At 65.1% G+C, this 111,205-nt stretch carries 103 protein-coding genes, 1 pseudogene and 1 other annotated feature (2 of these 105 only partly in view); of the genes and pseudogenes, 53 read left to right on the top strand and 51 right to left on the bottom strand.

The annotated features are described in order from the left end of the window. Positions 1-160, top strand: the final stretch of a protein-coding gene (locus tag AC0Z35_RS08400; RefSeq protein WP_120155538.1) for a 2-hydroxyacid dehydrogenase. It extends 797 nt beyond the left edge of the window; 160 of the gene's 957 nt are visible here — the last part of the coding sequence; its start codon lies beyond the left edge, outside the window; its stop codon occupies positions 158-160. A gap of 19 nt (positions 161-179) precedes the next feature. Here AC0Z35_RS08400 and AC0Z35_RS08395 read toward each other — a convergent pair whose 3' ends face one another. Both AC0Z35_RS08395 and AC0Z35_RS08390 read right to left on the bottom strand, forming a co-directional pair. After that, on the bottom strand, positions 180-1,016 hold the full coding sequence (locus tag AC0Z35_RS08395) for a universal stress protein (protein WP_046807600.1): 837 nt from the start codon (positions 1,014-1,016) through the stop codon (positions 180-182). Between the two features lie 112 nt (positions 1,017-1,128). Next, positions 1,129-3,261: an FUSC family protein gene (locus tag AC0Z35_RS08390; protein WP_046807601.1), complete on the bottom strand. Its 2,133-nt coding sequence runs from the start codon at positions 3,259-3,261 to the stop codon at positions 1,129-1,131. A 294-nt stretch (positions 3,262-3,555) separates the two neighbouring features. Between AC0Z35_RS08390 and AC0Z35_RS08385 the strand changes: the two genes are divergently transcribed. Beyond that, the gene (locus tag AC0Z35_RS08385) at positions 3,556-4,461 is read left to right on the top strand and encodes an EAL domain-containing protein (protein WP_219992496.1); all 906 of its coding nucleotides are present in this window, start codon (positions 3,556-3,558) and stop codon (positions 4,459-4,461) included. Between the two features lie 140 nt (positions 4,462-4,601). On the opposite strand, the gene AC0Z35_RS08380 is transcribed toward AC0Z35_RS08385, so the two are convergent. Then, the gene (locus AC0Z35_RS08380) at positions 4,602-4,958 is read right to left on the bottom strand and encodes a hypothetical protein (protein ID WP_185975345.1); all 357 of its coding nucleotides are present in this window, start codon (positions 4,956-4,958) and stop codon (positions 4,602-4,604) included. Between the two features lie 98 nt (positions 4,959-5,056). On the opposite strand from AC0Z35_RS08380, the gene AC0Z35_RS08375 reads away from it, so the two are divergent. Next, positions 5,057-6,148 (top strand): DUF748 domain-containing protein, encoded by a 1,092-nt coding sequence (locus tag AC0Z35_RS08375; protein WP_485131761.1) that lies wholly within the window; start codon positions 5,057-5,059, stop codon positions 6,146-6,148. Between the two features lie 9 nt (positions 6,149-6,157). Here AC0Z35_RS08375 and AC0Z35_RS08370 read toward each other — a convergent pair whose 3' ends face one another. The 4 genes from AC0Z35_RS08370 to AC0Z35_RS08355 form a co-directional block, all read right to left on the bottom strand. Next, positions 6,158-7,621 carry a SulP family inorganic anion transporter gene (locus tag AC0Z35_RS08370; protein WP_485131760.1) on the bottom strand — a complete coding sequence of 488 codons (1,464 nt, stop codon included), beginning with the start codon at positions 7,619-7,621 and terminating at the stop codon, positions 6,158-6,160. A 91-nt stretch (positions 7,622-7,712) separates the two neighbouring features. Continuing rightward, positions 7,713-7,765, bottom strand: a sequence feature (sul1 is cis-regulatory element that is thought to sense ions involved in sulfur or methionine metabolism; They are found in Alphaproteobacteria). Between the two features lie 182 nt (positions 7,766-7,947). Next, the gene (locus tag AC0Z35_RS08365; RefSeq protein ID WP_485131759.1) at positions 7,948-8,886 is read right to left on the bottom strand and encodes a c-type cytochrome; all 939 of its coding nucleotides are present in this window, start codon (positions 8,884-8,886) and stop codon (positions 7,948-7,950) included. Positions 8,887-8,888: 2 nt separating this feature from the next. After that, positions 8,889-10,655 (bottom strand): GMC family oxidoreductase, encoded by a 1,767-nt coding sequence (locus AC0Z35_RS08360; RefSeq protein WP_104145525.1) that lies wholly within the window; start codon positions 10,653-10,655, stop codon positions 8,889-8,891. Continuing rightward, the gene (locus tag AC0Z35_RS08355) at positions 10,648-11,442 is read right to left on the bottom strand and encodes a gluconate 2-dehydrogenase subunit 3 family protein (protein WP_120155558.1); all 795 of its coding nucleotides are present in this window, start codon (positions 11,440-11,442) and stop codon (positions 10,648-10,650) included. The genes AC0Z35_RS08360 and AC0Z35_RS08355 overlap by 8 nt, the downstream gene beginning before the upstream one ends. 115 nt (positions 11,443-11,557) lie before the next feature. On the opposite strand from AC0Z35_RS08355, the gene AC0Z35_RS08350 reads away from it, so the two are divergent. Both AC0Z35_RS08350 and AC0Z35_RS08345 read left to right on the top strand, forming a co-directional pair. Further along, complete coding sequence (locus AC0Z35_RS08350; RefSeq protein WP_046805651.1) at positions 11,558-11,983, top strand: hypothetical protein; 426 nt, start codon at positions 11,558-11,560, stop codon at positions 11,981-11,983. 476 nt (positions 11,984-12,459) lie between these two features. Next, entirely contained in the window at positions 12,460-14,025 is a 1,566-nt protein-coding gene (locus AC0Z35_RS08345) for a TerC family protein (protein WP_046805652.1), read from the top strand. A 70-nt stretch (positions 14,026-14,095) separates the two neighbouring features. Here the strand turns inward: AC0Z35_RS08345 and AC0Z35_RS08340 are convergent, their stop codons facing one another. The 3 genes from AC0Z35_RS08340 to AC0Z35_RS08330 all read right to left on the bottom strand — a co-directional run bounded on the left by AC0Z35_RS08340 (position 14,096) and on the right by AC0Z35_RS08330 (position 15,819). Then, positions 14,096-14,506 carry a hypothetical protein gene (locus AC0Z35_RS08340; protein ID WP_046805653.1) on the bottom strand — a complete coding sequence of 137 codons (411 nt, stop codon included), beginning with the start codon at positions 14,504-14,506 and terminating at the stop codon, positions 14,096-14,098. 252 nt (positions 14,507-14,758) lie between these two features. Further along, a complete protein-coding gene (locus AC0Z35_RS08335; RefSeq protein WP_485131758.1) occupies positions 14,759-15,376 on the bottom strand; it encodes an FMN-dependent NADH-azoreductase in 618 nt (205 codons plus the stop codon). Beyond that, positions 15,373-15,819: a GNAT family N-acetyltransferase gene (locus AC0Z35_RS08330; RefSeq protein WP_104145520.1), complete on the bottom strand. Its 447-nt coding sequence runs from the start codon at positions 15,817-15,819 to the stop codon at positions 15,373-15,375. The genes AC0Z35_RS08335 and AC0Z35_RS08330 overlap by 4 nt, the downstream gene beginning before the upstream one ends. A 108-nt stretch (positions 15,820-15,927) precedes the next feature. Here AC0Z35_RS08330 and pdxR point away from each other — a divergent pair, with 108 nt between their 5' ends. Next, positions 15,928-17,349, top strand: coding sequence for a MocR-like pyridoxine biosynthesis transcription factor PdxR (gene pdxR / locus AC0Z35_RS08325; RefSeq protein ID WP_485131757.1), 1,422 nt, complete (start codon positions 15,928-15,930; stop codon positions 17,347-17,349). 63 nt (positions 17,350-17,412) lie between these two features. On the opposite strand, the pseudogene AC0Z35_RS08320 reads toward pdxR, so the two are convergent. Further along, positions 17,413-17,891 (bottom strand): annotated as a pseudogene (locus tag AC0Z35_RS08320) (carboxymuconolactone decarboxylase family protein). A gap of 208 nt (positions 17,892-18,099) precedes the next feature. Between AC0Z35_RS08320 and chrA the strand changes: the two are divergent. Continuing rightward, positions 18,100-19,356, top strand: coding sequence for a chromate efflux transporter (gene chrA / locus AC0Z35_RS08315; protein ID WP_485131756.1), 1,257 nt, complete (start codon positions 18,100-18,102; stop codon positions 19,354-19,356). Between the two features lie 2 nt (positions 19,357-19,358). Here chrA and AC0Z35_RS08310 read toward each other — a convergent pair whose 3' ends face one another. Continuing rightward, positions 19,359-20,153 carry an enoyl-CoA hydratase gene (locus AC0Z35_RS08310; protein WP_219992503.1) on the bottom strand — a complete coding sequence of 265 codons (795 nt, stop codon included), beginning with the start codon at positions 20,151-20,153 and terminating at the stop codon, positions 19,359-19,361. 55 nt (positions 20,154-20,208) lie between these two features. Continuing rightward, the gene (locus AC0Z35_RS08305) at positions 20,209-21,405 is read right to left on the bottom strand and encodes a multidrug effflux MFS transporter (protein ID WP_120155566.1); all 1,197 of its coding nucleotides are present in this window, start codon (positions 21,403-21,405) and stop codon (positions 20,209-20,211) included. 205 nt (positions 21,406-21,610) lie between these two features. Here AC0Z35_RS08305 and AC0Z35_RS08300 point away from each other — a divergent pair, with 205 nt between their 5' ends. After that, positions 21,611-21,967: an Rdx family protein gene (locus AC0Z35_RS08300; protein ID WP_104145515.1), complete on the top strand. Its 357-nt coding sequence runs from the start codon at positions 21,611-21,613 to the stop codon at positions 21,965-21,967. Between the two features lie 49 nt (positions 21,968-22,016). Here AC0Z35_RS08300 and AC0Z35_RS08295 read toward each other — a convergent pair whose 3' ends face one another. Continuing rightward, entirely contained in the window at positions 22,017-23,258 is a 1,242-nt protein-coding gene (locus tag AC0Z35_RS08295) for an MFS transporter (protein WP_485131755.1), read from the bottom strand. A gap of 119 nt (positions 23,259-23,377) precedes the next feature. Between AC0Z35_RS08295 and AC0Z35_RS08290 the strand changes: the two genes are divergently transcribed. Next, complete coding sequence (locus AC0Z35_RS08290; protein WP_120155574.1) at positions 23,378-23,863, top strand: MarR family winged helix-turn-helix transcriptional regulator; 486 nt, start codon at positions 23,378-23,380, stop codon at positions 23,861-23,863. Positions 23,864-23,970: 107 nt separating this feature from the next. Here the strand turns inward: AC0Z35_RS08290 and AC0Z35_RS08285 are convergent, their stop codons facing one another. Next, positions 23,971-24,450 (bottom strand): nuclear transport factor 2 family protein, encoded by a 480-nt coding sequence (locus AC0Z35_RS08285; protein WP_485131754.1) that lies wholly within the window; start codon positions 24,448-24,450, stop codon positions 23,971-23,973. Continuing rightward, positions 24,447-25,073 (bottom strand): TetR/AcrR family transcriptional regulator, encoded by a 627-nt coding sequence (locus AC0Z35_RS08280; protein ID WP_485131753.1) that lies wholly within the window; start codon positions 25,071-25,073, stop codon positions 24,447-24,449. The genes AC0Z35_RS08285 and AC0Z35_RS08280 overlap by 4 nt, the downstream gene beginning before the upstream one ends. Positions 25,074-25,488: 415 nt before the next feature. On the opposite strand from AC0Z35_RS08280, the gene AC0Z35_RS08275 reads away from it, so the two are divergent. Next, on the top strand, positions 25,489-25,641 hold the full coding sequence (locus AC0Z35_RS08275) for a hypothetical protein (RefSeq protein ID WP_162941212.1): 153 nt from the start codon (positions 25,489-25,491) through the stop codon (positions 25,639-25,641). 280 nt (positions 25,642-25,921) lie between these two features. Further along, entirely contained in the window at positions 25,922-26,584 is a 663-nt protein-coding gene (locus tag AC0Z35_RS08270; RefSeq protein WP_255444215.1) for a fused MFS/spermidine synthase, read from the top strand. Positions 26,585-26,687: 103 nt separating this feature from the next. On the opposite strand, the gene AC0Z35_RS08265 is transcribed toward AC0Z35_RS08270, so the two are convergent. The 3 genes from AC0Z35_RS08265 to AC0Z35_RS08255 form a co-directional block, all read right to left on the bottom strand. After that, the gene (locus AC0Z35_RS08265) at positions 26,688-27,719 is read right to left on the bottom strand and encodes a porin (protein ID WP_104145509.1); all 1,032 of its coding nucleotides are present in this window, start codon (positions 27,717-27,719) and stop codon (positions 26,688-26,690) included. A gap of 395 nt (positions 27,720-28,114) precedes the next feature. Further along, positions 28,115-29,665 carry a sensor domain-containing diguanylate cyclase gene (locus AC0Z35_RS08260; RefSeq protein WP_120155581.1) on the bottom strand — a complete coding sequence of 517 codons (1,551 nt, stop codon included), beginning with the start codon at positions 29,663-29,665 and terminating at the stop codon, positions 28,115-28,117. 125 nt (positions 29,666-29,790) lie between these two features. After that, positions 29,791-30,870, bottom strand: coding sequence for a site-specific integrase (locus AC0Z35_RS08255; protein WP_485131752.1), 1,080 nt, complete (start codon positions 30,868-30,870; stop codon positions 29,791-29,793). A 281-nt stretch (positions 30,871-31,151) separates the two neighbouring features. On the opposite strand from AC0Z35_RS08255, the gene AC0Z35_RS08250 reads away from it, so the two are divergent. Further along, the gene (locus AC0Z35_RS08250; RefSeq protein ID WP_485131751.1) at positions 31,152-32,207 is read left to right on the top strand and encodes a DNA-binding protein; all 1,056 of its coding nucleotides are present in this window, start codon (positions 31,152-31,154) and stop codon (positions 32,205-32,207) included. Positions 32,208-32,263: 56 nt separating this feature from the next. On the opposite strand, the gene AC0Z35_RS08245 is transcribed toward AC0Z35_RS08250, so the two are convergent. Continuing rightward, entirely contained in the window at positions 32,264-32,461 is a 198-nt protein-coding gene (locus AC0Z35_RS08245; protein WP_485131750.1) for a hypothetical protein, read from the bottom strand. Between the two features lie 247 nt (positions 32,462-32,708). Here AC0Z35_RS08245 and ydiK point away from each other — a divergent pair, with 247 nt between their 5' ends. From ydiK to AC0Z35_RS08220, 5 genes are all read left to right on the top strand, one after another. Beyond that, the gene (gene ydiK, locus AC0Z35_RS08240) at positions 32,709-33,854 is read left to right on the top strand and encodes an AI-2E family transporter YdiK (protein WP_104145504.1); all 1,146 of its coding nucleotides are present in this window, start codon (positions 32,709-32,711) and stop codon (positions 33,852-33,854) included. Between the two features lie 146 nt (positions 33,855-34,000). Further along, a complete protein-coding gene (locus AC0Z35_RS08235) occupies positions 34,001-34,726 on the top strand; it encodes an RNA pseudouridine synthase (protein ID WP_104145503.1) in 726 nt (241 codons plus the stop codon). A gap of 85 nt (positions 34,727-34,811) precedes the next feature. Continuing rightward, positions 34,812-35,951: a S66 peptidase family protein gene (locus AC0Z35_RS08230; protein ID WP_485131749.1), complete on the top strand. Its 1,140-nt coding sequence runs from the start codon at positions 34,812-34,814 to the stop codon at positions 35,949-35,951. A 136-nt stretch (positions 35,952-36,087) separates the two neighbouring features. Beyond that, positions 36,088-36,432, top strand: a complete 345-nt coding sequence (locus tag AC0Z35_RS08225) for a helix-turn-helix transcriptional regulator (protein WP_046805671.1) — start codon at positions 36,088-36,090, stop codon at positions 36,430-36,432. A 12-nt stretch (positions 36,433-36,444) separates the two neighbouring features. After that, on the top strand, positions 36,445-37,752 hold the full coding sequence (locus tag AC0Z35_RS08220) for a type II toxin-antitoxin system HipA family toxin (RefSeq protein WP_485131748.1): 1,308 nt from the start codon (positions 36,445-36,447) through the stop codon (positions 37,750-37,752). Positions 37,753-37,755: 3 nt separating this feature from the next. On the opposite strand, the gene AC0Z35_RS08215 is transcribed toward AC0Z35_RS08220, so the two are convergent. From AC0Z35_RS08215 to AC0Z35_RS08205, 3 genes are read right to left on the bottom strand one after another with little or no spacing between them, the layout of a single operon-like run. After that, complete coding sequence (locus tag AC0Z35_RS08215) at positions 37,756-38,220, bottom strand: Rrf2 family transcriptional regulator (protein WP_104145501.1); 465 nt, start codon at positions 38,218-38,220, stop codon at positions 37,756-37,758. 50 nt (positions 38,221-38,270) lie between these two features. After that, positions 38,271-39,176 carry an SAM-dependent methyltransferase gene (locus tag AC0Z35_RS08210; RefSeq protein WP_485131747.1) on the bottom strand — a complete coding sequence of 302 codons (906 nt, stop codon included), beginning with the start codon at positions 39,174-39,176 and terminating at the stop codon, positions 38,271-38,273. 59 nt (positions 39,177-39,235) lie between these two features. Beyond that, a complete protein-coding gene (locus AC0Z35_RS08205) occupies positions 39,236-40,585 on the bottom strand; it encodes an APC family permease (protein WP_485131746.1) in 1,350 nt (449 codons plus the stop codon). 435 nt (positions 40,586-41,020) lie between these two features. Here AC0Z35_RS08205 and ku point away from each other — a divergent pair, with 435 nt between their 5' ends. From ku to AC0Z35_RS08140, 13 genes are all read left to right on the top strand, one after another. Next, positions 41,021-42,025 carry a non-homologous end joining protein Ku gene (gene ku, locus AC0Z35_RS08200; protein ID WP_046805675.1) on the top strand — a complete coding sequence of 335 codons (1,005 nt, stop codon included), beginning with the start codon at positions 41,021-41,023 and terminating at the stop codon, positions 42,023-42,025. Position 42,026: 1 nt separating this feature from the next. Next, on the top strand, positions 42,027-44,654 hold the full coding sequence (gene ligD, locus AC0Z35_RS08195; protein WP_485131745.1) for a DNA ligase D: 2,628 nt from the start codon (positions 42,027-42,029) through the stop codon (positions 44,652-44,654). Beyond that, positions 44,651-45,700 (top strand): acyl-CoA dehydrogenase family protein, encoded by a 1,050-nt coding sequence (locus AC0Z35_RS08190; RefSeq protein WP_485131744.1) that lies wholly within the window; start codon positions 44,651-44,653, stop codon positions 45,698-45,700. The genes ligD and AC0Z35_RS08190 overlap by 4 nt, the downstream gene beginning before the upstream one ends. Continuing rightward, a complete protein-coding gene (locus tag AC0Z35_RS08185; RefSeq protein ID WP_485131743.1) occupies positions 45,688-46,287 on the top strand; it encodes a class I SAM-dependent methyltransferase in 600 nt (199 codons plus the stop codon). The genes AC0Z35_RS08190 and AC0Z35_RS08185 overlap by 13 nt, the downstream gene beginning before the upstream one ends. Next, positions 46,284-46,961 carry a glycosyltransferase family 2 protein gene (locus AC0Z35_RS08180; RefSeq protein ID WP_485131742.1) on the top strand — a complete coding sequence of 226 codons (678 nt, stop codon included), beginning with the start codon at positions 46,284-46,286 and terminating at the stop codon, positions 46,959-46,961. The genes AC0Z35_RS08185 and AC0Z35_RS08180 overlap by 4 nt, the downstream gene beginning before the upstream one ends. Before the next feature lie 177 nt (positions 46,962-47,138). Beyond that, the gene (locus tag AC0Z35_RS08175) at positions 47,139-48,233 is read left to right on the top strand and encodes a ligase-associated DNA damage response exonuclease (RefSeq protein ID WP_485131741.1); all 1,095 of its coding nucleotides are present in this window, start codon (positions 47,139-47,141) and stop codon (positions 48,231-48,233) included. 36 nt (positions 48,234-48,269) lie between these two features. Beyond that, the gene (locus tag AC0Z35_RS08170) at positions 48,270-49,880 is read left to right on the top strand and encodes an ATP-dependent DNA ligase (RefSeq protein WP_485131740.1); all 1,611 of its coding nucleotides are present in this window, start codon (positions 48,270-48,272) and stop codon (positions 49,878-49,880) included. After that, positions 49,877-52,342, top strand: a complete 2,466-nt coding sequence (locus AC0Z35_RS08165; protein ID WP_485131739.1) for a ligase-associated DNA damage response DEXH box helicase — start codon at positions 49,877-49,879, stop codon at positions 52,340-52,342. Before AC0Z35_RS08170 ends, AC0Z35_RS08165 begins: the two co-directional genes overlap by 4 nt. Further along, positions 52,323-53,033 carry a ligase-associated DNA damage response endonuclease PdeM gene (gene pdeM / locus AC0Z35_RS08160; protein WP_485131738.1) on the top strand — a complete coding sequence of 237 codons (711 nt, stop codon included), beginning with the start codon at positions 52,323-52,325 and terminating at the stop codon, positions 53,031-53,033. The genes AC0Z35_RS08165 and pdeM overlap by 20 nt, the downstream gene beginning before the upstream one ends. 315 nt (positions 53,034-53,348) lie before the next feature. After that, the gene (locus AC0Z35_RS08155) at positions 53,349-54,191 is read left to right on the top strand and encodes a BON domain-containing protein (RefSeq protein WP_485131737.1); all 843 of its coding nucleotides are present in this window, start codon (positions 53,349-53,351) and stop codon (positions 54,189-54,191) included. Between the two features lie 12 nt (positions 54,192-54,203). Then, entirely contained in the window at positions 54,204-54,839 is a 636-nt protein-coding gene (locus tag AC0Z35_RS08150) for a UdgX family uracil-DNA binding protein (protein ID WP_120155623.1), read from the top strand. Between the two features lie 162 nt (positions 54,840-55,001). Continuing rightward, on the top strand, positions 55,002-55,259 hold the full coding sequence (locus AC0Z35_RS08145) for a DUF1488 family protein (protein WP_046805685.1): 258 nt from the start codon (positions 55,002-55,004) through the stop codon (positions 55,257-55,259). A 26-nt stretch (positions 55,260-55,285) separates the two neighbouring features. After that, positions 55,286-56,128, top strand: coding sequence for a symmetrical bis(5'-nucleosyl)-tetraphosphatase (locus AC0Z35_RS08140; RefSeq protein ID WP_319300080.1), 843 nt, complete (start codon positions 55,286-55,288; stop codon positions 56,126-56,128). A 25-nt stretch (positions 56,129-56,153) separates the two neighbouring features. Here AC0Z35_RS08140 and AC0Z35_RS08135 read toward each other — a convergent pair whose 3' ends face one another. Beyond that, positions 56,154-57,134: a c-type cytochrome gene (locus AC0Z35_RS08135; protein ID WP_485131736.1), complete on the bottom strand. Its 981-nt coding sequence runs from the start codon at positions 57,132-57,134 to the stop codon at positions 56,154-56,156. Beyond that, positions 57,131-57,553 (bottom strand): c-type cytochrome, encoded by a 423-nt coding sequence (locus AC0Z35_RS08130; protein ID WP_485131735.1) that lies wholly within the window; start codon positions 57,551-57,553, stop codon positions 57,131-57,133. Before AC0Z35_RS08130 ends, AC0Z35_RS08135 begins: the two co-directional genes overlap by 4 nt. Positions 57,554-57,681: 128 nt before the next feature. Here AC0Z35_RS08130 and AC0Z35_RS08125 point away from each other — a divergent pair, with 128 nt between their 5' ends. The 3 genes from AC0Z35_RS08125 to AC0Z35_RS08115 are packed head-to-tail and all read left to right on the top strand — an operon-like array spanning position 57,682 to position 61,749. Beyond that, positions 57,682-58,785 (top strand): cytochrome c oxidase subunit II, encoded by a 1,104-nt coding sequence (locus AC0Z35_RS08125; protein WP_485131734.1) that lies wholly within the window; start codon positions 57,682-57,684, stop codon positions 58,783-58,785. Between the two features lie 59 nt (positions 58,786-58,844). Next, a complete protein-coding gene (locus tag AC0Z35_RS08120) occupies positions 58,845-61,364 on the top strand; it encodes a cbb3-type cytochrome c oxidase subunit I (RefSeq protein ID WP_485132124.1) in 2,520 nt (839 codons plus the stop codon). Positions 61,365-61,368: 4 nt separating this feature from the next. Next, positions 61,369-61,749 carry a hypothetical protein gene (locus AC0Z35_RS08115; RefSeq protein ID WP_319300072.1) on the top strand — a complete coding sequence of 127 codons (381 nt, stop codon included), beginning with the start codon at positions 61,369-61,371 and terminating at the stop codon, positions 61,747-61,749. Between the two features lie 16 nt (positions 61,750-61,765). Here the strand turns inward: AC0Z35_RS08115 and AC0Z35_RS08110 are convergent, their stop codons facing one another. The 3 genes from AC0Z35_RS08110 to AC0Z35_RS08100 form a co-directional block, all read right to left on the bottom strand. Beyond that, positions 61,766-62,326, bottom strand: a complete 561-nt coding sequence (locus AC0Z35_RS08110; RefSeq protein WP_485131733.1) for a DUF4142 domain-containing protein — start codon at positions 62,324-62,326, stop codon at positions 61,766-61,768. Positions 62,327-62,406: 80 nt separating this feature from the next. Next, on the bottom strand, positions 62,407-62,892 hold the full coding sequence (locus AC0Z35_RS08105; RefSeq protein WP_319300070.1) for a DUF421 domain-containing protein: 486 nt from the start codon (positions 62,890-62,892) through the stop codon (positions 62,407-62,409). Positions 62,893-63,099: 207 nt separating this feature from the next. Beyond that, positions 63,100-63,831 (bottom strand): GntR family transcriptional regulator, encoded by a 732-nt coding sequence (locus AC0Z35_RS08100; protein WP_104145486.1) that lies wholly within the window; start codon positions 63,829-63,831, stop codon positions 63,100-63,102. Positions 63,832-64,047: 216 nt separating this feature from the next. Between AC0Z35_RS08100 and AC0Z35_RS08095 the strand changes: the two genes are divergently transcribed. The 10 genes from AC0Z35_RS08095 (at position 64,048) to AC0Z35_RS08050 (ending at position 72,896) form a co-directional block, all read left to right on the top strand. Continuing rightward, entirely contained in the window at positions 64,048-64,914 is an 867-nt protein-coding gene (locus AC0Z35_RS08095) for a fumarylacetoacetate hydrolase family protein (RefSeq protein ID WP_104145485.1), read from the top strand. Continuing rightward, a complete protein-coding gene (locus AC0Z35_RS08090; RefSeq protein ID WP_485131732.1) occupies positions 64,907-65,905 on the top strand; it encodes an ornithine cyclodeaminase family protein in 999 nt (332 codons plus the stop codon). Before AC0Z35_RS08095 ends, AC0Z35_RS08090 begins: the two co-directional genes overlap by 8 nt. 33 nt (positions 65,906-65,938) lie before the next feature. Next, entirely contained in the window at positions 65,939-67,039 is a 1,101-nt protein-coding gene (locus tag AC0Z35_RS08085) for a cupin domain-containing protein (RefSeq protein ID WP_485131731.1), read from the top strand. Positions 67,040-67,120: 81 nt separating this feature from the next. After that, positions 67,121-67,612, top strand: coding sequence for an aromatic-ring-hydroxylating dioxygenase subunit beta (locus AC0Z35_RS08080; protein WP_219992529.1), 492 nt, complete (start codon positions 67,121-67,123; stop codon positions 67,610-67,612). 18 nt (positions 67,613-67,630) lie between these two features. After that, positions 67,631-68,899: an aromatic ring-hydroxylating dioxygenase subunit alpha gene (locus AC0Z35_RS08075; protein ID WP_104145481.1), complete on the top strand. Its 1,269-nt coding sequence runs from the start codon at positions 67,631-67,633 to the stop codon at positions 68,897-68,899. A 1-nt stretch (position 68,900) separates the two neighbouring features. After that, positions 68,901-69,221 (top strand): non-heme iron oxygenase ferredoxin subunit, encoded by a 321-nt coding sequence (locus AC0Z35_RS08070; RefSeq protein ID WP_104145480.1) that lies wholly within the window; start codon positions 68,901-68,903, stop codon positions 69,219-69,221. Continuing rightward, positions 69,218-70,543 (top strand): NAD(P)/FAD-dependent oxidoreductase, encoded by a 1,326-nt coding sequence (locus AC0Z35_RS08065; protein ID WP_485131730.1) that lies wholly within the window; start codon positions 69,218-69,220, stop codon positions 70,541-70,543. The genes AC0Z35_RS08070 and AC0Z35_RS08065 overlap by 4 nt, the downstream gene beginning before the upstream one ends. 15 nt (positions 70,544-70,558) lie before the next feature. Continuing rightward, the gene (locus AC0Z35_RS08060; protein ID WP_104145478.1) at positions 70,559-70,978 is read left to right on the top strand and encodes a nuclear transport factor 2 family protein; all 420 of its coding nucleotides are present in this window, start codon (positions 70,559-70,561) and stop codon (positions 70,976-70,978) included. A gap of 54 nt (positions 70,979-71,032) precedes the next feature. Continuing rightward, the gene (gene hpaH, locus AC0Z35_RS08055; RefSeq protein WP_104145477.1) at positions 71,033-71,833 is read left to right on the top strand and encodes a 2-oxo-hept-4-ene-1,7-dioate hydratase; all 801 of its coding nucleotides are present in this window, start codon (positions 71,033-71,035) and stop codon (positions 71,831-71,833) included. A 106-nt stretch (positions 71,834-71,939) separates the two neighbouring features. Beyond that, positions 71,940-72,896 carry a Bug family tripartite tricarboxylate transporter substrate binding protein gene (locus AC0Z35_RS08050; RefSeq protein ID WP_219992669.1) on the top strand — a complete coding sequence of 319 codons (957 nt, stop codon included), beginning with the start codon at positions 71,940-71,942 and terminating at the stop codon, positions 72,894-72,896. A 93-nt stretch (positions 72,897-72,989) separates the two neighbouring features. On the opposite strand, the gene AC0Z35_RS08045 is transcribed toward AC0Z35_RS08050, so the two are convergent. From AC0Z35_RS08045 to AC0Z35_RS07960, 18 genes are all read right to left on the bottom strand, one after another. After that, a complete protein-coding gene (locus AC0Z35_RS08045; protein WP_485131729.1) occupies positions 72,990-74,372 on the bottom strand; it encodes a ferredoxin reductase family protein in 1,383 nt (460 codons plus the stop codon). Positions 74,373-74,548: 176 nt separating this feature from the next. Then, complete coding sequence (gene arsH / locus AC0Z35_RS08040) at positions 74,549-75,307, bottom strand: arsenical resistance protein ArsH (RefSeq protein WP_485131728.1); 759 nt, start codon at positions 75,305-75,307, stop codon at positions 74,549-74,551. Positions 75,308-75,383: 76 nt separating this feature from the next. Then, the gene (arsC, locus tag AC0Z35_RS08035; protein WP_485131727.1) at positions 75,384-75,809 is read right to left on the bottom strand and encodes an arsenate reductase (glutaredoxin); all 426 of its coding nucleotides are present in this window, start codon (positions 75,807-75,809) and stop codon (positions 75,384-75,386) included. Beyond that, positions 75,806-76,138 carry an ArsR/SmtB family transcription factor gene (locus AC0Z35_RS08030; RefSeq protein WP_485131726.1) on the bottom strand — a complete coding sequence of 111 codons (333 nt, stop codon included), beginning with the start codon at positions 76,136-76,138 and terminating at the stop codon, positions 75,806-75,808. The genes arsC and AC0Z35_RS08030 overlap by 4 nt, the downstream gene beginning before the upstream one ends. A gap of 161 nt (positions 76,139-76,299) precedes the next feature. Beyond that, positions 76,300-77,415 (bottom strand): vWA domain-containing protein, encoded by a 1,116-nt coding sequence (locus AC0Z35_RS08025; protein WP_146073942.1) that lies wholly within the window; start codon positions 77,413-77,415, stop codon positions 76,300-76,302. Positions 77,416-77,550: 135 nt separating this feature from the next. Further along, positions 77,551-78,060 (bottom strand): hypothetical protein, encoded by a 510-nt coding sequence (locus AC0Z35_RS08020; RefSeq protein WP_143215286.1) that lies wholly within the window; start codon positions 78,058-78,060, stop codon positions 77,551-77,553. Next, positions 78,057-78,794 (bottom strand): hypothetical protein, encoded by a 738-nt coding sequence (locus AC0Z35_RS08015; protein WP_146073941.1) that lies wholly within the window; start codon positions 78,792-78,794, stop codon positions 78,057-78,059. Before AC0Z35_RS08015 ends, AC0Z35_RS08020 begins: the two co-directional genes overlap by 4 nt. A gap of 15 nt (positions 78,795-78,809) precedes the next feature. Further along, the gene (locus AC0Z35_RS08010) at positions 78,810-80,387 is read right to left on the bottom strand and encodes a formylglycine-generating enzyme family protein (protein ID WP_223264999.1); all 1,578 of its coding nucleotides are present in this window, start codon (positions 80,385-80,387) and stop codon (positions 78,810-78,812) included. Beyond that, entirely contained in the window at positions 80,377-81,594 is a 1,218-nt protein-coding gene (locus AC0Z35_RS08005; protein ID WP_319300034.1) for an ABC transporter permease, read from the bottom strand. Before AC0Z35_RS08005 ends, AC0Z35_RS08010 begins: the two co-directional genes overlap by 11 nt. Next, entirely contained in the window at positions 81,591-82,295 is a 705-nt protein-coding gene (locus AC0Z35_RS08000; RefSeq protein WP_485131725.1) for an ABC transporter ATP-binding protein, read from the bottom strand. Before AC0Z35_RS08000 ends, AC0Z35_RS08005 begins: the two co-directional genes overlap by 4 nt. A 10-nt stretch (positions 82,296-82,305) precedes the next feature. Beyond that, entirely contained in the window at positions 82,306-84,300 is a 1,995-nt protein-coding gene (locus AC0Z35_RS07995; protein WP_485131724.1) for a vWA domain-containing protein, read from the bottom strand. Positions 84,301-84,327: 27 nt separating this feature from the next. Beyond that, on the bottom strand, positions 84,328-84,945 hold the full coding sequence (locus AC0Z35_RS07990) for a hypothetical protein (RefSeq protein ID WP_146073940.1): 618 nt from the start codon (positions 84,943-84,945) through the stop codon (positions 84,328-84,330). 372 nt (positions 84,946-85,317) lie between these two features. Continuing rightward, the gene (locus tag AC0Z35_RS07985) at positions 85,318-88,014 is read right to left on the bottom strand and encodes a virulence factor SrfC family protein (protein ID WP_485131723.1); all 2,697 of its coding nucleotides are present in this window, start codon (positions 88,012-88,014) and stop codon (positions 85,318-85,320) included. Positions 88,015-88,018: 4 nt separating this feature from the next. Then, positions 88,019-91,120: a virulence factor SrfB gene (locus tag AC0Z35_RS07980; protein ID WP_143215284.1), complete on the bottom strand. Its 3,102-nt coding sequence runs from the start codon at positions 91,118-91,120 to the stop codon at positions 88,019-88,021. A gap of 22 nt (positions 91,121-91,142) precedes the next feature. Then, positions 91,143-92,519 (bottom strand): SrfA family protein, encoded by a 1,377-nt coding sequence (locus AC0Z35_RS07975; RefSeq protein WP_485131722.1) that lies wholly within the window; start codon positions 92,517-92,519, stop codon positions 91,143-91,145. 226 nt (positions 92,520-92,745) lie between these two features. Next, positions 92,746-94,482, bottom strand: coding sequence for an acetyl/propionyl/methylcrotonyl-CoA carboxylase subunit alpha (locus AC0Z35_RS07970; RefSeq protein ID WP_485131721.1), 1,737 nt, complete (start codon positions 94,480-94,482; stop codon positions 92,746-92,748). A gap of 15 nt (positions 94,483-94,497) precedes the next feature. Next, positions 94,498-96,183 (bottom strand): 5-oxoprolinase subunit B/C family protein, encoded by a 1,686-nt coding sequence (locus tag AC0Z35_RS07965; protein WP_485131720.1) that lies wholly within the window; start codon positions 96,181-96,183, stop codon positions 94,498-94,500. A gap of 8 nt (positions 96,184-96,191) precedes the next feature. Further along, complete coding sequence (locus AC0Z35_RS07960) at positions 96,192-96,974, bottom strand: LamB/YcsF family protein (RefSeq protein ID WP_120155660.1); 783 nt, start codon at positions 96,972-96,974, stop codon at positions 96,192-96,194. Positions 96,975-97,128: 154 nt separating this feature from the next. Here AC0Z35_RS07960 and AC0Z35_RS07955 point away from each other — a divergent pair, with 154 nt between their 5' ends. Then, the gene (locus AC0Z35_RS07955) at positions 97,129-97,788 is read left to right on the top strand and encodes a GntR family transcriptional regulator (protein ID WP_046805711.1); all 660 of its coding nucleotides are present in this window, start codon (positions 97,129-97,131) and stop codon (positions 97,786-97,788) included. Here AC0Z35_RS07955 and AC0Z35_RS07950 read toward each other — a convergent pair. Further along, a complete protein-coding gene (locus AC0Z35_RS07950) occupies positions 97,764-99,287 on the bottom strand; it encodes a PepSY-associated TM helix domain-containing protein (protein ID WP_485131719.1) in 1,524 nt (507 codons plus the stop codon). The genes AC0Z35_RS07955 and AC0Z35_RS07950 overlap by 25 nt on opposite strands. A gap of 207 nt (positions 99,288-99,494) precedes the next feature. Further along, on the bottom strand, positions 99,495-99,980 hold the full coding sequence (locus AC0Z35_RS07945) for a DUF2946 family protein (RefSeq protein ID WP_255594123.1): 486 nt from the start codon (positions 99,978-99,980) through the stop codon (positions 99,495-99,497). Between the two features lie 233 nt (positions 99,981-100,213). Here AC0Z35_RS07945 and AC0Z35_RS07940 point away from each other — a divergent pair, with 233 nt between their 5' ends. After that, the gene (locus AC0Z35_RS07940) at positions 100,214-100,597 is read left to right on the top strand and encodes a hypothetical protein (RefSeq protein WP_082134535.1); all 384 of its coding nucleotides are present in this window, start codon (positions 100,214-100,216) and stop codon (positions 100,595-100,597) included. A 10-nt stretch (positions 100,598-100,607) separates the two neighbouring features. Further along, on the top strand, positions 100,608-100,826 hold the full coding sequence (locus tag AC0Z35_RS07935) for a YMGG-like glycine zipper-containing protein (RefSeq protein WP_046805713.1): 219 nt from the start codon (positions 100,608-100,610) through the stop codon (positions 100,824-100,826). A 182-nt stretch (positions 100,827-101,008) separates the two neighbouring features. Here the strand turns inward: AC0Z35_RS07935 and AC0Z35_RS07930 are convergent, their stop codons facing one another. Continuing rightward, complete coding sequence (locus AC0Z35_RS07930; RefSeq protein WP_485131718.1) at positions 101,009-101,737, bottom strand: ribonuclease activity regulator RraA; 729 nt, start codon at positions 101,735-101,737, stop codon at positions 101,009-101,011. 324 nt (positions 101,738-102,061) lie between these two features. Between AC0Z35_RS07930 and AC0Z35_RS07925 the strand changes: the two genes are divergently transcribed. Genes AC0Z35_RS07925 through AC0Z35_RS07905 form a run of 5 tightly spaced genes read left to right on the top strand, consistent with a single transcriptional unit; the run spans position 102,062 to position 106,907 of the window. Continuing rightward, positions 102,062-102,829 (top strand): endonuclease/exonuclease/phosphatase family protein, encoded by a 768-nt coding sequence (locus tag AC0Z35_RS07925; protein WP_485131717.1) that lies wholly within the window; start codon positions 102,062-102,064, stop codon positions 102,827-102,829. Continuing rightward, positions 102,826-104,028, top strand: coding sequence for a cardiolipin synthase ClsB (gene clsB, locus AC0Z35_RS07920; RefSeq protein ID WP_104145455.1), 1,203 nt, complete (start codon positions 102,826-102,828; stop codon positions 104,026-104,028). The genes AC0Z35_RS07925 and clsB overlap by 4 nt, the downstream gene beginning before the upstream one ends. Next, a complete protein-coding gene (locus AC0Z35_RS07915) occupies positions 104,025-105,029 on the top strand; it encodes a lysylphosphatidylglycerol synthase domain-containing protein (protein ID WP_104145454.1) in 1,005 nt (334 codons plus the stop codon). Before clsB ends, AC0Z35_RS07915 begins: the two co-directional genes overlap by 4 nt. Beyond that, entirely contained in the window at positions 105,026-106,162 is a 1,137-nt protein-coding gene (locus AC0Z35_RS07910; protein WP_485131716.1) for a DUF3182 family protein, read from the top strand. The genes AC0Z35_RS07915 and AC0Z35_RS07910 overlap by 4 nt, the downstream gene beginning before the upstream one ends. Further along, the gene (locus AC0Z35_RS07905; protein WP_046805719.1) at positions 106,149-106,907 is read left to right on the top strand and encodes an alpha/beta hydrolase family protein; all 759 of its coding nucleotides are present in this window, start codon (positions 106,149-106,151) and stop codon (positions 106,905-106,907) included. Before AC0Z35_RS07910 ends, AC0Z35_RS07905 begins: the two co-directional genes overlap by 14 nt. A 37-nt stretch (positions 106,908-106,944) precedes the next feature. Here AC0Z35_RS07905 and AC0Z35_RS07900 read toward each other — a convergent pair whose 3' ends face one another. After that, positions 106,945-107,346 carry a PRC-barrel domain-containing protein gene (locus AC0Z35_RS07900; RefSeq protein ID WP_120155673.1) on the bottom strand — a complete coding sequence of 134 codons (402 nt, stop codon included), beginning with the start codon at positions 107,344-107,346 and terminating at the stop codon, positions 106,945-106,947. A 132-nt stretch (positions 107,347-107,478) separates the two neighbouring features. Next, positions 107,479-109,248 (bottom strand): thiamine pyrophosphate-requiring protein, encoded by a 1,770-nt coding sequence (locus tag AC0Z35_RS07895; RefSeq protein WP_104145451.1) that lies wholly within the window; start codon positions 109,246-109,248, stop codon positions 107,479-107,481. A gap of 332 nt (positions 109,249-109,580) precedes the next feature. Between AC0Z35_RS07895 and glgA the strand changes: the two genes are divergently transcribed. Together glgA and AC0Z35_RS07885 are read left to right on the top strand one after the other, a co-directional pair. After that, the gene (glgA, locus tag AC0Z35_RS07890; protein WP_485131715.1) at positions 109,581-111,149 is read left to right on the top strand and encodes a glycogen synthase GlgA; all 1,569 of its coding nucleotides are present in this window, start codon (positions 109,581-109,583) and stop codon (positions 111,147-111,149) included. Between the two features lie 17 nt (positions 111,150-111,166). Next, on the top strand, positions 111,167-111,205 hold the start of the coding sequence (locus AC0Z35_RS07885; RefSeq protein ID WP_485131714.1) for an alpha-1,4-glucan--maltose-1-phosphate maltosyltransferase. The gene runs 3,180 nt beyond the window's last position; only the first 39 of its 3,219 coding nucleotides appear in the window; the start codon lies at positions 111,167-111,169; its stop codon lies beyond the right edge, outside the window.

Here is a 111,205-nt window from a genome sequence, read left to right as displayed (position 1 = left end):
GCTCAAGCTGGGCAACGTGGTGCTGACGCCGCACAGCGCCGGGCGGTCGCCCGAAGCGGTCGCGGCAACCGTGGCGCTGTTCCTGAAAAACGCCACGGCGCACTTTGCCGGTCAGCCCGTGCTGACGCCCGTCCTGGACGCACACGCCCAGGCGGCCTGAGCGCCGCCGCGGTCCGCGCTCAGTGCGAGAACATGATCGGCACGGTCATGCTCTTGAGGATGGACGCGGTGGCGCCGCCCATGGCCCATTGGCGGAACTTGCTGTGGCCGTAGGCGCCCATCACGATCAGATCGGCGCTGTGGTCGGCGGCGGCGTTGAGGATGGTGCTGCCCACGCCCACGCCCTTGATATCGCGGCGCACGTGGCTAGGTGCCGGCATGCCGTGCGCCACGCAGTACGTGGCCACGTCGTTGAAATCGACCACGCCGGCTTTGGACGGCGCCGTGCCTTCTTCCATGGTCAACACCACCAGGCTTGCCGCCTGGCGCAAGACCGGCGTGGCGTCGGCCAAGGCGCGGGCCGCTTCGCGGCTGCCATCCCAGCAAACCAGCACGCGGTTGCCGACGGCGTTGAATTCGCCACTTGAGGGCAGCACCAGCACGGGCCGCCCCGTGGTCAGCAACATCTGTTCGACGAATTCGGTTTCGTGCGCGGCTTCGATATCGTCAGGGTTGAATTGGCTGACGATGACCAGGTCGCTGGTGCGCGCATGCAGCGCGACGGTGGCGCTGGGCGCGGCATCGCCCGCGCGGACGACGGCGGCAATATCGGATGCGGCAGCGCTGGCCAGGAAGGCGCTTTCCACTGCGTCGCGATTCTGCGCCTGCAATTGCTTCATGACGTCCAGCGTGCGAGACATCAGCACGGATTCGCCGTAGTAATACTGCGGCGGCGCGGCGCTGGCGTAGATGCCCACCAGCTCCGCCTGGTGGCGGCGCGCCAGCGACAGCGCCAGGTCGGTGCGGCGTTTGCAGTCGAAGCCGTGGTCCAGGTGTACAGAAATGCGGCGGTACATGGCGGGTCTCCTTGATAAGCGTCCCATGCCTTCATGGTTGCGCTTTCTTGCCGCCTTGCTATTGACGCGCATCAACCCGTGGGCAATCTCCCGCGTCCGGCGCAAGCGCGCGTCACGCCGTTGATTCCTTTTCGATGCGATCGCGCAATTGGCGCACCTGGCGCGCTTGTTGCGCAATGCGGTCCAGCGGGCCGGCCAGCGCGGGGTCTGCCGCCGTGACAGCGGCGGGCACCGCGAACTGGCGGGCGCTAACGCCCGGCGCCTCGTCCTGCGGGTGCAAGGCGTGCGCCAGGACGCGCGCGTAGTCTTGCAGCGCCGAGGCAGCTGCCGGCGCGTCGGCCGGCAGGGCGGGCTGGATTTCCAACACGGTGCCGGCGGCGGTGATGCGGCGCATGGCGTTCAACAGGTTCACGGCGGTGTCGACCTTGCGGTCTCGGTGCACCGGGTTTTGTTGCAATCGCTGCAACGACGCTTCGGCGTTGTCGGCGGACAGGCACGCCAGGCGCCGCAGCCCCACGATATCCGCCTGGTCGGGCGCGGACGGCGCGTTGCTCTTTTGGCGCAGCAGCGCCAGCGCGTAGGCCGCATGCCGCTCCAGCGCGCGCGTCAGCGCATCGGCCAACTGGCGCGGCTCTTTTTCCGGCCACACCAAAACACCCACCAGCAGCGCCAGCACGCCACCCAACACGCTGTTGAACGCACGTAGCGCGGCCAGCATGGGTTCGTAGATTTCCGGCTGCTGGATATGGCTGACCAGGACGAACTGCGACGTCAAAAAGAAGGTGAACAGTGCGTAGTGGATGGTGCGGGCGGCGAACGTGCCCAGCGCAATCGGCAGCACGGCCAAGGCCACGGACAGCGGCGTGCTGAGCAGCAAGCCCAGCAGCGACGCGCCGATGGCGCCGGCCACGCTGCCAATCACCCGTTCCACCGTGCGCTGCCAGGTCGTGGCGAAATAGGGTTGCAGGATGAAAACCAGCGTCAACGACATCCAATAGCCGTGATTCACCGCAAACGTCTTGGACAGGGCCACCGCGATGGTGGCGCCCACGCCCACGCGGCAGGCGTGGCGAAAGGCGTCTGATTCAACGCCGATGTTCTGGCGCAGCGTACGCAGGGCCTGGCGTGCCCGGCTGCCCATGCCGGGCGACGAGACAGGCGCGGTGGGCGCATCGCCCTGGTCGAACATGGCCTGCATGACGGACTGGGCCGTGTGCAGCATGCGGTCCAGCACCGGGACGACGGACGCCAGATCCGGCGCGTACGCCATGGCGCCGCCCCGCAGGTCATGCAAGCCCGCCGCGAAATGCGCCAGGCGTTCGCGCAGGCATTCGGCCTGCTTGGCGTCGCTGACGTCGGAGGTGCTGGCGATGGCGTTGCATACGCTGGCGTAGCGGTGCAGGGCATGCGACAGGTGCGCGCCCGCGCTGCGCCCCAGCCAGCGCGGTGCGTTCGACTCCAGCAGGTCGGCCGCGGCCACCAGCGCAATGAAGCTGTCTTCGGCACTGTCCAGCAGATACATCAGTTGATGCGCGCGGGCACGGCGCGACGGCCGGGCGTCCTGCACTTCGCGGATGCGCACGCGGGCCGCCTCCAGGGCAGCGCGTTGCGCGCTGCGTTGCGGCTTGGTAACGGCCGTCCAGGCTTGCGGACCGCCGGCGGGCGTCAGGCCGGAATACATGCGCGCCAGGGCATCGGCAAAGTCGGCCAGCCCGCGATAGCAATGGGCCACGGCGTGCGTCGCGTCTTTCCAGGGACGGCGCCGCCATACCAGGGCGGTCATCAAAATTGCCCAGACGGCGCCAACCAGGAAGAACAGGGTGTAGGACAGGCTTTCGGCCAGCGTGGGCGCGGGCAGTTCGGCGGCGACCACGAATCCGGCCGACAACAGCGTGCCGACGATGGCGGCGGCGGGCCCCAGCACCCGCAACAGTCCCCCGAGGGTGCAGCACAGGAAAGTCAGGGGCAGCAGCAGCCACAGGTGCCCCGCGCTGGCGCTGGCCAGAAAGCAGAACAGGGCGCCGACCAACCCCAGGGCGAGCATCGAGCCGGCGCGCTGGCGCAGCGGCCCGCCGGGGTCGCCAAAGCAGGCCCAGAACGCCGCGATGGCCGTCCAGCCCAGGCGGGGCTCATGCGCCAGCACGGCAAGAATGACGGGGGCCGCGCTGATCGCGGCGGCTTGCAGGGCGTCCAGCCACAGGACGTGGCGCAGCGAGGCGCGCCAACGGGAAAGCAGTTTTGTCACGCTAAGGGAAGTCGCAGCAGGGGGAAGCCAAACCGGCCAGGGATGCAAACCCTAGCATGTCGACAAGGCGCCGGCATATACGGACGGTTACATAAATGTGAATGGGTTGCCAGATACTCGCAAATTTGCCTGGAACAATTGCGCAAAATGGCATAAAAAAACACTTGCGATCGCGCAGTGGAATTTAACCCCCGCCGATTGCGGCAAGCCAACAGTGAATACTCATGTCCCAATGTGTTCTATCTGCGCCCGGACAGCGCAGGCTTTATCCGGGAACACGCTAGGAGCGTAGACATGACACCGAATCACGAGGCTTCCACAGGCTCGGTGGTCAGCGATGAGGAAATCGCGGCCATGATTGCGGGTAAGGACGGGCTGCGCGTGCTGTTGCAGCCCCAGGTGGATTTGCTGACCGGCAAGATCGTGTCGGCCGAGGCGCTGGCGCGATGGCAACACCCGCGACTGGGCGTCGTCATGCCCGCCGAATTCATCCCCGGCGTCAATCGCATGGGCCTGGACAAGCAGTTGTTCGAACGCGTGTGCCTGCGCGTCATCGATGTGCTGCTGACCATGCGCAGAATGGGCGTTGCCGTGCCCGTGGCGATCAACGCGCCGGCCACGACCTTGTCGGACGAGCGCTGCGTGGACTTTCTGCTTAACCGCATCCAGGCCGCCGAGTTGCCGGCCTCGCTGGTGCGCGTGGAGCTTACCGAAGACCAGCCCATCAAAGAACTGGACGTGCTGCGCGCGTCGTTGATGAAGCTTGAGGACGCGGGTTGCGAAGTCAGCCTGGATGACTTTGGCACCGGCCATGCGTCGCTGAAGCTGCTGTCTGCAATCCCCTTATCCGAAGTCAAGATCGATCAATATTTCGTGACCCGCATGCGCCGCAGCGCGGTGGCCTTTGAAGTGCTGCGCACCGCCGCCGAGCTTGCCACGCGCATGGGCTGGCGCGTGGTGGCCGAAGGCGTCGAGAACGTGGCCGACATCCCGGCCTTGCGCGCGGCGGGTTGCCGCTATGGACAGGGCTTTGCGCTGGGCCGCCCCATGGTGCTGGACGAGCTGATGGTGCGCCTGCGCACCCAACGCGACGGGATAGCTCCGCTGGCCGCCTCCGCCAGCTACGCCTCTTCGTGGATCGAAGCCTTCGACGGCGCCGACGCCGAGCCTTCCTCGCGTGCGCGCGTGACCACCCAGTAATCGAAGCTGCCGGTAATTCTTACCGAGCGGCCGTCCCCCGGCAGGCCGCGGCGCTTGCCGCGCCGGGCACCAATCAATCAGGGTCATCAAAACTTTGCCCCCCGCATCCGGCGCACGGTGTTGTTTGGGCACGCCAGTTGCTACTCCTGTCCAGCGGAATCGTTCCGCCCTAAAGGAGACACGCAATGTCCAATCAGAACCAGCCCGACCAGCAAAAGCAGCCGCAGAAGCAACAGGCCCAGGAAAATTCGCGTGACAAGCAGCAGCCGGGTCAACAGCCGGGCCAGCAATCGGGTCAGCAGCCCGGTCAGCAAATTGACAAGGGCCAGGGCCAGCAAGGCCAGAACCCCGGACAGCAAAACAAGACGCAGCGCTAGCGTCTCGACCGCGTCTTGATTTCCCAGTACGGCAAGCGCGACTCCCGACGGCCCCGGCCCCGCCAGCAACCACGGCGAGGCCGGGGCCATTTGCTTGGCGGCCGGGATTGCTGCCATCATCCATTTCGACCATTGAATAATGTCGCCGTATCTTTGACCATGCCTTGGTTGCGCCCGCGCGCTTGCGCGCACTTTCGTTCGCCCACACAGGATCTTTCATGAGCATTCCCGCCCCAGCTCCGCGCCGGCGTTCGGCCCTGGGCACCACGCTGGCCGTGCTGCTGATGCTTGTCGCCCTGGTGGCGATACTGGCGTTTGCCGCGACGCGCATGGTCGAGCAGCGCATCTACAGTCTGTTGGGGCCGCGCAGCCAGGTGGGCGACATCAGCGTGGGCTTGCGGCAAGTGGTGTTGACCGACGTGGTGGTGCCGGGTGCGGCCGGCCAGAACAAGGCCAGCGCCACGCGCGTGACGCTGGAACCGGAATGGACGGCCTTTCTGCGCCACGAAGCCGTGTTCCACACCGTGCTGGTTGAAGGCTTTGACTTTGCGGTGGTGCGCAGCGGAGACGATATGCAAATTGCGCCGGCCTTGCAGACCGCATTGCATTCGGGCGAAAGCCGCACGCGCGGACCCATGCCGATCCGCATCGCGGACCTGGTGCTGCGCGACGGGCGCCTGGATTTCCTGGATGCGGTCGTGTCCAAACCGCCGCATCGCATCGCGTTCAAGAACGTTCAGGCGCGCTTGAACCCGATCGCCATCCCGGGCGACGGGTCGCATAGCGACCTGGAATTCAGCGGGGCGGTGCAAGACAACCGCAACGGCGAATCCACCGTGCGCGCGCAAGGTTGGGTGGCCTTGGGCAGCACGGATTCCAACATGAAGGTGGCGGTGCGCAATATGGACATCCGCCATGCCGCGCCCTACCTGTCCGAGAACGGGGCGGGCACGCTGGCCGCCGGCGCGATGGACCTGGACATGACCACCGCCATCGACAAGCGTGACCTGCGCGCGTCCGGCACGGTGGCGCTGCGCGACCTGAAGTTCACGGGCGACGGGTCGGTATTTTCCCTGCCGCGCAAGGCCGTGCTGGCCGCCATGAAAGACAAGACGGGCGCGTTGCGGTTTGAATTCGCGCTACGCGGCAGCCTGGACAATCCGAAGTTCTCGGTCACGCGAGGGTTTGCCGCGCAAGTGGCGCGCGGGTTCGGCAGGGCCATCGGCGTGGGCGCGGAAGGCGCCGCCGAAGGCGTAACGGGCGCCGTCAAGGAACTGGGCGACGCCTTGTCGGATCTGCTTGGCCCTTAAGCCGGGCGATCAGTGCGCGCCCGGGGCCGGCGATGCGTACTTGCCGACCATCGTGGCGCTGGCCTCGTTCAGGCCGATCACCTCGACCGTCTTGCCCGCGCGCCGCAATTTGGCCACGGTTTTTTCCAGCGCATCCACGGCTGAGATGTCCCAGAAGTGCGCGCCGCCAAGGTCAATGACGACGGCCGGGGCGTCATCGTTGAAATCGATGGCATCGGCAAACCGGCCCGTCGACGCAAAGAACACCTGGCCCTGGTAGCGATAGACGCGGGCGGCGCGGTCGTCTGCCCGCTGTGACGTCACCGTCAGCAGGCCCTTGACCTTGCCGGCGAAGAACAGCCCGCTCAACACCACGCCGGTCAACACGCCGCGCGCCAGGTCGTGCGTCCACACCACCACCAGAACGGTGGCCAGCATGACCACGGACGATTGCCAGGGATGCGATGTCAGGTTGCGCAGCGAGCGCCAGTTGAACGTACCGATGGACACCATGATCATCACCGCCACCAGCGCCGGCATGGGAATGCGCGCCACCAGCGGGCCCAGCACCACAATCAAAAACAGTAGGAACGTTGCCGCCACAAAGGTGGACAAACGGGTGCGTCCGCCGGAACGCACGTTGATGACCGACTGCCCGATCATCGCGCAGCCGCCCATGCCGCCCAGAAAGCCCGTAACGATGTTGGCCATGCCCTGGCCCTTGCATTCGCGGCGCTTGTCGCTGGACGTGTCGGTCATGTCGTCCACGATCTGGGCGGTCATCATCGATTCCAGCAAGCCCACGGCCGCCATCGTCAGCGAATACGGCAGGATGATGCGCAGCGTGTCCAGCGTGAACGGCACGTCCGGCAGCGCGAACGAAGGCAGGGCGGAAGGCAGCTTGCCCATGTCGCCCACCGTGTTGACGTCCAGCCCCAGATAGATGGACACCGCCGTCATGGCGATGATGGCCACCAGCGGCGAAGGTATCACCTTGGTGAATCGCGGCAGCACATAGATGATTGCCAGGGACGCCGCCACCATCGCATACGCCACCCACGTCACGTGGGTCAGCTGCGGCAGCTGCGCCATGAAGATCAGAATGGCCAGCGCGTTGACGAAGCCGGTGACTACCGAACGCGACACGTACTGCATCAGCAGGTCCAGGCGCAACAGGCCCGCCACGATCTGCAACACGCCCATCAGCACCGAGGCCGCGAACAGATACGCGATGCCATGGTCGCGCACCAGCGGCACGACCAGCACGGCGATGGCCGCGGTGGCGGCCGAGATCATGGCGGGGCGACCGCCGGCAAAGGCGATGACCAGCGCGATCGAGAACGACGCGTACAAGCCCACGCTGGGATCAACGCCGGCAATGATGGAAAAGCCGATGGCCTCGGGGATCAGTGCCAGCGCAACGAGCACGCCCGCAAGAATATCGGCGCGGGGATTGGACAGCCAATCGCGGCGCAGCGTGGAAAACGAAAACATGGTTCAGCTAGCCTGAAGTCAGCAAGCGGTGGGGCGTCATCGTGCCCAGGGCCGATGCGGTAAGTTCCGGGCACGCACCGAAATTGCTTGAAGTTGTCCGGGGGATAGGCGCCCGGCCGAGCCACCCGGCATGCCGGGTCCACCAGGATCGCGGTAACGCGATCGCCGCGTCCATTGCAGACACGGCGGTGGGGATTGTACATGGACGGGCTTGCAGGGCGTTGCGGCGGCCAAAGGGGCCGCCGCCTGCGGCAACGTGCGGCAGCCTGCCGCAACCCGCCGCAACCCGCCGCAACCCCGGCGCCGCGAAAGGCAAGCTGCTGCGCTTACCGTTGCTGAGGCGCCGGCCCCGCGTAGTAGGCCGCCAACGCCTGTATCTCGGCGTCGGTCAGGCGTTGCGAAAAGGCGCGCATCACCCCGACGTCATCGTTTTGGCGCGAGCCGCTGCGAAACGCGTTCATCTGGTCGGTGAAGTACTCGCGTGATTGGCCGGCAAGCCTGGGTATCAGCGGCCCTTCGCCCATGCCGCGCAGGCCGTGGCAATTGGCGCAGGCGGGCAAGGCGCGTGCGCCGTCGCCTTGCACGTCCAGCTTGCGGGCGGCGTCACCGCCAAACTCGCCCACGTGCATGGGCGGCCCGGCCAGCGTGCCGTAGTACGCCGCCACTTGGCCGATTTCCTGCTCGGACAACGCGCGCGCCACGGTATTCATCAAGGGCTGTACTCGCGCGCCGCTGCGGAAATCGGCCAGTTGCTTGGCCAGGTATTCGCTGCTTAAGCCCGCCAGGTTGGGAAAGATGCCGCCCGACGGCGTGATGCCGGCTTGGCCGTGACAGGCCACGCAGGCTTGCACACCGGCGGCGGGTTTGCCGTTGGCGGCCAACTGCTTGCCGGCCGCCGGGTCGGCATCGCGCAGAAAGGTCTCCCATGCGGGGCGCGATGCGCTGAAGTCTAGCGCGCTGCGTCTTGGCACGGGCGCCGGGGGCTTGGGCGGGGCGGCAGCGGCCGTGGGCGCGGGTGCCGTGCCGGCTGCAGTGCCGGGGGTGGCGCCCGGTGTGGCGCCCGGTGCGCCCGGTGCGCCCGAGGCGGCCGGTGCGGTGGCGGGCGCCTGCGTGGCGGGTGGCGCCGATGCCGTCACGGCCCGGGCCCGGATCAGCCCGTCGCCGCCGGTGCCGATCATCTGGTGGGCCGTGGCAATCAGCGTGACCAGCGGTGGCGCCACGATCAGCAGCACGGCGATAGAGATGCCTTTGCGATGTTCAATCATGATCACACCAGCCGTCCCGGCGAACGCAGATAGTCCGCCTTGATTTTTTCCACGATCCAGTAGGCGGTGGCGCCCACGGTGCCCGTCGGGTTGTAGCCCGAGTTCTGCGGAAACAACGCCGCGCCGGTCACGAACACATTGGGCACGTCCCAGCTTTGCCCGTAGCGGTTGACCACGCTGGTTTCCGGGTTGTCGCCCATGGCCGCGCCACCGGTCAGGTGGGTGGACTGGTAGGCGGTGGCCGAGAACGGACGCTTGCGCGGACCGGGTTCGGTGCGCACGATGCCCTTCATGGCCTTCCCGATTTCATCGCCCTTGGCCGTCAGGAATGCCGACATGCGGATGTCGTTGTCCGGAAAATCGTACGTGACGCGCAACAGCGGCAGGCCCCAGGCGTCTTTGTAGGTGGGGTCCAGGCTGAGGTAGCCGCCGCGCCAGGGTTGGGCCGAGCCGGTGATGGTGATGGAGGCGGAATGGTTGTAGTAGCGCTTGACGGCCTTCTTCCAGTCGGCGCCCCAGGCCGGCGTGCCCTTGGGCGTGGGGTGGTAGCCGATGGGCGCGCCGCTGACCACCTGGATCTGCAAGTAGCCGCCGCCCACGAACCCGTGCGGGCCGTGGTCGAAATTGTCGGCGCTGAAGTCGTCCATGGTGACGGCCACCGCGCCCGCGCCCATGAAGGGGTTGATGTTGGTGGCTTCGTCAAAAAACAGGTTTACGCCCGACGTGGTCTGGTGCGTGTAGTTGCGGCCGACCACGCCGGTGTCGGTGACCGGGTCGTACGGTTTGCCGATGCCGGACAACAGCAACAGCCGCACGTTATTGATGCCAAAGGCGCACAGGACCACGATTTCGGCGGGCTGGAACACTTCTTCACCCGCCGCGTCTACATAGGTCACGCCGCGCGCGCGCTTTTTGTCGGGCGTGAGCTCTACGCGCAGCACGTGCGCGCCGGTGCGGATTTCGAAGTTCTCCATCTTCAGCGCCACGGGCAGGATGCACACCTGGGGCGAGGCCTTGGCGAAATGTTCACAGCCGAAGTTTGAGCAGAAGCCGCAATACACGCACGCGCTCATGTGCAGCCCTTCGGAATTGACGTAGGGGCGGGTACAGAGCGCCGAGGGTTGCACGTAGGGGTGATAGCCCAGCCCGCGCGCCGCTTCGCCGAACAGCGCCGGGGCGTAGGGCACTTTCATCGGCGGGTTGGGGTAGGGGCGCGAGCGCCACGGCTCGAACGGGTTGCCGCCTTCCTGCTTCTGGCCCTTGATGTTGCCCGCCTGGCCCGACGCACCGATCAGGTAGTCGTAGCGGTCGAAGTACGGTTCCAGCTCGTCGTAGCTGACCGGCCAGTCCTGGCAGGTCAGTTCCTTGTCGAAGATGTTTGCGCCATATCGTTCGGTGTAGTGGCTGCGGATGCGAAAGTCGGTGGGGTCGAAGCGGTAGTACGCGCCCGACCAGTGGTTGCCCGCGCCGCCTAAGTGCGTGCCCGGGTAGGCGAATTGCCAGCGCCGCATCGGCAACGCCTTCTGGTCGGTGTTATTGCGGAACGTGAAGGTTTCTGTGGCCGCGTCCTGGTGCAGTTCGTGGCGGCGCGTGTACTTCAGTTCATCGTGGACGTTGGGGCCCTGGAAGTCCGGCGACGGCCAGCGTGCCTGCCCCCGTTCCAGCACCACCACTTTTTGTTTTGCGGCGGCCAGTTCCTTGCCGATGATCGACCCCGTCCAGCCGCCGCCGATGATGGCGACGTCCACGGGAGGTAATGTTTTAGCCATGCTGATCTCCCGGTTTCATCGTGTGTCCGCGTGCGTTCGCGATGGATACGGGCTTGCCCGCCCAGATCACGCCGTGGCGTTCGATGTCGTTGGAAAACGAGGCATAGGCGCCGGGGAAGCCCACCAGCTTCCACCCGACCATGTCGGCGTTGCCGCCGTAAAGCGGATCGGAAAAAAAGCCTTCAATGGTGGCATCCAGCACGGCCTGGAAAAACACGTCGGAAGGCAAGGGGGAGAAGTCTGCCTTGCCGCCCTGCAAATCATGAAGCCAGGCGTCCTGCCTGGCTTCGTCGAGTTCCGCGTAAGGTTTGCCGTCTTGTTTGCGCGCGGCGGCATCCAGCGCGGCCAGTCCGCGCCGGAACATTTCGGCGGGCGTGAAAGAAAGCTGGTAGCCCTGTTCAGGCGTGCCTTTTTCAAAGGGGCCCTGGCGGTAGAACTGGCTGCCCGCGCCCCAGGCACCGGCCAGTTGTCCGTCAATGAAGAAGGTGACGCCGGCTTCCTTGGCGCCAGGGCCCAGCTCATCGGCGGGGATCAGGCGCGCCGCGATGGCGTCCATCGTTTTCGCTTCCTCTGCGTTGAAAAATTGCAGGGTGCGAGGGGCGGACGGCGAGATGGCCGCCTGGCCTTCGGGGTTGCCCGCTGCCGGGGCTGGCGCGGTCGGCGCGCCGACCGCCTTGGCGGCCCAGGCCGCACCGGGCACGCCCACGGCCAAGGCCTTGAGCAAGCCGCGTCGGCCGGCAACCGGCTGATCGTCTGCGGGTAAGTCCTTAGGGGATTGATCGTCCATGCATCACTCCAGTGTCAGGGCAGGCACGCTACTTGCCCATGAGTTCAAAGAGATCCGTACAAAATCGTTATCCGCTGGCGCGTAGTTTGTCACTGTTTTCAACTGGGAGACAACGATGAAAAGCCACAAACTGCTACTGCTGTGCGCCATGTTGGCGACGCTGCCCTGGCAGGCCACCACCGCCCAAACGTCGCAAACCACCCTGGTTGCGCAGGCGGCCCCGCCACCTTCCATGCCCATGCCCACCGCTGACGAAAAGACGGCGCCCGCCAATGCCATCGGCAAGCCGGTGCCGGGCGCGCAATCCGAGGACCAGAAAAAAATGCCGTCGACTGAAGAAACCACCAAGAAGCCCGATCGCGGCGCCAAGGACTCGAATGCCCCGCCCAAGGGCGAACCGGATTCGCGCCAGAAGGCGCCCGCATCCGGCACCCATAGTGGCAAACCGGTGCCCGGCGGCAAGGCGGGCGCGCCCGACAACGCGGGCATGCCGGGGGCCGGCGCCACGTCCGGCTCGGGCGGCGGCGCGGACACGCGCTGAGCCATCTGGCAGGGGTCGCGCACCGCTGCGCGGGCGCCGTCGCGTCTGCCGCTTGCGCGACAGGGGCGCGTGCCGCGGCCTGTGTAGACGCGGCTTGTGCAACGTGCTTCGTTGCGCGCGGGGCGGTTGCGGCCATCTGAGGGAATCCAACTTTCAGGTATCATTCAGCTTCCTGTAAGAACGAGAGTTCGGCGGTGTACGCGATAAAGGTTTGCTCAAGCAGCCTCGCGGACGCGGCCTTTTATGACTGAAGACCCGCCTCCTAGCAGGGCGCCTTGGCGCCCACCTTTTCTTCCTGCCACAAGACCGGCCGCCCGACTCCATCGGCGCGCTCAGCCGGCTTGCATCGCGCGCGCCACGCCGCAAATAGCGTGCCGCGCACCGCCGGGCCGCAACCAATCCCCCTTGATTGACCACGCTTTCCCTACTCAGGGCGGCGCCATCTCGCGCGCCCACCCGACACTTGCGGATCAACAATGATTTTTGACTGGATGAACGACCCCACCGCCTGGCTTGGCCTGGCGACGCTGGTGGTACTTGAAATTGTTCTGGGCATCGACAACCTGGTCTTCATCGCCATCCTGGCCGACAAGCTGCCGCCCGAGCAGCGCAACCGCGCGCGCCTGATCGGGCTGAGCCTGGCGCTGGTGATGCGGCTGGGCTTGCTGGCCAGCATCGCGTGGGTCGTGACGCTGACCGAGCCGCTGTTCACCGTGCTGGGCAGCGAGATCTCCGGGCGCGACCTGATCCTGATCCTGGGCGGCCTGTTCCTGCTGTTCAAGGGCACGATGGAACTGCATGAACGCGTCGAGGGCAGCGCGGGCCATGAGTCCGGCCAGAAGCCGCAGCACGCCATCTTCTGGCAGGTGATTTTGCAGATCGTGGTGCTGGACGCCGTGTTCTCGCTGGACTCGGTGATTACCGCCGTGGGCATGGTGCAGGAACTGAGCATCATGATGATCGCCGTGGTGGTCGCGATGGCCGTGATGATGGTGGCCAGCCGCCCCTTGATGGCCTTTGTGGGCCGCCACCCGACCGTGGTCATCCTGTGCCTGGGCCTGTTGCTGATGATCGGTTTCAGCCTGGTCGCCGAAGGCCTGAACTTCCACGTGCCGAAGGGCTATCTATACGCGGCGATTGGCTTTTCCATCTTGATCGAGCTGTGCAATCAGTTGGCCCGGCGCAATCGCGTGAAGGGAACCCATGCGCTGGGCCGCCGCCAACGCACGGCGCAAGCGGTTCTGCGCCTGCTGCGCGCCGGCCGTAGCGGCCAGCCCGGCCAGCCCGGTCAGCAGGCCGACGACATGGCGGCGCTGGTGGATGGTGTGGGCGACGAGCCCGCGTTCGCGCCCGAGGAAAGCTCCATGATTGAACGGGTGCTGTCGGTAGGCGCGCACGACGTGCGTTCCATCATGGTGCCGCGCGGCGACATGACCTGGCTGGATGTGGCCGACACGCCCGAGGCGGTGGTGCGCAAATTCGCCACCGGCCATTCGCGTCTGCCGCTATGCGCGGGCGATGCGTCCAATGTATTGGGCGTGCTGCATTTCAAGGACGTGATGCCGCTGTTGCGCAACCCCGGGCCTATCGACCTGGTGGACCTGGCGCGCGAGCCGCGCTACGTCATGGAAACCACGCCGGTGTTGAAGATTCTTGAAGAGCTGCGCGCCTCGCGCGACCACATGTTGATCGTGGTGGACGAGCACGGCGTGTGCGAAGGCCTGGTCACGCCGATGGACGTCTTGACGGCCGTGGGCGGCGAACTGCCGGAGCACAGCGAAGACCAGCCCGAAGCCTTGCAGCTGTCCGACGGCTCGTGGTTGCTGGAAGGCGGCTTGTCGGTGGGCGAGGCCGCGCGGCTGCTGAACACCCCGGGCCTGGTGGACGAATACCCCGATGCCACCTTGGCCGGATGCCTGCTGCGCGCGGCGGGCCGCTTGCCCGATGCCGGCGACACGATCCGCATGCATGAATGGACCTTCGAAATCACCCGCCGCGACGGCCTGCGCCTGCATCAAGTGCATGCGCGGCCGGACCTGTGAACACCTGTGCCCGCCGTGACGCCCGCAACGCGGACCGCGCGGGTCGGTATGCCGGCGGCCACGACTGCCGCTAACTGCACACGCGGCGCCACGGGGCGATGCCGCGTGGCGGGCAGTAGCCGGCGCACGGGGTAGCGATCGACGTGCCGCTTTGGCAGCGTTGTTCGGGCGCCTTGTCGCCGTAGGGCACGGTGCCCTGGCAGTCGCAGCTGGCCAGGCCCGCACCGGAAGGCAGCTTGCGTGGCACGTCGACGGGCGCGGCCGCCGCAACGTCGTCGGCGGCATTGTCATCGGCCTCCACCACGGCGCGCACCTTCGCCGCCGCCATGTTGCAGGCCTTGGCAATGGCCTTGACCGATTTTCCCTCGTCGGACAGAGACAATATTTTCTTGTCGCTGCATGCGGCCTGGGACGGCGGCGACAGTCCTACGAATAGAGCAAGCACGATCAATGCCCGAAACAAGGGCTGGCGCCAGGTCATACGCGTCTCCAGCAGGGAACTTCGGAGGGGCTGCTACGTCTGGCGCCCGATGATCCGATGGCCAAGGCGGGGGCTTGGACATGGGGCGCCCTGGCGTGCGGCCTAGCGTAGTGCCGGCGTTTCCGCGCTGTCAATGCGACCCGATTAAATAGGCGGACGTGGCCAAAGGGCTTGGTAAACAAGCACTTATGAAGAATCACCACGTTGCGCCCGGTCGTCTGATGCGCCTGATCGGGCAATGGGATGAACGGACTAGGCGGCCATGGGATGCGCGGCGATGGCGGCTTGGGCCGATGCGCGCGCGGCCTGCAATGCCGCGTCGCCGCGCGCCGTGCCCTGCACCGAGAAAAACGTCACGTTCTTCAAGCCTATCGTGCCCAGCACATGCGTCAGGTACGGCGTCAGGAAGTCCGGCTGGCGCGCCGCCTCGCCAGAGAATTCTCCCCCCGACGACACCGCCACATACACGGGCCGGTCCGGCAAGTTGCCGATCTTGCCCTCGGGCGTGATGCGAAACGTGCTGCGCACGCGCACCACGTGATCGATCCAGACTTTCAACGCCGCCGACACCGTGAAGTTGTGCATGGGCGTGGCGATGACGATGTGGGTGGCCTGGCGCAACGCGTCGATCAGTTCGCTGGACTGGCGCAACGCGCCGCGCGCCAGCACGTCGTCGGCGGGGTCCACGGGCGAGCTCAACGCGGCGGCGTAATCGTCATCGACGTTGGGCAGGCGGGTAGCGTCGATGTCGATGACGGCGGGCGCGGCATCGCCAGACACCCTGAGCAGCCGTTCAATGATGTGTTGCGACAAGCGGTGGCTTTCCGATGCCCGGCCGCGCGGGCTGCAATGAATGTGAAGAATGCTCATGCGGTGACGGCGTCCAGGTTCTTGGAAAAGTGCAGGGCGGTGCTTAGCAGGCCCTGGCGGAAGTAAAAGCGTTGGGCCAGGGAATTGGCAAGGCCCGTATCCAGCACCAGCTTGGCGCAACCGGCCTGGCGCGCAATGTCGTCCAGGGCGCTCAACAGGCGCGCGCCCCAGCGACCGCCGCGACGCGTGTCGTCCACGATCAGGTCGTCCACGTACACGAAACGTCCGTAGATCAGGTTTTCCTGGAAGCGGTAGCCGGCCAGCGCCACCGCCTGTCCGGCGTCGATACCGGCAAGCAGCCGATAGCCCTGGCCGCGCATGCGGTCGATGCGAGCGACAAAGTCGTCGGCGTGGGCAAGGTGCGGGCGCAACTGGCGCATCAAGGGCAGGCAGGCGCGCAGGTCGGCGTCGGTGTCAATGTGATTCAGGTCGGGGTCGGTCATGGCATGGGTAATCGGCATAGGAGTGTTGGGGCCATCAAATGTCAGCCGTCATCGTAGAAACCCCATGCCATAATTTGAAGAGCCATAAATTGAACTTTGGACTATGCCATGATCAGCCGCCCCGATGCCTTGCCGCCGCTACGCGCCGGCGATTCCGACCCGCTGTATCGGCAGGTCTATGAGCGGTTTCGCAGCGGCATCGCCGAGGGCACGCTCAAGCCCGGCGACCGCATTCCGTCGGCTCGCGCGCTGGCCAAGGAAATGGGCGTGGCGCGCGGCACCATCGAAGTGGCGTATTCGCTGCTGAGCGCCGAGGGCTACATCCAGGCGCGCGGCCAAGCCGGCACCATCGTCGCGCCTGACTTGCAGCCCCTTGCCGCCGCACCCGCCGCCGTCGCCCCGGTGCAGGCCGCCGACGACGACCACGGCTGGCATCGGCCGGCGCGCATCCTGCCGTTTCAGATGGGCATCCCGGCGCTGGACGCGTTTCCGCGCAAGTTGTGGGCGCGATTGGGCGCGCGCGAACTGCGCAGCCTGCAAGCGCCCGACCTGTCCTATCCGCCCGCCGATGGGCTGGCAAGCCTGCGCACGGCGCTTGCCGCCTATCTGCGCGTGGCGCGCGGCATTCATTGCCAGCCGGCCCAGGTGTACATCACGTCCGGCTACAACTTCACGATGCAACTCATCATCCAGGCGCTGCTGACGCCGGGCGATCGTGTGTGGGTGGAAGACCCCGGCTATCCGCCCACGCGGGCGCTGCTGGCGCAGGCGGGCCTGGAGGCGGTGCCGATACCGGTGGACGCGGATGGCCTCATGGTGGCGGAAGGACTGGCGCGCGCGGACCTGGCCCAGGCCGCGGTGGTGACCCCCGCCCACCAAAGTCCGCTGTCGATGTCTTTGTCGTTGCCCCGGCGGCAAGCGTTGCTGGACTGGGCCGAACGCCGTCACGCCTGGATTGTGGAAGACGATTACGACGGGGAATACCGCTACGTCAGCCGCCCGCTGCCCGCGCTGAAAAGCCTGGATGCGCAGGGGCGGGTGCTGTATGCGGGGTCGTTCAGCAAGGTGCTGTTTCCCGGGATGCGGCTGGCATATCTGGTGGTGCCCCCGGCGCAGGTACCGCGCTTTGACCGCATCAGCCGCCTGCTGTCGGGCGGCGCGGCGGCGTTCAACCAAGCCATCTTGACGGCCTTCATCACCGAAGGGCATTTCGGCCGCCACATCCAGCGCATGCGGCGCCTATACAGCGAACGGCGCACGGCTACCGCGCGGGGCCTGAGCGCGGCGCTGGGCTCGCGCATGCGGATCGAACCTCAGCCGGGCGGCATGCATCTGGTGGCGCGCATGGACGCCGGGCAGCGCGATCAGCCGCTGGCCGCCCGCATGTTGGAACAGGAGCTGTACGCGCACCCGCTGTCCAGATGGTCCACGCTGCCGGATCCGCAACCCGGCCTGCTGCTGGGCTTCACCAATATCGTTTCGGAGAGTCAGGCGTACGACTATGGCCTGCAAATCCGCGCGTTGATGTAGTGGGTATAGGCGCCTATTGCAGACCTTGAGGTCTTTGCAGGTATGCCGGGCGGCGCCCAGCGTTCAGTTGAGCCCAGCCTTGTCCAGCCCGAATGCGGCGTCGGCCGAGCCGGGCACGGTACGAAACGCCACGTTCAAACGGTTCCAGCCGTTGATGGCAACGATACGGAAGGTCAGGTCCGAGATTTCCGCTTCCGATAATTGCTCGCGCACATGGCTGTACACCGGGTCGGGCACGCCATGCGGGGGCAGGGTGGTCAGCGCCTCGGTCCATGCCAGCGCAGCCCGCTCGCGCGCCGAGAACAATGTCGATTCGCGCCAGATGGCCACATGGTGCAGACGCAGTTCGCGTTCGCCGTGCAGCTTGGCCTGCTTGACGTGCATGTCCAGGCAAAAGCCGCAGCCATTGATTTGCGACGCGCGGATATCGACCAGATCGCCAAACTCCTCGATGACGGGCACTTTTTTCATTGCCGCGCTGAAGTCCATGTACTTCTGGACAGTTCCGCGGACACCTGGAAGTAATTCAACCGCTGGCTCATAGGCCTACCTTTTAAGACGCTGTTAGGGAAAGGGAATCAGGAAGCCGTAGGATGCGGTAGATTGGTCCAGCCAGAAAGTGCCATAAATGATGTTTAGTTCTAGGCCATGCGGGCGGCACGCCTGGCCCTTGAAACACGCGCGCGCCCCGGCTATAAGCTTGATCCAGGGGCGGAAACCCGGCGCCCCGACCGACTTAGAAGCCACCTCATGCCGCACCCCCCATCACACGACGAACACGTCGCAAACAAGCCCGCCACCCATGAACGCGAGGAGGCGGCGCGCGGGTCCTGTCTGGAGGTCTTTCTGGTGTTCCTGCGCCTGGGGCTGACTTCGTTCGGTGGTCCGGTGGCGCACCTGGCTTACTTTCGTACGGAGTTTGTCGACCGCCGCCATTGGCTGGACGATTACGCCTATTCCGACCTGGTCGCCTTGTGCCAATTCCTGCCGGGGCCGGCAAGCAGCCAGGTCGGCATGGCAATCGGCCTGCGCCGCGCGGGCTGGATGGGCATGCTGGCCGCATGGCTGGCGTTCACGCTGCCCACGGCCGTTGCGCTGATCGGCTTTGCGATGGGCCTGGCGCATTTTGGATGGCTGTCGGGGTCAGCCGTCATACACGGCCTGAAGATCGCGGCGGTGGCCATCGTGGCCCAGGCCGTGTGGGGCATGGGCCGCACACTGTGTCCCGATCGCGCGCGCGCCGGCCTGGCCGTGGCCGCCGCCTTGATTACCGTCGTATTGCCCAGCGCGTGGGGCCAGATCGGTGCCATCTTGCTGGGTGTCGTCGTGGGGGTGGCCGTGCTGCAATTGCCGCCCCGGCCGATCCTGGCCAACCCTGCCGACGCCGTGTCGCGCGCCGCCGCCTATGTGGCGCTGACCCTGTTCGTGGCATTGCTGGCGGGCTTGCCGATATGGGCGGCCATGTCGGATTCGGCGGCGGCCGCGCAGCTTGCCGGGTTTTATCGCGCGGGGGCTTTGGTGTTTGGCGGCGGGCACGTGGTGCTGCCGCTGTTGGAATCAACGGCGGTGTCCGGCGGCATGGTTTCCAGTGCGGACTTCCTGGCCGGGTACGGGGCAGCGCAAGCCATGCCCGGGCCGCTGTTCGGTTTCGCTGCTTTTCTGGGCGCATTGTCCACCGGCCCGCTGACGGGCTGGGTCGGCGGCCTGGTGCTGTTGGCCGCCATTTTTCTGCCGGGCGCCTTGCTGGTCGTGGGCGCCTTGCCTTTCTGGGAAAGCCTGCGGCGCCGGCCCGGCGTACGCAACATGCTGGCCGGCGTGAACGCCAGCGTCGTGGGCATATTGCTGGCCGCGCTGTATGACCCGGTGTGGACCAGCGCCATTGTGAACAAGGCCGATTTCGGCCTTGCCTTGCTGCTGTTCGCGTTGCTGGTCTATGCCCGCTGGTCCGCCGTGTGGGTGGTGTTGCTGGCGGCGGCGGGCGGTTGGGCGCTGGCCTTTCTGGCCTAAGCCTAAGCCTGCCAGCGTGGCGCGCGCTTTTGCAGGAAGGCGTCGATGCCTTCGGACGCGTCCGCTTCCATCATGTTGCGCGCCATGACGTCGCCCGCGTAATCGTAGGCGTCGCCCAAGGCCATCTGGCGCTGCTTGTAGAACATCTGCTTGCCGTAGCGGATGGCGCTGGGGCTCTTGGCCAGGATGTCGGCCGCCAGGGCGTTGACGCGCGCGTCCAGCTCGGCCTCGGGCACGGCGTCGTTGATCAAGCCCCAGTCCTTGGCCTGCGCGGCATCGATGAAGCGGGCAGTGACCAGCATTTCAAAGGCGCGCTTGGCCGACACATTGCGGCTGAGCGCCACCGCCGGCGTTGAACAAAACAGACCCACGTTGATGCCGGACACGGCAAATCGCGCGGAGTCGGCCGCCACCGCCAGGTCGCAACTGGCGACCAATTGGCAACCGGCCGCCGTCGCAATGCCTTGCACCTTGGCGATGACGGGCACGGGCAAGGCCTGCAAACCCTGCATGACGCGGCTGCATTGGCGGAACAGCGCACGGTAGTAATCCAGGCTGGGCTGGCTGCGCATCTCGCGCAGGTCGTGGCCCGCGCAGAAGGCCCGGCCCGCGGATTCCAGCACCACGCAACGCACGGTGGCGTCGCCCGCCAAGTCGTCGATCTGTTCCTGCAAGGCGGTCAGCAAGCCTTCGGACAAGGCGTTAAATTGCGCGGGGCGGTTCAGGCGCAGCGTCACCACGCCGTCGGTCGACGTGCGCAACAGCAGGGCGTCGTTGTTCTGGGAATCCGGGGCCATGTCGTTTCCAGGAAGGTCGATTCCTGGATACTAGCGCAAGCCCCCGCGCGTCGGTTCAGCCGCGCAGCCGCCGCGCAATAGCGGGAGACAGCAAGAGCAAGGGCAGGACGATGACCGCGCCGATCAGGGCCATCGCCGCTTGCGGCGCCACGCCGGTGTCCAGCAACACGGTGGCCACAATGGCCGACCCGCTCATCTGGAACAAGCCATACACGGCGGCGGCCGTGCCGGCGCGTTCGGCGAACGGCTCTAGCGCCAGGCTCAAGCCCGACCCCAAGGCCAGCGAGAAGCCCACCGTCAGCACGGCAACCGGCAGCATGAACACCCAGGCTGCTTGCGGTATCCACCACCAGGCGGCGGCATGCATGGCCGATGCCAGCAGCAGCGCCACCATGCCGACCCGCACCATCGTATGGCGCCCAAAGCGCGCAATGAAGGTGGGCGCCAGGAAGAACGCCGCGATGTTGATGGCGGCATTGCCGCCGAACCAGGCCGAGAAGCCCAGCTCGGAATAGCCCAACTGCTGCACCAGCACCACGGGCGCGGCCGATACGAACACCAGGATCATTGCCATGCCCGCCATGCCGAACATGGCGAAGTACAGGAAGCGTCCGCTGGACACGATGGGCAGGTACCGGCGCAGGCTGTAGAGCGCGCCGCGCGGGCCGCTGGGCGGCACGCGTGTTTCTTCAAAGCGGCGTGCCAACAGCACCATCAGGCCCAGCGCAAACAGCACCATAAACACAAACGTGCTGCGCCAGCCCGCATGCACCGCCAGCGCACCGCCCAGCATCGGCGCCAACGCCGGCACGGAGCACAGTGCACCGTTCAAATAGCTGTAGACGCGCGCGCCCACGGCAGGGCTGAAACGGTCACGCACCGCGGCAAAAGCCACCAGTGAAGCCGAACAGGCTCCCAGGCCCTGGATCACCCGCGCCACATAGAACACATCAAGGGATGTCGCGGCCGCACCCAGCGCCGATCCGGCCAGATACGCCAACGCGCCGCCCAGCGCGACGGGTCGCCTGCCATAGCGGTCGGCCAAGGGCCCGATCAGCATCTGGCCCAGGCCCACCGCGAAGATGAACAGCGTAATGCTGGCCTGCAACGCGCTGACGGGTTCACCAAACCCGGCGGCCATGGCGGGCAGCGAAGGCAGGTAGATATCGATGCCCATCGGCGTGAGCGTGACCAGGCCCATCAACAGGCCGATCAGCCAGCGTTGGCTGGAGGAAGATGCAGCAGACTTCATGGCAAGACTCTGGGCGCATTGCACACCCGGGAAAACCCGACATTATCCATGAATGCCGCATGCAGCAGGGGCGGATGTGGGATGCATGCGCGACGCGTGTAGGGCGCATGTGGAGCGGCGCATGTGGCGCGCGTGTGGGACGTGTTTGGAGACGCACGCAGGTGCATCTGGCGACTTTGCCAGGCCGGGCATAGAATATTTCGCCATGAGCACACCGGCCTTCCGACCCCGCATCGTCATCCTTTACTGCACCCAGTGCCAGTGGCTGCTGCGTGCCGCCTGGATGGCGCAAGAACTGTTGTCCACCTTTTCCACCGATCTGGGCGAAGTGGTATTGCAGCCCGGCACCGGTGGCATATTCCAGATCACCTACAACGGCGACCTGATCTGGGATAGAAAAGGCGACGGCGGCTTCCCAGAGGCCAAGATCTTGAAGCAGCGCGTGCGCGACCGCCTGGATCCCACGCGCCCGCTGGGCCATATTGACGGCCCCACCGCGGGCAGGTTGGCAGGCCCTTTGGCCGACCCCTTGGCCGACCCCGCCATCACGCCGGACGACTAGTCCGCCGCACCACGCGCCGCCCGGGAAGTGCGGCGCCGCGCTGATATCGTCATGCCTTGCCGTTCCCGTGAGGCGGGCGCAGCCGCGCGGCGATGGCGAACAAGATCAGGCAGATGCCGGCCATCAGCATCCAGGCCGGCCGCAGCCCTGAAAGATGCTGACGGATCACGCCCGCCACGAACGGGAACAGGGCGGCGATCAAGTAGCCCACGCCCTGCACGAAAGAGGCCAGCCGACCCGCCTGCGCAGGCGTGGACGCATGGTCCAGCGTGACGATCAGCGACAGCGGAAACAGCGCGCCGATGCCCAGCCCGGCCAGCACGGCGGCAGGCCACGCCAGCAAGACGGGCGCGAAAATCAGCCCCAACAAACCCAGCGTCAGCAAACCGATGGCCGTAAACAGCGCCACCCGGCGGTCGCGCAGCCGGCCGATTGCCGCCGACACCAGCAAGCCGGCCACGATCTCGGCCACCGTCACGGCGCCCAGCAGTTGTCCGGCCGACACCGGCGTCCAGCCCAAGGCCGTGTAATAGGGCGGCAGCCAGGCCAGCACCAGCGTGTAGGCACCGGTGCCCAGGCCGAAGAACACCGCCAGCAACCACCGGTGCGAACGCCCGGAGGCCGGTTGGCCCGCCGCGTTCGTCGCGTTCGCCGCCTTCGTCGCGTTCGTCGGGTTCATCGCGTTCGCCGCCTTCGTCGCCTTCGTCGCCTTCGTCGCCAACGGAGCGACGGCACCCAATCGGTACACCAGCAGCCAGCACAGCAAAGCCGCCGCCGCGGGCACGGACCAGGCCGCCAATGCCTGAGGCCAGCCCACACGCTCGGCCAGGACGGGCGAAGCCACGCTGGCCACGGCCGCGCCGCCCATGATGGCGGTGGAATACAGGCCCATGATGGCGCTGACGCCGGACGAGAATTGCGCCTTGATGGTGTAGGGCAGCAGCGCCTGCGTCACCGCGATGCCCAGCCCGGCGATAACGCCCGTCAGCAACATCAAGTTGGCGTCATGGGCCCACAGGCGGCATGCGGTGGCCGCCATCACCAGCGCTACGCCGACGGCGATGGCGTGGTGTTCGCGCATCATGCGGCGCAGTGGCGCGACGCTCAATGCGCCCAGGCCCATCACAAATACGGGCAGCGCCGTCAACAGGCCGGCCGCACTGTCGGATAGCGCAATAGCGGCTTGCAACCGGTCCAGCAAAGGGGGAACGGAGGCCAGGACGGGGCGCAGGTTCAAGCCCACCAGGATGATGGCGGCAACGCGCCAGGCGTTCAAATAAGTCGATGACACAACAGCTCCGTGGGCGGCGGCATGCACGGCGGGAGTTGCCGCAATGCCGTCCGGTAAAGTATCTTGGCGTCAAGATATTTGGATTTTATCTTGACGTCAAGATAAATGGAGAGAGAACCGTGGACAGAGCAAGCCGTGCCGTCGAGCAATGGAACCGTGAACGCCCCGAGCTGGACGTATCAACGATGCGTGTGCTGGGGCGTTTGGGCGAATGCGCGCTGGTGATCACGCGCGACCGCATCAACCCGCTATTTGCTGAATTTGGCCTACAGCCGGGTGAATTCGATGTGTTGGCCACCTTGCGCCGTAGTGGCAAGCCGTACGCGCTGACCCCGACGGCGCTTTACGAAGACGCCATGATTTCGTCGGGCAGCATGACCAACCGCATCGATCGCCTGGAGAAGGCGGGCCTGGTGGCCCGCACGCCCAGCCCCAACGACGGCCGCGCCACCTTGGTGATGCTGACGCGCGCCGGCATCAAGCTGATCGACGAGGCGCTGGTGGCCCACCTGAAAAATCAGGCCGACGTGCTGGCGCCGTTGACGCAGGCTGAACAGGAGCAGCTGAGCCGCCTGCTGGGAAAGTTGCTGAAGGCGTATGAGTGATTGCGATGAATGATTGCGATGAATGATTGCGATGGAGCAGGGCGCGGGCGGGTAGCGGATTGCGCCCGGGGGACAGGCGCCCGGGTGCCCCGCCCGCAATGCTCTTGTCAAAGCCCCAATTCGGATAAGCCGGGGTGGTCATCCGGACGGCGGCCCAGCGGCCAGCGGAATTTTCGGTCGGCGTCTTTGATCGGCAAGTCGTTGATGCAGGCGTAACGATGCGTCATGAGCCCGTCTTCGCCGAACTCCCAGTTTTCATTGCCGTATGAGCGAAACCAGTTGCCGGAATCGTCATGCCATTCATAGGCGTAACGCACGGCGATGCGGTTGCCGGTGTAGGCCCACAGCTCCTTGATCAGGCGGTAGTCCAGTTCTTTCGCCCATTTACGCGCCAGGAAGGCGCGAGCCTCGTCGCGGTTCTTGACGAATTCCGCGCGGTTGCGCCACTGCGTCTCCAGGCTATAGGCCAGCGCCACCTTGTCGGGGTCGCGGCTGTTCCAGCCGTCTTCGGCCAGCCGGACTTTTTGCACGGCGCTCTGGTGCGTGAAAGGCGGCAGCGGCGGGCGGACATTGGGTTGGGATGTCATGGGCGAACCTCTTGTGGGGGGAAAAGGGCGGCGGCGGCGCGTTGCGCAGTGGCGGTCACGGACACGTCGCCCGTGACCAGCGCCACGGCGATAGCGCCGTCGATCAGTACCAGCAGTTGTCGCGCGGCTTCGTCCGGGTCGGCCAGGCCGGCCCGTTGCGCCAGGCCGCGTACATGGTCCAGCAAACGGGCTTTGTGCAGCCGCGACACCTGGCGGATGGGATTGGCCGGATCGCTGATTTCGCCTGCCGCGTTGATGAAGGCGCACCCGCGAAAGCCGTCGGACTCAAACCATTCTTGCAGCGCGTCGAAGAGGGACAACAGTCGGTCGCGCGGCGCGTCGGCCCGCGTGGTGGCGTGGACGAACCACTGCATCCAGCGTTCATCGCGCGCGGCCAGCGCCGCAGCCACCAGCGCGTCCTTATTGGGATAGTGCTTGTACAGGGTCTTGCGCGCCACGCCCGAGGTTTTCACGATGAGATCCATACCGGTGGCATGGATGCCGCCTTGGTAGATCAAATGTTCCGTGGCGCGCAGCAGCCGTTCCTGCGTCTGCGTCATGGGTTCGGGGGTGGTGACAGCGGCGGCGGCGGTCGAAGAGGGCACGTCCAAACTGGAGTTCATTGCGGAGAACGATCATTCTGCGTGGGATTCAGGAATCGTAGAACGGTCATTCTCAAGCGTCAAGCTTTATGGCTTATTCCATTATCTGCTTGCTTTTTCACTGATAAATATGTTAAGATCTTTTAATTGCCAGCCAAAATAAACCAACGCTGAAAAAAACCAAGAACAACTAAAAACAACCGTTGCAGGAATTTTTGGCCGGCAAACTTATTTTGCTTTTTGTTTTGCATTGCCCCCGTTTGAATGCCCCGGCTGACGCAGCAGTTTTTGCCTAAGCCATCCAGTAGTACCCCGCGCAAGACTACGCAGTACCTTGCGCACCCACCCCGCAATTACCGGGCATTCTTGGCACGCTTGAACCCGTGGTGCATTGCTTTGGCGGGAAAGCCACGCACCCACGCATAGGAGAACGCTCATGTCGCATCAACTGGTTGGTAAAAAGTGGCGCTTCGAGGTTCCGCCCCTGAACTGGACGGCCCCTGACGCGAACAAGGAATCGGAAATCGATTCCATCGACGCGGATTCCGAAACCTCTGAAGACAGCGATACGTCGCGGTCATCCAAGTAGTTCTTCTAGCTGCGCCCGCCTACGCGGGCGTAGTTCTTGCCTAGCAAACACCCAGACGGCGCGCCTTGTGTGCGCCGTTTGAACGTGTAGCGCGCGACTTTCTCTTCCCCCTTTTGCCCGACTTCCGTCAACGCCTTGCCGCGTCGGCGGCTTTTCGTTTGGGCGCAAGCGTCGCACGCAGCATCACCTCTTTGCCAGTGAGCCTGGAATGCCTGAAAACACTTCGAGCAATCATCAAGTCCGACCTTTCGTGTATGCCACGTCGACGTCACGGTCATTGATGTTTTCGCACTCTGAGATCCAAAGCCGCATGTGGACGAAAGACCCGGCGGCGCTCAATCTGGAATACACCCGGATCATGATGGCGTTCTTGCTGTTCAACCCGAACCCTCGTCGCATCGCGATGGTGGGGCTGGGCGGCGGATCGTTGGCCAAATTCTGCTACCAGCATCTGCCGTCCGCGCGCATCGACGTCTACGAAATCAACCCGCATGTCATCGCCTTGCGCGATTCCTTCCATGTGCCGCGCGACGACGACCGCTTTGCGGTGCTGCAAGGCGACGGTGCGGAATTGATTCGGCAATATCAAAACGAGTACGACGCGGTGCTGGTCGATGGCTATGACATCAATGGCCTGCCGACGCAGCTGACGACCGACGCCTTCTATGAAGCCTGCTTCAACGCCCTGGCACCCGACGGCATGATGGTGTGCAACTTCCATGCCTCGAACTTTCAGTTCAGCACGTACCTGGGTCGCATCAAGAAGCAGTTCCTGGGCTCGGTCATCGAAGTCAGCGATACGTCTTGCGCGCACAGCATCGTCTTCGCGTGCCGGGGCGACACCCTTAAACGGCGCACGGGCCTGCCCAAGCGCAAGCCCGACGGCATGAGCGCCGACATGTGGCTATGCCTGTCGCCCACGTACTGGCCAATGCTGGTCTAGCGCCCGCGCTTGTCGGCCATGCTGTAGCCCGCTGCCCCAGCCACTTTCGCGGCTGGGGCAGCGCTGTTAACCAAGTCCGGCAGGCTGCCGGGCAGGGTAGCGCTTAGAAGTGGTGGCGGATGCCCACCACTGATTGCAGGGTATGGGACTGGTTGCGGTCCACGCGGTCCAGCAGCGCGTAGAAGTTCGTGCGCTTGGACAGATCATGTTCGTAGCCCAGGCCCCAGCCCTTGATGTGCGAGCTGGTGGCGCGCTGGTAGGCAGCCAACACCTTGCTGCTGCCGCTGACCGGAACGCTGACGCCGCCCACGAAGGTATTGACGCGGCGTACGCCCGCCGACGGCCCCACGTTCGGATTGCGCAGATTGCCGTAGCCGGCATGCAACTTCATCCAATCGAAGTCGTACGCGGCGGCCAGCTGTACGTTGCGCGAGGTCAGCTTGCCCGGCACGCTGGCGTCCGGATTCAAATACTCATAGGTCAGCGCGGTGGACAAAGGCCCGTCGCGATAACGCAGGCCGGCGGTCCAGACGCGGTCGTGGTTGGCGGTGGAGAATTGATCGTTGTCGTGCGCCTCGAAGCTGTAGCCCACGCCTGCCTGCCATCCCGCCCAGACGGGCGTGCGATAGATAAAGGCGTTATTGACGCGGCCACCGGTGCCGAAGTCGCCGTCGTTGTAGCCCGACGTGACGGATGCCGACGCGCCGCCCCACGAGGTGCCGAAGGGCGAGGCGATGCCGCCCCAGCTGTCGCTGAGGACCTGCTGGCGGCCCGCGCGCAATTCCCCAAAATCACCCCGCAGGCCCAGATACGCCCAGCGTCCGAACAGCCGGCCTTGCGCCTGCGTGCCGTCCGAAGCGTGAAACCCGCTTTCAAGCCGGAAGAAGGCGCTGTAGCCGTTGCCCAGGTCTTCGACGCCGCGCAGGCCCCAGCGTGACCCGGATTGCGTGCCGTCGCGCATGCCCACATGCGAGCGCGACGCGCTTTCGGCGTTGTCATGCCGGCGTTCAAAGGCCAGGCCCAGATCGATGACGCCATACAGCGTGACGCTGGTGGTGGAAGCGTGGGCCATGCCGCCCGTCAAGGCGGCCAATGCGACGGCCAGCGCACCGCGCTTGATGCTTGCTGCTTTCATGAGTACCCCTGGTTTTATGTTGTGTTGCGTTGGACAAAAGGCTCCCCGGCGGCCGGCCAAAAGGCGGGTCGCTAAGGACGTGGAAAGCGCGTGGAAAGAACGCCGCGTGAACACGACGGCAAGCGCAGAAAAACCCGGAACGCGTTCGCCGTCAGCGGCTAGTCATTAACATCGCAATGACCATGGCGCATTATGGTGAGCGTCGCCGCGTAATCAAATAAGACGACTACGAATATGAGTGTCAGGGGGGCAGCATGAATGTCGTCTTTGCCCTTAAGCAGGACGAAATCAGCGCAAGAAAACAACGACCGTGGCAGACACGGTCGTCAAATCAGGATGCGTTGCGCATCCTGGGTCCGGTGCGAAGCCCCGCGGGGCGGGGCAAGCCCGGCGCCTTACGCGCCGTGCACAACCACCCGGTTCCGTCCTTCCGCCTTGGCCGCATACAGCGCGGCGTCGGCCGCCTGGAAAACCTGCGCGACATCGCCGACAGAGGTGCGCCATTGCGCCACGCCGGCCGACACGGTAACGCCGCCCACGCCGGACACAGGCTGGCCGGCCGTGTGCTTGCGCAGGCGCTCGGCCACGTTGGCCGCTTCTTTCACGCCCACATTCGGCAGCAGCATCAAGAATTCTTCCCCGCCGCTGCGGCAAAGCACGTCTGACGGACGCGAACATTGCCGCATCAGGTCGGCCATGCCGCGTATCACCTCGTCGCCCTTGGGGTGGCCGTATGTATCGTTCACGCGCTTGAAGTGGTCGATGTCCAGCGCCACCACCGTGAAGGGCGTGCCGGCGGTTTGCAGATGGTCCACCGCCTCCTGCATGCCGCGCCGGTTGCGTAGCGCGGTCAGCGGGTCGGTCATATTGGCCTGGTTCAGCTTGCCGATTTTGTCCTGCAGGCTTGAAATGCTGGACATCACCGCGCGCTTGAGCCGTTCCGCCTCGAAGTACCAGGCCCTGACCGACTGCACGCGCTGCATGGCGATGGCCACGTCGTGGTGTTCCACATTGGTGGCCAGTTGCGACAGGGGCAGGGAGATCAGCCGGGCACACCACCAGATGGCCAGCAGGAACGCCACGGCCAGGGGCGCCGCGTAGCCGATCAATGCCCAGATCAGTTCGTATATCGGCTCCAGCGTCACCTCGGCGGGGCGTTGCGCGATGATGCCCCATCCGCTTAGCGGTTCCGGCGCGTAGCCCGCCAGCATGTCCACGCCCTTGGTGTTGACGACGCGTTGCGAGCCCGCTTTGCCTTGGGTGACGGCCGCGACGACCGGATTGCGCATCACGTTTTCGCCGACCCGGGTCGAGTCGACGTGATAGATCAGGTGGCCGTCGCTATCCACCACGAACAGATATGAACCGTCCAGGTAATGATGCTTGCCCAGCAGCTGTTGCAGCGCGCTGTCGTTGCGCAGGTAGATGGTGCCCGCAATGTAGCCCAGGTATTTGCCGTCATTGGAATAGATGGGGTGCGACAGGTTGACCAGCATGTTGCCGGCGACTGACACATACGGCTTGCTGATCAGCGGCTGTCGTGCGCGCAGCGCGGCGCGAGTCCCCGGGCTGTCCAGCCGGGTGCCCAGAAAGTTCCGGAACGTCTGCGTGGTAGCCAGCAGGGTGCCGTCCGCGCTGATGACGCCGACCGAGTTGAAGTCGTTGGCCTGTTCCTGCAAGCGCGCGACTTCGGCGGCCAGCACATCGGGCGCGTCAACCTGCGTTGCCAGGTGCCGCGCGCTGTAGGCCAGCTGCTGTTGAGCCGACTTCAGAAAATTCGTGGTGCTTTCGGCCAGCTTGGCCGCGTAGACCCGGTTGGACTCCAGCGTGTTCGTGATGAGCTGGTCGCGCTGCACCAGGTAGCTGGCGTACAGGGCATTGGCAGTGGCCGCGATGGCGCTAAGGACGGTAAGCGCAAGCACAAGCCCGCGTAGATTGATTCGCATGGAGTTTTGGTTAGGCGGGAATCAGGGAAGGACAATGGGCGACAGGGCAACGACGGCGCGACGGTGACGCGCGATGCGGGTGGCTGGTAGCGCAACCCGAGGTTTACGGCAAAAGCGGCGGGCATCTATAGGGCGTTGAGGTCCGGTTCGTCCAACAGGCGGGCGGCCGGCGAGTGGGCCGCGGCGCCGGCCCGGAAGTAGCCCATGACCGTGGCAACGCTGGCATGGCCGGTCATTGCCATGGTGTCGCCCAGCGGCACGTTCTGCCGGCCCGCTTCGGTGACAAAGCCAGACCGCAGGCTATGCGCCGAAAACTCGCCATCCAGGCCAGCCAGCTTGCAGCGTTCCAGCACGATGTCGCGCACGGCGGCGGCGGCCAGCGGTTCGCCCACGACGTCGCCGCGCCGTACCCGCCGGAAAATCGGGCCCTGGCGGATGCCGCTGGCGGCAAGCCAGGCGTCCAGCGCCTTGGCGGCGGACCCGGTAATGGGCTTTTGGTCGTCCGCACGGCGGGCGCCTGCCTGATTGGTCTTGGATTGGGTCAGGCTATATAGATAGCCGTCCGCCGTGCGGACCACGTTCTCAACGGTGGCCCGCACCACCTCGGATCGCCGGCGGCCGCCGCTGGCCCAGGCGAACAGCAACAGGGCGCGGTCGCGCATGCCCCGCAGCGACGCATCACAGGTGGCCAACATGGCTTGCAAGGGTTCGCGCGTCAGGGCGGCTTTCTTGGCGGGCGCCATGCCCCGGCGGGCATAGGCGCGACGCGTCTTGGCCAGCAATTCGCGTACGGAAGGCGCGCGGCACGGGTTGGGATACCCGTGCAGCTCGTGCGCCTTCGACAGTACCGACAGGCGTTGCAGCAGCGTGTTCAAGCTGGGCGGCCCTGGTCGGCCTTTGGCTTTCAAGCGCACCAGTTCCTGGTCCAACGCCAGGGGCAGCTCCCATTTCAAGCCTTGATCCGTCGCGCGCTGCGCGTGGTCCACCACAAACTGAACGACGGCCGCCTCGGGCAAGGGCAGGGCGAAGCGCTGGCCGTAGCGCAGTTCGAACCAGGCGGTCCAGTAGCGGATCGCCGCCCGGTAGCTGGCCGCCGTGTTGGCGGAACTGCCTTCGCGCATCAGGCCGCGAACGGCGGCGTCCGCCTGGGTATCCAGGGCGTGCGGGTCAAGCAGGGGCAGCGAAGCCAGCAATTTCAACGACATCGGAACGGGCAGGGGCAGCAAACGGGAAAGACTTCAGCACTATACGGAAGCGGGCGGGTTTCGGGCACGACGCGGCCCCTGGCGCGAGCGAAGAGGCGGTTTTTGAGGCTTTTTTGCACCGCTCCCTGCACAGAAGCCTGTCGCCCCGCCATATGTATTTATACATATGTATGCTGTATGATATCTAACGGTACGGCCAAATAGGTCACGATAAGGTTCCATTATCGTGAGTAACTCAGCCGAGACGCCGCGCGAAATGCGGCGATGACAAGGAAATGGCGATGGCCACAGGAATCACCCAAAACGACGTCTGGACCGCTGCGGATGCGCTGCTGTTGGAAGGGGCGCGCCCCACCATCGAGCGCGTACGGCAGAAAATCGGCCGTGGCTCGCCCAACACCGTCAGTCCGCACCTGGAAACCTGGTTTCGCGCCTTGGGCGCCCGCATCAAGGACCCTGGCGCGTTTGCCGCGCCACCCGCCGTGCCCGACCCCATTGCCCAAGCCGCCACCCATTTCTGGGAAGCTGCTTTGGCCGAAGCCCGCGCGCAACAGGCAGATGCTTACCGTGAACGCTGGCAGGAACTGGCGGACGAGGGGGAGCGGCTGGCCGAACAAGCCGAACGATTGCAGCAGCGCGATGCGCAATTGGCGAATCGTGAAAAAGACCTGGAAGAGGGGCTACGGGTGGCAACGGCCCAGCTCGCGGCCACCGAAGAGCGGCTACAGGCCGCCGAACGAGCGGTGCGCCAGCGCGACGAACAACTCAAGCAGGCGCGCGGGCAGTTGCAAGACGCACAAAGCGCGGTGCAGACGCTGCTGACCGAAGCCGAAAAGATGCGAGGCGTGCATGCGCAGGCGTTGGACGCGCTGCAAACGCGCCATGCGGCGCACGAAAAGCGCTGGCTGAACGAATTGGACGCCGAACGCGTCGCCGCAAAGAAGCTGCAATCGCGGCTGGACGAGGCCCAGTTGGCCGCGCAAAAACAGGGGGAGCAACACACGGCGGCATTGCGTCAGGCGCAGGAGGCCAGGGGCATGGCCGAAAAGGCGGCGCAAGACGCGCGGGCGGAAACCATGGCTGGGCAGGCGCGGTACGCCACCACGCAGGCGGCCAGCGAGGCCGCCCAAGCCGCATTGCAGGGCGCGCTGACCTCCGCCCAGGATGCGCTGGCAACGGCCCGGCACAACGAGCAAGCGCTCTTGGCGCGTTTGGCGGCGTCCGACGCGCAAGCGGGAACGCTGCTCGCGCAATTGCAGCAAAAGGACCAGCAACTGGCCGAGCTGACCCGCCATCTGATGGCCGACGCCGCCCAGCTCAAGCGCCCGACCGCGTAGCCTTGGCGACGGACTTGCGAAGACGCTCGTGACGTCTCGCTTTCAGCTACCCGCCACTACCGCCCGGGGTAGGCGCCTTGGAACGGCGTATTGTCCGGTTCGCCGAAGTTCTCCGAATGGTAGTTGGCGTGATCCCGCTGCATGGCCGGCGCGCCTTGCTGGGTCGAACTATAGGAACTGGGCGCGGTGCAGCCGGTCAGCGTCACGGCCAGCAGCGCGGCGGGGATGACGGCAAAAAGGGTCAAGGGCCTCATGGCATACCTCCAAAGAGATGCCGCCACGGGTGCGGCCGCCAGACAATCCGGGGCCGTCGCCACCCAACGTCGGCGGCAAACGGCTGCCTAGCAAGCTGCATTCCCACCCGTGCGATTGCCTCTGTAAGTCAACCTGAATTTGGGATAAATTCCGATAGACGTATCCACGATGCCTCACGGGCATCCGCCCATTCGTAGCGATGCGTCGTCATGCGGGGCGCTTCAGTCGTCCTGCCGGGAGCATCGGGTGAATCCACGTCCAACGGTTGATCTAGCCCGCATTCTGCTTCTGATTGTCATTCTTTCCGCCCTGATGATCGGCAGCCTCTATGTGCTTAGCCCGTTCCTGCCGGGGCTGATCTGGGCGACCACCATCGTGGTGGCGACGTGGCCGGTGCTGCGGGCGGTGCAAGCGCGCTGCGGCGGGCGCCGCTGGGCGGCCACAATCGTCATGCTGCTGATTTTGCTGTTCGTCATCGTGCTGCCGCTGTATCAGGCGATCGCGACGCTGGCAGAGCATAGCGGCGCGATCATGGCGGCCGTCAAGAGCCTGCCCGACTACACCTTGCTGGCGCCGCCCAGCTGGATCAGCAGTGTGCCGGTGGCCGGCCCCAAGCTGGCGCAGGAATGGCAGACCTTGTCCGATGCCGGCGCGGGCGGCCTGCTGGCGCGGCTGGAACCCTATCTGACCATGGCGGCGCGCTGGCTATTGAGCCATGCGGCCATCGTCGGCGTGTTCGTCATGCACATGCTGGTCACCATCGTCATCGCCGGCATTCTTTATAGCCAGGGCGACGCGGCGGCCGAATTCGTCAAGCGATTCTCGAACCGCCTGGCGGGCGAACGCGGCGTTGCGGCGGTACGGCTGGCCGGCGCCGCCGTGCGTGCCGTGGCGCTGGGTATCGTGGTGACGGCCGTGGTGCAATCCGTGCTGGGCGGGGTAGGGCTGTGGATTGCCGGGGTGCCGGCCGCCGGCATCCTGACCGCGCTGATGGTGATGCTGTGCCTGGCGCAACTGGGCCCGTTCCTGCCCATGTTGGGCGGGGTGATCTGGCTGTTCCAAAATGACATGAAGCTGGCCGCCACGTTGCTGCTGATCTGGGCGCTGCTGGTAGCCATGCTGGACAACCTGCTGCGGCCCATACTGATCAAGCGCGGTGTGAACCTGTCTTTGCTGCTGATCTTGTCGGGCGTGCTGGGCGGCATGGTCGCGTTTGGCATCGTTGGCCTGTTCATCGGTCCGGTGATCCTGGCGGTGACCTCGACCTTGCTCAATGCCTGGATCGACGAAGTCCCGCCGCCCGCCACGCCCATCGACATTCCCGCTACGACGGCTGCCGCTGCGCCCGGCGACGTGCTGGCTCGTGCGGGGTCGGCCGGCGAAAAGGCGTAACATCTGCCTGACACGGCGGGCGCTCAGCCCGCTTTTTTGCAACGCCCCGCGCAATACCCCATGACGATGCACCCGCTTTTGTCCTACACAAGCAGTTTTCACCTTCTTCAAACCCCGGCCACGCCCGCCGCCCGGGGGCCGCAACAATGACCGAAAGCGTACGCCTGGCCAAGCGACTGGCCGCGGATCTGTCTTGCTCGCGCGGCGACGCCGAACGGTATATCGAAGGCGGATGGGTGGCCGTGGATGGCAAGACGGTTGAAGAACCCGGCGCGCGCGTGGCCCCCGGCCAGACCGTTGCTCTGTTGCCCGGCGCCAAGCTGGAAGACATCAAGCCCGTGACGGTGCTGGTGCACAAACCGGCCGGCACCTATGCCGACAACGAGCCCGGGTCCGCGCTGGACCTGATCATTCCCAAGAACCTGATGCCCGGCGACCGCTCGGGCCGGCGCTATCTGAAGCGCATGTTCAACGGCCTGAAGCTCGTCACGCCGCTGGAGCGCGCGGCCAGCGGTCTGGTCGTTTACACGCAGGAATACGCGGTGTCGCGCAAGCTGATGGAAGAGGGCAAGCTGGTCGAGCAGGAATACGTGGCGCAAGTCACGGGCAAACTCAGCGACAGCGACCTGGCCCGCCTGCAACGCGGCATGGCTTTTGAAGGCCGCGCCGCCACGCCCATGAAGGTCAGCTGGCAAAACGAAACCCATCTGCGCTTTGCACTGAAGACGCCGCCGCTGGGCTTTATCGAATACGTGTGCGATACCGCCGGCTTGCAGTTGCAGCAGCTACGCCGCATCCGCATCGGCCGGCTGCCGCTGGCGGGCATGGCGGCCGGCCAGTGGCGTTATCGGCTGGACTACGAGCGGTTTTAAGCCGCAGCAAGCACTACTGAACGCACTGAACGCACTGAACGCCCAGCAAGCCACTGCCAGCACTCAGCACAAGCGAACCGCAACCATGACCCTGCCTGGCGTGCCCCCGTTCCCTGCCGATTCCGGACGACGCGGATTTTTGAAACAGGGCGGGGCCCTGTGCCTGTCGGCGTTGGCGCTGGCCGGTTGCGCCGGCCGCGCACCCAGCAGCCGCCACACGGCGACCAATCCGGCCTTGCAACGGCCCACGCCGCCCCCGCCCCCGAATGGCAAGGGCGCGACGCCGGTGCCCGCGTTGCGGCCCGGCGCGCGGGTGGCGATTGTGGCGCCGGCCTCGGCCGCCACCAATGCCAGTGACGATGCGGCCGAATGGCTGGAAGCCCGGGGTTTTGTCGCCCAGGTCATGCCCGCCAGCCGTACCCGCCTGGACCCTCCCTACGAATATCTGGCCGGCAGCGATGCCGACCGCCTGGCCGACCTGCACACGGCCTTTGCCGACCCCGGCGTGGGCGCCGTTTGGTGCCTGCAAGGCGGCTTTGGCTCCTGGCGCCTGCTGAATCATCTGGATTACGGGCTGCTGCGTCGACACGCCAAGCCCTTCATCGGCTATAGCGACATCACCGCGCTGCACCTGGCCATCCAGCGCCATGCTGGCTTTGTGACGTTTCACGGGCCGATGCTGGCGCAGGACCTTTTGGCCGGCAAACGCGAGCCCACGGAATCCAATTTGTGGGCGATGGTCAGCGGGCAGATGGGACCAGGCTCGTGGATCGCGCCCCCGCAAGACGCGCTGCCTACCGAGCTGGTGCCGGGCGTGGCAAGCGGCAGGCTGGTGGGCGGCAACCTGGCGCTGATCGCCGCGCTTACCGGCACCCGCAACGACATCGACACGCGCGACGCTATCCTGTTCATCGAAGACGTCAACGAAGCCATTCCGCGCGTGGACCGCCTGCTGGCGCAATTGGCGGCGGCGGGCAAGTTTGATGGCGTGAAGGGCTTGCTGGTCGGCAATTTCACGCGGCTAGGCGTGCGCATGGACGACGATCAGGCGCAAGGCCTGCTGTACCCGCTGATCCTTGAGCAGTTTCGGGCGCGCAACATACCGATCCTTGGCGCATGGCCCAGCGGCCATGGCGACCCCAATCTGACCCTTCCCCTAGGTGCACAGGTGACGTTGGACACCGCGCGGGGGGCATTGCGGCTGGACCAGGCGGTGGTGGTGTAAGGGCTGGGTTTCGTCCTTACGCATTGCATCGTTAATAGCGCAGAAGTCGACTTTTTGCGCTATTAATGATTCAAACTTTTCGATTGAATGCCTTATTAATCGTGCATTTTCCCCCGCACGGTTCTATTATTGCGTCATGAAAAAGAAGCTAGCCCCCAGTTTCGACGCCGCCGAGGCGCTGGCACGCCTGGGCGCCAACATCCGAACCGCCCGCCTGCGCCGAGCGGAATCCGAAAGCGCGTTGGCCGATCGGCTTGGCGTGTCGCGCGCCACCGTCGCGCGGCTGGAACGCGGCGATGGCGGCGTGTCACTGGCCCTGGCCATTGAAGCGCTGCTGCAATACGGCTACAGCGAGCAGGTATTCGCGTTGGGCGACCCCGAGCAGGATGGCGTGGGCAAGCGCCTGGACGCGCTGCGGCGGCCAAGCCGGGGCAGCGGCGGCGCGCTGCACGCGCATCGCGCCGATCCGTCCAAGCTTTAGGACGCACCCGGGATGGCACGCGCCCGCAAACTCAAATCGGTAGAAAGCGAGCTCTTTGTCTACGTCGACATACGCGGCGAAGCGGTGCTGGCTGGCGTACTGACGCTGGACGACTCATCAGAATCGCTTTTCTTTGCCGAATTCACCTACGTGCAGTCGTATGTGAACGACGCCCGCGCCTTCGCGCTGGACCCCTTGAACCTGCCGCTGATCGACGCCAAGACCACGTTTCGCACCGAGAGCCGCTATGAAACGCTGGGCGCCATTTTCGACGCCGCGCCCGACGCCTGGGGCCGCAATGTGATGCGGGTGGACAAGGCCGGCGCCCGCGTCACGGAAGACGAGGTGCTGCTGCGGGGCCGGGGCATGGGCGTCGGGGCGTTATTCTTCAGCGCGCGCCTGTTGACGCCCAACATGCGCAAAACCTACCGCTTGCCCGAAGTCAGCCAATTGGAATCCCTGGCCGACCTGCTGACCGACATCGACCAGGGCGTCAAGCCCAAGGGCCTGTACCGCGACATCCTGGGCAGTTCGTGGGATATCGGCGGGGCCCGGCCCAAGACCATCGTGCGCGACGAAGCCGGCGAAATGTGGATCGCGAAGTTTCCGCGCCGGGGCGATTCCTATGACCGCCAGCGTATCGAATTCGCCAACCTTCAAATGGCTCGCGCCATCGGCCTGACCGTGCCGGACATCCGGCTGACCGAAACGCATCTGGGCGCGGTGCTGCTGACGCACCGCTTTGACCGCGAGCTGCTGCCGCCGGCGCCAGGCGCTGCGCCGGTCGTGGCCCGCCGCCATTTTCTTAGCGGCGCATCGTTAATCAGCCCGCCCGTGCGCATCGGCAAACGCGATCTGGATGGCCCGGAGGGCAGGGCAACGTATTCCTATGCGCGGCTGGCGGACGTGACGCGCCGCATTTCGTCCAACCCCGTGCAGGACCTGAAAGAGCTATACGCGCGCATGGTGCTGAACGTGGCCGTGCACAACACCGACGACCATCTGAAAAACGTCGGTTTCCTGAAGGACAAGAACGCGCACACCTATCGGCTATCGCCGCTTTTTGACGTGGTGACGCAGGAAGGCTCGGCGCGCCACTACCTGCATATCGGCGAGCACGGGCGCGACAGCACCTTTGGCAACTGCCTGACGCAGTACCGCCGCTTTGGCCTGCGGTCCGAGGCCGCCGCGCAGTCCATCGTGGACGCGGTGCGCAGCGTGGTGGCCGAGCGCCACCGCTATTACGAAGCCGCCGGCATGGCGCCGACGGAGATCGCGCTGGTCGAATCCACCTTGGCGGCGTGGCGCGCCGGGCGGTAAGTGTCAGCCCGCCGTTGGCCCATGCCAATCCACCTGCCGCCCATCCTTAAGCATGCCCTCGTGAAAATCCCGGCTTAGCGCCGCCAGCGTGACGCCACCAAAACGCGCCATCAGCAAGGCTTCGGCTTCTTCAAATGCGCCGTCCAGTGCCTTGTTCACGGCGGCTTCCACCAGGCAGCCCGGCGATTCGCTGCGGTTGCCCATGGCGAAAATCTCCGGCGCGCCCAACGCTTCATAGATGTCACGCAGGGTCACGGCGTTGAAGTCGCATGACAGCGTCCAGCCGCCGCCGTGGCCTTTTTCAGAGCTGACCAACCGCTGGTCGCGCAGCCCCGCCATGATGCGGCGGATGACGACCGGGTTGGTCTGCATCACCCGGCCCAGGTCTTCGGACGTCATCGGGCCGGGCGCCTCGGCCATATGAAGCAGGACGTGAAGCACGCCGGATAGTTTGCTGTCTCTTCTCATGCAACGGATGCTATTGCATGAGAAGCCGCGGGGTCAAACCCGCGCTGCCATCATGCCCGCCTGGCCGTCCATGCGCCCTTGCCGTCAGCGGTCCCGCTCATCGTTTTGCCGTTGACCTGGCCGCTGTAGCGCACCCCGTTGACGGTGAACGAGATGGCGTTGCCATCCATACGCGCGTCCGAAATGTCGTTTGAACCCAGCTTGCCGGACAGCATCTGGTAGCGCTGGGTCAGGCGCAGCGTCTGCCCGTCGACCTCCCATTTACCCTCTACCTTGGCCGGCACGATCCACAGCAGCGCCGTGCAGTAGGTCGAGCATTCTTTGGTGACCGTCTCGGACGCGTCCGGCTCCCAGTCGCCCATGCGGAACGTGTTGGACACCACCCGCGTGCCCGGCTTTAACTGCAACAGCGTCGGGCGCAGCTTTTCATTGATGGTGGACAGCAGGAACATGGTGATGACATCGGCTTTGGACAGGTCCGTCTGGAACAGGTCGGCCGCGACAAACGTGGCCCGGTCGGCCACGCCGGCGCGTTGCGCATTGCGGCGCGACAGTTCCACCAGGTCGGGGTTGTACTCAATACCTTGCGCGGTCAGCCCGCGCTGCGCGGCCGTGATGACGGTGCGGCCATCGCCCGAACCCAGGTCCATCAAGCGGTCCTGCGGCGTCACCTTGGCCATGTCCAGCATCTTGTCCACCAGCGACTGCGGCGTGGGCACCCAGATGACGTCCTTGCCGTCCTGGCCCACGTCCGGCACATAGTCATCCTTGGACGCGCCTTGCGACGCGTTCTGGCCTGCGGGCTTGGCAGCGGGCTGCGCCAGTGCCGACGCCGCGAAGGCAATGGACAGCGCCATGGCGGTGGCGGTGGCAATCAGCCGCAATCGTGACTGGGCCTGGGCATCGGCGGCGGGCGAGCGGCGAACGGAAACGGCTGAGCGGGGTGAGGCTTGCATGATGGCTCCTTGTGGATCGGATGGCGAAAGGTCAGCGGTCAGAGGGCGTAAGTCATCAATCAACCCGGCAAGCGGGCCGGCTTGAGCAGATGCAGCAACGGCACACCTGCCGCCAGCACCGCCAGGCCGATCAGCGCGCCTGCGCCGGCGTACACGGCGCTGGACACCACCAGGCCGGCGCAGGTCAGGCCCAGCAGCAAAGGGGGAAGGGGGTATAGCGGCACGCGGAACGGCCGGGCGCGCTGCGGGTCGCGCTGGCGCAACCGCCACACGGACGCCGCCACCAGCAGCATGAACAGCCAGAACACGGGCGCCGTATAAGCCACCAGCGTCTGCACGCTGTTCTGGCTGAACGCGCCCAAGCCCACCAGCGCCAGCGTGATCGCGCCCTGTACCAGCAGCGCGGCCACCGGCGTTTCATTGCGCGCGCTCCAGCCGGATAGCGCGTGCAGCTTGGGCACGTCGCGGCCCAGCGCGTAATACACCCGTGCCCCGGTAATGATGGTGCCGTTGATGGTGCTCAAGGCCGTGGCGCAGATCGTCAGGCTGAGCAGCGCGGCGGCGTAGGGGCCGGCGGCCAGTTGCATGACGTCGGCGGCCAGCGCAGGGGTATCACGCAAGCCCTGCAAGCCGAAGATCTCCAGCAATGCCAGGTTTGTCAGCACGTAGGCGCCCGTCACCACGGCGGTGCCGATCAGCAGTACCCGGCTCATGTTGCGTCCCGGATCGCGCAGTTCGCCGCTGAGATAAGCGGCTTCGTTCCAGCCGCCGTAAGTCAGCAACACAAACACCATGCCCATGCCCATCAGCCCGGCCGGGTTGCCCACCAACGCCGTTGGGGCGGCCAAGGGCGCCGTGTCGCCGTCCGATGCCGACAAACTGGCCACCAGCACCGCGCTTAGCGCCAGCAGCGTCAACACCGTAAATACCCATTGCAGCCGTTTGGAATAGCGGGTGCCCACCACGTTCAGCGCGGTCAGCGCCACCACGGACATTGCCGCGTGCAAGCCGGGCCCGTGCGCGCCTAGCGGCATCAAGCGTTGGGCGTAGTCGCCATAGATGTAGGCCACGACCGCGATGGCGCCGGTCTGGATCACCGTGCACCGCGCCCAGGCGAACATCAGCCCCACGCGCGCGCCCCAGGCCCGGGTCAGGTACAGGTATTCGCCGCCCGCGCCGGGGTAGGCGGACCCCAGTTCCGCATAGCACAGCGCGCCCACCAGCATCACCAGCCCGCCCGCGCACCACAGCGCGATATACATCGCTTCAGAGGTGGCGTGCTGGGCCACCAGGGGCGGAAAGCCGAAGATGCCGATGCCCACGACCACGCCAATCAGCACGACGGTGGCGTCCATGACGGACAAGCCGGCGGGCGTCACGCCGTCGATGGTCTTGGCGGCGCCGGTCATTGCCTGACCTCCCACGCGTCGCTGGATGTGGGCGAACGCGGCGTCACAACACGCGGGCAGGGCAGGGTCATGGAAACCTCTAGGAAAAGGGGCGGAAGCGGGCTCGTTGAACCCGCCTGACAATTGCCTGAACAAGAATAAATTGCGACTGGACGGTGGCAGAAAAAGTTTCTGCGGGTTTTCCCTTGCGGAGGGGGCTGGGGCGGCGATAGTTGAATTCCGGTGCGTAGAAATCACCTGACAATCCAGGCATAACCCTTTGATTCACCGTAAATAAATGAAGTTGTTGAAGTGAAATAGTTAAAGTAATTTCTAGGGTTGTACCTGGCCTGTACATGGCTGCTTGGCCCGACAATCGTTCTGCTTTTTCTTTGGTTTACGCGCGGGCGCAGGCACGCCACTTGCTGAGAGGGGCGTAAAAAAGAGGAGCTGATCATGGCAACTAGAACCATCTGGAAAGGGGCAATTTCGTTTGGCCTCGTCCATATCCCGGTTGGCCTGCACACCGCGACCACGGACTCCGGCGTGGACTTCGATTGGCTGGACAAGCGCTCGATGGACCCGGTGGGCTACAAGCGCATCAATAAGCGGACCGGCAAGGAAATCGACAGGGACAACATCGTCAAGGGCGTGGAATACGAAGACGGCCAGTACGTCATCCTGTCGCCTGACGAAATCAACGACGCCTATCCGCGCACCACGCAAACCATCGAGATCCAGCAATTTGTGGATGCCGGCGACGTGCCGTTCGTCTACCTGGAGCGCCCCTATTACATCGCCCCCATCAACAAAGGGCAGAAGGTGTACGCCTTGCTGCGCGACACGCTGACCAAGACCGGCAAGATCGGCATCGCCAAGGTGGTGATCCAGACCAAGCAGCATCTGGCCGCGCTGATCCCGTCTGGCGACGCGCTGGTGCTGAACCTGATGCGGTGGGGCGACGAGGTCAAATCCATGGACGACCTGGACCTGCCCAAGGCGGGCTCCAAGGCCATGTCGCCAAGCGCCAGCGAATTGAAAATGGCGCAGATGCTGGTCGAGGATATGGCGGGAAAATGGGACCCCGAGCAATACAAGGACGAGTTCAAGGCCGCCGTCATGGAGCTGGTGGACAAGAAGGTGAAGGCCGGCAAGACCGAAACGGTGATCGAGCCGCAAGAGGAAGCGCCCGCGTACGCGGATAACGTCATCGACCTGACGGAGCTGCTGCAACGCAGCCTGAAGGGTGGGGCAAAGAAGTCCGGCGACACGACCAGGGACGGCAGCAAGGAAAAGCCCGCCGCGAAGAAATCGGCGTCGGGCAAGACGCCATCGAAGACCTCCGCGAAGACCGCCACCAAAGCCTCCGCCAAGACCGCCACAAAGTCGGCCACCAAGTCGGCCTCAAAGAAGACCACCAAGAGCGCGAAGACCTCGACCCGGTCGCGCAAGGCGGCGTGATATGGCCGACAGCCTGAAAACCTATCGTCAAAAGCGCAATTTCCAGGTGACCTCCGAGCCAATGGAGGGCGGGCAGGCCAATGAGGAGGCGCGCGCGTTTGTGATCCAGAAGCACTGGGCCAGCCGGCTGCATTACGACTTTCGGCTGGAGCTGGATGGCGCCATGAAAAGCTGGGCGGTGCCCAAGGGGCCGTGCTTTGATCCGTCGGTCAAGCGCATGGCGGTGCAGGTCGAAGACCACCCCATTGCCTATAACCAGTTTGAAGGCCAGATACCCGAAGGGCAGTACGGCGCCGGCAAAGTCATCATCTGGGACGAGGGCGTGTGGGCCCCCGTGGGCGACGCCCGCAAGGGGTATCGCGAGGGCCACCTGAAGTTCGACCTGCAAGGCAAAAAGATGCAGGGGCGCTGGGCACTGGTGCGCATGAAGGGCAAGGAAAGCGACAAACAGCCGCCGTGGCTGCTGATCAAAGACCGCGACGCCTATGCCCGCCCGGAACGCGAATTCAGCGTGGTCGACGAAATGCCGGACAGCGTGGTGCCGCTGCGTGACAACGCCGCCACCACCCAGCCCGCCGCTCGCCTGCCCGCGCCCGACGCGCAGCAGCCCGGCTCCGACACGGATTCCGCCGCCGACGCCCGGCTGCCAGGCCGCCCGTCCGACCTGCCAGACACGTTCAAGCCCCAATTGGCCACGCTGGTCGAGGGGATGCCGCCCAACCCCGAAGAATGGCTGTACGAATTGAAGTTCGACGGCTACCGGCTGCTGGTGCGCATCGAGGGCGATTCGGTCAGGCTATACACCCGCAACGGCCACGACTGGAGCGCCAAGCTGCCGCACATCGTCCAGGCCTTTGCCAAGCTTCCCGCCAAATGGGCATGGGTGGATGGCGAAGTGGTGGTGCTGAATGAGCAAGGCGTGCCCAGCTTCCAGGCGCTGCAAAACGCGTTCGACAACGACCGCACTGGCGACATCGTCTTTTACGCCTTCGACTTGCCCTATATCGGCTTGCGAGACCTGCGCGACGAACCGCTGACCGTGCGTCGCGACCTGCTCGCGCAGTTGATGGAAACCGCTGACGATGACCACCTGCGCTTTAGCGCGGCCTTCAAGGAAGCGCCGTCGAACCTGGTGGCCTCGGCCTGCAAGATGGGGCTGGAAGGCATCATGGCCAAGCGGCCGTCGGCGCCCTATGTGTCGCGGCGCACGGACAGCTGGCTGAAGATCAAGTGCGCGCAGCGGCAGGAGTTCGTCATCGTTGGGTACACCGCGCCGCAGGGCTCCCGGGAAGGGCTGGGTGCGCTGTTGCTGGCGGTGCATGAAGACGATGGCTCGCTGCGCTATGCGGGCAAGGTCGGCACCGGTTTTGATACCCAGGGCCTGCTTGCCTTGCACAAACAGCTTGCCGCCCTCCAGACCGACAAAAAAACGGTCAGTGGCGCGCAGGCCAGCGGCGTGCAGTGGGTCAAGCCTGAGCTGGTGGCCGAGGTCTCGTTCAGCGAATGGACCAGCGGCGGGCATATCCGCCATTCCGTCTTCCGAGGGCTGCGGCAGGATAAACCCGCCCGCCAGATCACACGCGAGCGGCCGTCGCCCCCGCCCAAGGAGGAGCCGGCGTCCGCATCGGGCAAAAAGACCGCGCGCCAGGCAAAGACAGAGGCAAAGACAAAAGCAAAAGGACAGACAAACACAAAGACAACTGCCGCTCCCGCGCCGGCCCGGACAACGGCGGCGGCGCCCACGCGCGCCAAGCCCGCGCGGCTGACCAACCCGGACCGCGTGATCGACCCGTCCACCAAACTTACCAAGCTGGATCTGGCGCGCTACTACGGGCTGGTGGCCCCGCTGATGCTGGAACATCTGAAGGGCCGCCCCGTGTCTTTCCTGCGCGCGCCCGCCGGCATCGACGGGCAGCTGTTCTTTCAAAAGCACCTGGAAGCCGCGATGCCGGGCGTCAAGCCCTTGCCCCAGCGGCTGGACCCGGATCATCCGCCGTTGCTGGAGGTGCCCACGCCTGAAGCCATCATGTCGGCCGTGCAAATGAACGTGGTGGAATTCCATACCTGGAATGCCGTGAAAACGGCCATCGACAAGCCCGACCGTGTCCTGTTCGACCTGGACCCGGGCGAAGGGGTGAAGTGGGCGACGATGCAGCAGGCCGCCCGGCTGGTGCACACCATGCTGGACGAACTGGGCCTGCAAAGCTGGCTGAAAACCAGCGGCGGCAAGGGCCTGCACGTCGTCGTGCCGCTACGCCGCCAATACGACTGGGACACCATCAAGTCATTCGCGCAAGCCATCGTGGTGCATCTGGCCCGTACGCTGCCGCAGATATTCGTGTCCAAGAGCGGGCCGAAGAATCGCGTGGGCAAGATCTTTGTCGACTACTTGCGCAACGGCTTTGGCGCCACTACCGTGTCGGCCTGGTCGGCGCGCGCCCGGCCCGGCCTGGGCGTGTCGGTGCCCGTGGCATGGGACGAACTGGACAAGCTTTCCAGCGGCGCGCACTGGACCATCAGCAACATTCACGAACGGCTGGATGCCGCCAATGCGCCGTGGGACGACTATGCGCCGCAATCCGTGGGGCAGGCCATGGACGCGCTGGGTTTCAAGCGTGGGGCCTCATGACGAGCGCCGCAAGATTGCCGTCGCAAATCACCCGACTGCTTGGAGAACTGACCGCTCCGGTCGACCCCGGGCCGGCATTGCGCCTGCTGGTACAGGCGGGATATGACCCGCTGCCGCTGCCGGGTGGCGGCGCAACGCTGGCCCGCTGGCAGGCCTTGGCCGCGGTGGCCGCCGTCGACCTGAGCCTGGTCAAATTGGTTGAAGGTCACACTGATGCGTTGGCGATTCTGGCCGAATTGAACGCAGCGGACCTCGCCGCGCCGGACAGTATCTGGGGCGTGTGGTGCGCCGAACCGCCGGACTTCCGTGTCAGCCTGCATGGTGGGGCTGAGGGCGGGAACCCCCACACCCTCGACCCCTACACCACCGCGTGCCTGCGCGGCGTGAAAGCCTGGTGTTCCGGCGCGGCCACGGTCAGCCACGCCCTGGTCAGCGCGTGGGACGAGGCCGGCCGGCCCTGCCTGGCCGCCGTGTCGATGGATCAGCCTGGCGTTACCGTCACCGAAGAAGGCTGGCAAGCCGTGGGCATGCGCGCATCGGCCAGCGTGAACGTGGTGTTCAACAACGCCGTCTGTGTGCCGGTGGGCGCGCCCGGCGCGTACGTGGACAGACCCGGCTTCCAGCACGGTGGCGCGGGTGTGGCGGCGTGCTGGTATGGCGCGCTGACGCGGATTGCCGCCGCCGTCCAGGCGGCAACGCCGGCGCAGTCCGTCGACCCGCACCGCTTGGCGCATCTAGGCGCGATCGACGTCGCGCTGGACCAGGCGCGTGCCGTCCTGCGCGAGACCGCCGCCGCCATCGATGCGAACCCCCATGACGCGTGCTCGCTGGCCTGTGGCCGCGCGCGGCTGGCGGTGGAAGCCGCCGCCACCGAGGTCATCACCCGGGCAGGGCGGGCCTTGGGCGCCGGGCCGTTGTGCCGCGATGCCGGCTTTGCCCAGGTGATGGCGGACCTGCCGGTGTTCATCCGGCAAAGCCACGCCGAACGCGACCAGGCCGCGCTGGGCCAAATCGTGCGCACGGAGCAGACACCATGGCAGTTGTAGGCGTGGACCATTTCGAGGCCCTGTACCGGCAGCATCCCGACCCCTGGCGCATTGCCAGCGCCTGGTACGAACGGCGCAAGCGCGCATTGCTGCTGGCCTCGCTGGGCCGCGAGCAATACGCGCATGCCTTCGAGCCGGGCTGTGGCAACGGTGACCTGACCCTGCCGCTGGCTGGCCGGTGCGGGCAGGTATGCGCCGTGGATTTTGCCGGCACCGCCATCGAACGATGCCGTGCACGCATCCAGGAGCAGGGTATGGCCCACGTCGAGGCGCTGGCGCTGGAACTGCCCCGCCAATGGCCACCCGTGCCTGAAGGCGGCTTCGACCTCATCATCGTGTCCGAACTGGGGTACTACCTTGACGACTCCGCCCTGGCGGCGTTCTTGCAAGGCATCGACGGTTGCCTCGCCCCCGGCGGGGAACTGGTCGCCTGCCATTTGCGGCTTGACTTCGACGACCGCCAGCAGGGCACCGACGCCTTGCACCAGGCGCTGGGCGCGTTGCCCGGCATGAGCCCGCTGTTCGAACACCGGGAAGACGTTTTCCTGATGAACGGCTGGCAACGACAGCAAAAGGATGACGCATGATCGGTATCTGTATTCCGGCGCATAACGAAGAGCAGCACATCGACGCCTGTGTGCAGGCCGTGCTGCGCGCGGCGCAGCACCCTGAACTGCGTGCCGAGGCGGTGCGCATCGTTGTGGTGCTGGACCACTGCGTAGACGGCACGGCCGACCGGCTGCGCCACCATCCCGTGCATTGCCTGGCAATTGACGCGCGTAACGTTGGCGTGGCGCGTGCCCGGGGCGCCCGCCACCTGCTGCGCGCGGGCGCGCGGTGGCTGGCGTTTACCGACGCGGATACCCGCGTGTCGCCACGCTGGCTGGTGGATCAGTTGTCATTGAATGCAGAGGTGGTTTGCGGCACGGTCGGCGTGTCCGGCTGGAGCGAACACGGCGAGCATGCGCAGCGCGCGCGACACGCATTTGAAAGGGCTTATCAGGATAAGGATGGCCACCGCCATGTGCACGGCGCCAACCTGGGCGTGGCCGCGCGGGCGTACCGACGCATTGGGGGCTTTGATGCGCTGCCGTGCAGCGAAGACCAGGCCTTGGTAGACCGATTGCAGCAGGGTGGGGCGCGCATCGCCTGGTCAAACCTGCCTCGCGTCATGACCAGTGCACGCCCGCACTCGCGTGTGGACGGCGGCTTTGCCAGTGCGCTGCGCGGCGGCTGGGGCGCGGGCGACAGCACCGGCTAGCGCCACGCACCCGCATCGCCGCTCACGTCACCATGGCGCCATCGACATCGCCACGGACAGAACGACAACCAGTACCAGGAACAGCAGGATGTGCTTCGTGCGCATAAGACCTCTTGAAGTATCGTGACAAAGACAGACAACCCCGTTATCAGCACAACTCATGCCCGGAGGCGTTCGATGCAAGACGTCGTGCAACTACGGCCTGAAGGCCTGTACTGTCCGGCTGGCCGGTTTTATATCGACCCCTGGCGGCCGGTGGACACCGCCGTGTTGACGCACGGCCACGGCGACCACGCCCGCGCGGGCATGGGCTGCTATCACACCAGCGCGCAGGGTTTACCGATTCTGCAATGGCGGTTGGGGCAGCAGGATTACCGCGTGCATGAATACGGCGAAACCTTCACGCTGGGCAACGCCCGCGTGTCCTTGCATTCGGCGGGGCACGTGCTGGGCTCGGCCCAGGTGCGCATCGAAGTCGACGGCCAGGTGTGGGTGGTGTCGGGCGACTACAAGCGCCAGCCCGACCCCACGTGCGCGCCATTCGAAGTCGTGCCCTGCGACACGTTCATCACCGAAGCCACCTTCGGCCTGCCTATCTACCGGTGGCCCGATACGTCCGACGTGGCGCGCGACATCGTCCAATGGCGCGACCATTGCGCGGCCCGTGGCGAGGCCGCCATCCTGTATTGCTACGCGCTGGGCAAGGCGCAGCGCGTGTTGGCGGAGCTGGCCCCATGGATCGACCGGCCCGTCTACCTGCACGGCGCCATCGCGGCCGGGGTCGACGTGTACCGCCAAGCCGGCATCGCCATGGCAGACACGCGCCTGGTGATTGACGCAAGCGGTACGCGCGCCGCACCCGCGCAGGCGGGGGTCGCGGCAGCCGATGCTGCGGCAGCCGACGCTGCGGCAGCCGACGCTGACGCAATCACCGACGTGGCCGACGTCGCCAGATCCGGCTTTGCCGGTGAACTGATCCTGGCGCCGCCGTCCGCCGCTGGCAGCAGCTGGCTGCGGCGCTTTCGCAAGGCGCAGCATGGGTTTGCGTCCGGCTGGATGCGGCTGCGCGGCAACCGTCGGCGGCGCAACATGGACCGGGGCTTTGTCGTGTCGGACCACGCCGACTGGCCGGCCTTGCTGCGTACCATCCGCGAGACCGGCGCGCGCCGCGTCATTGCCACCCATGGCGACACGGACGCACTGGTTCGCATCCTGAACGAAACCGGTACGGCGGCCGAAACCCTGGCCACCCAGTACGGCGAAGATGACTAACACGGCGAAGCCCACCCCCAGGAGGCCAACCCCGGCATGAAGCGATTTGCAGCGCTGTATCAGGAACTGGACCGTAGTACCGCCACCTTGGACAAGCGGGCGGCGCTGGTCACGTATTTTCGCGACGCACCGCCGCGCGACGCCGTATGGGCGCTGTACCTGCTGGCGGGCGGCAAGATCACCAGCGCGCGACGCAAGATCGCGGGGTCGGCCGAATTGCGCGCGTGGATCTCTGCCGCCTCGGATACCCCGGCGTGGCTGGTGGACGCTAGCTACGACCAGGTCGGTGATCTGGCGGAAACGCTGGCCTTGTTGATGCCCGACCCGGACCCCGCCCATGCCGACCCCGAGCGCGGCCTGGCCGACTGGATCGAAGAAGTGCTGCTGCCCATCGCCAACCGCGACGAGTCCGAACGCCGCGACATCATCGTGGCCGCCTGGCGCGGCATGGGGTTGTCGGAAAGGCTGGTGTTCAACAAGATGCTGACCGGCGCGCTACGGGTCGGCGTGTCGCAACGCATGGTGCAGCAGGCGCTGGCCGAAATGTCGGGGGTGCCCATCGCCCGGATCGCGCAGCGCATGCTGGGCACATGGACGCCCAGCCCGGCGTTCCTGCGCGATCTGCTCAGCGCCGAGGCGCTGCCCGGCGACCGCCAGCAGCCGTACCCGTTCTTCCTGGCCTCGCCCCTGGAATCGGACCCGGCCACGCTCGGCACCATCGACGACTGGTTGATCGAATGGAAGTGGGACGGCATCCGCGCCCAGCTCATTCGCCGCCATGGCGAAGTGGCGCTGTGGTCGCGCGGGGAAGAGCGGCTGGACGGAAGGTTCCCCGAAGTGGAGGCCGCCGCGCACGCCTTGCGTGTGGACTGCGTGCTGGACGGCGAACTGCTGGCCTGGCAGGAAGACGCCGCCGGCCCGATGCCGTTTTCCGCATTGCAAACCCGCATCCAGCGGCTTAAGCCCGGCCCCAAGTGGCTGGCGGAAGCGCCCGTGCGCATGCTGGCTTATGACCTGCTGGAGCTGGACGGCGCCGACCTGCGCGAGCGGCCCCAGTCGGAACGCCGCGCCATGCTGGAAACGCTGCTGCGGCAACACCCCGACCCGCGCCTGTCCTTATCGCCGGCGGTGTCGCCCGCCAGTTGGGAGGCGGCCGCCGCCTTGCGCAGGGAATCGCGCGAACGCGATGTGGAAGGCTTCATGCTGAAACGGGCGTCGGCCCCGTACCAAAGCGGGCGCCGGCGCGGCGACTGGTGGAAGTGGAAGATTGACCCGCTGACCATCGACGCCGTCCTGCTGTACGCCCAATCGGGCCATGGCCGCCGCAGCACGCTGTACACCGACTACACCTTCGGCCTGTGGCAGGGCGATGCGCTGGTGCCCATCGCCAAGGCCTACTCGGGCCTGGACGACAAGGAAATCCTGGAGCTGGACCGCTGGCTGCGCGCGCACACGCGCGAACGCTTTGGCCCCGTGCGCTCGGTGGACCCGGTGCAGGTATTTGAACTGGGGTTTGAAGGCGTCAACTTGTCCAAGCGCCATAAATCGGGCGTGGCGGTGCGCTTTCCGCGCATCCTCCGATGGCGGCGCGATAAGCCCGCGGATCAGGCCGACCAGCTGGACACGCTGAAGGCGCTGGCGCGATGACGGCACCCCCGCGCGGCTGGGACGCGCCGCTGTCGGCCTGGTTCAAAGCGCGCGGCTGGCGCCCGGCGGCTTTTCAGAAAGAGACCTGGAAGCGTTACCTGGCAGGGGAATCCGGCCTGTTGCATACCCCCACCGGCAGCGGCAAGACGCTGGCGGCGTTTGGCGGGCCGATGCTGCAAGCGCTGGCCGATCGGGCCGGTGCCACACCCACGGCCGGCGCGGGGCCGCGCGTGCTGTGGGTGACGCCGCTGCGGGCGCTGGCCACCGACACGGCGCGCGCCCTGGCCGACACGGTGGCGGACCTGAACCTGGGCTGGACGGTGGCCTTGCGTACCGGCGACGCCAGCGCCCGCGACAAACGGCTGGCGCGCCAGGGCAAGGCCGATGTGCTGGTCATCACCCCCGAATCCCTGGCGCTGCTGTTGTCGTACGCGGACGCGTCGTCGCGCTTTCGGGCGCTGCGGTGCATCGTGGTGGATGAATGGCACGAGCTGCTGGGCAACAAGCGCGGCGTGTTGTTGCAGCTGTGTTTGGCGCGCCTGCGGCGCCTGTCGCCCGACGTGCGCATGTGGGGCCTGTCCGCCACGCTGGGCAATCTGAACGAAGCCCGCGACGTGTTGTTGCCGCATCAGCCGAACAGCGCGGTGGTGTCCGGCGCACGGCCGCGCAAGGTGACGCTGTCCACCTTGCTGCCCGAGCGCAGCGGCGCGTTGCCGTGGGCCGGGCATCTGGGCCTGTCGCAACTGGCGCGCGTGTACAAGCGCCTGTTCGACGTGCGCGCCAGCCTGCTGTTCACCAACACCCGCGCGCAGGCCGAGCTATGGCATCGTGCGCTGGAATCGATCTGGCCCGAAGACCCGGCCACGCTGGCGCTGCACCACGGCTCGCTGGACCCCAAGCTGCGCACCCGCGCGGAACAGGGCCTGCGCGACGGCAGCATCCGCTGCGTGGTGGCCACGTCCAGCCTGGACTTGGGCGTGGATTTTCCGGCGGTGGATCAGGTCTTGCAGGTGGGCAGCCCCAAAGGCGTGGCCCGGCTGCTGCAACGGGCCGGCCGCGCCAAGCACCGGCCCGGCGAATCCGGCCATGTGGTGTGCGTGCCGGCGCAGGCGCTGGAACTGGTCGAATACGCTGCCGCCCGCCAGGCCATCGCGCGCGGCGATATCGAGTCGCGACCCCCGCCGCGTGGCAGTCTTGACGTGCTGGCCCAGCACGCCGTCACGCTGGCATTGGGCGGCGGTTTCCAGGCGGACGCACTGTACGAAGAGGTGCGCGGCACGCACGCCTATGCCGCCCTGGACGCGCCCACTTGGCAGGCTGTGCTGGACTTCATCGTGCAGGGCGGCCGCGCCTTATCGAACTACCCGGAATTTCGCCGCGTGGAAAAGGACGACGACGGCTGCTACCGCGTGCACGACCGCCGCATCGCGCTGCGCCATCGGCTGTCCATCGGCACCATCACGGCCGACGGCGCGGTGTCGGTGAAGTACCTGCGCGGCGGCAGCCTGGGGTCGGTGGAAGAGGGCTTTCTGGCCCGGCTGCGCCCCGGCGACCGCTTCCAGTTCGCCGGCCGCACGCTGGAGCTTGCGCGGCTGGAAGGCATGACGGCCTACGTGCGGCGTGCCAAGGGCGGCGACGGGCCGGTGGCCACGTGGCAGGGCGGGCGCATGCCGCTGTCCACCCAGCTGGCGCGCGAAGTGCAAAGCCTGTATGCCGATCCCGGCGATCACCCCGAAATGCGCGCCGTTGAGCCGCTGCTGCGCATCCAGCGCCAGGCCAGTGCGCTGCCGGCACCGGGCCGCCTGCTGGCCGAACAGATTGCCACGCGGCGCGGCATGCATCTGTTCCTGTTCCCGTTCGCGGGCCGCGCCGTGCACGAAGGCATGGCTGCCATGATGGCGCTGCGCTGGGGCCGGCGCCATCCCAATACCTTTTCCTATACGGTCAATGACTACGGGCTGATGCTGACGCTGGCCGAGCCCGCGCTGCTGGACGACGCCTTGCTGCGCCAATTGCTCAGCCCCGAACACATGGCCGCTGATTTGCGCGACGGCGTGAACTTGGGCGAACTGGCGCGGCGACAGTTCCGCGAGATTGCGCGCGTGGCCGGATTGCTGACGCCGTCGCTGCCGGGCAGGGCCGCCCGTTCGTTGCGCCAGGTGCAGGCGTCCAGCGGCCTGCTGTACGACGTGCTGCGCCGCTACGATCCCGACCATCTTTTGCTGGCGCAGGCCGAACGCGAGGTGTTCGACAACCAGCTGGAAGCGCCCCGGCTGATGGCGGCGTTGCAAGATTGCCAGACGCGCGCGCTGGACCTCTGCACGCCCCGCGCGCTGACGCCACTGTCGTTTCCGCTGTGGACCGAAAGCCTGCGCGGGCAGCTCAGTACCGAAACCTGGCAGGCCCGGGTCAAGCGCGCCGCCGCCCAACTAGAGAAACGCTATGCCCGAATTGCAGGATGACCCGTCGGCGCACGCCTTGCCCACGACGCTGGCCGGCGAGCCGGTGCTGCTGCTGGGCGAGCGCGCGTTGTATTGGCCGGCGCGCGCGCGGCTGGTCATCGCCGACCTGCATCTGGGCAAGGGCCACGTGTTTCGGCAGGCCGGTATCGCCGTGCCGCGCGGTGCCACGCAGGCCGACCTGGACCGGCTGACGCGCCTGGTCCACGACACAGGCGCGGAGCAGTTGTGGATTGTGGGGGATGTGCTGCATGGGCAGATGTCGCAGGCCGATTGGCGTGTGGACTGGGCGCAATGGCGGCGCGCCCACGCGGGGCTGGACGTGGCGGTGCTGATCGGCAATCACGACCGCGCCCTGGAGGGCGATGCGCTGGGCATGCGACAACTGGGCGACGAGCAGGCCGACGGCCCGTTTCTGTTCCGGCACTTGCCCAAGCCCGACGCGCAAGGCCGTCATGTGATCGCGGGCCACGTGCATCCCAAAACCCGATTGCCCGGCGTGCCCCGCCATTGGCCCGCATTCTGGCTGCAAGCGGGTGTCACCGTGCTGCCGGCGTTCTCGGATTTCACAGGGGGCCACGCCGTGTCCGTGCAAGCGGGGCAGACGGGGCGGACGGGGCAAGGCGGACAGCAATTGGCCGCCTGCGTCCACGGCAGCGTGGTGCCGATAGGCTGGACGCCACCACGCGCGTAGTCCAGTGGTGTAGTCCAGTCGCGTGGCCCACTCGCGGAGCCCACTCGCGGAGCCCACTCGCGGAGCCCCGTCGCGTCGTGCCGTCGCGTATCCCCCCGGCCGACCCGGCACTTATTACCGCCGTTGTAAGAAGTGCAGGGCAGGGTAGCCGCGCCAAAAACCGGCCGGCCTCGGCAGCCGAAACGGACCCGGTGCCCCCCGCAACGCATGTTGCCCCGCTGCGCGGCACACCACTTGCTGCGTACCCGGCAGGCGCCCGCACGGGCCACACCCCGGTTCGTGCGAGGCAGGACCCACCTTCACAGGAGACTCACAATGAACCGTGACCCCAGGTACACGCCCCGGTATGACGATGACTTCGAACGCGATCCGGGCGCCGACGCCGGGCGGGGTGATCCGTACCGGCAGGCCCACCAGCGCGGGCGCTCGCAGGGCGACCCATATCGTGATCCCAATCGTGACCCCTATCGCAATCCCGGCTCGCAAGGCCAAGGGCGGGGCAACCGGGGCGCGGGCGACCAAGAACCCTGGCACGACCCCGCGCCCTCGTACGGCTACCAGGGCGAGGGCAATCGGCCCGCGCCCGGTGCACGCGAGTCGCGCGGCGGCCTGCGCAGCCGCAGCGCCGACCCCGGCCAAAGCAGCTACGGCGGGTTTCGCAACGAAGACCCGTCCTACCAGCGTGAACAGGTCTATGGCTCGCGCAACCCGTCCTACTCCGGCCCCACGTCGTATGGCGATGAAGAAGGCGGCTACTACGGCGACCGCCCGCGTTGGGGCGACGAGACCGGCGTGTCCTTCGAAACCGCTGAACGCGGCGGCTACAACCGGGGGCCCACCGCCTGGCGCGACCGGGGCTCGTTTCGCACCGACCCCAAGGGCTACACCCGGTCCGACGAGCGCGTGCGCGAAAACGTCTGCGAATACCTGGCGCACAGCGGTCTGGACGTCAGCGACGTGTCGGTCAGCGTGACCGATGGCCGCGTCACGTTGGAAGGCACCGCGCCGGACCGCCGCACCAAGCACCGCATTGAAGACTGCACCGACGCGTGCGCGGGCGTGCAAGACGTCGACAACCGCATCCGCATCGCGGGCAAGGGCGGCGCCGGGGAATCAACCGCCACCGGCGACACCGCCATTGGCGGCGGCCGGGAATAACGGCGCCACGCCATGAACGCCGAGCCCACCCCCACCCACGGCGCTGACGGGGACATCGACCCCGATCAGCAGCCCCGCGCGCTGGACGACTGCCGGCGCTGCGGGCTGTGGCGCAACGCCACGCAGGCGGTGGGGGGCGAAGGCGGACGCCGCGCAAGCATCATGCTGGTCGGCGAACAACCCGGCGACAAAGAAGACCTGGCCGGGCTACCTTTCGTTGGCCCGGCCGGCGCCTTGCTGGACAAGGCCTTGGCCGAAGCCGGGGTAGAGCGCCAGGCCGTCTATGTGACCAACGCCGTGAAGCACTTCAAATGGCAGCTGCGCGGCAAGCGCCGCATGCACAAGTCGCCCGCGCAGGTCGAGATTCGCGCCTGTTCGTACTGGCTGGATCAAGAGCTGGACGACATCCGGCCCAGCGTCATCGTGGCGCTGGGCGCAACGGCCCTGGGCGCCGTCATGCAGGACGCCAAGCGCACGTTGAAGGACGCGATGGGTCACGTGATGACGCGCGGCAACAGCCGGGTGCTGGCCACCTACCATCCGTCATTTGCGCTGCGCAGCCCCAGCCACGACAGCCGGGACGCCGCCTACCAGGCGATCGTCAAGGCGCTGGCGCGCGCCAAGCGGCTGGCCGACGAAGGCGGGTAGCGCAGCGGCCGGCACAAGCCATACGCGCCAAGCAATCAGCGCCAAGCCACCATCGCCACACTACCGGCGCCAAACTATCAGCGACAAGCAACCCGCCACAAGCCACCCGCGACAAGTAACAACCCATCTGCCTAGCCCTAACGATCAAGGAGGATCGATCCCATGAAATTCACCAAAGCCACCGGTGCGCACACGCAAGGCGACGCTGTCCTGTTCAACATGGAAACGGCCGGCGTCACGCGGCAATTCGAGATCTCGGGCGACGTCTTGCGGCGCCGCTTCGGCGCGGCGGACGACACCGCCACCGAACTGCTGCACGCGTTCGAAAACGCCGCCCAGGCGCTGCAAGACGCCGCCCAACGCGCAAAGGGGGTGCCCGCCGACGGCCCCATCCAGTTGGGCGAGGGCGATTTCGCCTGACGGACTCGCGGCGACGGCGGGCAAACATGGACATCCAGGCACCACCGAACGCGCCGTCGATCTGGGTGATCGGCGACGTGCACGGCTGCGTGGATTCACTGGACGCCTTGCTGGCACGCCCCGAGATCGCCGATGACCCGCATTGCCGCCTGTGGTTCGTGGGCGACTTGATCAACCGGGGTCCGGATTCCGCCGCCACATTGCGGCGCGTCATGGCGCTGGGCGAACGGGCCACAGTGGTACTGGGCAATCATGACCTGCGCGCGCTGGGGATTGCTGCCGGCTGCATCCGCCCCGGGCGGCGCGACACATTGGATGAGCTGTTCGCCTCACCCGACGCGCACGAGCTGCTGCACTGGCTGCGTCAGCGGCCCCTGATGCACGTGGAAGCCGGCCACGTGCTGGTGCACGCCGGCATCTACCCCAGCTGGGACGTGCGCACCGCCCAGGCGCTGGCGGATGAAGCGCAGGCGCCGCTACGCGGAGATCGCTGGCGGGCCGTCATGCACGCATTGCACGGCGGCTCGCCGCGCGCCTGGTCGCCAAAACTGCATGGCGACTCGCGGCTGCGGTTCATCGTAGGCGCGTTCACGCGCATGCGGCTGTGCTCGCGCGATGGGGCCATGGCGCTGGGCGCCAAAGCCACCCCGGGCCATTGGCCGCAAGGCACCTTGCCGTGGTTCGACGTGCCCGGGCGGGCCTGCGTCGACACCCCCATCCTGTTCGGCCATTGGGCCACGCTAGGGTTATTGGTACGACGTGACGTCACCTGCCTGGACACCGGCTGCGTGACGGGAGGCGTGCTGACGGCGCTGCGCGTGGCCGACCGAAAGTTGTTGCAGGTGGGGGCGGAAGCGTTGCAAGTCTAAGCCGCCGCGTGCCCGCTATTCAACGCTATTCAACATTGGACAGGGTCTGTAAAAACGCCGCGATGTCGCGCGCGTCCTGTTCGCGCAGGCCCAGGGCCGGCATGGCAGTGCCCGGCTTGATACGTTGCGGGTCCATCAACCACTGCTGCATGGAGTCAGGCGAATTCGGCACAACGCCGGCGATGCGCGAACGGTCCGCCATGCCATCCAGCGACGGGCCAACATAGTGGCGCGCACCCGGCACGCCGGGGATGGCGTGGCAGGTCACGCACAGATACTGCTGCAACGCATCGCGCCCGGCCTTGGCGTCGCCCAGGCGCCTGTCGCCTGCGCGCACGTCGCCTGCGCGCATGTCGCCCGCGGGCATGTTGCCTACGCCCATTTCGCCTGCGCCCATTTCGCCCACGCGCCTGTCGCCTGCGCGCACGCCGCTTGGCCGCGCCTCTGTAGGCGCAATCGACGCGGAGGACGCCGCGCCCGAAGCCGGGTCACCGGACGGCGCAGCGTCGCGATATTGCTGCGCCGATAGCGTCGGCAACACCCGCAGGTATGCCACCACGTCCCAAATCTGCTCGTCCGTCATGCGGTACTGCCAGGCGGGCATGCCGGTCATCTTGATGCCCTGGCGAATGATCCAGAAGACCTCGGCCGCCGGACGCTCCCGAGCGCTGGTCACCAGCGGCGGGGGCGGGGGATTCAGCCCCAGCGCATAGGGTTCGGGCGCCTGGCCCGGCCCACCGTGGCACTGCGCGCAATGCGCGCGGTACAGCGCATCGCCGCGCCGTATGCGCTGCGGGCTGTCCAGGTCCGGGACCTTGATATCCGCCGACCGCAACTTCACCGACCGCGTGGACGCCACGTCCAGCAGGGCATAGACGGGCATGGTGTGCGGGCCGGTGGCGCTGACGTCATACCAGCCGAAGTAGACAACCGCGCTGCCGACCGCCGCGCCCGCAACCGCCAACGCGGCGACACACCAGGCAGCGATACGTGGCCAGCGTCTCATTGCGCCTCCTGTCCCTTGGGCAAGCTCAGCAAGAACGCCGCAATGTCTTGGGCCTCGGCCTGGCTCAAGCCGACGTTCGGCATGGCGGTGCGCGGATTGATGGCGGGTGGGTCCATCAACCAGCGGACCAGATTGGCCGGCGTATTGGGCAGGAGCCCAGTCAAGTAGGCCTGCCGCCCCAGATTGTCCAGGGGCGGCCCCACGGCGGATGCCGGACCGCGCACCGTCGGCACGGCGTGGCAGGCCAGGCAACCGTGGTTGGACACCAGCTGCCGCCCGCGCGCCGCGTTGGCAGTGCTGGGCAGGGCGTCAGCGGACAGGTTCTGCGCCAATGGCGGACGCTCGTCCCCGCACGCCGCCAGCAACGACAGCGCGGCGGCGCCAAGCAGGATGAGGGGAGGGCGAGCGGTAAGGCGCAAGAGGGTCTGACGTCCAGCGGCTGAGATACCTGCCGAGCGCCAGCAAGTGTCGTGCCGCCCGACGCTGACCTCGCGCGCTCACCGCGTTCGGCAGCGTGAAAATACAACGCGTTGCAAGGCCCCGGGGTATGCCACAGGCTGCCCAGGTATGCCACGTGCTGACGCGCGGCATGGCCGCCATCCTTTCCTACGTGCTTGCCACCGCGCAGGCGGATTCCGCCGGGACGCGCTTGCCCGCTGCAATTTCGCGCGGGCCGGCGGGCGACGGCGCGCATGTCATTGCCGACATCAGCCAAGTCCTGTTCATCGGCGCCACGGCGATTTTTGTGGTGGTGTTCGCGTTGGTGGCCGTGGCGCTGTTTGGCTCGGCCGCCGCGCGTCGGCGTCTGTCCAGCCCTGCACTGATCGTTGGCGCGGGCATTGCGTTTCCCGTGGTCGCGCTGACCGCGTTGCTGGTCTACGTGTTGAGCACGGGGCCTTCCATGGCCGGCGACGGCGCCAAGCCTGCGGTGCGCATCGCCGTCAAGGGCGAACTCTGGTGGTGGCGGGTGCGCTACCACGACGCGTCGGGCGCCGTCTTGTTCGACACCGCCAACGACATTCGCATACCCGTTGGCGCATGGGTTGAGTTCGAGCTGAGTTCCGACAACGTCATCCACAGCTTCTGGGTGCCCGAACTGGCGGGCAAGCTGGACATGATTCCCGGCCGCGTGAACCGCCTGCGGGTACGCGCGCAGGCGGCAGGCACGTTTACCGGGCAATGCGCCGAATATTGCGGCGCGCAACACGCCAACATGAAGTTCAACGTGGTGGCATTGGAACCCGACGCGTACCAAGCATGGCAAGACGCACAGGTGCGGCCGGCTGAGGTGCGGCCGGCTCAGGTGCGGCCGGCTGAGGTTCGGCCGGCTGAGGTGCGGCCGGCTGAGGCGCCGCCAGCCCAGGCGTCCGCGCCCACGCTGCATCAGGGCGCGCAAGTCTTCCAGCAAGCGTGCGCGCAATGCCACACCGTGCGCGGCACGGCGGCCCGGGGCACGCTGGGCCCAGACCTGACCCACGTAGGCAGCCGCCTGTCGCTGGCAGCCGGTGTGCTGCCTAACAACGTAGGCGCGCTGGCCGGGTGGATCGCCGACAGCCAACACATCAAACCGGGCAACCCCATGCCGTCCTTCAACCAACTGCCAGGCGAAGATCTGCGCGCCGTGGCCCGCTACCTGGAAAGCCTGAAGTGAGCGAAACCGCCCAGCCCCCCGCGACCGCCACCCCACAAGCGCCACCCGTAGGCGCCTTGTTGACGCCCAAGCTGCCCAATCCTTCGCCGCGCCCGAAGGACGAAGAGGGCGCGCTGTTGCGGGCGTGGTGGCGGCCCAGTGGCTGGCGCCTGGTTACCGTGGTCGACAACGCGTCGATCGGCTTGCTTTATATCGCCACGGCCTTTCTGTTCTTTCTGTTGGCCGGCGTACTGGCGCTATTGATGCGCACGCAATTGGCCGCACCCGATAGCCACCTGATCGGGCACGCGCTGTACAACCAGCTGTTCACCATGCACGGCACCGTGATGATGTTCCTGTTCGCCGTGCCCGCCGTGGAAGCCATCGCCGTATTGTTGTTGCCCAACATGCTGGGCGCGCGCGACCTGCCGTTTCCCCGGCTGTCGGCCTATGCCTACTGGGCCTATGCGGTGGGCGGGCTGGTGTTTTTTTGCAGCATCTTCTTTGGCCTGGCGCCCGACGGCGGCTGGTTCATGTACCCCCCGCTGACCGGCTCGCAATATTCGCCCGCCATGAACGCGGACTTGTGGCTGCTGGGCATCGGCTTCATCGAAATATCGGCCATCGCGGGGGCCATCGAACTGGCCGTGGGTATTCTGCGCACGCGTGCGCCGGGCATGAGCCTGGACAAGATGCCGATCTTTGCGTGGGTGATGCTGGTGTTTTGCGGCATGGTCATCATTGCGTTTCCCGCGGTCATCGTGGCCACGGCGCTGCTGGAACTGGAACGCGCCTTCGACATGCCGTTCTTCATCACGCAACGCGGCGGCGACCCCTTGCTGTGGCAGCACTTGTTCTGGTTCTTTGGCCACCCCGAGGTCTACATCATCTTCCTGCCCGCCGCCGGCATGGTGTCGATGATGGTGCCCGCCATGACGGGCGTGCCGCTGGTGGGCTACCGCTGGGTGGTCATGGCGGTGGTGGGCACCGGGTTTATCAGCTTCGGCCTGTGGGTGCACCACATGTTCGCCACCGGCATCCCGGCGCTGTCGCTAAGCTTTGCGTCGGCGGCAAGCATGGCCGTGTCGGTGCCCACGGCCATCCAGGTATTCGCCTGGATCGCGACGATAGCGGCGGCGCTGCGCTTGCGGCCTTTGAAGACGCCGATGCTGTTTATTCTGGGGTTCTTCTTCATCTTTGTGCTGGGCGGACTGACCGGCGTGATGGTGGCCGTGATTCCGTTCGACCTGCAAGCGCACGACTCGTATTTCGTCGTCGCGCATTTGCACTATGTGCTGTTCGGCGGGATGGTGTTCCCGCTGTTCGCGGCGTTCTATTTCTGGACGCCGCTGGTCAGCAGGCGCGCCTTGTCCGAACGCCTGGGGCGCTGGGCATTCTGGCTGATGTTCGTGGGCTTTAACGTCACGTTTTTTCCCATGCATTTCACGGGCCTGGCCGGCATGCCGCGCCGCGTCTATACCTACGCCGAGAGCCAAGGCTGGGGCCTGCTGAACATGGTGTCCACCGTGGGCGCCTACCTGATCGCGGCCGGCGTGCTGGTGTTCATCTGGGACCTGGCGCGCAACTTCCGCCCGGCCATCGGCCGTAACGCCGGCAACGTCTGGAACGCGGGCACGCTGGAATGGCTACCCAGCGAAATCTATGGCGTGCGCAGCATTCCACGCGTGACCTCGCGCGAACCTCTATGGGACCAGCCTGGCCTGGCACGCGATGTGGCCGCTGGCCGCTATTTCTTGCCTTCCGCACCCTCGGGAACGCGCTCAACGCTGGTGACCAGCGCCGTGGACGCGCAGCCCGATTACGTGTTGCCGCTGCCCGGCCCGGGATGGTTGCCGCTGTTGGCCGCCCTGGGCACGGCAGGATTCTTCTTGCTGCTTACCTTCAAGATGCATGCGTTAGCAGCGGCCTGCGGCGTGCTGGCAGTGGCATCGTTGTGGCGTTGGTTGTGGGACGCCGACACCGGGCCGGACTACGCGCCCGTAGACATCGGGGCGGGCGAGCGTGTGCCGATGATGTGCTCGGGCGCGGCATCCCATTACGGCTGGGCCATGACGCTGCTGGTGATCGTCTGCGCCAGCATTTTCGGATCGTTGTGCTTTGCGTATCTATTCCTGTGGACCACGGCGCCCGGCGCCTGGCCGGACGTCGCGGAACTGGCCGGCGTGGGGCGCCCCGTGCTATCGGCCTGCCTGCTGTTGGGCGGCTCCGCGCTGGTGGCGCGCTGCGGGCATTGGCTGCACGAGAAACAGCATGGCCTGTTCAGGGCCGGCATGGTGACGGGCGCGGTGTTGCTGGGCGTGGCCTCCGGGCTTGAGCTCCATGGACACTGGGCACATGGGCTGCGGCCGCAGGCCTCTGCCTATGCGGCGGCCGTGTACGCGGTGTCTGGCTTGCAGGCATTTTTTGCATTGATCGCCATGACGATGGGCGCGTTCACGGTGGCACGCTCGGTTGCGGGCAGGCTGTCTTACACACGGCGCGCCTGCTATCACGCAACGATGATGATGTGGCACTACACCGTGGCACAGGGTCTGTTGGGGTTGGGGCTGATGCACGCCTTTCCCCGGCTGGTGGGGTAGGGCGATGAAGCTGCCCCTGACCCCGCGCCTGACCTCGCCATTCGGCCGCGACCTGTTGTTGCTGATTGCCGGCCCCCTCATCTGGATGGTGCACTTTCTAGGTATCTACATCGTCAACGCATTGGCATGCGCGCGGCCCGATTCCGCGTTCGCGATGCAGGCGGGTGGCCTGCCAGTGTCGTCCTGGGTAATTATTGCCGCCAGCGTCGCCGCGTGGATGGCAATGGCGGCGGCCGCGCGCCACGCGGCCCGCCGGTCCAGACGTGAAAACGCCCCGGACGGCGCGCGCTTTCGCGCTTGGCTGACCGGGGCGTTGTGCGTGTTGTCGGCGTTGGCGGTCGTTTGGCAGACCGTGCCGGTTTTCCTGGTTGCCGCCTGCGGCTAGCGGCCTGGCGTCAAGGCTACTTTTTCACGCCTTGTTCCAGCGTCTTCGCCATTTGCAGATGCTGCTGCAAGGTGGGCAGGGTTTCGGTCGCGAACTGCTTGACCTCCGGGTCCTTGGCATTCTTGGATGCGTCTTCAAACAGCTTGACCGCATCTTCATGCGCCGACACGCCCACGCCTTCGGCATAGGCCTTGTCAAACCCGTCGTCGCGCATGCCCAGCGTCTTCAACTTGGCTTGCTGCATCAGCGACGGCTCGGTCGGCGCGTCATAGCCCTTGCTCTTCGCCAGGCTGGCCAGCTTTTGTCCGGCCTTGCCGTGGTCGTCGATCATCTTCTGCGCAAAGCTCTTGATTTCAGCGTTCTGCGACTTCTGCAGGGCAAGCTTGCTGCCTTCCACTTCCATATGACCCGACTGTGCGGCATTTTCCAGAAAATCGCGGTCTTTGCTGTCCAGCTTGGAATCGGCGGCCATCGGCGTGGCGGGCGCGGCGGGCGAAGTCTGCTGCGCAACAGCAGCGGTGCCGACACCTAGCGCGGCAACCGAAAGCAGGGCGGCGGTAAGGGTGCGAGTTTTCATGTACGTCTCCCAAGGGGGTGGCGCGGCGCGCCGTTGATAAGAACTACCCTTGTGCTATCCAGCAAACCGCGTTCCCGGCGTCATGGCTTGTTCTCGGATTCCTCAAGCGTGGAATTCTCCGGCTCGGGATGTTCGGTCTGGTTGATCACGCTGAATTCGCCGGTGGGTTCCAGGTACGCGCGCTGGACGCGGCTGATGTCGCCCACGCCTTTCAGGCGCAGTTGTTCCATCAATTCGCCCCGGCTGATGTGTTCGCGCTTCAAACCCGCCACAAGGATGCGGCCATCGCGGATCAGGCAGATACGCTGCGGTTCCAGAAAGCGCTGCAAGGGCGGGACGTAATAGCACAGACGGTCCAGAAAAAAGCTCCACCCGACAATCGTCGTAACGACGATGATGCCGTCGCCCATGGAATAAGAATCGCCCGACATGGCATTACCCGCCGCGTCGGCCACCAGCACCAACACGAGCATGTCCGCCACGCCCAACGATCCTATGTCCCGGCGGCCCGATATGCGCAGCAACGCGTACAACACCCAATACATGGTGGTGCCGCGGACAATCATTTCCGCGAACCCGGCCTGAAGCGCAAAAATTTCAGCAATATCCGACATCGTGGCGACAACACGTAAGCCGCGCTGGGGCGGCGATGTCGAGGAAGCAGCAAATGTTGTGCCTGTGGGGCCGTGTGGCCCCTGAGATACGAGTTCAAATACGGTCTCAAATACGCGCGCAGATCCGGGCTCGACTGCGCGCGCATAGCCGCCGGCCGCCTACGCGCTGCTGTCGGCCAGCAGGGGTTGCGCAGGCAACGCGCCGCGCAGGGATTCCAGCAATACGCGTTTGTTCTCCCGGCTTCGATAGGCGTGTTCGCGCATCAGATTTTCAGCGCGGACCGCTTCGCGGCGCGAGATGGCGCGCAACAGATCTTCGTGATCGGCTTGCGCACGCAGCACAAACGGCGTTTCCAACAGCGAAGGGGTCGACGGCAATGTCAGCGCGGCGGGGCCTGCCAACGGCGTCTTGTTGTTGTGTTCGAGCGCCGATAACAAGGCGCGATTGCCTGCGGCGGCGCACAAGATTTCGTGGAACCGGCGGTTGATTTGCCCCCAGGCGCGGGCGTCGACCGTGGTGTTGGGGTCGCGGCGCGCCGGGGCCAACAGCGCGCGGCCTTCATCCACCGCCTGCGTCAGTTGATCCAACACCTCTTGCGAAGCCCCGCGCTCAGCCAACAGCCGCGCCGCCATCCCTTCCAGCACGCCGCGCACGTCTACGGCGTCGCCGATCTCGTCCACGGTAAAGGCCCGCACGCGAAAACCGCGCGAAGGCAGGCGTTCAAGCAGGCCCTCTTTTTCAAGTTCGGTCAGGGCAATGCGCAGCGGGGTGCGCGAAACGCCCAGACGCGCCGAGAACTGCAATTCCACGACACGCTCGCCGGGCTGCAACGCGCCCGAAAGCACCATGTCCCGAAGTTCTGAAATGACTTTATCGATCTGAGCGGCCATAGAGCGGTGGCAAAGGCTGAAGAGTGTCGGAAGGGCTCAAGTGTACCCAGAAAATTGCATGCAATCGGACCGATAAAAACAGATTGCGTATTGCGAATCCTCGAAATTGCATGCAATAATTCGGAAAAACAACGGAAGGCGGGCAAATAACCCGCCCAATGCATGCAACGGGATATTCCGCTGCATGCCTTAGCCGCCAAACGTACAGGAGACAAAATGAAGCTGATCAGCTTCCTGGATGCCGGGCGCCAAGCCTGGGGCGTGGTACAGGGACCCGACGTCGTGGTGTTGACTCACGTATGGCCCGACGTCATCGCGGCGTTGGAAGCCGGCGTGGAGCAGATCGCGGGCGCTGCACAGGCCGACGGCATGCCGCGCCGGTCTTTGGCTGATCTGCAATGGCTGCCGCCCGTGCCGGCCCCTCGCAAAATCTTGTGCGTCGGGCTGAACTACGGACGCCACGTGGCCGAAGCCGGCCGCGAACTTCCCGCGCACCCGTCCTTGTTTGTCCGCTTTGCGGATAGCGTGGTGGGCCATGGGCAGGCGGTGTGGAAGCCGCGCGCCTCCGACCGCTTCGACTACGAGGGCGAACTGGCCGTGGTAATCGGGCGCGGTGGACGTCACATTGCAGCCGCAGACGCGCTGGCGCATGTGGCCGGCTACACCTGCATGGCCGAAAACTCGGTGCGCGACTTCCAAAAGCACAACGCGCAGGTCACGCCTGGCAAGAACTTCGAACGCAGCGGCGCCGTCGGACCGTGGCTGGTCACGGCGGACGAAGTGGGCAACCCGATCCGGTTGCAGGTGCGGTCCCGGTTGAACGGCGAACTGATGCAACAGGGCGACTTGTCGGACCTGATCTTCCCCATTCCAGAATTGATCGCCTACATCAGCGCATTCACCCCTTTATCGCCGGGCGACATCATCGCCACCGGCACGCCCGAAGGGGTGGGTTCCAGCCGCAAGCCGCCGCGATTCATGGCCGCGGGCGACACCTTGGAAGTGGACATTCCCGGCGTGGGCACGCTGGTCAACACCGTGGCCGACGAACCGGCCCATGCATCGGGAGACGCGCATGAATGATGCGCTGCTGTATCTGACAGAGCGGGACGTCGTCTCGGCGTTGAACATCCCCCGCGCCATCGACGCGCTGCACAGGATGCTGGTGGCGCAGGCCCGTGAGCAAGCCCGCAACCTGCCCAAAACACTGGCCACCTGGGGCGACGGCAGCTCAATGCATGCATTGGGTTCCGTGCAGACGGGGCAGGGCGGCTACGCCGGTTTCAAGACCTGGGTGCACACGAAGGCGGGCGGCGGGTCGCTGTTCAGTCTGTTCGACGCGCACACCGGCACCTTGCGCGCCGTGATCGAAGCGCGGGCACTGGGCATGTTGCGCACCGCGGCAATCAGCGGCGTTGCCACACGGGCGCTGGCCCCGGCCGACGCTACGCGGGCCGCGTTGATCGGCACCGGCCCGCAGGCCGTCACGCAATTGGCTGCGCTGGCGGCGGTGCGTCCATTACGACGAGTCCGCGTCTACAGCCCCACCCCCGACAAGCGCCGCGCCTTCGTGGCCAGCATGGCGGGCAAGTATGGGTTCGACGTCCAGGAGTCGCCAAGCCTTGAGCACGCGCTGGAGGGCGGCGACATCGTCACGTTGATCACCCGCGCCGTCGAGCCGTTCGTCAATGCCGCCATGTTGGCCGATTGCCGGCACCTGAACGCCGTGGGCGCCATCCTGCCCGCCAAGGCCGAGTTTGCCCAGGACGTGTTCGAGCTGGCCGACGAGGTAGTGGTCGACGACCTTGAAAACGCCCGCAAGGGCTCGCGCGAACTGCGCGATCGCTTTGGATCCGATGCCGCGCCGTGGGACAGCGTGTCGGTGCTGGGCCAGTGGCTGGCGGACGGCAAGGCACGACCCAGGGACGCGAGGCTGACGATATTCAAGGGCATGGGGATGGGCCTGTCCGACCTGGCGATGGCGCGCGTGGTCTATGAGCACGCCCGCGAAAACGGCCTGGGCGTGGCGCTGCCCCCGCAGACCCGCGAAAACCTGCTGCTGGCGCAGCCCTGATCCCGATCCATCAACAAAACAGAGGAAACAAACATGTTCGTCGACGTCAGTGGGGCCAGCCCCCGCGAACAAAATAAGTGGCCGTCGATCGTGATCCCGAAAGAGGACATCGATCTGGAAATCGCGCGGTTGATTGTCGCACCCCGGCCCGACAACGGCCGCCGCGCCTCGCTCATTACGCACCCACAGGCCACCGCACCCGGCCTGGGCCTGGCGCCAGGTACCGATGTGACCATCAACGTCGTCAACCCCGGTGAACGCACCTACAACCTGCGCAAGAACTCCAACATGCTGGAAATCTGTATCAGCGGCGAGGGCATCGCGACGGTGGCCGGGCGCGATATCCGCGTGGGGCACTGGGACGTCTGGAACACGCCCGCGATGCAGGTGCACGCTTACCGCAACGAGGGCAAGACCCCTTGGGTGCGGCTGTCGTATTCGAACGCGCCGTTACTGGAAAAGCTGGAAATCCATTACGTCGAGGAGTTTGACGGCGACGTGCCGCCCGCGGACGCCAACACCCGCCCCGTGCCGCCCCGCGCCCCTGACGCGGCTCGCTCGCGCGATCTGGCGCTGCGCGAACAGATCACGCCCGAGGGCGCCTGGCTGATGGGATACGAATGGCTGATCGATATCGACGTGCTGGAATCCAAGGCGCTGCATTGGCCGTGGCAGGCGGTGTCGCGCTATCTGCCGACGGTGGAAGACATGGCACGCGGCTACAACGGCCGCCGCCTGTTCGTGCTGTACAACCCGGCAACCGAGCGGCGCATCGGCACCACGCACAGTTTCTTCGCCACCATCTCGTCATCACCGCCGGACAACCACCACGTGCCGCATCGGCACAGCTCGTCGGCCATCAACTACTACCTGCGCGGCAACGGCTACAGCAAGGTCAACGGCGTGCGGCTGGACTGGAAGGCGGGCGACCTGATCCTGTCGGCGCCCGGCTGGGCGATGCATTCGCACCATTCCGGTACCGAGACCACGTCCGCGCTGACGGTACAGGACCACCCGCTGCAGATCGCCATGGAATCGCTGATCTGGCAGGAGCGCATGCAGGAACCCATCCTGGCGCTGGGCAGCCAGAGCGGCTTTGAAAGCAACCGCGCGCAGCTGGCCGCGGCGTCCTGACAGTCGTCGTCAAACACTGCCGGGCACCGCCACACCCCGGCCATCTCCGCGCCTTTTCATCCAACGCCATCCGGATCCACCATGACTCTGACTGACCTGTCCGACGCGCCGGCCTTGCGCGCCCAACTGCGGGACTTCTACGACGACTATGCCTTCTGCCTGGACGAAGGCCGGCTTGAAGAGTGGCCCGACTTCTTCACCGAAGACTGCCATTACCGCGTGTTGTCTCGCGAGAACCACGACGCCGGCCTGCCGCTGGGCCTGATCTATTGCATGAACAAGAACATGGTGCGCGACCGAGTGACCGCGCTGCGCGAAACCACCATGTTCGAACCGCGTTCGCTGCGCCATTTCATCAGTGGCGTGCGCGTCATGGAATTACAGGGCGACCACATCGTGTCGCAAGCGAACTTCGCCGTGATGGAGTCGCTGTCCGACCGCGAACCCTCCTTGAACATGGTGGGGCGCTATCTGGACGTGCTGCGCGTCACCCCCGACGGCCTGGCGATCAGCCGCCGCGACTGCGTGTACGACAACTATCGCGTGCGCACGTCGCTGATCGTGCCCATCTGAATCTGCTAAGGAAAAGCCATGACCTGTTCCGATTCCGCCGTGCTGGACACCGCTGCCACGGCCCCCATTCACCTGGAACGCCGCTGGCCCAAAGAGGGCTACACGCGTATTCCCAATTGGGTCTACACCGACCCCGCGATCTTTCAAAAAGAAATGGACGTGTTCTTCGCGGGCCAGACCTGGAACTACGTGGGCCTGGAATGCGAAGTGCCCGAGACCGGCAGCTACAAGCGCAACTGGATCGGCAACCGCCCGGTCATCATGGTGCGTACCGAAACCGGTGATGTGAATGTGCTGGAAAACCGCTGCGCCCATCGCGGCGCGCAGATCTGCTGGCAGAACACCGGCCGCGTCACCGACTTCACCTGCCCGTATCACCAATGGAATTACGATCTGCACGGCAACCTGCAAGGCGTGCCGTTCCGACGTGGCGCCATGGGCAAGGGCGGCATGCCGCGCGATTTCGACCCCAAGCAGAACGGCATCCGCAAGCTGCGCAGCGTAAATCGGGGCGGGTCCATCTGGGCCACGTTCTCCGAAGAAGCGCCCAGCTTTGAAGACTATTGCGGCCCCGAAGTGCTGGCCGAAATCGACCACATGCTGCCGGGCAAGCCGCTAAAGCTGCTGGGATACAGCCGCCAGTTGATTCCCAGCAACTGGAAGATGTACCTGGAAAACCTGAAAGACCCGTACCACGCCACCTTGCTGCACACGTTCTACATCACGTTCGGCCTGTGGCGCGCGGATTCCAAGTCCGAGTGCATCCCCACGGGCGGCGGCGCGCATAGCGTCATGGTGTCGCACAACGAAGGCAAGAAGAAGACAGAAGCCACGACCGAAATGAGCCGTTTTCGGGACGACCTGGAACTGCTGGACCTGGAGACCGTGACCCCGCGAGCTGAATTCAACCGAGGCCGCGTAGGGGGTGCCTGGGTATTTCCCGCCGCGCAGTTCGGCATCCAGGCCAATTCGCTCAAGACGCGCCATGTGATCCCCCGCAGTCCAACCGAGCACGAGTTGGTCTTTACCTATTACGGCTACGAGGATGACGACGAGGAAATGACCCGGCTGCGCTTGAAGCACGCCAATCTGCTGGGCCCGGCCGGCTTCGTGTCCATGGACGACAGCGAAATGCTGAACCAGGTGCAGATCGGCGTCACGGGATACCCCGAGGCGCGCGGCATTGTCGAGATGGGCGGGCGCGATACCGAGCCGGCCGACTACATGGTGACCGAAGTGCTGATCCGGTCGTTCTATGACTATTACCGCAAGGCGATGGGGCTTTGATATGGATACCTGGAAACCCGTTGCACGGATTGCGGACATTTCGCCCGACACCGGCACATTGCGCGTGATGCACGAGGGCGACGCGGTCTGCCTGTACAAGCTGCCCGACGAAATCTGCGCCACGCAGGACCGATGTCCGCATGGTAACGCCAGCCTGGCCGACGGCTACCTGGAGGACGGCACGATTGAATGCCCGCTGCATCAGGGCGTGTTCGACATCCGCACCGGCAAGCCGCAATGCCCGCCGGTCACCACGGATCTGCGCCGCTACGAGGTCCGCGTCGAGGCGGATACGGTTTATTTGAAGGCGCAAACGCCGTGAACGCCGGCACGATCGTCATCGTCGGCGCGGGGCAGGCGGGCGGTTGGGCCGCCACCACCTTGCGCGAACGGGGCTACATAGGCCGCATCATCTTGTTAGGTGACGAAGCGCACGCGCCTTACGAGCGCCCACCCTTGAGCAAGGCGGTACTGAGCGGCAGTGTGCCGCCCGAAAGCACCGAATTGTTCTCCGCCGAACGCCTGGCCGCCCTGGATATTTCCTTTCGCCCGGGCATCGCTGCCACGCGATTGCGGCTGGCGGACAAGCAGGTGGATACGTCCGACGGTGGCGCAATCGCCTACGACAAGCTGATCCTGTGCATGGGCGGCCGGCCCATCGTGCCGCCGCTGCCCGGCGTGGCATGGGGCGAGGGCGCAGCGGCCTTTACGGACGCCCATGGCGTCCACGTGCTGCGGACCCGAGACGACGCGCTGCGCCTGCGCGCCTGCTTGGGGCCGGGCAAGCACATCGTGATCGTGGGTGGCGGATGGATCGGGCTGGAGGTCGCCGCCACGGCACGCCAGGCCGGCACCCGCGTCACCGTACTGGAACAAGCCGATCGGCTATGCGCCCGCAGCGTGTTTCCCGCCGTGTCCGCGCATTTGGCCGCGATGCACGCCGCGCAGGGCGTCGACGTTCGTTTGGGCGTGGGGCTGCGCGCGGTGCTGCGCGAACCAGGTGAATCGCAAGCGGGGCGGCCGTCCCAATCGCAGTCCCAGTCCCGGTCCGTAGCCGAGCTGACTGGCTCCCACCCCCTGGCCGAACTGACCGATGGGCAACGCCTTGTCGCCGACGCCGTGGTGCTGGGCGTGGGCCTGCAAGCCAATGATGCCTTGGCGCGCGAGGCCGGCATCGCCTGCCAGCGCGGTGTGCTGGTCGACCAATACTGCCGCACCTCTGCGCCAGACGTGTACGCGGCGGGCGACGTGGCGGTGTCCACGCATGCTGAAGCCGGGGGAACGATGCGCCTGGAGTCCTGGCAAAACGCGCAAGACCAAGGCACGGCGGCGGCCCTGTCCGCGCTCGGCGAACCCGCGCCGTATCTGCCCACCGGCGCAGTCTGGTCCGAACAATACGACGCCATGGTGCAAATCGTGGGCTTTCCCGCGCTTGCCGCAAGCGAAGTGCTGCGCCCGCAAACGGACGCGGGAGCCTTGGTGTCGGTGGCGCTGGACGGCGGCGGTCGGGTAGTGGCAGCCGTCACCGTGAACGCGCCGCGCGATCTGCGGCAGCTACGCAAGTGGATCGCCCAACGTGCGCTTGTGAACCCCGCATTGTTGCAGCGGCCCGACGTGCCGCTGGCCAATGCCGAAATCCGCTAACGGAGCCGAAGCCAGATGGAACCGCTTTCAGAAGTCATGCCGATCAAAGCCGCCTGCGAAGCGGTCGTTCTGAGTTTTTTTCATGCGCTGGACACCCGCCGCCATGACGCCGCCGCCGCGTTGATGGCCGAAGACGGCGTCTGGATGCGCCAGGGGCGCAAGCTTAGTGGCCCGCACGAAGTCCTGGCGGCGCTGGAGGCCCGCGCGCCCGAGCGCAGCACCTGCCATGTCATCACTAACCTTCGGCTGGTATCGACGGACCGCACGCACGCCACGGTGGGCTACTTCCTGACCGCCTACGAAAGCGTGCCGCAAGAGCAGGGCGGGGCACCGAGACTGGTGTCCATCCGTGAGTGCCAGGACGTGCTTGTGGCAACAAAAGAGGGCTGGCGCCTGGCCGACAAGAGCAGCCGCCGCCATCTGCCACCGGAGTAAGCCGGCGACCCTCCCACGCACGAAAAAACAAATTCAGCCCCCAAGGAGACATGAATGGATGCCACAACCATAAGAACACTGGCGCTACGGCTGCACGAAGCCGAGCAAAGCCGCCGTCAGGTGCGCCAGCTATCGCTGGACCATCCCGACATCACCATTGCAGACGCTTACGCGATTCAGCGCGAATGGGTCGCGCACAAGCTTGCGTCGGGCCGCCGTCTGGTCGGCCACAAAATCGGGTTGACCTCGCGTGCGATGCAGCTGTCATCGCAGATCGACGAGCCCGATTACGGCGCACTGCTTGACGACATGTTGTTCGCCGACGGCGCCGAGATTCCGCGCGGCCGCTTCATCGTGCCGCGTGTGGAAGTCGAGCTCGCGTTCATTCTTGACCGCGCCCTGCAAGGCCCCGGTGTGACCCTGTTCGACGTGTTGGACGCGGTGCGCTACGTGATTCCGGCGCTGGAGATCATTGATGCGCGGTCGCACCAGATCGACCCCGATTCCAAGCGGCCCCGCAAGGTCTTCGACACCATTGCCGACAACGCCGCCAATGCGGGCGTGGTAATGGGGGGCCGCCCGGTGCGCGTGGGCGACATGGACCTACGCTGGGTCGGCGCAATGATGTCGCGCAACGCCGTGATTGAAGAAACGGGCCTGGCCGCGGGCGTGCTCAACCATCCCGCCAACGGCGTGGTTTGGCTGGCCAACAAGCTGGGCGAACACGGCGTGTCGCTGGAACCCGGCCAGATCATTCTTAGCGGTTCGTTCACCCGGCCCGTTTTTGCCGACGCCGGCGACACGTTCCATGTGGACTACGGCCCACTTGGTTCGGTCAGCTGTCGCTTTGTTTGACACCGGCATCACAACAGCGCGCCCGATATCCCTAAACCCCAAGCGCAGGCGCGTTCGATATCCCCACAGGAGACAAGCAGTGAAACCCTCTAAGCCCTTGATTTTCATGGTGGCCGCCGCCTGTGCAGCGGCACCGTTCACTCAGTCCGTAGCCCAACAGGCCGCCTGGCCCACGCACGCCATCACATTGGTCGTGCCGTTTGCGGCCGGCGGCGGCGGCGATACGCTGGCGCGGCTGGTGGCCGAACCGCTATCGCGTGAACTTGGCCAGTCCATCATCGTGGAAAATCGCCCCGGCGCGGGCGGCAATATCGGCACCTCCATCGCGGCGCGGGCCAACCCGGATGGCTACACCCTGTCGTACGGCACCAACGGCACGCAGGCCACCAACCATTGGCTGTACAAATCTCCCGGCTACACGCCGAGCGACTTCGAACCGATCTCGCGCTTTACCGTCATTGCGGCCGCGCTGGTCGTAAACGGCACGGATGACCGTTTCAAGACACTGGAGCAGTTGCTGGCCTACGCCAAGTCGCACCCCGGTGACTTGACCTGTGGGTCGGCCGGCAACGGCACGTCGTCGCACCTGGCCTGTGAACTGCTGAACCAGATGGCCGGCATCAAGGTCATGCACATCCCCTACAAGGGCGGCGGCGCGGCCATGACGGACCTGCTGGGCGGACGCATCTCGTTCCTGATCGACGTCATGCCGAACGTGTCGGGCCAGATTGCCGCCGGCAAATTGCGCGCGCTGGCCGTCACCACGCCTGAACGGGTCGCGTCCAACCCGAGCATTCCAACCATGAACGAGGCGGGCGTGAAGGGTTATGAATTCTTCGCCTGGGACGGCTTGTACGCGCCGAAAGGCACGCCACCCGCCGTGCTGGACAAGCTGAACGCTGCGGTCAAGCGCACGCTGCAACAGCCCGAGGTCAAGAAGGCCCTGGAATCGCGCGGCGCCATCCCGTCGCCCACATCGCGCCAGTCGCTGGCGGACTTTGGCGCCGAGGAATACACGCGGCTGGGCAAAGTGGTGAAAACCGCGGGCGCCGCGATCGATTGACTGCGGCGGGAAAGGAGGCGTGATCGGAGGCACACGGTCACGCGCTTCCTTTGATAACCGGGCACCGGCCTCGGTGGCGCCCGGACGAATGCGCTAACGCATCCTATACAGCTCGAAATGGAAATGACGCGCGACCGGGAAGCCGTGGGCGGCCAGATCCTTGCGTAGCGCCTCGCCCAATGCGGAGGGGCCACAGAACCAGAGGCTGGACTCGCGCCATGCGGGCACCAGCGCACGCAGCCTTTCACCATCGAGCCTGCCGTCGCGCGCGCGAATCAATAGGTGCAGCTGCACACCGGCCGCCTCGGCGCGCGCCCGTAGCCGGGCAAGCGCGGCGTCATCGACTTCGGTGGTCACGTGAATCAGGTCGATTGCTGGCGGCGTGGCAGGGTGGGAGTTGCCGTTGCCGTTGGCATTCGCATCGACATTCGCCTTGGCATCGGCCAGCGCGTCCATGCGGGCCAGGAAGGGCGTGATGCCGATACCGCCCGCCACCCAGATCTGGCTGGGCATGCCGTCGTCAAACGTGAAGTCGCCGTAGGGGCCCTCGATGCGTACCGCCTGGCCCGGTTTCAGGGTTTGCGGCAAGCGGCGGGTATGGTCGCCCAGCGCCTTGGCGATGATGGTGATGCGGGCCGCGTGGGGTTTCCAGGCGGAAGCAATCGTATAAGGGTGCGGGCCTTCCGACGCATTCGACATGGCAAAGACGAACTGGCCGGGACGATGGCCCGGCCACCCCGGGCTGGTTTCCAACTCGATTTCCAGCGATTCCACCCCCGGAAAATGCGTCAAGCCGACCACCTTCGCCCACACTTGTCGCCCGCTGTTGGTGGCCCGAAGCAGCAAAAGCACGGCGGCCACGCTGCCGGCCGCCATCAATGCGGCGGCAAGCCACCCCACCGGCTGCGTCCAGTAGCCGTAGTCCAGCAGAACCACGGCATGCGCGACCAGCACCAGGAATAGGGCCGCGATAATCCGATGCGTCTTGTAGAACAGCCGATAGGGAAAAAAGCGCAGCAGCGCCAGCACCACCAACACCACGACACCGTAAAACGCCCATTCGCCCAGCGCTTCCGCGTCGTGCCGCCACCGATGCAGAAACGTGTCGACGACATCAACCGGGGGCTGGCGCGGCGGCCGGGCGCCGGGCTCGATCCAGCCCCACTGGATCGCGGGCCGAAAGCCGTTCTTGAACAACCAGTGCAGCAGCGAGAAGAATAGGGCGCCGATGCCCAACCATTTGTGCAGCCGGTACATCTTGTCCAGGCCGCCGAGCGGTCGCTCGGGCCAGCGCGGGCGCGCCGCCAGCACCAGCGCCAGGCTCATACAGGCAAGGGCAAGCAAGCCGGACAACTGGATCAGCGCGGCGCGCACCGTATAAGGACTTGATGCGCCCCACAACCGGGAATCGGCCAGCGCCCACAACAGCGCGACCAGCAGCAGGGAAAAAACCAGTGTCAGCTTGATCGCGCGCATCTTGCTCCTCCGGGTTCAGCGCGCATGGGTCCGGGCAAGCGCTGTCGACGTGGTTGATGGAACCGGCCATCAAGATGCCTCTGCGGTGACGGGATACCGCGACCCTCTCTGTCACCGAATTGTTCGATGAATATAGTCCTGCACCCGGCGAAAGTCTTGGACAAAGATCAAGGTTTTCAGGGAGCCATTGCTTCGCGCGCCAAGCGCGCGACCTCTTGGGCCACGCCTTTGCGTTCGCTGTACCGGTCCGTCAGGTAGTCGCTGCGGTCGCGCACCAGCAAGGTGAACTTGACCAGTTCTTCCATGACGTCGACCACGCGGTCGTAGTAGGCGGACGGCTTCATGCGCCCGGCATCGTCAAATTCCTGGAACGCCTTGGCCACCGATGATTGGTTGGGGATGGTGACCATCCGCATCCAGCGGCCCAGCACGCGCAGCGCGTTCACCGCGTTGAAAGACTGCGACCCGCCCGACACCTGCATGACCGCCAGCGTGCGGCCTTGCGTGGGGCGCACGCTGCCGCTCTCCAGCGGCAGCCAGTCGATCTGGCTCTTGAAGACACCGGTCAACGTGCCGTGGCGTTCGGGGCTGCACCACACCTGGCCTTCGGACCACAGCGACAGCGCACGCAGCTCGGCCACCTTGGGATGATCGGCAGGCGCGCCGTCCGGCAACGGCAAGCCGCGCGGATCGAAAATGCGCGTCTCGGCGCCCAATCGGTTCAGGATGCGAGCGGCTTCTTCGACCAGCAGCCTGCTGTAAGAACGCTCGCGCAGCGAGCCGTACAGCAACAGGATGCGCGGCGGATGGGACGCGCCATGGGCCAGGGAGAGCTTGTCGTGGCTGGGCACGTCCAGCAGGGCTTCGTCCAACGCGGGCAGGGCGTCGTCCAACGCGTAATTGGCTTCGTTTGAAGCGGGCAAGCGGTCGTCCATCGAGGGTAGAGCTCCGTTTGAACGGGATGGGGAAGGGCAGGTGGAAGGCGCGCAGCCGCGACGGCCTGGCGACGGTCTAGCGCACGCGGCGTCGGCTGTCGTCGACCACGACTTCGCCGTCTTCCTTGGTGAACGCGGCGCGCTGCGGCTGGTCAAGAATGTCCAGCACCAGTTCCGATGGCCGGCACAGCCGCACGCCCGCAGCGGTGACGACAAAGGGCCGGTTGATGAGGATGGGGTTTTCAAGCATGGCATCGATCAGCGCCGCGTCGGACAGCGATTCGTCATTCAGGCCCAGCGCTTGGTACGCCGATTCCTTCTGGCGGATCGCGTCTCGTACCGACAGCCCGGCGCGGGAAATCAGATCGACCAGCGTTGCGCGATCCGGCGGCGTCTTCAAATATTCGATGACTTGCGGCTCGATGCCGGCGTTGCGAATCAGCGCCAGGGTGTTGCGCGAGGTGCCGCACTTGGGGTTGTGATAGATGGTGACGGGGCTCATGGTGTCGTGTGAGGTTCGGTTAAGTCGTGCGACTTGGCGCACGCCACGCCACTGCAACATTCGGCGGTCAGGTAATCAACCAGTCCGAACATCAGGGTGGTGTTGGCGCGATAGCGCAAGTAGCGTCCTTCCTGTTCGACGGTCAGCAAACGCGATTGCGTCAGCGCCTTCAGGTGAAAAGACAGGTTGGTCGGGGGCAAGTCAAGTTCCGCCGCGATCTGGCCAGCCACGCAGCCGTCGGGCGCCGCGCGCACCAACAGGCGAAAGATGTCCAGCCGGACACCGGAGGCCAGCGATTCGAAGACAGTGACGGCGGTGGTTTTATCCATTCGCGGATACTACAACAATTGTTGAAGTATCGGAATGTGGAGGGTGGCGGTGTGCGTTTGCGGGGCGGAACTCAAAACCGGGTGAATTTCTTACTTTACATAATACACATTATGCGTAATACACCAAGGCGGCAGGGTTCGGCGAGACCTGCCGTCTTAGATCAAGGTTTCAACATCCGTTCAGCCTCTTTAGACAAGTCGACGCCGCCCCCCTCGCTTTTTTGTTCGCCCCAGCTATATGCGCTACCGCCCGTGGACAACGCCATGCAGACGTCCAGCTTTTCCAACCCGGTCAAGTCCACCAGGTTGATCCGTAGCCGCGGCTTCTCGCGGTGTATTTCTTTCGCCGTGGCACACACGTCCTCTCCGCAAGAATCATCGCCACCCGCGAACACAAAAATCAATCCATCTCGTTCCTTGCCATCCATTTCCGCCGCAGCCGCTCGCAGACTGGCGCCCAAGGGAGCGTTGCCCTCGTTCCTGGCTTGCCGTACGAGTGCCAGCAACTCGCCGCGCCTGCTGGCTTCAAATGCTCCATGGCCCGCGTCCGCTACACATTTTTTGCCGGCGTACCGCACAAGACGTGTTTCGGTCGCCGGTGGCAGCACACCGATGATTCGCTCGATTTCCCGCTTGGCGAGTTCCTTGCGCGGGGTCGAACTCAAACCGGTCCGGCGCGTCATGGCGGCGGACGTATCCAGCACAAAGGCGACCTGCGTCGGCCATTGTTGCGGGGGTTCGGGTGTCGGCTCCGGCTCTGGCTCGGGCTTCGCTACCTCCATAGCCACTGGCTTGGCTACCGGAACCACGGGAACCCTTGCTCGAATCATGAACCACCACCAAAGCAATGCCAGCAATAGCACCAGTGCCAGCAGTGCGATCAACCCGAGCCACACCCATCGCCGCATCGGGTTTGTCGGCGGGCTTGACGCGGGTTCGGCGGCCACAGGCGTTTTGTTTGGCCACCACGTCATCAACAGCCGACCTTCAACGCTATACATCGTCGCCGGCTCGGCGGGCGTCAGCAATCCGCGCAGCAATTCGGCCTGCGGTTGCATGCCACGAGACTCCAGCGTATGGGCCAGGCTGCCAAGCTGGGTTAGGTGTTGTGCATGCCGTTGCAACAGAGCGCTCTGCTCTTGCTCCGATAGCTGCGCGAACGGCGTCACTTGCCCCTGCTGTGTCGTCCACCACTCAATGGCCCCGTCGCGACCCGGTTTGGGAATGGCATAGACCTGGGCCACACTAGGCGGAAAATGCCGCTCGATGATTGCCACGCGCTCGTCGAAGCCGCGTACGAGGTGCTCTGAAGTTGAACCACTGGGATTTATATCCCGCTTAAATCGCTGCACAGTTTTGGTCTGATAATAGATTCGGCCGATGAGGCGATGTCTCGCTCATCGGCTCCCGCCCTAGGGGGCTTGCAGAACGCTGGTGCGCACGCGCTTTACCATCTGTTCCAGTTCTTGAACCTTGCGTTGACGCGCCGCGATCTCTTGGCTGCTGTCATCATGCGCGATGGGTTGGGCCTGCAACGCCGCGAGATCTTTCTCCGCCAATTGCAGTTGCACGTTTAGCCGAGCATTCGAGCCGCTTTGTTGTCGAACCCGGTCAAGCAGTTTGCGGGTGGTCGCCACGACGTTGTCACGCGCCCTCTCCTGCTCTTTAACGGACTGTCCGATCGATGCGCGCTGAGCCTCCAATGCGCTCAGAGAATCGCGGAACATCGCATTTTCCGCCTGCGCGGAAGTCAGCCGTGCTTCCTTGTCGTCCACCGTTTTCCGGTATCCGCCCGATCCGTCGCATTGCATCTTTTGAATGATGCTCACGTCACGGTCATTGGGATCGCAGGCGCCGGGCGGCAAGGCCGCGCAGCCGGCGAGCCCCATTAGCATCAATGGGAAAAGCAAACGCAGGTTCATACCGTTTTGCCCCAGTCAAGGGAATCACGCTGCGTCGTCAAGGTACCCATGGCGCCGTGCAGCTTGTCCGCCTCGACTTGCAGCTTTTCAATCTGGGCATCGAGCTTTTTGATATCCACCTGTGACCCCGCTTTCGTGGATACCGAGGCTTCTCGATAACTGCCAATCTTGTTATCGATGTTCTCCTGTTCTTGCTTGATGCGCGCAATGTCGGCGTCGATATCACGCAATTTCTTGCGCGCGACCGTTTGGTCGATCGTCCCCTGTGCGACGTCAAGCCGCAACTGTTCAATCTTTTGCGTGTCCGTTTCAATCACGGCCTGAAGCGTCTGAGACCGTTGCTGAAGCTTGGCGGTGTCCTTCTCCACATCTTGCGTGATGGCGTCAAGCATTGCGCCTGTGGATTTGTACTGACTGCGGCGGTAATCCAAGTAGTAGTTCGTGCCCATGGCAATACCGCAAGCGCCGATGCCCGCGATCACCGCGCACATTGCCTTCTTGTTGGCAGGCGCGGCGAGCAGGCACGCCGTCACACCGACTGCCGCCGCGCCCGCGCACGCGCCAAAGCCCGAGCGACTAAAAAACTCGGCGTCGTTACCTTCCGTCAGCCGGGGATCCAACTGCGCACCGCTCAACATAGAGCTCCCCGTGCTTGCACAACCGCTGATTGCCAGCGTGGCAACGACCAACCACGCGATAGATGCGCGACGCAAACCCTTCCCAAATGCCCGCATGAACTTCTCCTTTTCTTAGTTTTTGATGGCTGCGATGCAAGTCGGCAACCAGTTTTCCTTGTCTACTTTCCAAGACTTCAAATAAACCTGCTGATGCGTCCAGTACACGTTCAGGAACGGCTCCAGACCTTTAAGTTTCTCGTTTTGCTCAAGCATCTTTTTCACCACTGGCACTTGCTTGGCGATGTTTTCCTTGCCATACAGCGTCGCGGCGTCAACCAAACTGCTTGCGTAGTACTGATTTGTCTGCGCAAGCTCATAACGCCGCTTGTCGATGTTGGCTTTGTAGGTTGTGCACTCCGCCGCGTCAGGCGACGCTTGGCAAAGATCGTCGTACGTCTTCTGGACGTAATTGACATAGCGGCCGTCGTCCCGCAATTTGGTACATAGAAACGCGCCCAGATTCAAGCTTGCGCGGATTGCCTGATCGCGGGCCTCTTCCTGTTTGAGGTTGCTGGCCCTCAGCTTTCCTTCAAGATCCTTAAGCTGCTCTTTGAGTTTGCGGTCCTCGACTTTGCCGGCAAGGTCTCCAAGCTCCTGCACGGCGCTTTTGCCTTTACCCGTAGCGTCGGCGGAAACATTGCCGCTACCCAGGGACTTCCACCCGTCCTCAAGCTGCTGAATCCTTTCTCTGGACGTCAGTTCCGGCGCGGCGATAACCCAACGCACGCCTAATGTGTTGTCTTTCTGCTCGCCTTCTTCGCTGTAATAGCGCCCCTCGCGCCGTGCGGCGGAGCGGATGCCCTCTTCAGCCTTGCGGAAGTCACCGCCGCGAACAACGAATGCGCCTGTGCCGCCGTGCTGCCGGTCCAGCTTGTTCAGCCGGAACGGGTCCTGGGTCATTTCCGCGGCATTGCCCAGCATGTCGTGTAGGCCGAGAGGATTGGGCTTCAACAATCCGATCTGCTGGAGCTTTCCATTGGACGATTGCGCGCCCGCATACCATTCATAACCGCCCAGGCCGTCCGGCATCGGATAGCGGGTTTCGACATAAGCGGCGGGGTCCACGTTCACGCCACCCCGAGCCGCGAATTCCCACTCGACTTCGGTAGGTAAGCGAACGAATCCACTAATGTGGTCCTCTTTGGGCAACGCGTCCTTTTTCTCGGTGCGCAGCCAGAGGTTGTACAAGTGGGCCGCGTGCACCGCATCGAACCAACTGATATGGGTCACGGGGATCATTCCGGCTCTCGCGGGCGCGGCACAGGCCTTGTCAGTCCCGCCGACAAGCGTCAGCAACGCGCCGTATTGCTGCGTGCTCAACTCGTATTTGGCGATCAGGTAATAGCGCGCAGCGTTCTTCGCTTTCGTATCAGTGAAGCTGCCGGCGATGTGCGCCAACCGGCGTTGCTCCACGAAGGCAAATGTCTCGGTTTCCTGCCCCACGGAAATAGGCAGGTCGTCCAATGGCCCGGCTGCCGGCACGATGACCTTGCGAAATACGATTGCGCCATCGCACGGCAGCGGTAGGACAATGTCGCCTTCCTGCGGCTTCGGGTTGTAGTAGCGCTCTTCCCACTGGGATGCGGACTGCGCCGTCCCCGCAAACGAAAACGCAAACAGTGCAACGAAGACAATCCAATTAGATTTCACGCAAACTCTCCGCGGGTTGAATGCGCCGCGCGCTCATCGCGCCCCAAAGGGAGGCCAGGATCGCGACCGCAAGCGTCAAGGAAAATGCCGCCATGACATGGGCCGGGGTTACTTGCGCGGCAAAGCCACCGGTGTCCACGCTTGAACCCAGCAACTGGTTAAAAACCCGGCTGACGGCGGCATAGACGCCGATGCCTATCAGAAATGCGATGGCGGTCAACGCCAACGCCTGAATAACGATGTATGTGGTGATCGCCGCGCCGTTCATGCCGATCAGCCGCAACGTCGCAATTTCACGGCGTTTACGACGGACATTGGCCAGGAACGCGCCAACCAGCGACATCAGACAACCGAATATCGAGGTGCCGGCGATCACGCCGAACACGGTGGACAGCAAGTGATCGATCGCCTTCACGTTGCGTATGTCCGCCAGGCGGCTTGCCGTTTCTATGCGTTGACCATTAAGCACCGCCTCCAAGGCCTGGACAGAATCAATGTCCCGCGCGTACACGCGCGCCTTTGCATAACGACGTTTGGCGCCGGTAATTGGCTGCCCGTCCGCTTCGTCTTTGGCCAGCCCCGGAACGGCATAGCCGTCCCGGTACCACTCCATGTCCTGAAGCAACGCCAATCGCACGAACCCCGCGGGCCGGGGATAGGCTTCGGCTGCCAGCACCGCGTACACGGTCACGACAAGAATCCCGTGCTGGTCCTGCCCGTCCAGCCGGCGCGCGACCTTCATGCGAACGGCGTCCCCGGGTCCGACCTGGAGCTTTTTCGCCGCCTGGGCACTTAGCACCACCGCCCTGCCCTCCAGCCCCGAGACGTCCATACCGGCCAGTATCGGGTCGCCTTGCCCGGTGGGCACAATTTCCGCTCCATCCACGAACTGCGAGCCGCTGACATATAAATCCGCTTGCGTATTCAGTGACCTGGTAAGGCCAACGACAAAGCCGGCCTCGGGCCGCCGTGCCAACGTTTCCAGCCATGCGTCGTCATAGCTTCCGCTGCTCAACATGCGTACCTCCAGATTGCGGGGGTCGCTCAGGAGTTGGGCTTGAAGCGCGCTTACGACGCCGTGCTTTAGCCCGAACAACAGCAGCAGCGGAGCAATAACCGCCACCAGGGACGTCACCATGCATAGCGAAACCAGCCAGTCGTGCTTCAGGTCGGCGCAAGACAGGCCGGCAATGTGGCGAAGCTTCATTGCCGGCCCTCGTCCAGCACGAATTCGCTTCTGCCAGGCTCGAGTACGGGCCGCATGCTGGGCAAGCCGAACTCGCGCACCAGGCTCCAGTCGTGCGAGACGATGACGGTTGCCATCCCCGCACTGCGCGCGAGCTCGATAAGCAGACCGAAAAGGCGGCGGGCATTGTCGGGATCCAGCGCGGAGGTGGGCTCATCGGCCAGCAATAGTCGCGGACGATGCGCTAGCGCGCGGACGACTGCTACCCGCTGTCGCTCTCCAATGGACAAGGCGGCGGGCTTCTTCCCGAGCAGATGCGCCAGGCTCAATGTATCGATCGCGAAGCCAAGTTCATCGTCCATCCCCGGCAAACCCAACAAACGGCGGGGCAACATAATGTTCTCGAAGGCGGTCAGATAAGGCAGCAGGCCACCCGATTGGAGGACAAAGCCCAATCGCACCGATCGCACAGCGGCCAGTTCCCGATCGTGTCTTCGTTGCAGCAGCGGCGTGACATCGATGTCCGCGCCCAACACATATCGGCCGATATGCGCGGGCGACAGCAGCAGGCCAATGCCCTCGAGCAAGGTGCTCTTTCCGCAACCGCTGTTTCCAACGACGGCAAGAACGTCTCCCGCATTCAAGCGTAAGGCGGGCATGTCGACTCGATACGCGTTCGGACCAATACCTCGAATCAGCCGCAGATCCTCGATGTGAAGCATCACAACAGGCTCAAGGCATCATTTCCAATGGCACGGGATACACATGATCCCGTTGGTCGCTGTCTTTGGCCAACGCCACCCAGCGATCCACATCCGCGTTGTACAACTGATAGTGCTTTAACTTGACGTTCAAGTTGCGGATGAACTTCTCTTGCGCCAGACCATCCATGCTCTTCCAGGTTTCCTCATCCAGGTTAAGCACTTCACTTTGGTACGGCAGGCCTTCGAGGTATTCCGCGACGAAGCCCATTTCGGACAGTTTCTTATCCGACTGCTTGAGCTGATTGGGGTCGGCCCCCATGGTGGCCGCAACCGCCCGCAACTGATTGAACATATCAGCGGGCGATATCAGACCTTGATTGGCGGCGTCCACAATCTTACGCATGACGTCGTTCAAGTCGCTTAACTGGCCTTTCGTCAGCAAGACCCGAACGTCGGTCGTTGGGACGTTTTGTTTAATCAGATCGCGGTCGCTGATCCACGCCTGGAATACCGGTGGAACGCGGGCCCCGATTTTCTCGCCAAGATAAGCCAATTTCATCGCGTTGCCGACGAGCTCTGCCTCGTCTTTCATTTTCTCGTCTGCGTTCACCGGCTTACGGCCCGGATCGCTGGCGTTGGCGGCGCTGCCCACTGCGTCTTCACCCATATAGGCTGACTTGACCTGCATCGTGATGGCGCTGGCCAGCATGTCTACCTTCTTGCCGAACTCGTCCACATCGCCAGCGTTCACGGGGTAATAGAGCGAGACGCTCGTGCCGCCGTATGTAGACAGGTTGCGGTATTGCGCCTCTGCGTGCGCATGGTTCTTTACGCCTGCCGGCGTTTTCAGGTGCAACGTGTAGATCGCCACGCCTGGCTTGGAGGCTTCAAGTCGAACCTGACTGGCATCCAGGCCGGTGGAGGACAGCTTGTTGTCGGCTTCGATCGCTCCGGCGTCCGTTATCAGGACGACATATCGCGCACCAAAATTTCGCCAATCTACGCTGTTGATGGCGTCCATGACGCCCGCGTACGCGTCTTCATCAAACAGGCTGCTGGACACCTTGGCTTGTGTCAGCCCTGATACCTTGTTCAGAAAGTCCGCACCGCTTTGGACCTTGTTGGGGTCCGCATAGACTTTGCTGACGTACTCAAGCCCCGGGACGGCCTTCACGTTCGATCGAAAGGCCACCAAGCCAAATTTGACGCGATCGCCCAGCTTTTCATGATCGATCTGTGCGTAGACTCGCTTTACGGCTTCCCGCGTCCGATCAATGTAGGGGTTCATCGAAATGCTGGAATCCACGACAAAGACCACCGCCGCGGAAAACTCCTTGATTTGATTCACTCGCTGCTCGGCAGTCGAAGCCTCCCCTGCAACCGAGGCGGCGGCGGGCGCGGCCATGCTGACCGAGGCAACATTCAGGACCCGGGTGCGGAAGCCCTGCTCCGTCATAACCTCTTCGCCGCTCAGAATTGGCAAAAGATAGAAGTTCTTTTGCATATCCACGAACAGCTCTGGCTCCTGTGCCACGATGCCGTCCGCCTTGCCGTTGAGCTTCAACTGGTGCCTTGCCGGTGCAATCTTGTCGACAGGGTCAATCGCGTTCAGGACAGCGTCCAGGCCGCTCCGATCTTTGAAAAACAGCGTACGCTCACGCCCTGCCGGATTGGTGAAGGCCAATGACAGCTGCATGTTCCAATCCACGGTGCACGACTTTTCAACCCACCCAGCGGTCTTGCCGTACGAGTCCGGCCCAACGTTGAGCCATTTGACGTTGGCAACGTCCTGCACGGCGTAGACATAGAAACGGGTGAACGCAGGCTGTAAATTGCCCGATGCCGCCCCAGGGCTTGCACGCAATTGACAGCCCGGCGTCGTAAGGACGCGCTGATACAACGTCTTTTTCCCTTCTTGTAGCAAGGGTGCGGCCGCCATCGCGACGGACGTGGCGCCCAGTAGTGCGCATCCTAGCGACAAGGCAGCGAATAGTTGTTTAACAGGGGTGGGCAGCGTAGGCATCTGGCGACTCGTCATACGGAACACGTATCAGTTGGGCAAGGATTGCAGGCTGGCGAGCGCCCCGGCTTGTTTCGGATCGCGCTCCAATACGGCTTCATACCAATAACGCGCAGTGGCCGCTTCGGCCTTGAAACAAGTGTTCTTGGATGATGCCGGGTCATATTCGGCGGCGTACGCCAGCGCGATGGTGATATCGCCAGCGTTCGCGCGATTCGCATACAGCCGTTGCGCAATCTCGCACTGTCCCGAATCGCGCGCTGCCCGAATTACCTTAAGCAACGCTTCGGAATCCTTGACGTCGCGCACGCACGCCTGCACAAAACCCATCTTGTCCGCGCTTGCATCGGCCAGCGACGCAACGGTACAACCCGCAGGCGGCAAGGCCGCAGGAGCGGATGCCGATGACGGTTGCGGATCGGCGTCAACGGACCTGTCCTTCCAAAGGAAATAGTAGGCGGCGATACCTGCAGCCACCAGCAATCCGGCCAGACCCAGTGCAAGCGCCAATGTGCGACGTCCCTGCCCGGACGCATGCCTGGAATTGATTTCCGGGGCTGGCTCCGGCTTCGGCTCCTGCTCGATGGCGGCTTGCGGTTCGACGGGTTCCTGAACAGCGGCAGCGGCCAGCTGGCTGCTGCTGCCCACGGTGGGCGCCGCCCCGGCGGCGGCGCCAGGCAGTACATCCGGTTCAATTCGAAATGCGTACTGAACGGCCGCCCCACCTGCCACACGCAGGAACCCGCGGCAACGCGGCCCTTGGGTGCCCGCCAGCAACGGGTCGACGAATTCGGGTCCCACTGGCATGACCAGCGTCTGCGCACGCAGGCTCGCACCTTGCAAGCGGATCCACTGCTCGTCGCCGACCCATTGCCGATTGACGACGTCAAGGTGCGCCGCCCCTTCGCTGCGTCGTACCGACAGTTCGACATGCTCGGCGCCCTGCTCCCAAGGAGTGACATGCAGTTCAGCGCGCCCGGGCGATACCGCCTTCAGAAGAATAATTGTCATGGAATTGCACTACGCCTGTCGGACGTTGGCAAGAATGCGTGCCAACGCCTGGTTCTGTTCAAGATTGATTTCGCTACCCGCCGTATGGCCTGCGTTATGCAGCACAACGTCTTGCAGACCGGTTAACCAATAACCAACGTAATCCGCGTTGGTATCGAGCGGTACTTCGTGCAAGTCCGGCAGGCCGGCTGAGTCTAGGCTCGTAGTGCGGGCGAAGAGCTTGTGCTTGTTGACGATGCTGACAGGTCTTTTCTCGAACTCGACATTCAAAAATCCCAACCAGGCAACAAAGTCGTTAAGACCCAGCTGCGCGCGCAGCACTTGCCGCATCACCAAGTGCTCGCGCTTGGAGCTGCTGTCCTGACGCGCGGTCAGGCGCCCTTCGATCATTGCTTGCAAATTGACGCGGTTGGCGGTGGTAATCAATTCATCCACCAAGATCTGCGCCACTTCCCGTTTGACGCCCATGGCGTCAAGCAGGCGTTTTCGCTCAGGCAGATCACGCAGGTGCGCCACCCAGCGTTGAAAAACCGCCTCGGCGTACAAATGATCGGCCGTCCTCAGCGTCAATTTGATAGAAGAGTTGGCCCCCGACTCCGCTTGCGTAACGGTGTCTGGCTTCGCAAATGGGTTGTGCTCGGCGGTATCTTCGAATGCAAATGGGTTGACTTCTTCCGCGTCGTCACACGCCTGCGAATCTTGCGCCGTCGGCTTGGGCGCTTGCGCGTGCAAACCGTTCAAATAGAGTTCACGCAGGTCTTCCTGCGATAGTTCCATGGCTTGCATCAGAATCGGGATCCATCGACGGCTGGCGTAGAGCGCCTGCGCCAATTGCTGACCTAGTTTCCGCTTCTTTTCGACGTCGTCCCCGTCGATGTCCTGGTGATAGCTGGCCAGCCGCGCCAAGGCGCTGCCCCTGCCCTCAAGTTCATCATGCAATTGCTGGCGCAAGCGCCCCAATTTGAATTCCAGATCGGCGATCCCTTTGATCCCCGCCGCCAGCCGGTTCATGCCGCCGTCGTTCTCCGTCATGACCGCGTCCCAGGCCAGCCTGGGGTCTGCGATACGGCGTCGAATGTCCGGGTGATCGCAAAAGCTCTCGCCCAGTCGTTCCAAGGCCTGGCGCTTATCCGGATCGATCTGCTCTTTTCCCTTGCCCAGCTTTTTGACAAAGGAGCTGTCCATGCCGGGCTTGCGCACGAGGTAGACGTTATTGAACTGCACGCCACCGGACCAATCCTTCATGAACGGCAGATTGCCAAAGCGCTCTTCCATTGCGCCGCGCAGCATGCCCGCCCACCCCTCGTCAATCTGGGAACCCCCTTCGTGGGTCAGCATCGCCTGGAGGCGCATGTCGAACATGGTCAGGGCCCAGAACAGGCCGCAGGCCCGTTCGCTTCGCGATTGCGCGGTCTCGCCTTGGGTACATTCCACCCAGCGCTCAAGTACTTGCGCGGTTTCGCTGACCTCGCCCTGCTTGTACGAGCAAACCACGAGGCCGTTCATGGCCTGCGTGATGGTGTAGTTCTCAAACAAATAGGCAACCTTCCCGCGCAGCAGCATTTGGCCGACAGGGTTGCCTTCAGAGGAGATCTCCGATAATTCGCGCGCCTTGTATCGCCCGCGGTAACCCGGAAAGTCCAATAGGTCGACCGATGACACTCGTGGCTCGGACTCCGTTTCGACCAGCGGGAAAATAAGCTCCACGGTCAATACGGCCAGATGCGAAATCAGGAGTTCTGTCGGGGCGCCCAGCTTTCCATCTACGACGGGACGGACAGCGAGGTTTTTGTCCCGTTCCGAGCCTTGCCGCAACAAGACGTCCACCGACATGATGCTGTCGCGGCCATACTGCAGCTCGTCTCCTTCCCGAGTTGCCAGCGCCGACAGCGGCAAGTAGGCCGTCTCTGCATTTTTCAGTTTTCCCAAGCTGGCCGCGACGGCCGCATACATCTGCGTGAATTCAGGCAGTTCTCCCCACAACACGGAAAACAATTGAGCGCGCTCGTCCGGTGAGAGATGCGGCGCCAGCTTCATTGCGTGCTGCCAGTACCCATTCTCCAATAGCCGCAGCGGCTTTGCGAAGGACGCGCGTGCGTAATCCCATAGCGACACCACGTCGTCGGCATTGACGCCGCGTTGTATCGCCCCGCCGTCCCTTCCGTGGAACCGGGCCAGCATCTGTTCTATACGGGCTTCATCGAGCCGATATTCCACGCGGTGCTGGTCGAAATCGTTGAACCAGGAATTGCTCAGGATCTTGGCAAGGTCAATCTCGCGAAACAGGCGCACTTCAACCGGATACGCATCATCTTCCGAAGGCTGCGCATTGCGGGTAAAGCGCGTCACCAAGCCCGTCGCCTCCTTGCCCGTTCCGGGGGGATTGATGTGCGTGATGAAGTTGACCAGTTGGCCGCCGTAGTCGGCTTCGAATTGACCACGCTGATCGGCACCAAGCGCAGATATCAAGTACGACTTTCCCGCCTGGGACTCACCGAAAAATCCGATGGTCATGGGCGACTGCGCCGCGCGCATAAGGTCGCGGCTTTTATTGCGTAATTGGCGCAACTGATGGACCAGGCTATCCGCCTCGCTGTTCAACTGCTTGGAGTTGCCACGTACCAGGTCGACCCAATCGATGGCGGCGCCGGCTCCCTCCAAAAGGGCGTTCCACTGGCGGGCGAGTTCGTTTTGCTGTTGTGTCATGGTGTCAGATCTTCACGCTGCCGCTATCGAGCCAATACGAGTCCTGCCCCAAGCCGGCGTGCAGAAGCGTATTCATCTCAAAGCGGATATGGCTCTTTTGAATCTGGACGGCGTCCGCTCCCTCTACCCGTTCGATGCCCAATTCATCACTGATCAGGCCTTGCCGGCGATCGCGCTCCGAAGGCTGCTGCACGGTGAAGTACACGTGAGCCCGGGCGTCAGGCACGCTAGCGTCGCGCTCCTGGCTTTCGCGGAATTTCTTCTGCCAGGCAGGCTGAAATCCCAACAGGTAAATCGGCGCGGCGGGCCAACGTTCGCAAGCCAATTGCCGATACCCCAGGCGTGTGTCCGCGTTCAGCAAATACGGTTTTGCATCGCCGGAACCATCCCGGGGCAGCTCAATGCAGCCATCTTCCGGAGGCAAGCCGTCGGGCGTGCGAGTCTTGATGTCCGAATAAAGGACGTCCGCCTGCTTGATCAGGTTATTGCCGTCGATCCGGCCAAAGTAGCGGATCAGGGGCAAGGGTCGAATCCTGGAAGGACTGAAGTAGAAATTTGCCAGGCGGCGATTTTCAGTAAGCCAGCACACCATGGCACCGACCGCCGCCGTCGTCTTGGGATCGCCGATCAGACCGCCCTTGTGAAACGGGAACCAGGTGCCGCTGCGGTAGTTCTGCATTGGCAGCACGCGGCCAGAGGGCAACGCGGCAAGCTGGCGGATCAGCGTCTGCACGCCGGGCAGGCACGACGGGCGCCCGGTCAACAACAGTACATCGCAGTCGTAATGCGCAACGACTTCGCTGAGCGAGGTCAGCGTCTTGCAGATGTTCAGGCCGTCCGTCAGGAAATGCTTGTGCAGGACCGCCGGATCGAACGTCAACTCGATCCCGCCCAGATCAAGAATGGTCGGCACGCCCAGATCACTGCTGAGGTTTTTGGACACGAAATCGCGTACCGGCGCGCTGATGCGGTTGTCTGTTCCGAGCCAATGCGCCCATGTTGCTGTCCGCTTGCGGCTGCCTTGTTCCAGGTCGAAGCGTTCGTATTCAGCCAATAGGGCCAGTGCCAGCGGATAGAACGCCTGCAACGTCAGTTGTTGACGCAGCACCATGTCGCCAGCGCCAAGGCTGCGAGCGCCGCAAATCCGATCCGCAAGGTCGCCCGGATGTTGGGCGCCCTTCTCTTTCAGCGCCGCTTCAAACGAGGGCAAAATGAAATGCCGTATGACGTCCAGAACGATGTCGTCACCGGCAACCTTGAAGCCGTCACGGAACCGCTGTACGGGCGTGATCGGCGCGTTGCTGCCGCTGCCCGCCGCGTCGCGCTGCATTACATATTCATTGATAACAAGGTCCGTCGTGCCCCCGCCGATGTCGATAGAGGCGACGGTGATCGATTCATGATCTTGTTTTCCGGGTCTTGCAATAGTCTCGAAGAACTCCTCCGGATGTCCGCCGAAGTTCTCGCCGATCTCGGTATACAGGTAGACCAGCTGCGCGCACGTCGCCTCGTCCCACTTCACCACCACCTTGGGCAAGGGAACATGCAGGCGGTTCTCGTCGCCGGCATCGTCATGCGGGTCGTCGTTATAGTCGGCGGCATGCCAGCCCATGCTCTTCCAAAGCAGGCCGAGCGCGTCGCGTACACGATTGCGGAACTTGGTGCGCTCAACTTGCGGCGTGCTGGGCGGTACCGTCAGGATGACGGTTCGCAACCAGCGCGAGGTCGCCGCATTTTCTTTATCTTTGCGATACAGAATGCTATTGATCTGGGCTACCGCTTGGGTAAACACCTCGTTGAGCATGAGCGTCATTAATGAAGACCGCGAATACTTGGTCTCAAAAACGGATTCCACGCCTTTAGTCACATACAGCGCCCGCCCTTCGTCATCAATCAGGTCGGCTAATGGCTTCAGGGTGGCCATGGGCTCCTGTTGCCCTTTCAAGCTGCTTGTATTCAAACGCCAAACTTGGTCGTAGGGGCGAGAATCCCATAAATAGCGCTTTGGGCTGGACAGGCCCGTGGACCCTTCCGTACCTTCGCGCAACGCGGCCAGTTTTGATGCCTCTGTCCCCACTCGCGTCATGCTGCCCCACGCGAACGCATCGTGCCGCCCGCTTTGCATTGACCACTGATCCAAGCCCAGATTGATCTTCGCGAATTCCACGCGCGATTCAAACGGATGGTCGTAGATCTGCTCAGGCGCGCTCATGTCACGCAGCACCAGGTGAGTGTTGCCATGCAATCCGCGATTATTCTGCTCAGGATCTTCGACCAAAATGCCGCAAGTACGGGAATTACCCACGTCCAGAACCAGGTCCACGGCGATGGGTTTACCCGCACCGACCGCGTTGCGCAGTTTTACCTTCACCGTCGGAACCGCCACCTGCGCTTCTCTATTGGGATAGGTGGTGGGCGCAGGTCCCCGCAATAGGCTCAGCAGGTTCAGGTAATGCGCGATGTGGCGCTTTTGGGCCAACTCGCTCTGAATGTCCTCAAGCTCGCGCTTGGCGGCCACACATTTGTCCTTGAAGACCTCGGCCAACCACTCTTTCACCCAGATCAGGTCCAGGAACCAGCGCATCTCGCTAAGATGCACTGCCAAGCGAAATGCCTGCCCGTTGCGCAGATCTTCGTCGTTGGGCGCGAGGTAGGCCACGCCCTCGCGTTTGGGCATGATGCGGGTATCGAACGCGAGCGTCAGCCGATGGGTATGACCGTGTTCATCAGGCGTGGCGAGCCTGACGATACGTAAACGGCTCCAGTTGTTTGGCCCCTGGTCAAAACGGGTCGGCGAGAGGTATCGAAAAAATGGCACCGGCAGCCAAAGCCCGTCAAGGATATCCAGGCTTTCTTTCATGCTCACATCATCCAGACCCGGAGCGGGGTGCCCCCGGTCCATTTTCTCGGCTTCGGATTCAAAACACAGTGTGCCGTCGTTGGCCTCGAAAAGACGCGCCAGCAGGCCATTGCCCAACAAGGCAAACTGACCCGCCGGCTCGCGGCGCAGGTCGAGCGTTACCGCAAGATCGAGAAACTGGATGCCGGTGTCTCCAAAGAGATCGACCGTTTGGATTTCGGTATAGGTGTCGACTTTAGGCAGCATGACGGTATGAGTCGCTTCAGGACTACGGCTGGCGCATGGTCAGCGGGAATTGTTCGGAGCCGTAGTTGCCCGAGCAGGCGGCAACATGGGAGGCGTTCGGTTCGCAACGGATAGCGGGCATTTCATAGGTCGAGCCGTCGTTACATGAGGCCTGCGCGCCGGTGCTGATCAGCAATGCACCACTGGCTACCACCGCGCTTACCGGCGCTTGGCATTTCGAGCCATTCCGCCTGTCCAGCGTGACATGGCCCTTGCCTTTTTCGAACTGATATTGCAGGCGGAGGGGCTCGCCGGTATTGCGGTCCTGAATTCCAGCCCGCACGCGCCAGTCCCCATTCAGAAAAGCCGCGGTGCCGTCCGCCAGTGCGGGAGGCAATACCAATGGATTGCCATCGGGGCCTCGGCCCGCCACTGGCGCGCTGGCATCGCCCATAGGCGGTGCAGTCTGGGCGCGCGCGTCTCCCGTCGCCACGCCGCCGTCGCCAATTCCATGGGAAACATCGGGCTTGAGCGCCTGGACGTCGTTCGCGGCCGTGCCTTCCGCTGCCGCCTGTATTCCGTTCGTGCCGCCGGCGGAAGCTGTCTGCGAGCCAACAAGCGCTGCGGTCGGCGCAAGGCCTGCGATGGACGATTCCGCATGGGGCATGTCCGCCCGCGTCCGATCGACCGGCGGCGTCTGTACGAGGGACGCCGAGCGATCGTCAAACGGAGGCGCGGATATCTGCGCTGCGCCGATCAGTGGCAGCCCTGCCAGGACAGGCACTGAAGGCGCGCAAGCGCGAAGGGTGAAGAGCAACAGCGCCGCCAACAACAGCGGCAATAGCAGCCACCACCACCGGCTGCGCCACCACGGCGCGGCTGCGGTCGGCGGCGCGCTCACGGGCGCCACTGGCGCCGCGACAGCGGGGGGCAAAGCCGTTCGGTACGGTGCAGGCGAAAGCAACGAATGCAAAGGAGCTACCGAACGGTCTGCCCCGGCATTCAAGAAGCCCCAAAATGTGATGACAGGTTTGCCGTTGACCAGATACACATGGCTGGGATCTGGATGGTGAAGGACCCATTTCAGCAACGAGCCGAACAGCGATTCGGAGTTGGCCGTCAAGTCGGCGCGCAACGCTTCGACCTCCTGACGGACGGTCGCAAGCTGCGTGGAAGCGATGGATTTTTCGTCTTCGGTGGCTGCGGTCCAGGGCACGACCGGACCGGCGCTAGGCGCATACCAATCAACCAGACTGCCATCCGCGCTGGCCTGGGGAATCGCAAAATGTTCTGCCAGGTCCCCCCGCCGTCGCTTGAGCGTAGAGAGAATTTGCGACGCGGCCATATAAACCGGCTGGCCACGCTCGCCTAATGCGTCGTACTGATCGATTCTTTCGCTACGAAGCTTTACTCCGGACATGCCGTGGCCACCACATCAAAAATATGGCCCCTAAAATTAGGGGCCAGAAGAAGGATGACAACAAATTTAACATAAATTTAGTAATATTTTTAACAAATTAACTTCTGCTATTACATACAGCACCATTCATTCAGATAAATCGCCTTCTAAACCGCGATTCGACTTGTCAAAAGCGGGCGGCCGGTGTGGCGCGACAGAATCGCGCCGGCAAATCCGCAAGTAATTGTTACTCAATCCGCCCAATCGTCGCACCGGCCGCCACCGACTTACCCGGCGCTGCTTCCTGTGTGAGCACGCCGTCCCGATGCGCCAGCACCTGCATTTCCATCTTCATGGCTTCCATCGTGGCGATCAGTTCGCCTTGTTTGACGGTGGCGCCGTCTTCCACCTTCCAGGCTTGGATGGTGCCCGCGATGGGTGCCGGCACGCTGTCGGCGCCGGCGACATTGCCGGGAGGCTGCCCTGCGTCCGCCGTTGCGGCCGCGCCGGCGGATTGCAGGCCTCGGAGCAGTTCGGCCGGCAGGCCCAGGGACACGCGGCGGCCGTCGATTTCGACGGCGGTCCGGTGCAGTGTCACCGTGCCCAGCGGCGTTGGGCGCACTGCCGCCTCCAGGTCATTGGCAAAGTCGGTTTCGATCCAGCGCGTGTGGACCTTGAAGCCGGTGTCGTCGCCCAGGAAGTCGTCATGCGCCAGCACCGCGCGATGGAACGGCAGGACCGTGGCCACCCCTTCAATGCGGAATTCGGCCAGCGCGCGGCGGGCGCGCGCAATGGCCTGTTCGCGGGTGGCGCCGGTGACGATCAGCTTGGCCAACAGCGAATCGAACGTGCCCGGTATGGTCGAACCCGACTCCACGCCGCTGTCCACGCGCACGCCCGGTCCGGACGGCGGCGCAAACTGCTCGATGCGGCCCGGCGACGGCAAGAAGCCTCGGCCCACGTCTTCGGCGTTGATACGGAATTCGATGGCGTGGCAGCGCGGCGCGGGCGCGGTGGTGAACGACAGCGGCAAACCGTCCGCGATGCGCAATTGCTCAACAACCAGATCCAGCCCGCAGGTTTCCTCGGTGACCGGATGTTCGACTTGCAGGCGCGTGTTGACCTCCAGGAACGAAATCGCGCCCGATGCGCTCAGCAGGAATTCGACGGTGCCGGCGCCGACATAGCCGACGTGGGCGCAGATGTCGCGGGCGGACGCGTGGATGCGTTGGCGCTGGTCGTCCGTCAGGAACGGCGCGGGCGCTTCTTCCACCAGCTTCTGATTGCGCCGTTGCAACGAGCAATCGCGTGTGCCCAGAACGACGACGTTGCCGTGCTTGTCGGCCACCACTTGCGCTTCGACGTGGCGCGGCCGGTCCAGGAACTGTTCCACATAGCATTCGCCGCGACCGAACGCGGTGACCGCTTCGCGCACGGCGGATTCGTACAGGTCGGCCACGTCTTCCATGCGCCACACGACTTTCAGGCCCCGGCCTCCCCCGCCAAACGCCGCTTTGACGGCAATCGGCAGGCCGTGTTCGTTGGCGAAGGCCAGCACGTCTTCGGCGCCGTTGACCGGGTCTGCCGTGCCCGCGACCAGCGGGGCGCCGACCGCCAACGCGATCTTGCGGGCCTGGACCTTGTCGCCCAGCCGTTCGATGGTTTCCGGCGACGGGCCGATCCACGTCAAGCCGGCGTCGATGACAGCCCGCGCGAAGGTGGGGCTTTCGGACAGGAAGCCGTAGCCGGGATGCACGGCGTCGGCGCCACTGCGCCGCGCGACGTCCAGCAGCTTGTCGATGTTCAGATAAGAATCGGCGGGACGGTCGCCGTCCAGCCCGTACGCCTCGTCGGCCATGCGCGCGTGCAGCGCGTCGAAATCGGCGTCGGCGTAGACCGCAACGGATTTGACGCCGTAGTCGGCGCAGGCGCGGATGATGCGGACGGCGATCTCGCCACGGTTGGCAATCAGGACTTTCTTCATGGCAGGCAGGTTCAGTTAGGTCGGGTTGACGGACACGGCCGGAACATCAACCGGAACGAAGTCGGAAATGGGATTGAAGCGCACGCGAGCGCCGATGGGAATTTGCGCGGCGCGGTCCAGATGCCACGGCGCCACCGAGCCAATGACGGGGTAGCCGCCGGTCAAGGGGTGGTCGGCCAGGAACAGAACCGGCTGGCCGCTGGCGGGCACCTGGATAGAGCCTTTGCGGGTGCCTTCGCTGGGCAATTCGGCGTGGTTGGCGCGTTGCAGCGGCGCGTCGCCGTTCAGGCGGATGCCGACGCGGTTGGACTGCGGCGTCACCGTCCAGGCCTGGCGCGACAAGAGCGCAACCGCCTCGGCATCGCACCAATCCGTACGCGGCCCCAACACCACGTCCAGCACCACCTCGACGTTGGTCGTGGGCAGATCCGCCGGGGCAATTTCGGGCGCACCGACGATGGCGCCCTGCCCGGCTGGCCGGATGCCGATGCGGTCGCCCGCCGCCAAGGCCTCAGGGCCGACGTGGGCCAAGGTGTCGGTTGAGCAGCTGCCCAGCACCGGTTGCACGTCGAAGCCGCCGCGCGCGGCCAGGTAATAACGAATGCCGGCGGACGGCTGGCCCAGGGTCAGCGTGTCGCCGTCATCCAGCGCAATGGCCTGGTACGTGTTCGCCGTCCACGTGATGCCGGCGGCATTGCGCAGCGTGACGTCGCCAAGCGCGCCGGTCACGGCTACGACGCTGGGGCCCTGCGCCCGCACCTGGAATCCGCCGTAGACGATTTCAATGGCGGCTTCGCCGGGCGCGTTGCCCACGAGGCGGTTGGCGGCGCGCAGTGCGCCCCGGTCCATGGCGCCGGACGCGGCCACGCCCTGACGCGCCTGCCCTGCCCGGCCCAAGTCTTCAAACACGGCCTGTAATCCGGGCGATACGACTTCCAGCGCGGGTGTGGCGCGGGAATCGGCGGCGGCCGCGTTGGCGGAAGTCGAGGTCGAAGCCTGGGCGGAGGTTCCGGTCGAAGTGCCGGTCGAAGTCCCGGTCGAAGTCCCGGTCGAAGTCCCGGTTGAAGTTCCGGCTGAAGTCCCGGTCGAAGCCCCGGCATCAATGAAACGCACCCGATATCCTGGTTGCAGCAACGCCGGCGTCTCGCGCGATAAGTCCCACATGGGGACCGGGGTCACGCCCAGGATCTGCCAGCCGCCGGGGCTGGCTTGCGGGTAGACGCCGCTGAATGTGCCGGCCAATGCGACGGCGCCCGCGGGGATGCGGGTGCGCGGGGTCTTGCGGCGCGGCACGTCCAACGTGGGGTCGCCGCCGCTGAGATACGCGAAGCCGGGTGCGAAGCCGGTGAAGGCCACGCTGTACGTGCCGCCGGTGTGACGGCGCACGACTTCGTCCGGCGTGATGCCCAGCAACTGCGCGACTTCGTCCAGGTCTTCGCCGTTGTAATGGACGGGGATTTCGATGAGCTTGCCATCGCGCGCCACGTGGGCCGTGGTGTCGCGGGAGCCAATGTCGGCAATCAGCGCATCGCGCGACACCAGACTGGGTTGAAAGATGACCAGCACCGTGCGCGCGGCGGGAACCATTTCGGTGACGCCGGCGATGGGCTGGTTTTGCAGCGCGGCGAACAGCGCCAGCGTCTGGTCAAGATCGTCCAGTTCGACCAGTAGCGCGTCGGTGTTTACAGGCAGAAAACGCACACGGCCTCCTAGGCGGATTGTGCCGGGGCAGCGTCGATGAAAGACCGGATGGCGACACCCGACTGTTCAAGCTGGCGCCGCAGTTCGCGCGCCATATCGACCGCGCCGGGGCTGTCGCCATGCACGCAAATGGAATCGGCTTGCACGCGCGTCAGGCTGCCGTCGATGGCTTCGATGACGCCCTCTTGCACCAGGCGCAGCATGCGCGCGGCCACGGCTTGCGGGTCATGCAGCACGGCGCCTTTTTCGCGGCGCGATACCAGCTCGCCCTTGGGCGTGTAGGCGCGGTCGGCAAAGGCTTCGGCCACCACGCGCAACCCGCGTTCACGGGCGCGCGTCAGCAGGGGCGAGCCGGCCAGACCCACCAGGACCAACGTGGGGTCGATTTCCAGAATGGCGGCAATTACGTCGTCACCCTGGCGCGCATCGTGCGCGATGGTGTTGTAAAGCGCACCATGCGGCTTGACGTAGCGCACGTCGGTGCCGGCGGCGGCGGCCAGCCCCTTCAAGGCGCCGATCTGGTAGATGACATCGGCGATCAGGTCGGCGCTGGCCACGTCCATATTGCGGCGGCCGAAGCCGGACAGATCGGGATAGGACACGTGCGCCCCAACCGTCACGCCGTTATCGCGCGCGGACTTCAGGGTGGCCAGAATGCCCGCGGGGTCGCCCGCATGGAAACCGCACGCCACGTTTGCGCTGGACACCACCGCCAACATCGCGGCGTCGTCGCCCATGCGCCATGCGCCCAGGCTTTCGCCCAGGTCGCTGTTCAAATCGATCCCAGCCATGTCTTATCCTTAGTCCACGGACGCCGGGCAGGCGGATTTCCGCACGGTGCCCCGCTTGTAGTGTGGAACGATAGTTACACAATTGTTCTACAAATTGGTTAGTATGGTAGATCAAACTTGCCCAAGCGGCTATCGGTAATTGCCCCAACCGCCTATGACCACCTCCGACGCGCACCAGACCCTGACCGATAAGGTCACCGAACAGATTCGCCGCCGCTTGATCAATGGTGAATTCATGCCGGGCCAGCGGCTATCGGAAGCAACCCTGACGCAATCGCTGGATGTGTCGCGCAACACTTTGCGCGAGGCCTTTCGCAATCTGACCAAGGAAGGCTTGCTGACTTATGCGCCCAACCGTGGCGTGGCGGTGGCGGTGCCCAGCATGGCGTCCATTATCGACATCTACCGGGTGCGGCGCATGATTGAATGCCAGGCGCTGGCCCAGGCCTACCCGCACCACCCCGCCCGCCAACGCATGCGGCAGGCGGTGGACGACGCGCTGGCGTGTCGCGAGCGGCAGGATTGGGCGGGCGTGGGCACGGCCAACATGGCCTTTCACATGGCCATCGTCGAACTTGCCGACAGCGAACGCCTGAACGCGATGTTCGCCTTGCTGCTGGCCGAATTGCGCTTGGTATTCGGCCTGCTGCAAGACCCGGAATTCCTGCACGCCCCGTATGCCGACATGAACGAGCAGATTCTGCAACGCGTCGAAGCGGGAGATTTTGGCAAGGCGGCCGATGCGCTGAAGGACTACCTGGCGCAGTCCGAGCGCATCGTCCTGGCCAGTTACGCGCGCCGCGTGGCCAATTGAAAGCGCCACGACCGTAGCGCGTCAATCACCAGGAACACCAGCAGGCTGACGCCCATTACCGGCAGGCACCACCCCAGCACGGCGGCCGCCGCCAGCGCGCCCAGCCGCGCCGGCCAGCCCAATGCGGCCCACGCCTGCGTCAGCGTTTGGCCATTCGCGCCCGCTGCCGGCCGGCGCAGCCACCACATGCGATAACCCAGCACGATCATGGTCGATAGCGCCAGGCCGATGGCGCCCATCAACAACTGGTTGGGCCAGCCGAACAGGATGCCCATGTGCATGTCCACGCCCCAGCGGATCAGCTTGGCGATCAGCGGAAAGGTGTCGAAATCGGCACGGCTGGTGATGGCGTAGCTGTTGGGGTCGATGGCGATGGTGTCGACTTGGGTGGGCCAGGACCGGTCGACTTCACGCACCATCCACGCCTGGCCGGCGCCACGCGGTGGACGAATCTCCAGCTGCGTGCTGTCGATGCCACCCTGCCGGGCCGTTTGCAGGATGCGGTCGAATTGCGTGACGACGTCTGAGGGGGCATTCATGGGCGCATGCGTGGATGCACTCATCGGCGCACTCATCGGCGCGGCCGCCTCGGTGGACGCACCGGTAGGCGACATCGCCCCTGCCATCTGCATGCCGCCATGATGATGCGCGTGTTCATCCCCGCCGGACGCCTGCCCGGAGGCGGCCTCTGCCCCCGTCCCGGCTCCCTGCCCTGCCGTCGGCAGCTTCAGCGAAATCGCCGGCGTGATCCATCCCAATTGCGCGCGCAGCTGATCCACGCGGCCGCCCGCCCAGTTCGACCACGTCAAGCCCGTGGCGGACAAAAATATCAGCCCCAGCGCCAGCCACAAGCCCAGCAAGGTGTGCCAACGGCGCGCCCGCAGACGCGGGCTGCGCGCGCGGGTCGCCGCCGCGCGGCGGCGCCCCGTCCACCACAGCACCAGCCCGCCCAGCGTGGCCAGCCACATCCAGGACGCGGCCAGTTCGCTGTAGTTGCGCCCCAGTTCGCCCAGCATCAGATTGCGGTGCAGATAATCCAACGTGGTGCGAAACGGCAGTGTGCCGCTGGTGCCGTAGACCATCATGTCGCCCTTGATGGCCAACGTGACGGGGTCGACGAACACCGCCCGGCTTTCCGAATCGCCCATGCCGGCCTGCGTGAACATGACGCGCGTGGTTTCCCCCGGCGTGGGCGCGGGGCGCACGGCGAACAAGCGAGGGCCGCCCGCACCCAGGTGGGCCTGCGCCGCTTCAACCTGTTTGGCCAAGGGTTGCGCCGGGCCGGTGGAGGCGGTGCGCAGCTGGTCCGCGTACAGCAGGTTTTCGATCTGCGGGGTTAGCACGAACAACGTGCCGGTAACAGCCGCCACCAGGATGAAGGGGCCGACGAACAGGCCGATATAGAAATGCAGGCGCGTGATCAGCGCCAGAAAAGCGCTGGGGGCCGCGGTTCGCGTGCGCGCGGGCGCGGCGGCGGTATCCAGGGTTTGTGTGGACATGGGAACTCTCGAATAGGAAACGGGCCGCCCCAGGCGGGGGGCCAAGACTAGCCGCAAAGGTCGGGCCGCAAAAATCGGTCCCCAAAAATCGAGCAAAAGGCCAGCCGATAAAGGGAAGCCGACAAAGGCGAGCCGATAAACACCGGCCGATAACGACCAAGCGAAAGTGCGGCCACGGTCATGCGCGCAAGGCGCATGCGTGCAGGGTCAACCGTCTATCGAGGGTGGTGCCCGGGGGCCCAGCGGGGGGCCCGTGGCGGGCATGGGCGGGCGCGGGCCGTCCACGTTCAGAGCCGGCTGCGCCAGCCAGTGCAGCAGCACCGGCGCCAAGGCCGCCAAGGGCGGCAGGTTCAGGATTTGATGCGCGCTCAGGCCAAACGGACATTCCTGGCCCGCGCCGCGATCATCGCCCTGCCCTGAACCGTGGTGATCGTGATGGCCGTGCATCTCGTGATGGCCACCGGTGGACGCCTGCCGTAACGACATCGCCTGCAACGCCGCCAGCGCGTTGCCGCCCGCCGTGCAAAAGCCCAAGGTCAGACGGCCTTGGCGCAGCGCCTGCGCGTCGGGCATGTACCCGGTCGGCACCCATGCCCGCGCCACCAGCAACAGCAGCAGCAACAGCCGCCCGAAATCGGCAGCCGTGGCAAAACGCGGGTAATGGGGTAAACGACGGGGCGATCCGGTGCGCATGCGTCCAATCCACAACGCCGGCGGGCGCCGGCGTCTTGGCGGAATTTTACGCGCCGTCATGGAATTGCGCGACACCCGCCCCGCCGGCCCGCCTGCAAACGTTGCTTGCCGCCGCCCGGCTTCGGGCATAAATTCGATGTTGCCGATTTCCGCTCAAGGCCCGCTGCGGCTCTGTCTTGCGGACGGCGTCCAAAGGTTGTTTTTGATCTTTTAAGCCCGCGAGGAGCGATGCGATGAAAGTGAAACACCTGTTAGGTCCGGCAGCCTTCGCGCTGTCTACGCTGTGCACCGCGCCCAGCATGGCGCAATCCGCCGACCCCGCCCCGATGGTCACCGGCAAGCACTGGTCGGAGTCCGACCCCAACATCAAGAAGGCCTACCTATTGGGGATCGCCAACCTGCTGCAAGTGGAACGCGCGTACCAGGAACGCCGTGCGCCACCCGACAACCAAACGCTGGTGCCCCGTTTTGCCAAGGGGCTGCAAACGCACACGCTGGATTCCGTGCGCGAGGGGCTGGACAGCTGGTACGCCGCGAACCCGTCGCGGCTGGACCGGCCGGTGATCGAAACCCTGTGGTTTGAGATCGTCATTCCTGGCGCCAAGCGCAAGCCTTGAAGGAGCCGTCATGAAAGTCATCCGATCGATTCTTGTGTGCGTCGCGATCAGCGCGCTGGCGGCCTGCACGAATATGTCGTCCAAGCAGCAAGGGACCATGTCCGGCGCGGCGATAGGCGCGGCGGCGGGCGCGGGTATTGCCGCCATCGCGGGCGGCAGCGCCTGGACCGGGGCCGCCATCGGCGGCATAGCCGGTGGCGTCGCGGGCAACATCCGCGGCAGCAATTAGTACGCCGCCACTGCTTGCACACCATCAGGTCAGGCCCGGAACGCACGGCGAGAGCCGCCGCGTTCCGGACTTTTTTGCTCAGGCTGAAGTCGCCCGAAGCTGGACTGAGGTTCAACCAAAGCCGGCTTGAACCTCGCCGGGCGCTCCCCGGAACGTGAAGCGCCGTAGCACTCCGCTGCCGCCTACTTCCCGCCCTGCTGCTCCCGCCAGGCCTGGTACTTCGCCTGGTTTTCCTGATTGGGCGGATACAGGCCGGGCAACTTTTCGCCCGCCTCGACCTGCTGCATGATCCAGCCTTCCAGCCGTTCCTGCTCGATGGCGATGTCGACCACCTCGTCCAGCAACGCGGCCGGGATCAGCACCGCGCCGTCGCGGTCCAGCACGATGACGTCGTTGGGAAACACCGCCACGCCGCCGCAGCCCACCGGTTCCTGCCAGCCGACAAACGTCAGCCCTGCCACCGAAGGCGGCGCCGCCGCGCCGGCGCACCAGACCGGCAGCCCGGTGCCTTCAACGCCTTCCAGGTCGCGCACCACGCCGTCCGTCACCAAGGCCGCCACGCCGCGCTTGTGCATGCGGGCGCACAGGATATCGCCAAAAATGCCGGCGCCCGTGACCCCCATGGCATCGACCACGGCGATGCAACCTTCGGGCATATCTTCAATGGCGGCGCGCGTCGAAATGGGCGAGGCCCACGACGCCGGGGTCGCCAGGTCTTCGCGCGCGGGCACAAAGCGCAGCGTGAAGGCGCGTCCCACGATACGGGTGGCGCCTGGCGCCAGCGGCCGCGCACCGCGCACCCATACGTTGCGCAGGCCTTTCTTCAACAGCACGGTAGTCAGCGTGGCCGTCGTGATGCGCGACAGGGCCGTGACGACGCGCGCGTCCAAGGGCTGAGGGGCAATCGTCATAGTGCGGGGTCTCCTTGCGCCGACTGGGCGGATATACAGGTTGAGGTTGTCGATTGTGACGCCGGCCAAAACGGTGCACAACCCTGTTTTTACAGATTCTGAATCCGCTTTTTATGCCTGCCCGGCCAGGCTCTGGCCCCGCTTTTCCGCCCCGGTTCACTCCCTGCGGGCCAGGGGAATTTTGACCGGCGCGGGCAATTCCGTGTCCGGCAAGCTACCAGGAGGGAGCCCCGCCGGACCGGATTTCCCTATGAAAATCCGCCCGCGCAGGGGCTCAGGCACGAAACTTGCGCAGGGTGCGGATCTACCACCTCCGGAGAGTCCATGCCCGCCCCGACCGACGAATCCCGCCGGAGCCTGACGGTCCTGACCGTCAATACCCATAAAGGATTCACCAGTTTCAACCGGCGTTTCATGCTGCACGACCTGCGCGAGGCCTTACGCCTGGCCGCGCCTGATGTGGTGTTCTTGCAGGAAGTCCTGGGCGAACACCAGGTGCACGCCGAGCGGCACCAAGAGGCCTGGCCGGCGTTGTCCCAGTACGAATTCCTGGCCGACACGCTGTGGTCGGACTACGCCTACGGCCGCAACGCCGTCTACCCGGCCGGCCACCATGGCAACGCGATCCTGTCGCGCTACCCCATCGAGCGCTACGAGAATCATGACGTCAGCGTGGACGGCCATGAAGGCCGTGGCCTGCTGCACTGCGTGCTGCGCGTGCCGGGCGATGCGCCGGTGCACGCCATCTGCGTACACCTGGGCCTGCTGGAAAAGCATCGCGGCCAGCAAATGAACCGCCTGTGCGAGCTGGTGGCGCGCGACGTGCCCGAAGGCGAACCGCTGTTGATCGCCGGTGACTTCAACGATTGGCGCGGCAAGGCGAACCGCCAGATGGCCGGCTGCGGCACGCAGGAAGTGTTCACCAGCCGCCTGGGCCGCCCGGCCCGCACCTTTCCCGCGCGTTGGCCGCTGCTGCGGCTTGACCGCATCTATGTTCGAAATGTGCGCGACTGGCGGCCGATGCCGCTAGCCTCGCGCGTGTGGTCGCGCCTGTCCGACCACGTACCCCTATCCGCGGAGATTGCGTTATGAGTGCCGGTGAACTGGGATGGCGGGAAGGCAACCGCTACACCTTGCTTGAGAACGGCGAGGCTTATTTTCCGGCTGCGTTCGAGGCCATCGACGCCGCCCAGCGCGAAGTCCTGGTCGAAACCTTCATCTTGTTTGAAGACAAGGTGGGGCGGCAATTGCAGCAGACCCTGATCGCGGCTGCCAAGCGCGGCGTCAGCGTGGACCTGCTGGTGGACGGCTATGGCTCCGATGTGCTGACGCCCGAATTCATCGGCGAAATGACCGAAGCCGGGGTGCGCCTGCATATCTTCGACCCGCGCCCTCGCCTGCTGGGCATCCGCACCAACGTGTTCCGTCGCATGCACCGCAAGATCGTGGCGATCGACGGCGTGTGCGCGATGATCGGAGGCATTAATTTTTCGGCCGACCACCTGGCCGACTTCGGCCCCGAGGCCAAGCAGGACTATGCCGTGCGCATCGACGGGCCCCTGGCGGCGGACATTGCCGATTACGCCCGCTCGGCGCTGAACCGCAAGCGGCCGCGCCGCTGGCGCCGCGCGGCCGCGGCGTCGGTGCCCGAGGGCGACGGCGGCGGCCGCCTGGTCGTGCGCGACAACGACGGCCACACCACCGACATCGAACGCTACTACCGCGCCGGCCTGCGCGCCGCCAAGCGCGACGTGCTGATTGCCAACGCCTACTTCTTTCCTGGCTACCACCTGCTGCGCGACCTGACCAAAGCCGCGCGCCGTGGCGTGCGCGTGCGCCTGCTGCTGCAAGGCGAACCCGACATGCTGGTGGCGCGGCTGGCGGCGACCATGCTGTACGACTACCTGAAGAACGCGGGCGTTGAAATCTACGAATATTGCAAGCGCCCGCTGCATGGCAAGGTGGCCTGCGTGGACGACGACTGGTCCACCGTGGGCTCCAGCAACCTGGACCCGCTAAGCCTGGCCTTGAATCTGGAAGCCAATGTCGTGGTGCGCGACCGCTCGCTGAACGCCGCGCTGCGCGAAAGCCTGGACCGCCTGATCGCCCAGGACTGCAAGCCCGTGCCCAGCGGCCCCAAGTCCACCCGGGCGCTGCGCCGCTTCTGGGTGGGCGTGGTGGTGTTTCACTTCTTGCGGCGCTTTCCGGCGTGGGCGGGTTCGCTGCCGGCCCACAAGCCGCGCCTGCAAACCATCAAGCCGCCCACCCCCGACGAAGGTGAGACCGCATGAGGGTATATCGAACGACATTCATGCGCACCTTGCGCCACCGCTGGCCGCGCATCAAGAAAGTGCTGCCATGGCTGATCCTGGCGGTGGTCGCCGCGCTGCTGTTTTATTTCGGCCGATCGGTGGACTGGCCGCAGGTGTGGCAGGCCATGCGCCGCATACCGCGCGACGCCATCCTGATGGCCAGCGGCCTGGTCGTGCTGGGCTATCTGAGCTACGCCGCGCTGGACCTGCTGGGCAAGCGCTACACCGGTCACAAACTAGGCTGGCCCACGGTGCTGGGCGTGGCCATGGTCAGCTACGCGCTGAACCTCAGCCTGGGCGTGCTGGTGGGCGGCCTGGGCGCGCGCCTGCGCCTGTACGCGCGGCTGGGCTGCCGCAAGGCGGTAGCCACGCGCGTGGCGGTGTTCTCGGCTGCATCGAACTGGATCGGGTATGCCTGGGTGGCCGGCGCGGTGTTCGTCAGCGGCGCCTTGCCGGTGCCCCAAGGGTGGGACGTGGGCAGCGGCGTGCTGCGCCTGCTGGGCGCGGTGATGCTGGTGGGCGCGGCCGCCTACGTGTGGGCATGCGCCCGCGCGCGGCGCCGGTCGGCCACGTGGATGGGCCAGCGCGTGACGCTGCCACGCGCGCGCATGGCGATCATGCAATGCGTGTTCGCCGGCCTGTCATGGATGTTCATGGGCGCCGTCGCCTATGTGCTGTTGCAGGGCAAGGCGCCCTACCCCGTGGTGCTGGGCATCTTGCTGTGTTCCAGTTTCGCCGCGGTGCTGACCCGGGTGCCGGGTGGGCTGGGCACCACCGAAGCCATCTTCGTGGCGGTGCTGGCGCCCGGGCTGCCGTATTCCGAAGTGCTGGGCGCGGCGCTGGCTTACCGCGCCTGCTACGCACTGGCGCCGATGTGCCTGGCGCTGGCCGCCTTTCCCTTGTTCGAAGCGCGCATCGCGTGGCGCAAGAAGCACGCGCCGGCCGGGCGGGAACAAGACTTGCTGCACCCCCGGCCATGAAGAAAAATCCGCCCCTGATAGCGTCCGATCTGGTGGTGGCGTACCCGCGCCGCGCCACTGCGTCCGAACACGAGATTGCTTCACAAGAGGCCATGGCCGCCCGCCTGGCGGCGTTGCTGGGCAGGCGTTTCGACCCCCACTTCCGGCCCACCCGGCACCGCGATGAGCCGCCTCCGTACTACGTGCCCGACCGCACCATCATCGGCGCGATTCGGGCGGCGCGCCTGGGCATCACGCGCCCTGCCGACCTGTACGGCGGCGTGGCTCCGCATTCGTTCGTGGCGGGCAAGGCCATCACCCACGGCCTGGTCACCGCCCAGGCCCGTGCCCCCAAAGCCTGGGCGCACGAGCTGGGCGACGCCCTGCGCGACGTGGTGTTGAACGGCTACACCGCGTTCACCGTGGCCGATGCCGAAGCCGCGGGCTTGCAGCTGCTGCGCCAGGGGCCGCTACGCCTTAAACCCGTCGATGCCACGGCGGGGCGCGGCCAGGTGGTCGTGCGTAACGCCGACGAACTGCGCGCGGCGCTGGCCGAGCAAGAGCCGCTTGTCATGCGCCGGCTGGGGCTGGTGCTGGAAGAAGACCTGCAAGACGTGTCCACCTACAGCGTGGGCTGGGCGCGCGTGGGCAAGATGGAAATTTCGTACGTGGGCACGCAGTCGCTCACGCCCGACAACCAGGGCATACAGGTCTACGGCGGCTCGGTGCTGCGCGTGGCGCGCGGCGGGTTCGACGACCTGCGCGCGCTGGACCTGAACGAACACGAGCGCCAAGCCGTGGCCCTGGCCTGCCAGTACGACACCGCCGTGTCTACCGCCTACCCGCAATTGCTGGCGTCGCGTCGCAACTACGACGTGGCGTTTGGGCAAAGCCCGTCCGGGCAGCCACGCGCGGGCGTGCTGGAACAATCCTGGCGCGCGGGTGGCGCCAGCCTGGCCGAACTGGCGGCCATGCAGGCGTTTGCGTTGTCGCCGTCGCTGATGTCGGTGCGCGCCGCCACCCGCGAGCGTTATGGCGAACAAGAACCTCGCCCCATCCCGCAGCACCTGGTGTATCACGGCGTGGATTCGGCCGTGGGCCACATCAGCAAGTGGGCGGGCGTGTTGGAGGAGGACGCCGATGGCGGCGCATAGTGATCCCATCGCCTTGTCGGTCGACGGGCAGCAACTGGACGGCACGTTTCTGACACCGGAAGACAAGGTGCCGGGCGTGTTGTTCATCCACGGTTGGGGCGGCAGCCAGCAGTTTGACCTGGCGCGCGCCAAGGGCATCGCCGCGTTGGGCTGCGTCTGCCTGACGTTCGACCTGCGCGGCCATGCCGCCACGCGTGAACAGCAGCTGCAAGTGACGCGCGAGGATAATCTGCGCGACGTCATGGCGGCCTACGATCGGCTGGCGTCGCACCCGTCTCTGGATTCGGGGTCGGTGGCGGTGGTGGGCAGCAGCTATGGCGGCTACCTGGCGGCGCTGCTCAGCGGCCTGCGCCGCGTGCGCTGGCTGGCGCTGCACGTGCCGGCGCTGTATCGCGACGAAGAATGGCTGCTGCCGAAAAACCAGTTGAACCGGGAAACGCTGCGCGCCTATCGCAATAGCTATGTCGCGCCCGAATCGAACCGGGCGCTGAAGGCCTGCACCGAATTTGCCGGCGACGTGCTGATCGTCGAAGCCGAACACGACACCTTCATCCCCCACTCCACCATCATGAGTTACCGGTCGGCGTTCCGGCGCTCGCATTCGCTGACGCATCGCATCATTGACGGCGCCGACCACGCGCTGACGGAAAAATCCGCGCAACGTGCCTACACGGCAATCCTGGTGAACTGGGTTACTGAAATGGTCACCGGCGCGCGGATGGGAGATCCGCGGCCGGTGCCGTGATGCACGACGGCCGGGCACCCAGGCCCGGCCAGACGCCTTACCAGTAGATGTCCTGCTTGTAGTACGTATGCAGATTGCGCGCCCACGTTTCGTCGGCCATGCTGGGCCAGTTGTCCTTGTCAAAGCCCGGGGCGTTCTTCAAGGTTTCTTCGTCGATGTCCAGCACGAAGCACTTGCGGTCGGTATCCAGCGTCAAGGCCGCCCAGGGAATGGCAAACAGCTTGTCGCCGATGCCCAGCACGCCACCTCGCGACAGCACCGCGTAAGCGACCCGACCACGCGGCACGTCAATCATGATGTCCTTGATGGACCCCAGCTCTTCGCCGGCCGAGTTGTAGACGTCATTGCCTTCCAGCGTGCCGGCGGCCATGACTTCGGGGCCGGGGCCGCCAGGGCTGCTCTTGGGGCCGCCGACGATATTGGTTTGATGTTGTTCCATCTTCTATCTCCTTTGCGGGGCTTGCGCCCTGCGTACTGGTGGTAGGGACAGGCAACTCCGCAAGCGCCGTGCCCAGCTGCCCGGACACGGCGACGACATCCATTGCGCGATGCTCGATACGCGACGCCGCGTTCAGCTCGCCCACCACTGCTTGATCGTGGCGCGCAGCGCGGCGGCGCCCGTGGCGGCGTCTTCCTTGCGCAGCGCCGTCATGTACGCCTTGAACTGCTTGGCCGAAATGTGCGGCGGCATCGGCGGCACCTCGGGGTCGGTCACCACCTCCAGCACCGTCGGGCGGCCGGCCGACAGCGCGCGGTCCCAGGCGGGGCCGACTTCCTCCGGGTCCGTCACGCGTATGCCCTCCAGCCCCAGCATGCGGCCGTAATCCGCATAGGAAAAGTGCGGCAGCCATTGCGAATCGCCAAAGCGCGGGTCGGCGCCCATGACGCGTTGTTCCCACGTCACCAGGTTCAGGTCGCCGTTGTTCAGCACCAGCACGACCAGCGTCGGGTCGGACCAGTCCTTCCAGCGGTGCGCGATGGTGATCAGTTCATTGATGCCGAGCATCTGCATCGCGCCGTCGCCCACCAGCGCCACCACCGGCCGGCCGGGGTGGGCCAGCTTGGCGGCCACCGCGTAAGGCACGCCGCAACCCATGCTGGCCAGCCCGCCCGACACCGAACCCATCATGCCTTCGCGCAGGTGCACGTCACGCGCGTACCAGTTGGCCGCCGAACCGGAATCGCAGGTGACGATGCAACGCGGCGGCAGCCGGCTGGACAGCTCCAGGAACGGGCGCTGCGGATTCACGCCCTTGGCGTCGACCATGGCGCGCGACACCACCGTTTCGCGCCACCGCGCCACCTTCTTTTCAATGCTCTTGGTCCACCGGTCCGACGTCTTGGGTTGCAACTTGGGCAACAGCGCCTGCAAGGTCAGGCGGGCATCGCCCACCAGCCCCACTTCCACCGGATACCGCAGGCTGAGCTTGCGCCCGTCCAGGTCGATCTGCACCGCGCGCGCCTGCCCTTCCTTGGGCAGGAATTCGGCATAGGGAAACGACGTGCCCACCATCAACAGGGTGTCGCATTCGTTCATCATTTCCCAGCTGGGCTGCGTGCCCAGCAGGCCGATGGCGCCCGTCACGTACGGCAGCTCGTCGGGCACCACCGCCTTGCCCAGCAACGCCTTGGCCACGCCCGCGCCCAGCCGCTCGGCCACGGCGCGCACCTCGTCGCCCGCGTCCAGCGCGCCGGCGCCCACCAGCATCGCCACGCGTTCGCCGCTGTTCAGGATGGACGCGGCGTTATCCAGCGCGGCCTCGGGCGCCACGGCGGCGTGCGCGGTCAGGCCAATGCCGGTATGCACGGTGCCGTGCTCGCGCGGCGGCGTTTCCACGGCTTCCAGGTCTTGCACATCATTGGGAAAGATCAGGCAGGTCACGCCGCGCCGCTCCATGGCGATACGCATGGCGCGGTCGATCATGTGCCGCGCCTGCACGGGCGAGGTCACCATGTGCACGAAGTCGTGCGCCACGTCCTTGTACAGGCTGACCAGATCCACCTCTTGTTGGTAATCGCCACCCAACGAGCTGCGGGCTTGCTGGCCAACGATGGCCACCACCGGCTGGTGGTCCATCTTGGCGTCGTACAGGCCGTTAAGCAGGTGGATGGCGCCAGGGCCCGAGGTGGCCATGCACACCCCCACCTGCCCGGTGAACTTGGCATGGGCGCAGGCCATGAACGCGGCCCCTTCCTCGTGGCGCGCCTGGATGAATTCCAGTTCGCTGTTTCTTCCAAACGCGCCAATCAGGCCGTTGATCCCATCGCCGGGATATCCGAACACGCGCTGTACGCCCCATTCGCCCAGGCGGGCGAGGACAAAATCGGAAACGGTTTTCAAGTTGACGCTCCTTATGGTCGGTTCAGTCGGTTCTATTGCTTCAATCGCTTCAATCGGTTCAGCAAAAACCAGAACCTGCGCGCGCCGCAATCGCCATGCCTGGCTGGGCCGCTGGCTCCGGCCCCGACCGCCGTTCCCCGCGACTGTAAAGACGGCGTTTGTTGCGCCGCTCCCAAATTTACAAACGTCAGCAACAACGACTCGCACCCCAGGGTAAGCCCGCCTTTTCCCTATGCGGCCCACCCTTGGGCACGCCACTTGCGCATATGACGGCCTTACGGAACCGGGCCCACTTTTTCAGCGGCCCTCCGACTTTCCCCGGAGCAACAAGCATGGCGACGACAATTCTCATAGTGGCTGCCGAAGCATTCCCGCTCGCAAAGACGGGCGGCTTGGGCGATGCAATCACCGGCATGACGCGGGCGATGATCCAGCGAGGCATCCCCGCCACCGTCCTGCTGCCCGCCTACCGAGGCGCGGCCAAGCAGTTGGACGGCTTGCGCGAAGTGGCGCGGCTGGAAGACCTGCCGGGCGGCGACGCGCGCCTGCTGGCCGGCGTGTGCCCCACGTCCGAGCTGTCTTTCCTGCTGCTTGAGAACGATGCGCTGTACGACCGCGCCGGCCTGTATGTGGATGAGGACGGGCAGGAGCATCCTGACAACGGCCTGCGCTACGCCGCCTTGTCGCACGCCGCCGTGCGTATTGCGCGCGGCCTGCCGGGCCTGGCGCGCCCCGATGTGGTGCACGCGCACGATTGGCACGCGGCCTTGACACCGATGCTGATGCGCGAGGCCGGCATCCAGGACGTAAAAACCGTCTTGACCATCCACAACATGGCTTTCCAAGGCCAGTTCCCGCTAGAGGATGCCGCCGCCTATGGAATCCCGCCCGCCTACCGTGGCGAGCACGCCGCCGTTGCCTGGAACAAGCTGAACTTCATGAAGGCCGGCATCGCCCATGCCGATCGCGTTACCACCGTCAGCCACACCTACGCGCGTGAAATCCTGACGCCGGCATTCGGCTGCGGCCTGGACGGCCTGCTGCGTGAACGCGCGAGCGACCTGATCGCCATTCCGAACGGCATCGACACCGCCCTGTGGGACCCGTCGCGCGACCCGCATCTGGGCCCGTTGCGCTACACCGCGGGCGATCTGGCCAACAAGCGCCTGTGCAAGACGGTGCTGCAACGCGAATTCGGGCTGACGCCGGATGCGCAAGCCACGCTGGTCGTCATGGGCAGCCGCCTGACCGACCAGAAGATGGCCGACGTCGCGGCCGAAGCCTTGCCGCGCGCCCTGGATGCCCACCCCGAAATGCAGGTGGCCATCCTGGGTCAAGGCGACCGTCGCCTGGAAACCGCCTTGAAGGCGCTGGCCGACCGCTACCCCCAACGTTGCGCCACGCGCATTGGCTACAACGAAGCGGGCGCGCATCGCCTGCACGCCGGTGGCGACGTCCTGCTGCACGGCAGCCGTTTCGAACCCTTCGGCCTGACGCCGCTGTACGCCATGCGTTACGGCACCGTGCCGATCGGCTCGCGCGTGGGCGGGATGGCCGACACCATTGAAGACCCCGGCTCGGATTCGCCCCTGACGGCGATGGCGTTCGCCAACGGCCTGCTGTTCGACGGCGACCACCCCGACGCCATGGCCGCTGCGCTGGCGCGCGCGATGCACTTGCGCCAGCACCCGATGCTGTGGCGCGCCATGCAGCGCAATGCCATGAGCACCGACTTCAGCTGGCAGCGTGCCGTGGGTGCGTACGAAGAATTGCTGCAATCCCTGACCGGCCGTCCGCAAGTTCAAGAGCAAGCGGTTGCGGAACCCGCGCCGGCCCGGTCGGCCGACACTCGCCAACGGCGGACCCGGCAAGCCCGTGGCTCCATGCCGATGCCCATCTGATCACAAGGCGCACACGCATGGCCGCTGCCCCCAAGCCCGTCCCCTCCCCGCCCACC

The organism is Achromobacter sp. 1L-A-4-B-C2 (genome assembly GCF_057291955.1).
The sequence above is the reverse complement of the archived record's forward strand: the minus strand, read 5'-3'. Positions and strand labels throughout refer to the sequence as shown.

What these genes read in the sequence shown, in the direction of transcription:
- AC0Z35_RS08395 (WP_046807600.1), bottom strand. Translation starts at nt 1,016, where the DNA reads ATGTACCGCCGCATTTCTGTACACCTGGACCACGGCTTCGACTGCAAA.
- AC0Z35_RS08385 (WP_219992496.1), top strand. Translation starts at nt 3,556, where the DNA reads ATGACACCGAATCACGAGGCTTCCACAGGCTCGGTGGTCAGCGATGAG.
- AC0Z35_RS08380 (WP_185975345.1), bottom strand. Translation starts at nt 4,958, where the DNA reads ATGATGGCAGCAATCCCGGCCGCCAAGCAAATGGCCCCGGCCTCGCCG.
- AC0Z35_RS08375 (WP_485131761.1), top strand. Translation starts at nt 5,057, where the DNA reads ATGAGCATTCCCGCCCCAGCTCCGCGCCGGCGTTCGGCCCTGGGCACC.
- AC0Z35_RS08370 (WP_485131760.1), bottom strand. Translation starts at nt 7,621, where the DNA reads ATGTTTTCGTTTTCCACGCTGCGCCGCGATTGGCTGTCCAATCCCCGC.
- AC0Z35_RS08365 (WP_485131759.1), bottom strand. Translation starts at nt 8,886, where the DNA reads ATGATTGAACATCGCAAAGGCATCTCTATCGCCGTGCTGCTGATCGTG.
- AC0Z35_RS08360 (WP_104145525.1), bottom strand. Translation starts at nt 10,655, where the DNA reads ATGGCTAAAACATTACCTCCCGTGGACGTCGCCATCATCGGCGGCGGC.
- AC0Z35_RS08355 (WP_120155558.1), bottom strand. Translation starts at nt 11,442, where the DNA reads ATGGACGATCAATCCCCTAAGGACTTACCCGCAGACGATCAGCCGGTT.
- AC0Z35_RS08350 (WP_046805651.1), top strand. Translation starts at nt 11,558, where the DNA reads ATGAAAAGCCACAAACTGCTACTGCTGTGCGCCATGTTGGCGACGCTG.
- AC0Z35_RS08345 (WP_046805652.1), top strand. Translation starts at nt 12,460, where the DNA reads ATGATTTTTGACTGGATGAACGACCCCACCGCCTGGCTTGGCCTGGCG.
- AC0Z35_RS08340 (WP_046805653.1), bottom strand. Translation starts at nt 14,506, where the DNA reads ATGACCTGGCGCCAGCCCTTGTTTCGGGCATTGATCGTGCTTGCTCTA.
- AC0Z35_RS08335 (WP_485131758.1), bottom strand. Translation starts at nt 15,376, where the DNA reads ATGAGCATTCTTCACATTCATTGCAGCCCGCGCGGCCGGGCATCGGAA.
- AC0Z35_RS08330 (WP_104145520.1), bottom strand. Translation starts at nt 15,819, where the DNA reads ATGACCGACCCCGACCTGAATCACATTGACACCGACGCCGACCTGCGC.
- pdxR (WP_485131757.1), top strand. Translation starts at nt 15,928, where the DNA reads ATGATCAGCCGCCCCGATGCCTTGCCGCCGCTACGCGCCGGCGATTCC.
- chrA (WP_485131756.1), top strand. Translation starts at nt 18,100, where the DNA reads ATGCCGCACCCCCCATCACACGACGAACACGTCGCAAACAAGCCCGCC.
- AC0Z35_RS08310 (WP_219992503.1), bottom strand. Translation starts at nt 20,153, where the DNA reads ATGGCCCCGGATTCCCAGAACAACGACGCCCTGCTGTTGCGCACGTCG.
- AC0Z35_RS08305 (WP_120155566.1), bottom strand. Translation starts at nt 21,405, where the DNA reads ATGAAGTCTGCTGCATCTTCCTCCAGCCAACGCTGGCTGATCGGCCTG.
- AC0Z35_RS08300 (WP_104145515.1), top strand. Translation starts at nt 21,611, where the DNA reads ATGAGCACACCGGCCTTCCGACCCCGCATCGTCATCCTTTACTGCACC.
- AC0Z35_RS08285 (WP_485131754.1), bottom strand. Translation starts at nt 24,450, where the DNA reads ATGACATCCCAACCCAATGTCCGCCCGCCGCTGCCGCCTTTCACGCAC.
- AC0Z35_RS08280 (WP_485131753.1), bottom strand. Translation starts at nt 25,073, where the DNA reads ATGAACTCCAGTTTGGACGTGCCCTCTTCGACCGCCGCCGCCGCTGTC.
- AC0Z35_RS08275 (WP_162941212.1), top strand. Translation starts at nt 25,489, where the DNA reads ATGTCGCATCAACTGGTTGGTAAAAAGTGGCGCTTCGAGGTTCCGCCC.
- AC0Z35_RS08270 (WP_255444215.1), top strand. Translation starts at nt 25,922, where the DNA reads ATGTTTTCGCACTCTGAGATCCAAAGCCGCATGTGGACGAAAGACCCG.
- AC0Z35_RS08265 (WP_104145509.1), bottom strand. Translation starts at nt 27,719, where the DNA reads ATGAAAGCAGCAAGCATCAAGCGCGGTGCGCTGGCCGTCGCATTGGCC.
- AC0Z35_RS08260 (WP_120155581.1), bottom strand. Translation starts at nt 29,665, where the DNA reads ATGCGAATCAATCTACGCGGGCTTGTGCTTGCGCTTACCGTCCTTAGC.
- AC0Z35_RS08255 (WP_485131752.1), bottom strand. Translation starts at nt 30,870, where the DNA reads ATGTCGTTGAAATTGCTGGCTTCGCTGCCCCTGCTTGACCCGCACGCC.
- AC0Z35_RS08250 (WP_485131751.1), top strand. Translation starts at nt 31,152, where the DNA reads ATGGCCACAGGAATCACCCAAAACGACGTCTGGACCGCTGCGGATGCG.
- AC0Z35_RS08245 (WP_485131750.1), bottom strand. Translation starts at nt 32,461, where the DNA reads ATGAGGCCCTTGACCCTTTTTGCCGTCATCCCCGCCGCGCTGCTGGCC.
- AC0Z35_RS08235 (WP_104145503.1), top strand. Translation starts at nt 34,001, where the DNA reads ATGACCGAAAGCGTACGCCTGGCCAAGCGACTGGCCGCGGATCTGTCT.
- AC0Z35_RS08230 (WP_485131749.1), top strand. Translation starts at nt 34,812, where the DNA reads ATGACCCTGCCTGGCGTGCCCCCGTTCCCTGCCGATTCCGGACGACGC.
- AC0Z35_RS08225 (WP_046805671.1), top strand. Translation starts at nt 36,088, where the DNA reads ATGAAAAAGAAGCTAGCCCCCAGTTTCGACGCCGCCGAGGCGCTGGCA.
- AC0Z35_RS08220 (WP_485131748.1), top strand. Translation starts at nt 36,445, where the DNA reads ATGGCACGCGCCCGCAAACTCAAATCGGTAGAAAGCGAGCTCTTTGTC.
- AC0Z35_RS08215 (WP_104145501.1), bottom strand. Translation starts at nt 38,220, where the DNA reads ATGAGAAGAGACAGCAAACTATCCGGCGTGCTTCACGTCCTGCTTCAT.
- AC0Z35_RS08210 (WP_485131747.1), bottom strand. Translation starts at nt 39,176, where the DNA reads ATGCAAGCCTCACCCCGCTCAGCCGTTTCCGTTCGCCGCTCGCCCGCC.
- AC0Z35_RS08205 (WP_485131746.1), bottom strand. Translation starts at nt 40,585, where the DNA reads ATGACCGGCGCCGCCAAGACCATCGACGGCGTGACGCCCGCCGGCTTG.
- ku (WP_046805675.1), top strand. Translation starts at nt 41,021, where the DNA reads ATGGCAACTAGAACCATCTGGAAAGGGGCAATTTCGTTTGGCCTCGTC.
- ligD (WP_485131745.1), top strand. Translation starts at nt 42,027, where the DNA reads ATGGCCGACAGCCTGAAAACCTATCGTCAAAAGCGCAATTTCCAGGTG.
- AC0Z35_RS08190 (WP_485131744.1), top strand. Translation starts at nt 44,651, where the DNA reads ATGACGAGCGCCGCAAGATTGCCGTCGCAAATCACCCGACTGCTTGGA.
- AC0Z35_RS08185 (WP_485131743.1), top strand. Translation starts at nt 45,688, where the DNA reads ATGGCAGTTGTAGGCGTGGACCATTTCGAGGCCCTGTACCGGCAGCAT.
- AC0Z35_RS08180 (WP_485131742.1), top strand. Translation starts at nt 46,284, where the DNA reads ATGATCGGTATCTGTATTCCGGCGCATAACGAAGAGCAGCACATCGAC.
- AC0Z35_RS08175 (WP_485131741.1), top strand. Translation starts at nt 47,139, where the DNA reads ATGCAAGACGTCGTGCAACTACGGCCTGAAGGCCTGTACTGTCCGGCT.
- AC0Z35_RS08170 (WP_485131740.1), top strand. Translation starts at nt 48,270, where the DNA reads ATGAAGCGATTTGCAGCGCTGTATCAGGAACTGGACCGTAGTACCGCC.
- AC0Z35_RS08165 (WP_485131739.1), top strand. Translation starts at nt 49,877, where the DNA reads ATGACGGCACCCCCGCGCGGCTGGGACGCGCCGCTGTCGGCCTGGTTC.
- pdeM (WP_485131738.1), top strand. Translation starts at nt 52,323, where the DNA reads ATGCCCGAATTGCAGGATGACCCGTCGGCGCACGCCTTGCCCACGACG.
- AC0Z35_RS08155 (WP_485131737.1), top strand. Translation starts at nt 53,349, where the DNA reads ATGAACCGTGACCCCAGGTACACGCCCCGGTATGACGATGACTTCGAA.
- AC0Z35_RS08150 (WP_120155623.1), top strand. Translation starts at nt 54,204, where the DNA reads ATGAACGCCGAGCCCACCCCCACCCACGGCGCTGACGGGGACATCGAC.
- AC0Z35_RS08145 (WP_046805685.1), top strand. Translation starts at nt 55,002, where the DNA reads ATGAAATTCACCAAAGCCACCGGTGCGCACACGCAAGGCGACGCTGTC.
- AC0Z35_RS08140 (WP_319300080.1), top strand. Translation starts at nt 55,286, where the DNA reads ATGGACATCCAGGCACCACCGAACGCGCCGTCGATCTGGGTGATCGGC.
- AC0Z35_RS08135 (WP_485131736.1), bottom strand. Translation starts at nt 57,134, where the DNA reads ATGAGACGCTGGCCACGTATCGCTGCCTGGTGTGTCGCCGCGTTGGCG.
- AC0Z35_RS08125 (WP_485131734.1), top strand. Translation starts at nt 57,682, where the DNA reads ATGCCACAGGCTGCCCAGGTATGCCACGTGCTGACGCGCGGCATGGCC.
- AC0Z35_RS08115 (WP_319300072.1), top strand. Translation starts at nt 61,369, where the DNA reads ATGAAGCTGCCCCTGACCCCGCGCCTGACCTCGCCATTCGGCCGCGAC.
- AC0Z35_RS08110 (WP_485131733.1), bottom strand. Translation starts at nt 62,326, where the DNA reads ATGAAAACTCGCACCCTTACCGCCGCCCTGCTTTCGGTTGCCGCGCTA.
- AC0Z35_RS08105 (WP_319300070.1), bottom strand. Translation starts at nt 62,892, where the DNA reads ATGATTGTCCGCGGCACCACCATGTATTGGGTGTTGTACGCGTTGCTG.
- AC0Z35_RS08100 (WP_104145486.1), bottom strand. Translation starts at nt 63,831, where the DNA reads ATGGCCGCTCAGATCGATAAAGTCATTTCAGAACTTCGGGACATGGTG.
- AC0Z35_RS08095 (WP_104145485.1), top strand. Translation starts at nt 64,048, where the DNA reads ATGAAGCTGATCAGCTTCCTGGATGCCGGGCGCCAAGCCTGGGGCGTG.
- AC0Z35_RS08090 (WP_485131732.1), top strand. Translation starts at nt 64,907, where the DNA reads ATGAATGATGCGCTGCTGTATCTGACAGAGCGGGACGTCGTCTCGGCG.
- AC0Z35_RS08085 (WP_485131731.1), top strand. Translation starts at nt 65,939, where the DNA reads ATGTTCGTCGACGTCAGTGGGGCCAGCCCCCGCGAACAAAATAAGTGG.
- AC0Z35_RS08080 (WP_219992529.1), top strand. Translation starts at nt 67,121, where the DNA reads ATGACTCTGACTGACCTGTCCGACGCGCCGGCCTTGCGCGCCCAACTG.
- AC0Z35_RS08075 (WP_104145481.1), top strand. Translation starts at nt 67,631, where the DNA reads ATGACCTGTTCCGATTCCGCCGTGCTGGACACCGCTGCCACGGCCCCC.
- AC0Z35_RS08070 (WP_104145480.1), top strand. Translation starts at nt 68,901, where the DNA reads ATGGATACCTGGAAACCCGTTGCACGGATTGCGGACATTTCGCCCGAC.
- AC0Z35_RS08060 (WP_104145478.1), top strand. Translation starts at nt 70,559, where the DNA reads ATGGAACCGCTTTCAGAAGTCATGCCGATCAAAGCCGCCTGCGAAGCG.
- hpaH (WP_104145477.1), top strand. Translation starts at nt 71,033, where the DNA reads ATGGATGCCACAACCATAAGAACACTGGCGCTACGGCTGCACGAAGCC.
- AC0Z35_RS08050 (WP_219992669.1), top strand. Translation starts at nt 71,940, where the DNA reads ATGGTGGCCGCCGCCTGTGCAGCGGCACCGTTCACTCAGTCCGTAGCC.
- AC0Z35_RS08045 (WP_485131729.1), bottom strand. Translation starts at nt 74,372, where the DNA reads ATGCGCGCGATCAAGCTGACACTGGTTTTTTCCCTGCTGCTGGTCGCG.
- arsH (WP_485131728.1), bottom strand. Translation starts at nt 75,307, where the DNA reads ATGGACGACCGCTTGCCCGCTTCAAACGAAGCCAATTACGCGTTGGAC.
- arsC (WP_485131727.1), bottom strand. Translation starts at nt 75,809, where the DNA reads ATGAGCCCCGTCACCATCTATCACAACCCCAAGTGCGGCACCTCGCGC.
- AC0Z35_RS08030 (WP_485131726.1), bottom strand. Translation starts at nt 76,138, where the DNA reads ATGGATAAAACCACCGCCGTCACTGTCTTCGAATCGCTGGCCTCCGGT.
- AC0Z35_RS08020 (WP_143215286.1), bottom strand. Translation starts at nt 78,060, where the DNA reads ATGAACCTGCGTTTGCTTTTCCCATTGATGCTAATGGGGCTCGCCGGC.
- AC0Z35_RS08015 (WP_146073941.1), bottom strand. Translation starts at nt 78,794, where the DNA reads ATGCGGGCATTTGGGAAGGGTTTGCGTCGCGCATCTATCGCGTGGTTG.
- AC0Z35_RS08005 (WP_319300034.1), bottom strand. Translation starts at nt 81,594, where the DNA reads ATGAAGCTTCGCCACATTGCCGGCCTGTCTTGCGCCGACCTGAAGCAC.
- AC0Z35_RS08000 (WP_485131725.1), bottom strand. Translation starts at nt 82,295, where the DNA reads ATGCTTCACATCGAGGATCTGCGGCTGATTCGAGGTATTGGTCCGAAC.
- AC0Z35_RS07995 (WP_485131724.1), bottom strand. Translation starts at nt 84,300, where the DNA reads ATGCCTACGCTGCCCACCCCTGTTAAACAACTATTCGCTGCCTTGTCG.
- AC0Z35_RS07985 (WP_485131723.1), bottom strand. Translation starts at nt 88,014, where the DNA reads ATGACACAACAGCAAAACGAACTCGCCCGCCAGTGGAACGCCCTTTTG.
- AC0Z35_RS07980 (WP_143215284.1), bottom strand. Translation starts at nt 91,120, where the DNA reads ATGCTGCCTAAAGTCGACACCTATACCGAAATCCAAACGGTCGATCTC.
- AC0Z35_RS07975 (WP_485131722.1), bottom strand. Translation starts at nt 92,519, where the DNA reads ATGTCCGGAGTAAAGCTTCGTAGCGAAAGAATCGATCAGTACGACGCA.
- AC0Z35_RS07970 (WP_485131721.1), bottom strand. Translation starts at nt 94,482, where the DNA reads ATGAAGAAAGTCCTGATTGCCAACCGTGGCGAGATCGCCGTCCGCATC.
- AC0Z35_RS07960 (WP_120155660.1), bottom strand. Translation starts at nt 96,974, where the DNA reads ATGGCTGGGATCGATTTGAACAGCGACCTGGGCGAAAGCCTGGGCGCA.
- AC0Z35_RS07955 (WP_046805711.1), top strand. Translation starts at nt 97,129, where the DNA reads ATGACCACCTCCGACGCGCACCAGACCCTGACCGATAAGGTCACCGAA.
- AC0Z35_RS07950 (WP_485131719.1), bottom strand. Translation starts at nt 99,287, where the DNA reads ATGTCCACACAAACCCTGGATACCGCCGCCGCGCCCGCGCGCACGCGA.
- AC0Z35_RS07945 (WP_255594123.1), bottom strand. Translation starts at nt 99,980, where the DNA reads ATGCGCACCGGATCGCCCCGTCGTTTACCCCATTACCCGCGTTTTGCC.
- AC0Z35_RS07940 (WP_082134535.1), top strand. Translation starts at nt 100,214, where the DNA reads ATGAAAGTGAAACACCTGTTAGGTCCGGCAGCCTTCGCGCTGTCTACG.
- AC0Z35_RS07935 (WP_046805713.1), top strand. Translation starts at nt 100,608, where the DNA reads ATGAAAGTCATCCGATCGATTCTTGTGTGCGTCGCGATCAGCGCGCTG.
- AC0Z35_RS07930 (WP_485131718.1), bottom strand. Translation starts at nt 101,737, where the DNA reads ATGACGATTGCCCCTCAGCCCTTGGACGCGCGCGTCGTCACGGCCCTG.
- AC0Z35_RS07925 (WP_485131717.1), top strand. Translation starts at nt 102,062, where the DNA reads ATGCCCGCCCCGACCGACGAATCCCGCCGGAGCCTGACGGTCCTGACC.
- clsB (WP_104145455.1), top strand. Translation starts at nt 102,826, where the DNA reads ATGAGTGCCGGTGAACTGGGATGGCGGGAAGGCAACCGCTACACCTTG.
- AC0Z35_RS07915 (WP_104145454.1), top strand. Translation starts at nt 104,025, where the DNA reads ATGAGGGTATATCGAACGACATTCATGCGCACCTTGCGCCACCGCTGG.
- AC0Z35_RS07910 (WP_485131716.1), top strand. Translation starts at nt 105,026, where the DNA reads ATGAAGAAAAATCCGCCCCTGATAGCGTCCGATCTGGTGGTGGCGTAC.
- AC0Z35_RS07905 (WP_046805719.1), top strand. Translation starts at nt 106,149, where the DNA reads ATGGCGGCGCATAGTGATCCCATCGCCTTGTCGGTCGACGGGCAGCAA.
- AC0Z35_RS07900 (WP_120155673.1), bottom strand. Translation starts at nt 107,346, where the DNA reads ATGGAACAACATCAAACCAATATCGTCGGCGGCCCCAAGAGCAGCCCT.
- glgA (WP_485131715.1), top strand. Translation starts at nt 109,581, where the DNA reads ATGGCGACGACAATTCTCATAGTGGCTGCCGAAGCATTCCCGCTCGCA.